This is a genomic window from Streptomyces sp. NPDC015171 (assembly GCF_043079545.1).
Lineage (GTDB): Bacteria > Actinomycetota > Actinomycetes > Streptomycetales > Streptomycetaceae > Streptomyces.
Genome location: NZ_JBIBUO010000011.1, coordinates 169,578 through 282,106, shown reverse-complemented (window position 1 = coordinate 282,106; position 112,529 = coordinate 169,578). Strand labels below are relative to the sequence as shown.

The 112,529-nt window shown below is 72.6% G+C and carries 98 protein-coding genes and 4 tRNA genes (2 of these 102 cut by a window edge); 59 read left to right on the top strand and 43 right to left on the bottom strand.

Annotated features, from left to right (window positions below):
• The 6 genes from ACF073_RS28515 to ACF073_RS28490 all read left to right on the top strand — a co-directional run.
• On the top strand, nt 1–320 hold the 3' portion of the coding sequence (locus tag ACF073_RS28515) for an ATP-binding protein (RefSeq protein ID WP_392074249.1). 85 nt of this gene lie to the left of the window's left edge; the window shows 320 of its 405 coding nt (coding positions 86–405); the start codon falls outside the window, past its left edge; it ends in the stop codon at nt 318–320.
• A 41-nt stretch (nt 321–361) separates the two neighbouring features.
• The gene (locus ACF073_RS28510) at nt 362–1,270 is read left to right on the top strand and encodes a hypothetical protein (protein WP_392074248.1); all 909 of its coding nucleotides are present in this window, start codon (nt 362–364) and stop codon (nt 1,268–1,270) included.
• Between the two features lie 150 nt (nt 1,271–1,420).
• Complete coding sequence (locus ACF073_RS28505) at nt 1,421–1,678, top strand: hypothetical protein (protein WP_392074247.1); 258 nt, start codon at nt 1,421–1,423, stop codon at nt 1,676–1,678.
• Nucleotides 1,679–2,380: 702 nt separating this feature from the next.
• Entirely contained in the window at nt 2,381–2,557 is a 177-nt protein-coding gene (locus ACF073_RS28500; protein WP_392074246.1) for a hypothetical protein, read from the top strand.
• 9 nt (nt 2,558–2,566) lie between these two features.
• The gene (locus ACF073_RS28495) at nt 2,567–4,402 is read left to right on the top strand and encodes an alpha/beta hydrolase (RefSeq protein ID WP_392074245.1); all 1,836 of its coding nucleotides are present in this window, start codon (nt 2,567–2,569) and stop codon (nt 4,400–4,402) included.
• A 110-nt stretch (nt 4,403–4,512) separates the two neighbouring features.
• Complete coding sequence (locus ACF073_RS28490) at nt 4,513–5,034, top strand: hypothetical protein (RefSeq protein ID WP_392074244.1); 522 nt, start codon at nt 4,513–4,515, stop codon at nt 5,032–5,034.
• A gap of 279 nt (nt 5,035–5,313) precedes the next feature.
• On the opposite strand, the gene ACF073_RS28485 is transcribed toward ACF073_RS28490, so the two are convergent.
• Nucleotides 5,314–5,649, bottom strand: coding sequence for a hypothetical protein (locus ACF073_RS28485; RefSeq protein WP_392074243.1), 336 nt, complete (start codon nt 5,647–5,649; stop codon nt 5,314–5,316).
• Between the two features lie 223 nt (nt 5,650–5,872).
• Here ACF073_RS28485 and ACF073_RS28480 point away from each other — a divergent pair, with 223 nt between their 5' ends.
• From ACF073_RS28480 to rbsD, 5 genes are all read left to right on the top strand, one after another.
• Complete coding sequence (locus ACF073_RS28480; protein WP_392074242.1) at nt 5,873–6,916, top strand: LacI family DNA-binding transcriptional regulator; 1,044 nt, start codon at nt 5,873–5,875, stop codon at nt 6,914–6,916.
• Nucleotides 6,913–8,433, top strand: a complete 1,521-nt coding sequence (locus ACF073_RS28475) for a sugar ABC transporter ATP-binding protein (protein WP_392074241.1) — start codon at nt 6,913–6,915, stop codon at nt 8,431–8,433. The genes ACF073_RS28480 and ACF073_RS28475 overlap by 4 nt, the downstream gene beginning before the upstream one ends.
• Nucleotides 8,423–10,372 carry a substrate-binding domain-containing protein gene (locus ACF073_RS28470; protein WP_392074240.1) on the top strand — a complete coding sequence of 650 codons (1,950 nt, stop codon included), beginning with the start codon at nt 8,423–8,425 and terminating at the stop codon, nt 10,370–10,372. Before ACF073_RS28475 ends, ACF073_RS28470 begins: the two co-directional genes overlap by 11 nt.
• 88 nt (nt 10,373–10,460) lie before the next feature.
• Nucleotides 10,461–11,363, top strand: a complete 903-nt coding sequence (locus ACF073_RS28465; protein WP_392074239.1) for a ribokinase — start codon at nt 10,461–10,463, stop codon at nt 11,361–11,363.
• Nucleotides 11,360–11,749: a D-ribose pyranase gene (rbsD, locus tag ACF073_RS28460; protein ID WP_392074238.1), complete on the top strand. Its 390-nt coding sequence runs from the start codon at nt 11,360–11,362 to the stop codon at nt 11,747–11,749. Before ACF073_RS28465 ends, rbsD begins: the two co-directional genes overlap by 4 nt.
• 190 nt (nt 11,750–11,939) lie before the next feature.
• Here the strand turns inward: rbsD and ACF073_RS28455 are convergent, their stop codons facing one another.
• Genes ACF073_RS28455 through ACF073_RS28445 form a run of 3 tightly spaced genes read right to left on the bottom strand, consistent with a single transcriptional unit; the run spans nt 11,940 to nt 15,072 of the window.
• On the bottom strand, nt 11,940–12,776 hold the full coding sequence (locus tag ACF073_RS28455) for a sugar phosphate isomerase/epimerase family protein (RefSeq protein ID WP_392074237.1): 837 nt from the start codon (nt 12,774–12,776) through the stop codon (nt 11,940–11,942).
• A complete protein-coding gene (locus ACF073_RS28450; protein WP_392074236.1) occupies nt 12,773–13,924 on the bottom strand; it encodes a dihydrodipicolinate synthase family protein in 1,152 nt (383 codons plus the stop codon). Before ACF073_RS28450 ends, ACF073_RS28455 begins: the two co-directional genes overlap by 4 nt.
• Nucleotides 13,921–15,072, bottom strand: coding sequence for a Gfo/Idh/MocA family protein (locus ACF073_RS28445; RefSeq protein WP_392074235.1), 1,152 nt, complete (start codon nt 15,070–15,072; stop codon nt 13,921–13,923). The genes ACF073_RS28450 and ACF073_RS28445 overlap by 4 nt, the downstream gene beginning before the upstream one ends.
• 273 nt (nt 15,073–15,345) lie before the next feature.
• Between ACF073_RS28445 and ACF073_RS28440 the strand changes: the two genes are divergently transcribed.
• From ACF073_RS28440 to ACF073_RS28425, 4 genes are all read left to right on the top strand, one after another.
• A complete protein-coding gene (locus ACF073_RS28440; RefSeq protein ID WP_392074234.1) occupies nt 15,346–16,401 on the top strand; it encodes a LacI family DNA-binding transcriptional regulator in 1,056 nt (351 codons plus the stop codon).
• A gap of 738 nt (nt 16,402–17,139) precedes the next feature.
• On the top strand, nt 17,140–17,940 hold the full coding sequence (locus tag ACF073_RS28435; RefSeq protein ID WP_392074233.1) for a sugar phosphate isomerase/epimerase family protein: 801 nt from the start codon (nt 17,140–17,142) through the stop codon (nt 17,938–17,940).
• Nucleotides 17,941–18,039: 99 nt separating this feature from the next.
• Nucleotides 18,040–19,287: an MFS transporter gene (locus ACF073_RS28430; protein ID WP_392074232.1), complete on the top strand. Its 1,248-nt coding sequence runs from the start codon at nt 18,040–18,042 to the stop codon at nt 19,285–19,287.
• A gap of 144 nt (nt 19,288–19,431) precedes the next feature.
• The gene (locus tag ACF073_RS28425; RefSeq protein WP_392074231.1) at nt 19,432–21,285 is read left to right on the top strand and encodes a glycoside hydrolase family 3 protein; all 1,854 of its coding nucleotides are present in this window, start codon (nt 19,432–19,434) and stop codon (nt 21,283–21,285) included.
• Between the two features lie 12 nt (nt 21,286–21,297).
• Here the strand turns inward: ACF073_RS28425 and ACF073_RS28420 are convergent, their stop codons facing one another.
• From ACF073_RS28420 to ACF073_RS28400, 5 genes are all read right to left on the bottom strand, one after another.
• Nucleotides 21,298–22,713: a S28 family serine protease gene (locus ACF073_RS28420; protein WP_392074230.1), complete on the bottom strand. Its 1,416-nt coding sequence runs from the start codon at nt 22,711–22,713 to the stop codon at nt 21,298–21,300.
• Nucleotides 22,714–22,843: 130 nt separating this feature from the next.
• A complete protein-coding gene (locus tag ACF073_RS28415; protein WP_392074229.1) occupies nt 22,844–23,236 on the bottom strand; it encodes a hypothetical protein in 393 nt (130 codons plus the stop codon).
• 132 nt (nt 23,237–23,368) lie between these two features.
• On the bottom strand, nt 23,369–27,097 hold the full coding sequence (locus ACF073_RS28410; RefSeq protein ID WP_392074228.1) for an ABC transporter ATP-binding protein: 3,729 nt from the start codon (nt 27,095–27,097) through the stop codon (nt 23,369–23,371).
• Nucleotides 27,098–27,185: 88 nt separating this feature from the next.
• Nucleotides 27,186–28,235, bottom strand: coding sequence for an esterase-like activity of phytase family protein (locus ACF073_RS28405; protein ID WP_392074227.1), 1,050 nt, complete (start codon nt 28,233–28,235; stop codon nt 27,186–27,188).
• Nucleotides 28,236–28,311: 76 nt separating this feature from the next.
• Nucleotides 28,312–29,262, bottom strand: coding sequence for a serine hydrolase (locus ACF073_RS28400; protein WP_392074226.1), 951 nt, complete (start codon nt 29,260–29,262; stop codon nt 28,312–28,314).
• A gap of 221 nt (nt 29,263–29,483) precedes the next feature.
• Between ACF073_RS28400 and ACF073_RS28395 the strand changes: the two genes are divergently transcribed.
• Nucleotides 29,484–29,864, top strand: coding sequence for a hypothetical protein (locus ACF073_RS28395; RefSeq protein WP_392074225.1), 381 nt, complete (start codon nt 29,484–29,486; stop codon nt 29,862–29,864).
• 50 nt (nt 29,865–29,914) lie between these two features.
• Here the strand turns inward: ACF073_RS28395 and ACF073_RS28390 are convergent, their stop codons facing one another.
• The 4 genes from ACF073_RS28390 to ACF073_RS28375 all read right to left on the bottom strand — a co-directional run bounded on the left by ACF073_RS28390 (nt 29,915) and on the right by ACF073_RS28375 (nt 35,478).
• Nucleotides 29,915–30,838, bottom strand: coding sequence for a serine hydrolase (locus tag ACF073_RS28390; RefSeq protein ID WP_392074224.1), 924 nt, complete (start codon nt 30,836–30,838; stop codon nt 29,915–29,917).
• A gap of 442 nt (nt 30,839–31,280) precedes the next feature.
• Nucleotides 31,281–32,969 (bottom strand): thiamine pyrophosphate-binding protein, encoded by a 1,689-nt coding sequence (locus ACF073_RS28385; protein WP_392074223.1) that lies wholly within the window; start codon nt 32,967–32,969, stop codon nt 31,281–31,283.
• A 23-nt stretch (nt 32,970–32,992) separates the two neighbouring features.
• Nucleotides 32,993–33,961: an agmatinase gene (speB, locus tag ACF073_RS28380; RefSeq protein ID WP_392074222.1), complete on the bottom strand. Its 969-nt coding sequence runs from the start codon at nt 33,959–33,961 to the stop codon at nt 32,993–32,995.
• Between the two features lie 56 nt (nt 33,962–34,017).
• Nucleotides 34,018–35,478 (bottom strand): sodium:solute symporter, encoded by a 1,461-nt coding sequence (locus tag ACF073_RS28375; RefSeq protein WP_392074221.1) that lies wholly within the window; start codon nt 35,476–35,478, stop codon nt 34,018–34,020.
• A gap of 184 nt (nt 35,479–35,662) precedes the next feature.
• Between ACF073_RS28375 and ACF073_RS28370 the strand changes: the two genes are divergently transcribed.
• Nucleotides 35,663–37,258 (top strand): PucR family transcriptional regulator, encoded by a 1,596-nt coding sequence (locus ACF073_RS28370; RefSeq protein ID WP_392074220.1) that lies wholly within the window; start codon nt 35,663–35,665, stop codon nt 37,256–37,258.
• A 78-nt stretch (nt 37,259–37,336) separates the two neighbouring features.
• Complete coding sequence (locus tag ACF073_RS28365) at nt 37,337–38,125, top strand: phosphatase (protein WP_392074219.1); 789 nt, start codon at nt 37,337–37,339, stop codon at nt 38,123–38,125.
• 66 nt (nt 38,126–38,191) lie between these two features.
• On the opposite strand, the gene ACF073_RS28360 is transcribed toward ACF073_RS28365, so the two are convergent.
• The 4 genes from ACF073_RS28360 to ACF073_RS28345 all read right to left on the bottom strand — a co-directional run bounded on the left by ACF073_RS28360 (nt 38,192) and on the right by ACF073_RS28345 (nt 41,692).
• Complete coding sequence (locus tag ACF073_RS28360; protein ID WP_392074218.1) at nt 38,192–38,572, bottom strand: hypothetical protein; 381 nt, start codon at nt 38,570–38,572, stop codon at nt 38,192–38,194.
• Nucleotides 38,573–38,873: 301 nt separating this feature from the next.
• The gene (locus ACF073_RS28355) at nt 38,874–39,755 is read right to left on the bottom strand and encodes an acyl-CoA thioesterase (RefSeq protein ID WP_392074217.1); all 882 of its coding nucleotides are present in this window, start codon (nt 39,753–39,755) and stop codon (nt 38,874–38,876) included.
• A 36-nt stretch (nt 39,756–39,791) separates the two neighbouring features.
• The gene (locus ACF073_RS28350; RefSeq protein WP_392074216.1) at nt 39,792–40,949 is read right to left on the bottom strand and encodes an acyl-CoA dehydrogenase family protein; all 1,158 of its coding nucleotides are present in this window, start codon (nt 40,947–40,949) and stop codon (nt 39,792–39,794) included.
• A 140-nt stretch (nt 40,950–41,089) separates the two neighbouring features.
• Nucleotides 41,090–41,692: a TetR/AcrR family transcriptional regulator gene (locus ACF073_RS28345; protein WP_392074215.1), complete on the bottom strand. Its 603-nt coding sequence runs from the start codon at nt 41,690–41,692 to the stop codon at nt 41,090–41,092.
• A 97-nt stretch (nt 41,693–41,789) separates the two neighbouring features.
• Here ACF073_RS28345 and ACF073_RS28340 point away from each other — a divergent pair, with 97 nt between their 5' ends.
• The 10 genes from ACF073_RS28340 to ACF073_RS28295 all read left to right on the top strand — a co-directional run bounded on the left by ACF073_RS28340 (nt 41,790) and on the right by ACF073_RS28295 (nt 54,668).
• A complete protein-coding gene (locus ACF073_RS28340) occupies nt 41,790–43,406 on the top strand; it encodes a carboxyl transferase domain-containing protein (RefSeq protein WP_392074214.1) in 1,617 nt (538 codons plus the stop codon).
• A gap of 11 nt (nt 43,407–43,417) precedes the next feature.
• Nucleotides 43,418–45,346 carry an acetyl/propionyl/methylcrotonyl-CoA carboxylase subunit alpha gene (locus tag ACF073_RS28335; protein ID WP_392074213.1) on the top strand — a complete coding sequence of 643 codons (1,929 nt, stop codon included), beginning with the start codon at nt 43,418–43,420 and terminating at the stop codon, nt 45,344–45,346.
• A 17-nt stretch (nt 45,347–45,363) separates the two neighbouring features.
• Entirely contained in the window at nt 45,364–46,284 is a 921-nt protein-coding gene (locus ACF073_RS28330; protein ID WP_392074307.1) for a hydroxymethylglutaryl-CoA lyase, read from the top strand.
• Nucleotides 46,285–46,289: 5 nt separating this feature from the next.
• Nucleotides 46,290–47,450 (top strand): acyl-CoA dehydrogenase family protein, encoded by a 1,161-nt coding sequence (locus ACF073_RS28325; protein ID WP_392074212.1) that lies wholly within the window; start codon nt 46,290–46,292, stop codon nt 47,448–47,450.
• 153 nt (nt 47,451–47,603) lie between these two features.
• On the top strand, nt 47,604–48,650 hold the full coding sequence (locus ACF073_RS28320; protein ID WP_392074211.1) for an ABC transporter substrate-binding protein: 1,047 nt from the start codon (nt 47,604–47,606) through the stop codon (nt 48,648–48,650).
• A gap of 55 nt (nt 48,651–48,705) precedes the next feature.
• The gene (locus ACF073_RS28315) at nt 48,706–49,557 is read left to right on the top strand and encodes a siderophore-interacting protein (RefSeq protein ID WP_392074210.1); all 852 of its coding nucleotides are present in this window, start codon (nt 48,706–48,708) and stop codon (nt 49,555–49,557) included.
• A gap of 111 nt (nt 49,558–49,668) precedes the next feature.
• Nucleotides 49,669–51,111 carry a lysine decarboxylase DesA gene (gene desA / locus ACF073_RS28310; protein WP_392074209.1) on the top strand — a complete coding sequence of 481 codons (1,443 nt, stop codon included), beginning with the start codon at nt 49,669–49,671 and terminating at the stop codon, nt 51,109–51,111.
• Complete coding sequence (locus ACF073_RS28305) at nt 51,095–52,381, top strand: lysine N(6)-hydroxylase/L-ornithine N(5)-oxygenase family protein (RefSeq protein WP_392074208.1); 1,287 nt, start codon at nt 51,095–51,097, stop codon at nt 52,379–52,381. Before desA ends, ACF073_RS28305 begins: the two co-directional genes overlap by 17 nt.
• On the top strand, nt 52,378–52,902 hold the full coding sequence (locus ACF073_RS28300; protein ID WP_392074207.1) for a GNAT family N-acetyltransferase: 525 nt from the start codon (nt 52,378–52,380) through the stop codon (nt 52,900–52,902). The genes ACF073_RS28305 and ACF073_RS28300 overlap by 4 nt, the downstream gene beginning before the upstream one ends.
• Nucleotides 52,899–54,668 carry an IucA/IucC family protein gene (locus tag ACF073_RS28295; protein WP_392074206.1) on the top strand — a complete coding sequence of 590 codons (1,770 nt, stop codon included), beginning with the start codon at nt 52,899–52,901 and terminating at the stop codon, nt 54,666–54,668. Before ACF073_RS28300 ends, ACF073_RS28295 begins: the two co-directional genes overlap by 4 nt.
• A 62-nt stretch (nt 54,669–54,730) precedes the next feature.
• Here ACF073_RS28295 and ACF073_RS28290 read toward each other — a convergent pair whose 3' ends face one another.
• Nucleotides 54,731–56,332, bottom strand: a complete 1,602-nt coding sequence (locus tag ACF073_RS28290) for a beta-N-acetylhexosaminidase (RefSeq protein WP_392074205.1) — start codon at nt 56,330–56,332, stop codon at nt 54,731–54,733.
• A 79-nt stretch (nt 56,333–56,411) separates the two neighbouring features.
• Here ACF073_RS28290 and ACF073_RS28285 point away from each other — a divergent pair, with 79 nt between their 5' ends.
• Nucleotides 56,412–57,278, top strand: coding sequence for a DUF4429 domain-containing protein (locus tag ACF073_RS28285; RefSeq protein ID WP_392074204.1), 867 nt, complete (start codon nt 56,412–56,414; stop codon nt 57,276–57,278).
• Nucleotides 57,279–57,345: 67 nt separating this feature from the next.
• Here ACF073_RS28285 and ACF073_RS28280 read toward each other — a convergent pair whose 3' ends face one another.
• Nucleotides 57,346–58,920, bottom strand: a complete 1,575-nt coding sequence (locus tag ACF073_RS28280; RefSeq protein WP_392074203.1) for a fibronectin type III domain-containing protein — start codon at nt 58,918–58,920, stop codon at nt 57,346–57,348.
• Between the two features lie 165 nt (nt 58,921–59,085).
• On the opposite strand from ACF073_RS28280, the gene ACF073_RS28275 reads away from it, so the two are divergent.
• Together ACF073_RS28275 and glmS are read left to right on the top strand one after the other, a co-directional pair.
• Nucleotides 59,086–59,343 carry a hypothetical protein gene (locus ACF073_RS28275; protein ID WP_392074202.1) on the top strand — a complete coding sequence of 86 codons (258 nt, stop codon included), beginning with the start codon at nt 59,086–59,088 and terminating at the stop codon, nt 59,341–59,343.
• Nucleotides 59,344–59,388: 45 nt separating this feature from the next.
• On the top strand, nt 59,389–61,206 hold the full coding sequence (gene glmS, locus ACF073_RS28270) for a glutamine--fructose-6-phosphate transaminase (isomerizing) (RefSeq protein ID WP_392074201.1): 1,818 nt from the start codon (nt 59,389–59,391) through the stop codon (nt 61,204–61,206).
• 83 nt (nt 61,207–61,289) lie between these two features.
• Here glmS and ACF073_RS28265 read toward each other — a convergent pair whose 3' ends face one another.
• Both ACF073_RS28265 and ACF073_RS28260 read right to left on the bottom strand, forming a co-directional pair.
• Nucleotides 61,290–61,850, bottom strand: coding sequence for a hypothetical protein (locus ACF073_RS28265; RefSeq protein ID WP_392074200.1), 561 nt, complete (start codon nt 61,848–61,850; stop codon nt 61,290–61,292).
• A 133-nt stretch (nt 61,851–61,983) separates the two neighbouring features.
• Nucleotides 61,984–62,511, bottom strand: a complete 528-nt coding sequence (locus tag ACF073_RS28260) for a universal stress protein (RefSeq protein WP_392074306.1) — start codon at nt 62,509–62,511, stop codon at nt 61,984–61,986.
• A 314-nt stretch (nt 62,512–62,825) separates the two neighbouring features.
• Here ACF073_RS28260 and ACF073_RS28255 point away from each other — a divergent pair, with 314 nt between their 5' ends.
• The 4 genes from ACF073_RS28255 to ACF073_RS28240 all read left to right on the top strand — a co-directional run bounded on the left by ACF073_RS28255 (nt 62,826) and on the right by ACF073_RS28240 (nt 65,604).
• Entirely contained in the window at nt 62,826–63,095 is a 270-nt protein-coding gene (locus tag ACF073_RS28255) for a hypothetical protein (protein WP_392074199.1), read from the top strand.
• A gap of 379 nt (nt 63,096–63,474) precedes the next feature.
• Nucleotides 63,475–64,689: a helix-turn-helix domain-containing protein gene (locus tag ACF073_RS28250; RefSeq protein ID WP_392074198.1), complete on the top strand. Its 1,215-nt coding sequence runs from the start codon at nt 63,475–63,477 to the stop codon at nt 64,687–64,689.
• 111 nt (nt 64,690–64,800) lie between these two features.
• On the top strand, nt 64,801–65,403 hold the full coding sequence (gene orn, locus ACF073_RS28245; RefSeq protein WP_392074197.1) for an oligoribonuclease: 603 nt from the start codon (nt 64,801–64,803) through the stop codon (nt 65,401–65,403).
• A 128-nt stretch (nt 65,404–65,531) separates the two neighbouring features.
• Nucleotides 65,532–65,604, top strand: a tRNA-His gene (locus tag ACF073_RS28240).
• 89 nt (nt 65,605–65,693) lie between these two features.
• Here ACF073_RS28240 and ACF073_RS28235 read toward each other — a convergent pair.
• Nucleotides 65,694–66,245, bottom strand: coding sequence for a hypothetical protein (locus ACF073_RS28235; RefSeq protein WP_392074196.1), 552 nt, complete (start codon nt 66,243–66,245; stop codon nt 65,694–65,696).
• Nucleotides 66,246–66,361: 116 nt separating this feature from the next.
• Nucleotides 66,362–67,417 carry a LacI family DNA-binding transcriptional regulator gene (locus ACF073_RS28230; protein ID WP_392074195.1) on the bottom strand — a complete coding sequence of 352 codons (1,056 nt, stop codon included), beginning with the start codon at nt 67,415–67,417 and terminating at the stop codon, nt 66,362–66,364.
• 313 nt (nt 67,418–67,730) lie between these two features.
• Here ACF073_RS28230 and ACF073_RS28225 point away from each other — a divergent pair, with 313 nt between their 5' ends.
• The 4 genes from ACF073_RS28225 (at nt 67,731) to ACF073_RS28210 (ending at nt 72,511) form a co-directional block, all read left to right on the top strand.
• Nucleotides 67,731–69,059 carry an ABC transporter substrate-binding protein gene (locus tag ACF073_RS28225; RefSeq protein ID WP_392074194.1) on the top strand — a complete coding sequence of 443 codons (1,329 nt, stop codon included), beginning with the start codon at nt 67,731–67,733 and terminating at the stop codon, nt 69,057–69,059.
• Nucleotides 69,056–70,081, top strand: a complete 1,026-nt coding sequence (locus ACF073_RS28220) for a carbohydrate ABC transporter permease (RefSeq protein WP_392074193.1) — start codon at nt 69,056–69,058, stop codon at nt 70,079–70,081. The genes ACF073_RS28225 and ACF073_RS28220 overlap by 4 nt, the downstream gene beginning before the upstream one ends.
• A complete protein-coding gene (locus ACF073_RS28215; protein WP_392074192.1) occupies nt 70,078–70,980 on the top strand; it encodes a carbohydrate ABC transporter permease in 903 nt (300 codons plus the stop codon). The genes ACF073_RS28220 and ACF073_RS28215 overlap by 4 nt, the downstream gene beginning before the upstream one ends.
• Nucleotides 70,981–71,083: 103 nt before the next feature.
• The gene (locus ACF073_RS28210) at nt 71,084–72,511 is read left to right on the top strand and encodes a GH1 family beta-glucosidase (protein WP_392074191.1); all 1,428 of its coding nucleotides are present in this window, start codon (nt 71,084–71,086) and stop codon (nt 72,509–72,511) included.
• A 45-nt stretch (nt 72,512–72,556) separates the two neighbouring features.
• Here ACF073_RS28210 and ACF073_RS28205 read toward each other — a convergent pair whose 3' ends face one another.
• The 3 genes from ACF073_RS28205 to ACF073_RS28195 all read right to left on the bottom strand — a co-directional run bounded on the left by ACF073_RS28205 (nt 72,557) and on the right by ACF073_RS28195 (nt 76,291).
• Entirely contained in the window at nt 72,557–74,053 is a 1,497-nt protein-coding gene (locus ACF073_RS28205; protein ID WP_392074190.1) for a cellulose binding domain-containing protein, read from the bottom strand.
• Nucleotides 74,054–74,186: 133 nt separating this feature from the next.
• Nucleotides 74,187–75,590 (bottom strand): sensor histidine kinase, encoded by a 1,404-nt coding sequence (locus ACF073_RS28200; protein ID WP_392074189.1) that lies wholly within the window; start codon nt 75,588–75,590, stop codon nt 74,187–74,189.
• On the bottom strand, nt 75,587–76,291 hold the full coding sequence (locus tag ACF073_RS28195) for a response regulator transcription factor (protein WP_392074188.1): 705 nt from the start codon (nt 76,289–76,291) through the stop codon (nt 75,587–75,589). Before ACF073_RS28195 ends, ACF073_RS28200 begins: the two co-directional genes overlap by 4 nt.
• 99 nt (nt 76,292–76,390) lie before the next feature.
• On the opposite strand from ACF073_RS28195, the gene ACF073_RS28190 reads away from it, so the two are divergent.
• The gene (locus tag ACF073_RS28190) at nt 76,391–76,903 is read left to right on the top strand and encodes a hypothetical protein (protein ID WP_392074187.1); all 513 of its coding nucleotides are present in this window, start codon (nt 76,391–76,393) and stop codon (nt 76,901–76,903) included.
• A 218-nt stretch (nt 76,904–77,121) separates the two neighbouring features.
• Here the strand turns inward: ACF073_RS28190 and ACF073_RS28185 are convergent, their stop codons facing one another.
• Both ACF073_RS28185 and ACF073_RS28180 read right to left on the bottom strand, forming a co-directional pair.
• The gene (locus tag ACF073_RS28185; protein ID WP_392074186.1) at nt 77,122–77,991 is read right to left on the bottom strand and encodes a spermidine synthase; all 870 of its coding nucleotides are present in this window, start codon (nt 77,989–77,991) and stop codon (nt 77,122–77,124) included.
• A gap of 34 nt (nt 77,992–78,025) precedes the next feature.
• Nucleotides 78,026–78,439 carry a hypothetical protein gene (locus tag ACF073_RS28180; RefSeq protein ID WP_392074185.1) on the bottom strand — a complete coding sequence of 138 codons (414 nt, stop codon included), beginning with the start codon at nt 78,437–78,439 and terminating at the stop codon, nt 78,026–78,028.
• Nucleotides 78,440–78,706: 267 nt separating this feature from the next.
• On the opposite strand from ACF073_RS28180, the gene ACF073_RS28175 reads away from it, so the two are divergent.
• Nucleotides 78,707–80,257 carry a hypothetical protein gene (locus ACF073_RS28175; protein WP_392074184.1) on the top strand — a complete coding sequence of 517 codons (1,551 nt, stop codon included), beginning with the start codon at nt 78,707–78,709 and terminating at the stop codon, nt 80,255–80,257.
• Nucleotides 80,258–80,728: 471 nt separating this feature from the next.
• Here the strand turns inward: ACF073_RS28175 and ACF073_RS28170 are convergent, their stop codons facing one another.
• Nucleotides 80,729–81,325 carry a histidine phosphatase family protein gene (locus tag ACF073_RS28170; RefSeq protein ID WP_392074183.1) on the bottom strand — a complete coding sequence of 199 codons (597 nt, stop codon included), beginning with the start codon at nt 81,323–81,325 and terminating at the stop codon, nt 80,729–80,731.
• Between the two features lie 263 nt (nt 81,326–81,588).
• On the opposite strand from ACF073_RS28170, the gene ACF073_RS28165 reads away from it, so the two are divergent.
• The 7 genes from ACF073_RS28165 (at nt 81,589) to ACF073_RS28135 (ending at nt 88,072) form a co-directional block, all read left to right on the top strand.
• Nucleotides 81,589–82,533 carry a phosphatase PAP2 family protein gene (locus ACF073_RS28165; RefSeq protein ID WP_392074182.1) on the top strand — a complete coding sequence of 315 codons (945 nt, stop codon included), beginning with the start codon at nt 81,589–81,591 and terminating at the stop codon, nt 82,531–82,533.
• Nucleotides 82,430–83,650 (top strand): hypothetical protein, encoded by a 1,221-nt coding sequence (locus tag ACF073_RS28160; RefSeq protein ID WP_392074181.1) that lies wholly within the window; start codon nt 82,430–82,432, stop codon nt 83,648–83,650. The genes ACF073_RS28165 and ACF073_RS28160 overlap by 104 nt, the downstream gene beginning before the upstream one ends.
• Entirely contained in the window at nt 83,641–85,230 is a 1,590-nt protein-coding gene (locus ACF073_RS28155; protein ID WP_392074180.1) for a hypothetical protein, read from the top strand. The genes ACF073_RS28160 and ACF073_RS28155 overlap by 10 nt, the downstream gene beginning before the upstream one ends.
• Nucleotides 85,227–86,567: an AAA domain-containing protein gene (locus ACF073_RS28150; protein WP_392074179.1), complete on the top strand. Its 1,341-nt coding sequence runs from the start codon at nt 85,227–85,229 to the stop codon at nt 86,565–86,567. Before ACF073_RS28155 ends, ACF073_RS28150 begins: the two co-directional genes overlap by 4 nt.
• A 211-nt stretch (nt 86,568–86,778) precedes the next feature.
• A complete protein-coding gene (locus tag ACF073_RS28145) occupies nt 86,779–87,147 on the top strand; it encodes a hypothetical protein (RefSeq protein ID WP_392074178.1) in 369 nt (122 codons plus the stop codon).
• A 291-nt stretch (nt 87,148–87,438) separates the two neighbouring features.
• Nucleotides 87,439–88,008, top strand: coding sequence for a bifunctional DNA primase/polymerase (locus tag ACF073_RS28140; RefSeq protein ID WP_392074177.1), 570 nt, complete (start codon nt 87,439–87,441; stop codon nt 88,006–88,008).
• A tRNA-Lys gene (locus tag ACF073_RS28135) sits at nt 87,999–88,072 on the top strand. The genes ACF073_RS28140 and ACF073_RS28135 overlap by 10 nt, the downstream gene beginning before the upstream one ends.
• Before the next feature lie 98 nt (nt 88,073–88,170).
• On the opposite strand, the gene ACF073_RS28130 is transcribed toward ACF073_RS28135, so the two are convergent.
• Nucleotides 88,171–89,436: a M6 family metalloprotease domain-containing protein gene (locus ACF073_RS28130; RefSeq protein ID WP_392074176.1), complete on the bottom strand. Its 1,266-nt coding sequence runs from the start codon at nt 89,434–89,436 to the stop codon at nt 88,171–88,173.
• 320 nt (nt 89,437–89,756) lie between these two features.
• Here ACF073_RS28130 and ACF073_RS28125 point away from each other — a divergent pair, with 320 nt between their 5' ends.
• Entirely contained in the window at nt 89,757–91,562 is a 1,806-nt protein-coding gene (locus ACF073_RS28125; protein WP_392074175.1) for a putative bifunctional diguanylate cyclase/phosphodiesterase, read from the top strand.
• On the opposite strand, the gene ACF073_RS28120 is transcribed toward ACF073_RS28125, so the two are convergent.
• Together ACF073_RS28120 and ACF073_RS28115 are read right to left on the bottom strand one after the other, a co-directional pair.
• Complete coding sequence (locus ACF073_RS28120; RefSeq protein ID WP_392074174.1) at nt 91,541–92,638, bottom strand: LLM class flavin-dependent oxidoreductase; 1,098 nt, start codon at nt 92,636–92,638, stop codon at nt 91,541–91,543. The two genes, ACF073_RS28125 and ACF073_RS28120, sit on opposite strands and share 22 nt — an antisense overlap.
• Before the next feature lie 129 nt (nt 92,639–92,767).
• Nucleotides 92,768–93,499, bottom strand: a complete 732-nt coding sequence (locus ACF073_RS28115; RefSeq protein WP_392074173.1) for a decarboxylase — start codon at nt 93,497–93,499, stop codon at nt 92,768–92,770.
• A 277-nt stretch (nt 93,500–93,776) separates the two neighbouring features.
• On the opposite strand from ACF073_RS28115, the gene ACF073_RS28110 reads away from it, so the two are divergent.
• The 8 genes from ACF073_RS28110 to ACF073_RS28075 all read left to right on the top strand — a co-directional run bounded on the left by ACF073_RS28110 (nt 93,777) and on the right by ACF073_RS28075 (nt 100,401).
• The gene (locus ACF073_RS28110; RefSeq protein ID WP_392074172.1) at nt 93,777–94,721 is read left to right on the top strand and encodes a D-2-hydroxyacid dehydrogenase; all 945 of its coding nucleotides are present in this window, start codon (nt 93,777–93,779) and stop codon (nt 94,719–94,721) included.
• A 16-nt stretch (nt 94,722–94,737) separates the two neighbouring features.
• Complete coding sequence (locus ACF073_RS28105) at nt 94,738–96,138, top strand: amidase (RefSeq protein ID WP_392074171.1); 1,401 nt, start codon at nt 94,738–94,740, stop codon at nt 96,136–96,138.
• A gap of 143 nt (nt 96,139–96,281) precedes the next feature.
• Nucleotides 96,282–97,199 carry an ectoine/hydroxyectoine ABC transporter substrate-binding protein EhuB gene (gene ehuB, locus ACF073_RS28100; protein ID WP_392074170.1) on the top strand — a complete coding sequence of 306 codons (918 nt, stop codon included), beginning with the start codon at nt 96,282–96,284 and terminating at the stop codon, nt 97,197–97,199.
• Nucleotides 97,196–97,843, top strand: coding sequence for an ectoine/hydroxyectoine ABC transporter permease subunit EhuC (gene ehuC / locus ACF073_RS28095; protein WP_392074169.1), 648 nt, complete (start codon nt 97,196–97,198; stop codon nt 97,841–97,843). Before ehuB ends, ehuC begins: the two co-directional genes overlap by 4 nt.
• The gene (gene ehuD / locus ACF073_RS28090; RefSeq protein ID WP_392074168.1) at nt 97,840–98,490 is read left to right on the top strand and encodes an ectoine/hydroxyectoine ABC transporter permease subunit EhuD; all 651 of its coding nucleotides are present in this window, start codon (nt 97,840–97,842) and stop codon (nt 98,488–98,490) included. The genes ehuC and ehuD overlap by 4 nt, the downstream gene beginning before the upstream one ends.
• Nucleotides 98,480–99,262: an ectoine/hydroxyectoine ABC transporter ATP-binding protein EhuA gene (gene ehuA / locus ACF073_RS28085; RefSeq protein WP_392074167.1), complete on the top strand. Its 783-nt coding sequence runs from the start codon at nt 98,480–98,482 to the stop codon at nt 99,260–99,262. The genes ehuD and ehuA overlap by 11 nt, the downstream gene beginning before the upstream one ends.
• A 204-nt stretch (nt 99,263–99,466) precedes the next feature.
• Nucleotides 99,467–100,219 (top strand): IclR family transcriptional regulator, encoded by a 753-nt coding sequence (locus ACF073_RS28080; protein ID WP_392074166.1) that lies wholly within the window; start codon nt 99,467–99,469, stop codon nt 100,217–100,219.
• 108 nt (nt 100,220–100,327) lie between these two features.
• Nucleotides 100,328–100,401, top strand: a tRNA-Lys gene (locus ACF073_RS28075).
• Here the strand turns inward: ACF073_RS28075 and ACF073_RS28070 are convergent.
• The 5 genes from ACF073_RS28070 to ACF073_RS28050 all read right to left on the bottom strand — a co-directional run bounded on the left by ACF073_RS28070 (nt 100,367) and on the right by ACF073_RS28050 (nt 105,986).
• Entirely contained in the window at nt 100,367–102,022 is a 1,656-nt protein-coding gene (locus ACF073_RS28070) for an AMP-binding protein (RefSeq protein WP_392074165.1), read from the bottom strand. The genes ACF073_RS28075 and ACF073_RS28070 overlap by 35 nt on opposite strands.
• Nucleotides 102,023–102,062: 40 nt before the next feature.
• Entirely contained in the window at nt 102,063–102,527 is a 465-nt protein-coding gene (locus tag ACF073_RS28065) for a DUF3592 domain-containing protein (protein WP_392074305.1), read from the bottom strand.
• 212 nt (nt 102,528–102,739) lie between these two features.
• The gene (locus ACF073_RS28060; RefSeq protein WP_392074164.1) at nt 102,740–103,345 is read right to left on the bottom strand and encodes a lytic polysaccharide monooxygenase; all 606 of its coding nucleotides are present in this window, start codon (nt 103,343–103,345) and stop codon (nt 102,740–102,742) included.
• 113 nt (nt 103,346–103,458) lie between these two features.
• Nucleotides 103,459–104,595 carry an SPFH domain-containing protein gene (locus tag ACF073_RS28055; protein WP_392074163.1) on the bottom strand — a complete coding sequence of 379 codons (1,137 nt, stop codon included), beginning with the start codon at nt 104,593–104,595 and terminating at the stop codon, nt 103,459–103,461.
• A 101-nt stretch (nt 104,596–104,696) separates the two neighbouring features.
• Nucleotides 104,697–105,986, bottom strand: coding sequence for a peptidoglycan-binding protein (locus tag ACF073_RS28050; protein WP_392074162.1), 1,290 nt, complete (start codon nt 105,984–105,986; stop codon nt 104,697–104,699).
• Nucleotides 105,987–106,173: 187 nt separating this feature from the next.
• Between ACF073_RS28050 and ACF073_RS28045 the strand changes: the two genes are divergently transcribed.
• Nucleotides 106,174–106,247, top strand: a tRNA-Lys gene (locus ACF073_RS28045).
• A gap of 74 nt (nt 106,248–106,321) precedes the next feature.
• A complete protein-coding gene (locus ACF073_RS28040) occupies nt 106,322–107,011 on the top strand; it encodes a FadR/GntR family transcriptional regulator (protein WP_392074161.1) in 690 nt (229 codons plus the stop codon).
• Between the two features lie 15 nt (nt 107,012–107,026).
• Here ACF073_RS28040 and ACF073_RS28035 read toward each other — a convergent pair whose 3' ends face one another.
• The 6 genes from ACF073_RS28035 to ACF073_RS28010 form a co-directional block, all read right to left on the bottom strand.
• Nucleotides 107,027–107,686: a class F sortase gene (locus ACF073_RS28035; protein ID WP_392074160.1), complete on the bottom strand. Its 660-nt coding sequence runs from the start codon at nt 107,684–107,686 to the stop codon at nt 107,027–107,029.
• A 6-nt stretch (nt 107,687–107,692) separates the two neighbouring features.
• Nucleotides 107,693–108,274, bottom strand: coding sequence for a hypothetical protein (locus tag ACF073_RS28030; RefSeq protein ID WP_392074159.1), 582 nt, complete (start codon nt 108,272–108,274; stop codon nt 107,693–107,695).
• A gap of 114 nt (nt 108,275–108,388) precedes the next feature.
• On the bottom strand, nt 108,389–109,168 hold the full coding sequence (locus ACF073_RS28025; protein WP_392074158.1) for an HAD-IIA family hydrolase: 780 nt from the start codon (nt 109,166–109,168) through the stop codon (nt 108,389–108,391).
• A gap of 77 nt (nt 109,169–109,245) precedes the next feature.
• Nucleotides 109,246–110,727 (bottom strand): alkaline phosphatase family protein, encoded by a 1,482-nt coding sequence (locus ACF073_RS28020; protein WP_392074304.1) that lies wholly within the window; start codon nt 110,725–110,727, stop codon nt 109,246–109,248.
• Between the two features lie 182 nt (nt 110,728–110,909).
• On the bottom strand, nt 110,910–111,965 hold the full coding sequence (locus tag ACF073_RS28015) for a 2-aminoethylphosphonate ABC transporter substrate-binding protein (protein ID WP_392074157.1): 1,056 nt from the start codon (nt 111,963–111,965) through the stop codon (nt 110,910–110,912).
• A gap of 49 nt (nt 111,966–112,014) precedes the next feature.
• Nucleotides 112,015–112,529, bottom strand: partial view of an ABC transporter permease gene (locus ACF073_RS28010; RefSeq protein ID WP_392074156.1) — the 3' portion only. The gene runs 283 nt beyond the window's last position; 515 of the gene's 798 nt are visible here — the last part of the coding sequence; its start codon lies off the right edge, out of view — the gene reads right to left on this strand; its stop codon occupies nt 112,015–112,017.

Here is a 112,529-nt window from a genome sequence, read left to right as displayed (position 1 = left end):
TCGCCCTGCACGGCCTGACCGACCTGGCGGACACGGCGGAGCTGCTCGCGGCGGAGCTGGTCTCGAACGCCGTACGGCACACCAAGGGGCCGGCCGCGCTGCGAGTACGCCGCTCCCCGCAGGGGCTGGTGTGGATCGGCGCGTGGGACACGGACCCGGAACCGCCCAGGCCGCCCCGACCACTGGAACAGGCCCTGGACCTGGAGGACGGGCGCGGACTGGGACTGGTCCTGGCCTGCGCCGACCACTGGGGCTGGCAGCCGTCGGCGCGGTTCGGGGACCGGGGCAAGTACGTCTGGTGCGAACTCGCTGCGGCATAGCTCGTTGATCACGTCATACGAGTCGCACGAAAGGAGAACGTATGGTCGGCCCGTCACACGAGGCGCTGCACCGCATCTTCCAGAAGGATCCGGCGCTGCTGACGCGAGCGTTACAGAAGGTGCTGCACGTGCCCTTCCCGGAACCCCGCGAGATCGCCGCGCTGAACGTGGACCTCACCGAGATCGAACCCGTCGAACGGCGCGTGGACACGCTGCTGCGCGCCGAGACGGACGAGGGCACCTACCTCCTGGTGGTCGAATCGCAAGGCAAGGCGGACGACCGCAAGCGGGGCAGCTGGCCGTACTACCTGTCCTACCTCTACGAGAAGTACCGCTGTGAGCCGGTGCTGATCGTCATCACCCAGAGCAGCGCCACGGCGAAGTGGGCCGCGCGCCCGATCCGGTTCGGCTTCACCGGCTGGGACTCGCTGACGGTGCGTCCGCTGGTGCTGGGCCCGGACAACGTGCCGGTGATCGCCGACGAACGGCAGGCCGAACGGGACGTCCCCCTCGCGGTGCTCTCGGCCATGACACACGGACGTGGCCCCCAGGCCCCGGCCATACTGGAATCGCTGGCATCCGCCCTGCGGACCATCGACCCCGACAGCGCCGCGGTCTTCGTGCAGTTCATCGACTCATGCCTGGCCGACCCCCAGGCGAAGCAGATGTGGAGGGACCTGATGACGGCAATCCAGTACTTCTGGCGCCACCCCCTCGCGGAACAGGTACGCGAGGAGGGAAGGGAGCAGGGCCTGGAGCAGGGCCTGGAACAGGGCAAGGCCGAGGCCAAGGCGGAGATGGTCCTGCACATCCTCGAATGGCGCGGCATCCCCGTACCCGACACCGTCCGCCGGCGCGTCGAGACCTGCACGGACCTCGACCAGCTGGAGGCCTGGGCCCAGCGCGCCGTACACGCGACGGACGCGGCGGAGCTGTTCGCCGGCGAATGAGCACCCGGCCGCCGGGGCGCTGAGCACGTGCCGACGACGGATCGGCGGATCTGAGCCCCAGGGAGGTGGTCAGCCCCAGGACAGGGGCCGCCGCATGGCCCAGATCCGCCCATCACCGCCCCCATACGGTTCGGTACACGAAGGAGCCCGATGACGGCCATCCAGTACTTCTGGAGCCACCCCCTCGCGGAGCAGGTGCGCGAGGAGGGAAGGGAGCAGGGCCTGGAACAGGGCAAGGCCGAGGCCAAGGCGGAGATGGTCCTGCACATCCTCGAATGGCGCGGCATCCCCGTACCCGACACCGTCCGCCGGCGCGTCGAGACCTGCACGGACCTCGACCAGCTGGAGGCCTGGGCCCAGCGCGCCGTACACGCGACGGACGCGGCGGAGCTGTTCGCCGGGGAGTGAGCACTCGGCCGTCGGCGGCGCTGAGCGCGTACCGTCGGTGAATCGGCGGATCTGAGTCACAGGGCATAGGCAGCCCGAGGACAGGGCGATCGCAATGCCCCGTCGTACGACTTAGGTCCGCCGATCGCCACCGCATGCGGTCCGGACGCCACCCGCTCGCCGAACGATAGGGGCGGTAAGTGGGAACGGGCCAGGGCCAGAGCCGATTCAATCCTCCGTGTCCTTCGCTTGGCGCGGCATCCCCGCTCGCGATGCCGTCCGCTCCAGACCATGGGTGACCCGATCCCGTCTGAGTACGGATACTCACTCACCTATGGGGTCCCGTACTGGTGAGTTACCCGAGCATGCGAAGTAGTGTCCTCGTGGCTACTGGATGATCACCACCGATCCACCCTGGGTGGTGATGGACGAGGCAACCTGGGGGACACACACGTGGCGTGGGACGAGTGGGAGCAGCTCAAAGCCGCGGCAGCCGATCGGCGGTCGGCACACTTACAGCTGAACCATCTGCCCATGGATCCGGGCGGCGGGAGCGGCGGAGCCCAGGGCAAGCTCCGGTCCGACAAAGCGGCATGGTCGGCCGCCGGCGAGGGCGTCGACTCACTGCGAGGCGGTCTCGGCGAAGCTCTGACGACATTGCAGCGTGGCCAGACAGGGCTTGGCAGGGAGTCCCTGTGCCTCACTGCGACTGCCCAAGAGGGCGTGTACGACTCCTGGGAGCGCCGGGTCAAGGACATCGGCGAGCTGTGCCGCGGCCTCGCCGACGTACTGACCAAGACGGGGCACGACCAGTGGCGGACCGATGAGGCCATCAAGGCGGAGATCGCCGGGCTCAAGGTCCACTCTGGTGACGGGGACCCGGGCAGCAGGGGTCGGTGACGCCCGAACATGGACCTCAAGACGCTCCAGGAGATAAAGCCCTCGGAGTACGCGGAAGCGGCGGACGGATACCGTGCGATCAGCGCCATGGCCGACACCGCGAGGGAGCGTGTCGACAAGGAGATCACCAAGGCCATTCGCGAAGCGAATGAGGGGGAAGCGGCGGACGCCGCGCAGAAGAAGCTGCGTCAGCTGTCCGACAACTTCCACTACACGCAGCTGGAATGCGGGCTGATCAGCGGAGCACTGAACGGCTTCTCGTCGGAGATATCCACACCTCGGCGCAACCTGCTGCAAGCCCTGGAAGACGCCAGGGCACAGTCGTTCACAGTCAACACGGATGGCAGCGTCGCGTTCCCGGCTGACGGGAAGAACTCACTGACCGGCAAGGAGATCCCGGGCGGAACAGCCTTCGGGAACGACGGCATGTACCACGGACCCGGGCTGGGCCCGGACATGTCAGGTCTTATCCATCCCAACCCGCTCCAGGCCAAGGCCCAGGACATCGCCAATCGCATCGCCCGTGCCCTGCGAGACGCTGTAGAGATCGACAGCCGCTACAGCTCGGCGCTGAAGAGCCTGAAGGCGGCACCGGGACTGACCGTCGACTCCAAGACATGGGCGGACGTCGGTGCGGATTCGAACAAGGTCGGCACGGCCGCGCTGGAGTACATCCGCGACCACATACCCCTGGACAAGTCGCCCGCCGAACGCAAGGAGTGGTGGGACGGCCTCACCGCCGAGGAACGTGATGAGTACAAGAGAGCGTTTCCGGAGTTCATCGGGGACCTGGACGGTATCCCGTCCGCCGTGCGCGACGAGGTGAACCGGGAAAACCTGGACATCCTGATCGGCAGACTGTCGGGCGAGAGTGGCGAAAAGGCCAAGACGCAGTTGGACGCGCTCAAGAGCATCCAAGGGCAGCTTCAGGACAATGCCATGAAACGGCTCACGAACGTAGGGGAGCCGCCCATGTATCTGCTCGGAGTCAGCGACGCGGGGCTGGGGCGGGCCATTGTCTCCTACGGAAACCCCGACACATCGAAGAACGTGTCGGCTTATGTGCCTGGCCTCGGTACCGCTCTGGATACGGACTTCGCCAGGAACGATCTGAGGCGTGCGCACGACACGGCGGTCGGCGCACGGAAGTACGACCCCTCCACCGCGTCCATCGTGTGGCTGGGCTACGACGCACCCCAGCTTTCCACACCCGGTGATCTCCCTACACTGGCATCGGACACGGATGTCATGTCCGCCGACAGCGCGAAGAAGGGCGCACCCGCCTACAACTCCTTCATGGCTGGGCTCGCGGCCACCAACGACCACAAGGACCCGCATCTCGTGGCGATCGGGCATTCCTACGGTTCCCGCCTGGTCGGCGCCGCGACGCAGGAGCCCGAAGGCATTCCGGGTGCGGATGACATCATCCTTCTGGGCAGTCCGGGAACGGGCGTGGACAAGGCGGAGGACCTCGGGGTCGGCAGGAACCACGTCTTCGTCGGCGCCGCGGAGAACGACCCGGTGAGCCATCTCCCCTCCAAGAAGGAGGCAGTCGCGGGAACCATGGGGCTCTTCAGCGGCGGCCCTCTGGGCGCGTACGTCTTCGGAGACATCGCGGACCAGGGAGACGACGACCTCTGGTTCGGAAAGGACCCGGCTAGCGAAGCGTTCGGGGCCAGGCGATTCCAGGTGGCCGACGGTCCGCAGCCACTGATCGACGGGCAGGGCCTGACACCAGCGCACTCCAACTACTTCAACCCGGAAAAAGATCCTGAGTCCGCCGGGAACGTCGCAGCCCTCGTCGCCAACCGGCCGGGATACGTGAAGTGGGACGAACACCGATGAAGAAACGCGCCATGGGCCTTTTGTCCGCAGCCTTCCTCGTTTCCGGTTGCGGCTTCCTAGGCAGCGGTAGCGAGAACGGGCCGCGAGGGGAGACGGCGAAGGAGAGCCACATGAACATGCAGGAGGCCGGCGATCACGCGGAGGAAATGCTGGACGCCTTCCTGGGAACGGTCCACCCACCCGTGGAGGCCGCACCGGGTCCTTCGAACGAGGCAATGTGCCCGGATTTCAAGAACGACAGCACCGGCACCGGGCAAGTGACTCGCCGACGTTACGTGATGACGATCATTTCGAGCGAGCGGCGGGGCAACTTCCTCGGTGTCGTGGAGCGCCACTGGAAGAAGAGCGGCTACACGATCACTTCGGTGCGGAACAACAAGGAAGCACCGGCGATCTATGCCACAGCACCCGATGGTTTCAGGGTGAGTCTTGAGTTCGGCTACGCGGGCCAGGCCACTTTCGACGTGGTCTCGCCGTGTGTCACCGAGTCGAAGGTGACCGAACCTTCACGCAAGCCTCTCGACCCGCGAGCCATCAAGTCCGGCGGGCTCCCTTACCTTCGCTCCGAGTTCTGGTCGCGCAACGCCCCGGTTGCCACTGCCTCGCCGTCAGCGTCGAACGACGGCACATGAGCTGCGGGAGCCGGACCGGGATGACACGACGCGCCTCGACGCGGCGGCGGGCGGCGCGGCAGGCGGCCATCTGGTGAGCTACGCACCGGTGCGAACGTCGCGGCGACCTACTCGGCGGACCGCTCTCGCCCGTGACCGGCAGCCGCTGGATCCCGAGGACGAGCCTGGTTCCGACGAGGCCGAGGTCATGCTGCCCGGCGGGGGCACCGACCCCTCCCGCCGACCCGGGTGGGGTGCCGGGCATCACGCCCGGCGCCCCCGCCCGGCCGGCGGAACCGGTCAGGCCGGCTGGAGGACGCAGGTGCCGACCACGTAACCCGTGACGCCGCTCTTCGTGACCTTCACCCAGCGCGTGCTGGTGATGCCGCACGCGGTGTACGAGCCGCCGTAGAACATCTGGCAGGGCGACGACGCGGTCTGGCCCTTGTTGAGCTGGGCGAGGGCCGCGCCCGAGGTGCTCGTCCGGTCGCGGATGATCACGGTCTCCAGGGCCTTGGCCGTACAGCTCGCCGCCGCCGTGCCCGGCGCGGCGACGGCGGGGCCGCCCGCGACGAGCGTCGTTCCGGCCAGGGCGGCGGCGGCCACGGCCGTGCCGAGGATCCGGTGTACGCGCATTTCTGCTGCTCCTCCCGTTATTGGCGCGGGCATGCCACCCGCACCACCGAGGGCAGCCTAGATCCCTTCAGGCCGGTCACGATCCGGTTTCGGGATGCGGGCAGGGGGTTGCCGAAGTCCGTGTAATCGATTCCAATCCTTCCTGAAGCGCGCGTGTAATCGATTCCATGAGTCGGTCGCACGCGTCGATCCCCTGAGGTCCCACAAGGAGGTGGAGCCGACGATGGCGAGCATCAAGGACGTCGCCGCCGCGGCGGGCGTATCCGTCGCCACGGTGTCGCGCGTCCTGAACGAGCACCCGTCGGTCAGCGCCGGCGCACGCACGCGCGTACTGGCCGCCGTGGCCGCCCTCGGCTACCGCCCGAACGCCGTCGCCCGTTCCCTGCGCACCGACCAGACCCACACCCTCGGCCTGGTCATCAGCGACGTGCTCAACCCGTACTTCACCGAGCTGGCCCGCTCCGTCGAGGAGGAGGCCCGCGCGCTCGGCTACAGCGTGATCATCGGCAACGCCGACGAGCGGCCCGAGCTGCAGGACCACCACGTGCGCAATCTGCTGGACCGGCGGATCGACGGGCTGCTCGTCTCGCCGACCGACGGCGGATCGCCGCTGATGCTCGACGCCGTCCGGGCCGGGACGCCGATGGTGTTCGTGGACCGGTGGATCCCGGGCGTCGACGTGCCCGTCGTCCGCGCCGACGGACAGGCGGCCGTACGGGATCTCGTGGCTCATCTGTACGGCCTCGGGCACCGGCGGCTCGCGATCATCGCCGGGCCCGCCGCCACCACCACCGGCAGCGAGCGCGTCGAGGCGTTCCGGGCCGCCCTCGCCGAGTACGGGCTTCCGCTCCCGGACGCCTACACGGGGCAGGGCGACTTCCAGGCCGAGAGCGGGCGGCGGGTCACCGAGGGGTTCCTCGACCTGCCGGAACCGCCCGAGGTCGTCTTCGCGGCCGACAACCTGATGGCGCTCGGCGCGCTGGACGCCGTACGCGCGCGCGGACTGCGCGTGCCCGACGACCTCGCGCTGGCCGCGTTCGACGACATCCCCTGGTTCGTGCACACCGATCCGCCCGTCACCGCGATCGCCCAGCCGACCGGTGAGCTGGGGCGGGCCGCCGTACGGGCGCTCGTCGACCGGATCGAGGGGCGGACCCCCACCTCGGTCACCCTGCCCGCCCGGCTCGTCGCGCGCCGCTCGTGCGGCGAGCCCCCCGCACCCTCCCCGGTGCTGTCCCCCTCCCCAGTGCAAAGGAGCACGCCGTGAGCGACCCGGACGAGTTGCTGCGCATCGAGGGCATCCGCAAGACCTTCCCCGGCGTGGTGGCGCTCGACAGCGTCGACTTCGATCTGCGCCGGGGCGAGGTCCATGTGCTGCTCGGTGAGAACGGCGCCGGCAAGAGCACGCTCATCAAGATGCTCTCCGGGGCCTACACGCCCGACGCCGGAAGGATCCTGGCCGACGGCCGGGTCGTACGGATCCATGGCGCCCAGGACGCCGAACGGCTCGGGATCGCCACCATCTACCAGGAGTTCAACCTGGTCCCGGATCTGACCGTCGCCGAGAACATCTTCCTCGGGCGCCAGCCCCGGCGCTTCGGGATGATCGACCGCACGCGGATGGAGGCGGACGCCGAGGCGCTCCTCGCGCGCGTGGGCGTGAACGTGTCCCCCCGCGCGCGGGTGCGGGAACTCGGCATCGCGCGGCTGCAGATGGTGGAGATCGCCAAGGCGCTCAGTCTCGACGCGCGCGTCCTCATCATGGACGAGCCGACCGCCGTGCTCACCTCGGAGGAGGTGGAGAAGCTCTTCGCGATCGTGCGGGCGCTGCGCGCGGACGGCGTGGGGATCGTCTTCATCACCCATCATCTGGAGGAGATCGCCGCGCTCGGGGACCGGGTGACCGTCATCCGCGACGGCCGCAGCGTCGGGCAGGTGCCCGCCGCCACGCCCGAGGACGAACTCGTACGGCTGATGGTGGGGCGCTCCATCGAGCAGCAGTACCCGCGGGAGCGGCCCGAGCGGGGTGCCGCGCTGCTGACCGTCGAGGGGCTCACCCGTGACGGGGTCTTCCACGACGTGAGCTTCGAGGTGCACGCCGGTGAGGTCGTCGGCGTCGCGGGGCTGGTGGGGGCCGGGCGGACCGAGGTCGTGCGGGCGGTGTTCGGCGCCGATCCGTACGACGACGGGGTGGTGCGGGTCTCCGGCGACCGGATCAGGCGGCATGACGTGAACGCGGCCATGGCGGCCGGGATCGGGCTCGTACCGGAGGACCGCAAGGGCCAGGGGCTCGTGCTGGACGCCTCCGTCGCGGAGAACCTGGGTCTGGTGACCCTGCGCTCGGCGACCCGGGCCGGGCTGGTGGACCGCAAGGCGCAGTACGCGGCGGCCGGGCGGATGGCCGGGCAGCTGGGGGTGCGCATGGCGGGCCTCGGGCAGCAGGTGCGCACCCTGTCCGGCGGCAACCAGCAGAAGGTCGTGATCGGCAAGTGGCTGCTGGCCGACACGAAGGTACTGATCCTGGACGAGCCGACGCGCGGTATCGACGTCGGCGCCAAGGTCGAGATCTACCAGCTGATCAATGAGCTGACGGCCGCGGGAGCCGCCGTTCTGATGATCTCCAGCGATCTCCCGGAGGTGCTCGGCATGAGCGACCGGGTGCTGGTGATGGCCCAGGGCCGGATCGCGGGCGAACTCGCCGGCGACGAGGCCACGCAGGACGCGGTGATGTCCCTCGCCGTGAGCACCCCTACCACCGGACGGGAGGCCCCCCGTGGCCACTGACACGCTCAAGAGCACGACGGGCGCGGGTGGCGCCCCGGGCGGCCTGCGCCGGCTGCTCCTCGACAACGGCGCGCTCACCGCGCTGATCGTCCTCGTCATCGCCCTGTCGGCGCTGTCGGGCGACTTCCTGACGACGGACAACCTGCTCAACATCGGTGTGCAGGCGGCCGTGACGGCGATCCTCGCCTTCGGTGTGACGTTCGTGATCGTCTCCGCCGGCATCGATCTGTCCGTCGGCTCGGTGGCCGCGCTGTCGGCGACCGTGCTGGCCTGGAGCGCCACCTCGCACGGCGTGCCGGTGGTGCTCGCGGTCCTGATGGCGGTCGCCACGGGCATCGTCGCCGGTCTGGTGAACGGTTTCCTCGTCGCCTACGGCAAGCTGCCGCCGTTCATCGCGACGCTGGCCATGCTGTCGGTGGCCCGCGGTCTGTCCCTGGTGATCTCGCAGGGCTCCCCCATCGCGCTGCCCGGCTCGGTCTCCCACCTCGGGGACACCCTCGGCGGCTGGCTGCCGGTTCCGGTGCTGGTCATGGTGGTGATGGGGCTGATCGCCGCGTTCGTGCTCGGCCGGACGTACATCGGCCGGTCCATGTACGCGATCGGCGGCAACGAGGAGGCCGCGCGGCTGTCGGGGCTGCGGGTGAACCGTCAGAAGCTCGCGATCTACGCCCTGTCCGGGCTGTTCGCCGCCGCGGCCGGCATCGTGCTGGCCGCCCGGCTGTCCTCGGCGCAGCCGCAGGCCGCCGACGGCTATGAGCTGGACGCGATCGCCGCGGTCGTGATCGGCGGTGCCTCGCTCGCGGGCGGCACCGGCAAGGCGTCCGGCACGCTGATCGGCGCGCTGATCCTCGCGGTGCTGCGCAACGGCCTCAACCTGCTGTCGGTGTCGGCGTTCTGGCAGCAGGTCGTGATCGGCGTGGTCATCGCGCTGGCGGTGCTGCTGGACACCGTGCGCCGGAAGGCCGGGGCCACCCCGGTGACCTCCGGGGGCGGCGGGAACAAGGGCAGGCAGGCGGTGACGTACGTGCTCGCCGCCGTGGTCACCGTCGCGATCGTCGGCGCCACCTCCTTCCTGCACGGCGGTTCCTCGTCGTCGGGCAAGCCGCGGATGGGGCTGTCCCTGTCCACCCTCAACAACCCCTTCTTCGTGCAGATCCGGGCGGGCGCCCAGGCCGAGGCGGAGAAGCTGGGCGTGGACCTGACCGTCACCGACGCCCAGAACGACGCCTCCCAGCAGGCCAACCAGCTGCAGAACTTCACCAGTTCCGGGCTGGGGGCGATCATCGTCAACCCGGTGGACTCGGACGCGGCGAGCAACGCGGTCAAGGGCGCCGACAAGGCGGGGATCCCGGTCGTCGCCGTCGACCGGGGCGTCAACAAGGCGTCCGTGGACACCCTGGTGGCCTCGGACAACGTCGCCGGCGGCGAGCTGGCGGCGAAGACCGTCGCCGAGAAGCTGGGCGGCCGGGGCAAGATCGTCATCCTGCAGGGCCAGGCCGGCACCTCGGCGGCCCGGGAGCGGGCGGCCGGGTTCGCCCGGGGCCTCAAGGCCTACCCCGGTATCCGGGTGGTGGCGCAGCAGCCCGCCGACTTCGACCGCACCAAGGGTCTCGACGTGATGTCGAACCTGCTCCAAGCCCACCCCGACGTCCAGGGCGTGATCGCCGCCAACGACGAGATGGCCCTCGGCGCGATCAAGGCGCTCGGCTCGAAGGCCGGGAAGTCCGTGCAGGTCGTGGGCTTCGACGGCACCCCGGACGGGCTGACGGCGGTCAAGGACGGCACGCTGTACGCGTCGGTCGCCCAGCAGCCCACGCAGCTGGGGCGGATCGCCGTGGACAACGCCCTCAAGGCGGTCAAGGGCGAGAAGGTGGCGCCGACGGTGAAGGTGCCGGTGAAGGTGGTCACCAAGGACAACGTGGCCGGCTTCAGCGGCTGACACGGACGGACGGACGGCGGGCGGGCGGCCCCGGGGGCGTTGTCCCGGGGGCGGCCCGCCCGGCGTCCTCTCACAGGGGAGTCAACTGATGTACGACTACGACCTTCTGGTCGTGGGATCGGCCAACGCCGACCTGGTGATCGGCGTCGAGCGGCGGCCGGCCGCCGGGGAGACGGTGCTCGGCGGCGACCTGGCCGTGCACCCGGGCGGCAAGGGCGCCAACCAGGCCGTCGCCGCCGCCCGGCTCGGATCGCGCACGGCCCTGCTGGCGCGGATCGGCGACGACGGCCACGGCCGGCTGCTGCTGGACTCCCTGCGCGCGGCCGGGGTGGACACGGTGGGCGTGCTGGCGGGCGGGGCCCCGACGGGCGTCGCGCTCATCACCGTCGACCCGGGGGGCGACAACAGCATCGTGGTGTCGCCGGGCGCCAACTCCCGGCTGCGGCCGGCGGACGTCCGGGCGGCCGCGAGCCTCTTCCACGCCTCCCGGGTGGTGTCGGCCCAGCTGGAGATACCGCTGGAGACGGTCGTGGAGGTGGTGCGGTGCCTGGCGCCCGGCAGCCGCTTCGTGCTGAACCCGTCCCCGCCGCGCGAGCTGCCGGCCGAGGTGCTGGCGGCCTGCGACCCGCTGATCGTGAACGAGCACGAGGCGCGGGTGATCCTCGGCGACGCCGCCGTCGGCGCGGAACCCGCCCACTGGGCGCGGCTGCTGCTGGCCAGGGGCCCGCGCTCGGTGGTGGTGACGCTGGGCGCCGAGGGGGCGCTGGTGTGCGACGGCTCGGGCGAGACCCGGGTTCCGTCGGTGACGGTGGACGCGGTGGACACCACCGGGGCGGGCGACGCCTTCACGGCCGCCCTGGCCTGGAAGCTGGGCCGGGGCGCGGAGCTGGCGGACGCGGCGGCCTACGCGGCCCGGGTCGGCGCGGCGGCCGTGACGAAGCGGGGCGCGCAGGAGTCGTATCCGACGGCGGCCGAGGTCGAGGCGCTGTGAAGCGGGCGGGGATCCTCAACCGCCACCTTGCCGGGGCGCTGGCCGGACTGGGCCACGGGCACGAGGTGCTGGTCTGCGACGCGGGGATGCCGGTACCCGACGGCCCCCGGCTGGTGGACCTCGCCTTCCGCGCCGGTGTGCCGTCCTTCGCCGAGGTGCTGGACGGCCTGCTGGCCGAGCTGGTGGTGGAGGGCGCCACGGCGGCGGAGGAGGTGCGGGCGGCCAATCCGGAGGCCGCCGCGCTGCTGGCGGAGCGGCTGCCGGGGACGGTCCTCGTCCCGCACGAGCGGCTCAAGGAGCTGTCGGCGGGCGCACGGCTGATCGTCCGCACCGGCGAGGCGCGGCCGTACGCGAACGTGCTGCTGCGCTGCGGGGTGTTCTTCTAGCCGCCGGCCGCCCGGCGTGCTGCGAGGGGGCGCACCCGGCCTGTCGGCCCGGAACACGCCCCCTCGGTCTCCCCTCCCCTGCCGGAACCCGATCCCCCCCGGGGTCCCCCGTGTTCCGACGACAGGTACGACACGAATCGCGCGGGAAGGGTTGCACCTCGGCGCAAGATTTTTCCCGGGCGGCGGGGCGCTAGCCGACGACGTGCCGAACGAATCGTTCCGCCGTCTCCGCCAGCACCTCCCGCCCGTCCCGTGCCCACAGCCGCTCGTTGAACAGCTCGACCTCGATGGGGCCGGTGTAACCGGCCGCGTCCACCCGCTCCTTCCACGCGCGCAGGTCGATCGCGCCGTCGCCGAGCTGGCCCCGGCCGTCGAGCACGCCCGCGGGCAGCGGGGTGGTCCAGTCGGCGAGCTGGAAGGCGTGGATGCGGCCCGCCGCGCCCGCCCGGGCGATCTGGGCGGGCGCCTGGTCGTCCCACCAGACGTGGTAGGTGTCCACGGCCACCCCGACCTGCCGCGCCGGGAAGCGTTCGGCCAGGTCCAGGGCCTGGCCGAGGGTGGAGACCACACAGCGGTCGGCGGCGTACATGGGGTGCAGGGGCTCGACGGCGAGGCGGACGCCGTGCTCCTCGGCGCAGGGGGCGAGGGCGTCCAGCGCGTCGGCGACGCGCTCCCGGGCCGCCCGCAGGTCCCTGGTGCCGGGCGGGAGGCCGCCGGAGACCAGGACCAGGGTGTCCGTGCCGAGGGCGGCCGCCTCCTCGATCGCGCGGCGGTTGTCGGCCAGGGCCCTCGCGCGCGCGTCCGGGGCGAGCGCGGTGAGGAAGCCGCCGCGGCACAGGGTCGTCACGGTCAGTCCGGCGTCGCGGACCAGCCGGGCGGTCGCCGTCAGGCCGTACGCGCGCACCGGCTCGCGCCACAGGCCGACCCGGCCGATGCCCAGCGCGTGGCAGGCGTCGGCGAGTTCCGGGAGGGAGAGCTGCCGCACCGTCATCTGGTTGACGGAGAGACGGGCGAGGTCGGTGCTCATCCGGTCACCCCGTACAGCGCCAGCAGGGTCCTCATGCGGTCCTCGGCGAGCTTCGGGTCCGGGAACAGGCCGAGGCCGTCGGCGAGTTCGTAGGCGCGGGCCAGGTGCGGGAGGGAGCGGGCCGACTGGAGGCCGCCGACCATGGTGAAGTGGCTCTGGTGGCCCGCGAGCCAGGCGAGCAGGACCACGCCCGTCTTGTAGAAGCGGGTGGGCGGCCGGAAGAGGTGGCGGGACAGCTCCACGGTCGGGTCGAGGAGTTCCCGGAAGCCCGTGACGTCACCGGTGTCCAGGAGCCGTACCGCCTGCGCGGCGAGCGGGCCCAGCGGGTCGAAGACGCCGAGCAGGGCGTGGCTGAAGCCCTGCGCGTCGCCCGCGATCAGCTCCGGGTAGTGGAAGTCGTCGCCCGTGTAGCAGCGCACGCCCGGCGGCAGCCGCCGCCGCAGGTCGGTCTCGCGCCGGGCGTCCAGCAGGGAGATCTTCACGCCGTCGACCTTGTCCGGGTGCGCGGCGACGACCGCGAGGAAGGTGTCGGTGGCCGCGTCCAGGTCGGCCGAGCCCCAGTAGCCCTCCAGGGCCGGGTCGAACATGGGGCCGAGCCAGTGCAGGATCACCGGTTCGGCGGCCTGGCGCAGCAGACCGCCGTAGATCTCCAGGTAGTCGTCGGGGCCGGCGGCGGTGGCGGCCAGGGCCCTCGACGCCATGAGGATCGCCTGGGCGCCGGCCTCCTCGACCACGGCGAGCTGTTCCTCGTAGGCCGCGCGGACACCGGCGAGGGTGCCGCCGGTGAGCTGGTCGGTGCCGGCCCCGCAGGCGATCCGGCCGCCCGCGGCGCGCGCCTCGGCCGCACTCCGCCGGATCAGCTCGGCCGCGCCCGCCCAGTCCAGGCCCATGCCGCGCTGGGCGGTGTCCATCGCCTCGGCGACCCCGAGGCCGTGGGACCACAGATGGCGGCGGAAGGCGAGGGTGGCGTCCCAGTCGACGGCGGCGGGCGAGCCGGGGGCGGTGTCGGCGCGGGGGTCGGCGACGACATGGGCCGCCGCGAGGACCGTACGGGAGGTGAAGGGGGTGCCGGGGGCCGCCGGGAGGGGGGCGGTGCGCGGCTCGTAGGTGCGCAGGGTGCCGTCCGGGGCGGGGAGCTGGAGGGTCACAGGGAGATCTCCGGTACGTCGATGCGGCGGCCCTCGGCGGAGGACCTCAGGCCCAGTTCGGCGAGTTGCACGCCGCGGGCGCCGGCCAGCAGGTCCCAGTGGTAGGGGGCGCCGGTGTGGACGTGCTTGAGGAACAGTTCCCACTGGGCCTTGAACCCGTTGTCGAACCCGTCGTTGTCGGGTACCTCCTGCCACTGGTCGCGGAAGGTCTCGGTGGCGGGGAGGTCCGGGTTCCACACGGGCCTGGGGGTGGCGCCGCGGTGCTGCGCGCGGCAGCGGCGCAGGCCGGCGACGGCCGAGCCCTCGGTGCCGTCGACCTGGAACTCGACCAGTTCGTCCCGGTGGACGCGGACCGCCCAGGAGGAGTTGATCTGGGCGACGGCGCCGCCTTCGAGTTCGAAGACGCCGTAGGCGGCGTCGTCCGCGGTGGCGTCGTAGGGCTCGCCCTGTTCGTCCCAGCGCCGCGGGATGTGGGTGGCGGCCAGGGCCTGTACGGAGGTGACGCGGCCGAACAGCTCGTGCAGCACGTACTCCCAGTGCGGGAACATGTCGGCGACGATGCCCCCGCCGTCCTCGGCGCGGTAGTTCCAGGAGGGGCGCTGGGCGGGCTGCCAGTCGCCCTCGAAGACCCAGTAGCCGAACTCGCCGCGGACGGACAGGACGCGGCCGAAGAAGCCGCCGTCGACGAGCCGCTTCAGCTTCAGCAGGCCCGGCAGGAAGATCTTGTCCTGGACGACGCCGTGCCGGACGCCCTTCTCGTGGGCGAGGCGGGCGAGGGCGAGGGCGCCGTCGAGGCCGGTGGCGGTGGGTTTCTCGGTGTAGACGTGCTTGCCGGCCGCGATCGCCTTGGCCAGGGCCTCCTCGCGGGCGGAGGTGACCTGGGAGTCGAAGTAGATGTCGACGGAAGGGTCGGCCAGGACGGCGTCCAGGTCGGTGCGGACGTGGTCGAGGCCGTGCCGCTCGGCGATCCGGCGCAGGGCGTGCTCGCGGCGGCCGACCAGGATCGGCTCGGGCCAGAGCACGGTGCCGTCGCCGAGGTCGAGGCCGCCCTGCTCGCGCAGGGCGAGGAGCGACCGGACGAGGTGCTGGCGGTAGCCCATGCGGCCGGTGACGCCGTTCATGGCGATCCGCACCGTCTTGCGTGTCACGTCAGTCCCCTCCATGGGCGCCGGGCGCCCCTGTCCGGGGGCGGCGTCGGTCGTGCGGCACGTGCAGCAAGCGCTTTCTATCCGGCCAAGCTAGCCTCCGCAACTGGTCTGTACAAGACCGTGTCCCGTTCGAGTCGTTCGAGAGGGCCGACAACCGGGGGGCAGGGCCTTAAGGTCTGCTCGGAACCAGGACACCGGCCTGGCTGTCTACGAGGGCGTAGTGCCGTCCGCGAGGACGGACCACGCGATGCACGACCGAAGGACGACGAGAAGATGACCGTGACACTGGCGGACGTGGCGGCCCGCGCCCAGGTCTCCCCCGCGACGGTGTCGCGTGTGCTGAACGGCAACTACCCGGTCGCCGCCGCCACGCGTGAGCGGGTGCTGCGGGCCGTGGACGAGCTGGACTACGTCCTCAACGGCCCCGCGAGCTCGCTCGCCGCGGCCACCTCCGACCTGGTCGGCATCCTCGTCAACGACATCGCCGACCCGTTCTTCGGGATCATGGCGAGCGCGATCCAGGCCGAGATCTGCGGGCCCGGCGGGCGCGCGGGCGGGGAACGGCTCGCGGTCGTCTGCAACACCGGCGGCTCCCCCGAGCGCGAGCTGACGTATCTCACCCTGCTCCAGCGGCAGCGGGCCGCGGCCGTGGTGCTGACCGGCGGGGCGGTGGAGGACCCGGAGCACGCGGCGGCGGTCGCGGCGAAGCTGCGCAGGCTGACGGAGGCCGGGACGCGGGTGGTGCTGTGCGGGCGCCCGCCGGCGCCGGACACCGGGGCCGTCGCGCTGGCCTTCGACAACCGGGGCGGCGCCCGCGCGCTGACCGGCCATCTGATCGGCCTCGGCCACCGCAGGCTCGGCTACATCGCCGGTCCCGAGGAGCGTACGACCACCCGGCACCGGCTGGAGGGCCATCGTGCGGCCCTGTCCGCCGCGGGCGTCGAGGACCACCCGGACCGCACCGTCCACGGCCGCTACGACCGCCGGTCCGGCTACGAGGCCACGCTGGAGCTGCTGCGCCGCGATCCCTCCCTGACGGCGGTCGTGGCCGCGAACGACTCCGTCGCCCTGGGGGCGTGCGCCGCGCTGCGCGAGTCGGGGCTGCGGATCCCGGCGGACGTCTCGGTGGCCGGCTTCGACGACCTGCCGTTCAGCGTCGACGCGGTGCCCGCGCTGACGACGGTCCGGCTGCCCCTGGCGGAGGCGGGCGCCCGCGCGGGCCGCATCGCGATGGGCCGCGAGGAGCCGCCGCCCGGCGGGATCGCCTCGGTGCGGGGGGAGCTGATGGTGCGGGGGTCCACGGGGGTGCCGCGGGCCGGCGAACGCTGATCCCCGAGTCCCCCGCCGGCACGGCGCCGCGCCCCTCCCGCGGGGCCGCCGCGCGCCCCTCCCGCCGGCACGGCGCCGTGCCCCTCCCGCGGGGCCGCCGCGTGACCCTCCCGCGAGACCGCCGCGTGCCCCTCCCGCAGGGCCGCCGCGTGCCCCTCCCGCAAGACCGCCGCACACCCCTCCCGCAAGACCGCCGCCTACCCCTCCCGCAGGGCCGCCGCGTGACCCTCCCGCAAGACCGCCGCCTACCCCTCCCGCGAGACCGCCGCCTACCCCTCCCGCAAGACCGCCGCACACCCCTCCCGCAAGGCCCCCGCACACCCCTCCCGCAAGGCCCCCGCACACCCCTCCCGCAAGGCCCCCGCACACCCCTCCCGCAAGGCCGCCGCACACCCCTCCCGCGGTTTCGTCGCGCGGCGGCGCGGTGCACAGGTGCGGGATGGTGAGCGGTTGCGCCGGCCCGCCGGACAGGTGTGGCCGGCGGGCCGGGACGCGGGGGCGGGGGGCGCGGGGACGCAGAGGCCGTGTGCGGGAGCGAGACGCCCGCGCCGGCTCCTCGCGGAACACGGCCGCGCGCGGCTGCGCCCGGGCCGTCGGCCGACCGGGTGACGGTCCGGGCGCAGCCGCGCGTACCGCGCCGGACACCCGGCACCACATGCCGGTCCCGTCGCTTCTCCGGCCGGGGGCGAAGACCCCGCGCTGCGCGGACCGGGCGGGTGGCGAGTAGGGTCCGTGCCCATGAAGCTCGCGTTCTCCACTCTCGGCGTCCCCGGCCTGCCCGTCCCGGAGGTCCTGGCGCTCGCGACCGCGCACGGCTACCACGGGGTCGAACTGCGCGCCCATCCCGAGGAACCGGTGCACCCCGGCCTCTCCCCCGCCGAACGCGCCGACATCGCCGCCCAGTTCCGGGGTGCCGGGATCGAACCGCTCGGCATCGCCGGGTACGCGCGCGTGGCCGCGCCGGGCGACGACGCGCCCGTACTGGCCGAGATCAGAGAGCTGCTCCGGCTCGCCCACGACCTGGCCGCGCCCTACGTCCGGGTCTTCCCCGGCGCCGACCCCGACAGCCCCCACGAGGAGTCCGACGCGATCGCCGCCCGGCGACTGGGCACCGCCGCCGAGGACGCCTCGGCGCTCGGCGTCCGGATCCTGCTGGAGACCCACGACTCGCACCGCACCGGCGCCGACGCGATCCGGGTCCTCGGACCCGTGGGGCACCGGCAGGTCGGCGCCCTGTGGGACGTGATGCACACCTGGCTGGGCGGCGAGCAGCCCTCGGACACGTACGCGGCGCTCGCCCCGCACCTGGGCTATGTGCAGGTCAAGGACATCGCGTCGGCCGAGGACACCGCTCCGCTGCCGCTCGGCGCCGGCGTGCTGCCGCTCACCGAGACCGTGGACGTCCTGTCCCGCAACGGCTGGGACGGCTGGCTGTGCTGGGAGTACGAGAAGCGCTGGTACCCGGACGCCGCGCCGCTGCCCGGACTGCTGGGCGCGGGCCGCGAGCACCTGGCGCGGCTGCTGGGCGAGGCCGCCTAGCGGGGCCGGTGCGCGGGGAAATTCGCTGGCGGACACCGGGGAGCGCGGTTAGCCTCCCCCGGTGATCCCGCAGCCGGGGCCGTGCGCCCGCCTCCGTTCATGAGCCTCGCCCGCTCGCTGCTCGACGTACGGCCGCTGCGCACCTCACCCGCCTTCAAACGGCTGCTGATCGGGCGGACCGTGTCCGTGCTGGGCGGGTTCATGACCATGGTGACGGTCATGTTCCAGGTCTGGGACACCACCCACAGCACCGCCTGGACCGGCGCGGTCGGGCTCGCGCAGGCGCTGCCGCTGGTGGTGTTCGGGCTGTTCGCCGGGGCCTGGGCGGACCGGGCCGACCGGCGCCGGGTCTATCTGACGGCCACCGTCGGCCAGGCGGCCTGCTCCGCGCTGCTCGCGGTGCAGGGCTTCACCGGACATGTGCCGGTGGGCGGGGTGCTGCTGCTCGTCGCCGTGCAGTCGGCGTTCGGCGCCCTCGGCGCCCCGGCCGCCGGTGTGTTCCTGCCGCGTCTGCTGCCCCGGGAGCAGGTCGCCGCCGGGCTGGCGCTGCAGCAGGTCAGCGGCCAGTCGATGATGCTGCTCGGGCCGGCGCTCGCCGGTGTGCTGCTGGGCTGGTTCGGCATCGGCGTCTGCTATCTGCTGGACGCCCTCAGCTTCGGTTTCGCCTTCTACGGCGCCTTCGGGCTGCCCGCGCTGCCGCCCGAGGGCGAGAAGTCGCGGGCCGGGCTGCACGGGGTGCTGGACGGGCTGCGGTTCCTGGCCGGGCACCGGGTGGTGCGGGGTGCGCTGATCACCGACCTCGCGGCGACCGTGCTGTCGTTCCCGGTGAGCCTGTTCCCTCTGGTCAACACCGAGCGGTTCGGCGGCGACCCGCGCACCCTCGGACTGTTCCTGTCGGCGCTGGCGGTCGGCGGCGTGCTGGCGACCGGCCTGTCCGGACCGCTGACCCGGCTCGCCCGGCCGGGCCCGGTGATGCTGTGCGCGTCCGCCGCCTGGGGCGCGGCGCTGGTCCTCTTCGGCTGCGCCACCAGTCCCTGGGCGGGTCTCGCGCTGCTGGTGGCCGCCGGGGCGGCGGACGCCACGGCGGTGGTCTCCCGCTCCACGATCGTGCAGATCCGCACCCCGGACGCGCTGCTCGGCCGGGTCACGGCGGCCGAGCAGATCGTCGGCCAGGCGGGCCCGAGCCTGGGCAATGTGCGCGGCGGTCTGCTCGCCGGCTGGACCTCGGGGGCGACCGCCCTGGTCGCCGGCGGGGTGCTGTGCGTGCTGGCGGTGGCGGGGGTCGCCGCGTCGACGCCCGAGCTGCGCGCGGGCGGCGGTCCCGCCGCGGAGCCGGACGGGGCGTGAGCGGGGCCGGACGCGCCCCCCGGGAATCCCCGGCCGGCGGCCCCTTCCTGGTTACTGTGCATTCCCTTGACGGAAAGAAACTTCCCGGATATTGGTGACTCCTCGGAAGTTTCCTTCAGCGGTTCTCCTCTGGAAGGAGCGCACGTGCACCAGAGCAGCACGGGAAGCGGCACCAGCACGGGAAGCACGGGAAACACCACCGCGCGGCCGTCCAGACGCGCCGTCCTCGCCGCGACCGCGGGCCTGACCGCCGCGCTGACCGTACCGGCGACCGCCCACGCCGCCGCACACGGCGAACGCCGGCTGCGCGCCCTGATCGACCGTATGACGCTTCAGGAGAAGGTCGGCCAGCTCTTCGTGATGCGGGTCTACGGCCACTCCGCCACCGACCCCGACCAGGCGGACATCGACGCCAATCTGCAGGAGATCGGCGTCCGCACCGCGGCCGAGCTGATCGCGAAGTACCGGGTCGGCGGGATCATCTACTTCTCCTGGGCGCACAACACCCGCGATCCGCGCCAGATCGCCGGGCTGTCCGACGGCATCCAGCGGGCCTCGCTGGACCAGCCGCGCGGCCTGCCCGTGCTCATCGCCACCGACCAGGAGCACGGCGCGGTGTGCCGGATCGGCAAGCCGGCCACCCTCTTCCCCGGCGCGATGGCGATCGGCGCGGGCGGCTCCCGCACCGACGCCCGCACCCTCGGCCGGATCTCCGGCACCGAGCTGCGCGCGATGGGCGTCAACCAGGACTACTCCCCCGACGCCGACGTGAACGTCAACCCGGCCAACCCGGTGATCGGCGTGCGCTCCTTCGGCGCCGACCCGGACGCGGTCGCCGCACTGGTGGCCGCCGAGGTGAAGGGCTATCAGGAGGCCGGGGTCGCGGCGACCGCCAAGCACTTCCCGGGCCACGGGGACACCGCCGTCGACAGCCACTACGGCTTCCCGGTCATCACCCACAGCAGGGAGCTGTGGGAGAGCCTGGACGCGGTGCCGTTCCGGGCCGCGATCGAGGCGGGCATCGACTCGGTCATGACCGCGCACATCCAGTTCCCGGCCCTGGACGACTCCGGGGACCCCGCCACCCTCTCCGCGCCGATCCTCACCGGCATCCTGCGCGGCGAACTCGGCTACGACGGGGTCGTGATCACCGACTCGCTCGGCATGCAGGGGGTGCGCACGAAGTACGGCGACGACCGGGTGCCGGTGCTCGCGCTGAAGGCCGGCGTGGACCAGCTGCTCAACCCGCCCTCGCTGGACGTGGCCTGGAACGCGGTGCTGAACGCGGTCCGGGACGGCGAGCTGACCGAGGCCCGGCTGGACCAATCGGTCCTGCGCGTCCTGCGCCTCAAGGACCGGCGCGGGATCCTGGACCACCCCTGGTCGGGCCGGGCGGCCGTCGACCGCTCGGTGGGCGGCGCGTCCCATCTGGCCGCCGCCGACCGCATCGCCGAACGCACCACCACCCTGCTGGTCAACGAGGGCGACGTACTGCCCCTGGACCGTCACCGGGAGCGCGGGCTGCTGGTCGTCGGCGCCGACCCGGCCTCCCCGTCCGCCACCACGGGGCCGCCCACCGGTGTGCTGGCCGCCGCCCTCACCGAACTGGGCTTCACCGCCACCGCCCTGTCCACCGGCACCGCGCCCTCCGCCGCCACCGTCGACAAGGCGGTCACGGCGGCCCGGGACGCGGACGCGGTGGTCGTCGCCACGTACAACGTGACGGCGGGCAACTCCCAGCGCACCCTGGTGGACCGCCTGGTGGCCACGGGCAAGCCGGTGGTCGTGGTGGCGATCCGCAACCCGTACGACGTCGCGCAGTTCCCGTCCGTCCGGGCCTGCCTGGCCACGTACTGCTGGACGGACGTCGAACTGCGCGCCGCCGCACGGCTGATCGCCGGCCGGGTGGCACCGCGCGGGAAGCTGCCGGTGCCGGTGCAGCGGGCGGACGACCCGACGCGGGTGCTGTATCCGATCGGGCACGGGCTGAGGTACTAGGGCCGGGGCCGGTCAGGGGCGCAGCGCGGGCTCCCGCTCCACGTCCCGCACGTCCAGCCTGGCGTCGTACGGGGCCAGGGGCTTCGCCCGGTCGACGGCGGACGGGGAGACGCCGGCCCACTCCAGGATGCGGGCGGTGGCGAGGGCCTTCTGGTCGGGGACCAGCCCCGCCACGTTCGCTCCGTGGTTCATGCCGGGCGCGGTGAGGACGTAGGAGTCACGGGCGCCCGCGCCGAGCCGGAAGCGCTCCGAACCCCAGGGGTCGTTCTGGCCGTAGACGTAGAGCATGCGGGTGGCGTGGTGCCGGACCCAGCGGTCCACGTCCCGCATCGCCCCCGGCTGGAAGCGCATCGGGATGGAGCGGGGCACGAAGGCGCGCGGCGGCTGGTAGCCGTACCGGACCAGGCGCTTCTCGATGTGCGGGAAGCGGATGGTCGGCGCCCCGAGCTGGGTGCCCGCCTGGTAGTAGTACGGCGTGTACTGCGTCAGGCCCTGGTCGGTGTAGGCGGAGAAGCCGGAGATCGTGTCGACCGACTTCCAGATCTCGTCGTCGCTCGCGGTGGCCGCGTGCGCCGGGACGGTGTCGCAGTCCTTCAGCAGGCTGTACTGCCAGAAGCCCCACACGTAGTCGAGGACGACGGCCTCGTACGCCTTGTCCAGGCTGCCGACGGTGTCGAAGGTGTAGCCGTTGTCGGCGGCGTACCGGGCGTACCTCTCCTCCAGCGTCGCGCGGCGCACCAGCGCCTCGCGCTGCACGGCGTTCAGCCGGTCCCGGCACTCCTTGGTGCCGACGGTGGCGAAGAAGCGGTCGTAGGCCGAGTCCTCCTTGTTCACGACGTCGTTGGGAGCGACGTACGCGACCACGCCGGCCATGTCGCGCGGGTAGAAGCGCTCGTAGTAGGTGGCCGTCATGCCGCCCTTGGAGCCGCCGGTGGCCAGCCAGTTGGCGGAGTAGATCCCCTTCAGCGCCCGGTACACGCGGTGCTGGTCGCTGGCGGCCTGCCAGATGTCGAGCTTGGACCAGTCGGCCGGGGCGGGGCGGGACGGGGTGAAGAAGCGGTACTCCAGGGAGACCTGGTTGCCGTCCACGATCTGGGTGGGCTCGCGGCGCGAGGGGGTCGTGGAGACGTTGTAGCCGCTGGTGTAGAAGACCGTGGGGCGGGCGGCGTCCTTGTGCAGCACGGTGATCCGCTGCTGGAAGGTGCCCCGGTCCGGGTGGCGGTGGTCGACCGGCTGGGTGTAGTTCAGGACGAAGTAGCGGTAGCCGGGATACGGCTTCTCCTCGATGAGGCTCATGCCGGGTATCGACAGGAGCCGGTCCTTGATGTCGGCGGGCTCGGACCCGGCGGCGGTGGCCGCGCCGGCCGTCGTGCTCAGCGTGCCTATGAGCACCGCGAGCGCCAGCAGCCATCTGAGGGCCTTGCGCATGCACACTCTCCCCTGTGAGACAGATGTGCGCCGGAAGGTATCCCAGCAACTACTGCCGCACCAGAGGGAATTGAGCGCTCCGCTCCACCGACCGGCTCGAACGCGACGTCCGCACAGGGCACTTACGCGATCAGCACAGGATCCAGCCCGAGCTGACCGTGTAGCGGCCCACCGCGCCCTTGATCCAGACGCAGCGGTGCCCGGCGTGCACGGTCACCGGGCCGGCGTGGTGCGTGTAGCGGCCCTTGTCGACGACCGGCCGGTTGCCGCGGGCCTGCACACTGACCGACATGCCCTGGACGGCTCCCGGGTGCTTGGCGAGGGTGACGGCGCAGATGTACCCGTTGTGCTTGTAGACATGGGTGACGCCGGTTCTGAACGGCAGGGTCCGCACCTCGCGCCCGACGCAGCCGCCGGCCGACCGGGCCTCGGCGGTACCCGTCGCGGTGAACGCGAGCGCGCCGGACGCGGCCAGCACGGCCGCGCCGAGAGCCAGTCGCCTGCGTATCGCACCACTGCCCACTGTCGTCCTCCCCGTCCCCGGTCACACTCCCCCGCACGTCCGTACTGATGTACGGACGCACGGGTGTGTCGGATGGTTGCACGGCCGTCAGCGGCACGGCCCGGCGGGGCGGCCCGGCGCGCGGGCGGCGGCTCAGCGGGACGCGCCCACCGGCTCCTCCGGCTCGGGCCGGCCGGCGAAGGTCCGCCACAGCCGCGCGTACCGGCCGTCGAGGGCCAGCAGCTCCTCGTGCGTGCCGTCCTCGGCGACCCGGCCGTGGTCCATCACCACCACCCGGTCCGCGCGGGCGGCCGTGGTCAGCCGGTGGGCCACCACCAGGGTGGTGCGGCGGCCCGCGAGGCGGTCGGTGGCCTGGTTGACCTGGGCCTCGGTGGCCAGGTCGAGAGCGGCCGTGGCCTCGTCGAGGAGCAGGATGTCCGGGTCGACCAGCTCGGCGCGGGCGAGGGCGATCAGCTGGCGCTGGCCCGCCGAGAGATTCCGGCCGCGCTCGGCGACCTCGTGCAGATAGCCGCCCTCCAGCGTGGCGATCATCTCGTGCGCGCCGACCGCGCGGGCCGCCGCCTCCACCGCGGCGTCGGTGGCGTCCGGACGGCCGTAGGCGATGGCGTCGCGGACGGTGCCCGGGAAGAGGTACGCCTCCTGCGGCACGACCCCGAGCCGGTGCCGGTAGGAGGTGAGGTCGAGGCCGCGCAGATCGGCGCCGTCGACCGTGACCCGCCCGCCGGTCGGGTCGTAGAACCGCGCGACCATCTTCACCAGCGTCGACTTGCCCGCGCCCGTCTCGCCGACGAAGGCGACCGTCTGCCCGGCCGGTATCCGCAGGTCGATGCCGGACAGGGCCGCCTCGGACTCGTCCGCGGCGCCGTAGGCGAAGTGGACGTCCTCGAAGACGATGTCACCGCGCAGGGACAGCACCTCAAGGGGCTCGTCGGCGGACTTCGTGGACGTCGGCTCGCGCAGCAGCTCCTGGATGCGGCCCAGCGACACCGTGGCCTGCTGGTAGCCGTCGAAGACCTGGGAGAGCTGCTGGACCGGCGCGAAGAACAGGTCGATGTAGAGCAGATAGGCCACCAGCGCGCCCGTGGTCAGGGTGGCCGCCTCCACCCGGCCGGCGCCCGCGATCAGTACGGCCGCCGCGGCGACCGAGGACAGCAGCTGCACGAACGGGAAGTAGACGGATATCAGCCACTGGCCGCGGATGCGGGCCTGGCGGTAGCTGTCGCTGCGCCCGGCGAACCGCCGCCCGCCGTCCCGCTCCCGCCGGAAGGCCTGCACGATCCGCAGCCCGGCCACGGTCTCCTGGAGGTCGGCGTTGACCGACGAGACCCGCTCCCGGGCCAGCTCGTACGCCCTCACGCTCGCCCGGCGGAAGAAGACGGTGGCCACGACCAGCGGGGGCAGGGTGGCGAAGACGACCAGCGCGAGCTGCACGTCGAGCACGACCAGGGCGACCATGATGCCGAAGAAGGTGACGACCGAGACGAACGCGGTGACCAGGCCGGTCTGCAGGAACGTGGACAGGGCGTCGACGTCCGTCGTCATCCGGGTCATGATCCGCCCGGTCAGCTCCCGCTCGTAGTAGTCGAGGCCGAGCCGCTGGAGCTGGGCGAAGATCTTCAGCCGCAGCGCGTACAGCACGCGTTCGCCGGTACGGCCGGTCATCCGGGTCTCGCCGATCTGCGCGGCCCACTGCACCAGCACGGTCAGCAGGGCGAGCAGGGAGGCCGCCCACACCGCGCCGACCGCCAGCCGGCTCACGCCGGAGTCGATGCCGTGCCGGATCAGCACCGGCAGCAGCAGGCCCGAGCCCGCGTCGGCGGCGACCAGCAGCAGGCTGAGCAGCAGCGGCCCGCCGAAGCCGCGCAGCAGGCGGCGCAGGCCGTAGGAGTCCTCGGGCAGGGTCGCGCGGGTCTCGTCGACGGCCGGGGTGTCGGTGGCCGGGGGCAGCGCCTCGACCTGGGCGAGCAGCTCCGGGGTGGCCGGGGTGCCGGCGAGGGACCGCTCCTTGGGCTGCCGGTCGCCGGTCCACAGCCGGGGGGTGACGCCCCGCTCGGCGTCGAACTCGGCGTCCAGCTCGTCACGGACGGTGGTGTCCTCGGGCGGCGCGGCCTGGACGGTGCGGCCCGGGGAGACCCCGCCCAGCTCGTCCGGGTCGGTGAGCAGCCGGCGGTAGAGGGCGGAGCGCTCCTGGAGCTCCTCGTGGGTGCCGAGGTCGGCGAGCCGGCCGCCGTCCAGGACGGCGATGCGGTCGGCGAGGTTCAGGGTGGAGCGGCGGTGCGCGATGAGGAGGGTCGTGCGGCCCGCCATGACCTCCTTCAGCGCCTCGTGGATCTCGTGCTCGACCCGGGCGTCCACGGCGCTGGTGGCGTCGTCGAGGACCAGCAGCCGGGGGTCGGTGAGCAGGGCGCGGGCGAGCGCGACGCGCTGGCGCTGGCCGCCGGAGAGGGTGAGGCCCTGCTCGCCGACCGTGGTGTCGTAGCCGTCGGGCAGCTCGGCGATGAAACGGTCCGCCTGGGCGGCGCGGGCGGCGGCCTCGATCTCCTCCTGGCCGGCGTCCGGGCGGCCGTAGGCGATGTTGGCGCGGATGGTGTCGGAGAAGAGGAAGGAATCCTCCGGGACCAGGCCGATCGCGGACCGCAGCGAGTCGAGGGTCAGCTCGCGCACGTCGTGGCCGCCGATCAGGACGGCGCCGTGGGTGACGTCGTAGAAGCGCGGCAGGAGCAGGGAGAGGGTGGACTTGCCGGAGCCGGAGGAGCCGACGACGGCCAGGGTCTCACCGGGCCGTATCTCGAAGCTGAGGCCCTTGAGGACCGGGCGCTCGCGGTCGTAGCCGAAGGACACGTCGTCGAACTCGACGGCCGCGGGCGCGTCGGCCGGCAGGGTCTTGGTGCCGTCCTTCAGGGTCGGCTCGGTGTCGATCAGCTCCAGCACGCGCTCGGTGCCGGCGCGGGCCTGCTGGCCGACCGTGAGGACCATGGCGAGCATCCGGACCGGGCCGACCAGCTGGGCCAGATAGGCGGAGAAGGCCACGAAGGTGCCGAGCGTGATGTGACCGCGTACGGCGAGCCAGCCGCCGAGGGCCAGCATCGCGACCTGGCCGAGCGCCGGGACGGCCTGGAGGGCGGGGGTGAACCTGCTGTTCAGCCGTATGGTGCGCAGCCGGCCCGCGTAGAGCCTGCGGCCGACCTCGCGGAGCTTGCCGGTCTCCTGCTCCTCCTGCCCGAAGCCCTTCACCACACGGACGCCGCTGACCGCGCCGTCGACCACCCCGGCCACGGCGGCGGCCTGGGCCTGGGCGTACCAGGTGGCGGGGTGGAGCTTGGTGCGGCTGCGCCGGGCTATCCAGCCGAGGGCCGGGGCCACGGCGAGGGCGACCAGGGTCAGCGGCAGCGACAGCCAGGCCATGATCACCAGGGAGATCAGGAAGAGCAGGACGTTCCCGATGGTCATCGGGAGCATGAAGAGCAGGCCCTGGATCAGCTGGAGGTCGCTGGTGGCGCGGCCGATGACCTGTCCGGTGGACAGCTCGTCCTGGCGGCGGCCGTCCAGCCGGGTGATCGCGTCGTACATCTCGGTCCGCAGGTCGTGCTGGACGTCGAGGGCGAGCCGGCCGCCGTAGAAGCGGCGGACGTAGGTGAAGGCGTAGACGAGGAGGGCCGCGCCGACGAGGGCGCCGGCCCAGGGGGTCATGGCGCGGCTGCGGTCGCCGATCACATCGTCGATGATCACCTTGGTGATCAGCGGTACGACGGCCAGCACGGCCATGCCGGCCAGCGAGGAGCCGAGGGCGAGGACGACGTCCTTCGGATACCGCCAGGCGTAAGCCGCCAGGCGTCGTGCCCATCCCCGTTGCGCTGCCACGCCGGTGCCTTCCGTCGACCTGATCTACCGAAAGGCACCAACGCCGCAGGATGCGGATTTCATCCCTCCGCAACATTTGGGGGGTCGGTCAGACCCGAACCCGCAGGTAGTAGAAGCGGGTGAGCTGTGCCGCGTTCTGGTTGTCGTCACTCACCAGCAGGACCTTCAGACGGCCGGTGCGGTCACGCCCCGTGATCGTCATGCCCTCGATGTTGTCCAGCAGCGGATTGGGCTGGGGCTGCTTGGCCGTGGCGCCCAGGGAGGGGCAGGCGGCCAGGTCCGCGAGCAGGGTCTTGGTGACCAGGCGCACACCGGGCCGCCCCGTCACGTTCTCGATACGGCCGGTGTCCGTGGCGTGCCGGGGGTCGGCCAGGTAGAGGCGGACCGTGTTGCCGACGCCCGCCGTGAAGCCGCGCTCCAGCACGAGGAGGCGGCCGTCGGGGGCGGCCTGGACCTCGGAGACGCCGAGGCGGGCGTCGGCGCGGTAGGCGTACTGGGCGGCGAGCCCGAAGTGGCCGCCCCGGGTCCTGTTCCACGTCTGGAAGCGGACGATGTCCGAGGCGTCGCCCGAGATCGGCGCCTCCATGGACGCGAGCAGGGTGCGTCCGCCGGGCAGCAGGGTCAGCCCCTCGAAGGTGAGGTTGGAGGCGGCGCGGCCGGCGGGGGCGACGAGGAGCGAGGACGGGACCGGGAGGCGGTCGAGGATCCTGCCGTCGCGGGCGTGGCGGCGGATCGCCGGCTCCGTCTCCGAGGTGATCAGCCGGGTGCCGTCGCCCTCGACGACCAGGCCCTCGCTGTCCAGCGGGGCACCGTGCTCGTCGGCGAGCGGGACGACCCGCTCGGGCCGGAGCGTCCGCGCGTCCAGGGTGACGAGGGCGGACCGGTCCTCCAGGGCGGCCAGCGAGCCGTCCCGGTCCACGGCGAGGGCGGAGAAGTTGCCGATGAAGGTGCCGTCGTACGTCGTCTTGTCGAGCGCGTCGGAGAAGCGGTCGACGAGGACGTGCGGCGAACAGGCGTGGCCGCTGGGCGGGGTGGCGTGGCCGCGGGGCGGGGTGGCGGCGGCCGGCCCGGCGGCGGTCAGGCAGGTGACCGCCGCCAGGCCGGCGGTGAGGCCGGCGAGTACGGTTCTCAGGCGCATGCCGGCCACCGTAGGGCGGGACGGTGTCCGCGGGGAGACCGCCTCGTGAAGCCTCGGTCGTGCGCCGGCTGTCGGGTCAGCCCCGCGGCGGCACCGGGACGAGCGCCTCGTGCGGCCGGCCGGTCGGGGTGAACCGGGCGGCGGCGGCCGGCACGAGGTCCTTGTGGACGGCCTTGGCGACGTTCTGGATGGTGGTCACGCCGTAGTCCATCGTGCTGTTGTCCTGCGTCAGCACGCTGATCATGTAGTCGTGGCCGGCCCCGTTGAAGGTGCCCAGGCTGTGCACCCGCCAGCCGTGCGCGGAGCGCTGCAGCCAGCCGTTCTTGACGTGCACCGCGACCGAGGACGGCGCACCCGCCGGGGTGCCCCAGCGCTGGTCCGAGACGACCTGGCCCATCAGCTTCAGGATGTAGGCACGGGAGTTGTCGCTCAGCACGCTGTTCTTGGCGGTGACGAGCTTCAGCAGCTTCTGCTCGTCGGTGACGTTCTCCTGGGTCAGACCCCAGAAGCCCTCCGCGTCCGGCACGGTCTTCGTCATCCCGGCGGCGGACAGGAAGCCCTTGATCTTCGCCATGCCCAGCTGCTTCCACAGCTTGCTGGTCGCGTCGTTGTCCGACTGGGTGATCATGGCCGTGGCGAGGTCGGCCTCGGTGTCGGTCAGGTACCGGCCGGTCTTCTTCGCGTCCCACAGCAGCGTGGCGAGCACGGTGACCTTGACGGTGCTGGCCGAGTCGAAGGCGGTGGCGGCGTTCAGCGTGCAGGTGGTGTCGGTGGAGCGGTCGTACAGGCCGACGGCGACGGTGCCGGTGCGGCCCGCGAGCGCCGCGGTGATGTCCTTCTTCAGCTTGTCGGCGAGGCCCGCCTTGGCGGACGTGCAGCTGACGGCGGGCGCGGGTGCCGCCGCGGCCGGGGTGGCCGCCGTGACGGCGGGTACGAGCAGCGCGGCGCCGACGGCGACGGCGAGCGCGCCGGACCGGCCGGATATCCGGTGAGGCGTCGACCGGTCGGTGGTCAGCCGATGGTTCATGAAGTGGTTCCCCCTCGAACGTCGTACGGGCGTCTCGACGTGCCTTGTTGTGCACATGCTCACAGAGTCGGGCCGGCGGATTCACACCGGCCCCCGGCGCCGCCGGTGTGCGCTCGTGCGCCCCGCCGCGCCTCTTTCGCGACCGCGGGCGGTCCGGCGAGGCTCTGCGCCACGGTCTCCGTCCCGTCGCGGGCCGGGGCACATCCAGGGAGGGGAAGACGATGGGAACCTCAACCGGCAGACGTCGCGCCGCGATCGGGGCCCTGCTCGCCCTAGCGGCGGGGCTCGGCACGGTCGCGGCCACCGCGTCCCCGGCGGCGGCGGCCACCGGGGACGTACTGATCATCCAGAAGGGCAGCACGGGCAACTTGGTGACCCTGCAGACCTTCCTGTTCGTCCCCGGCATCACCGAGCAGAGCGACGGTGTCCAGGCCGGGGCCGCCCAGTTCGCGGTCACCAACCTCACGGACCAGACCCTCACCCTGACGGAGAAGACCCCGGCGGGCGCGGTCGTCCACAGCGACAGCATCGCCGCCGGCAGGTCCGGCACCTTCGCCGTGACCGGCGGCGACACCGTCGCGCTCACGGTGCCGGCCGGCTAGCAGGTCCCGTACGGGGGCACGGGCACCGCCGTGCCCCCGCTCGCCCCGGGTCAGCCCTGCGGCGGCACCGGGACGAGCGCCTCGCTGGGCTTGCTCGTCGGGGTGAAGAGCTTGGTGGCGGGATTGGCCGGCACGAGGTCCTTGTGGACGGCCTTGGCGACGTTCTGGATCGTGGTCACGCCGTAGCCCATGGTGCTGTTGTCCTGCGTCAGCACGCTGATCATGTAGTCGTGGCCGGCCCCGTTGAAGGTGCCCAGGCTGTGCACCCGCCAGCCGTGCGTCGAGCGCTGCAGCCAGCCGTTCTTGACGTGCACCGCGACCGAGGACGGCGCACCCGCCGGGGTGCCCCAGCGCTGGTCGGCGACGACCTGGCCCATCAGCTTCAGGATGTAGGCGCGCGAGTTGTCGCTCAGCACGCTGTTCTTGGCGGTGACGAGCTTCAGCAGCTTCTGCTCGTCGGTGACGTTCTCCTGGGTCAGGCCCCAGTAGCCGCCCGTGCCCGGCACGGTCTTCGTCATCCCGGCGGCGGACAGGAAGCCCTTGATCTTCGTCATGCCCAGCTGCTTCCACAGCTTGCTGGTCGCGGTGTTGTCGGACTTGGTGATCATGGCCTTGGTGAGCGACTGCTCGGTGCTCGTCAGGAGCCGGTTGTGCTTCTTGGCGTCCCACAGCAGCGTGGCGAGCACGGTGACCTTGACGGTGCTGGCCGAGTCGTAGGCGCTGGTGGCCCGCAGGGTGCAGGTCGTCTTGGTGGAGCGGTCGTACAGGCCGACGGCGACGGTGCCCTTGCGGTTCGCCAGGGCTGCCGTGATGTCCTTCTTCAGCTTGTCGGCCAGGCCCGCCTTGGCCGACGTACAGGTCACGGCGGGCGCCGCCGCCGCGGCCGGAGTGGCGGCGGTGACAGCGGGTACGAGCAGCGCGGCACTGACGGCGACCGCGACCGCACCGGCCCGGCCGGATATCCGGTAAGTCATGAAAAGTTCCCCTTGAACGTCGAACGGGCGTCCCCCTGAACGCCGTTGAGCGCACCCGTGCGCTGTCACAGAGGACACGCCAGGACGGCAGAAAGTTGCACGGGTGTTCGGGGAGCGGGGTCCGGGGCGGGGTCCGCGGCGGCGATCCGCCCGGCCGGGGTCCTCAGGCAGACACCCCTCACCCGGCGTTCCGGCCGGTCGCGGCATCCAGCGGCGCGACGGCGGGATCACCGCCGGCCCCGCCCCGCTCGGCACAGCCGTGAACACGCCGGCCCTCCCCCGCGCATGACGACTCGTACGGCCCGGCCAGGACCGCATGAGCATGATCACCACGGAGGGCGCCTCCGGGGTGGGACAGCTCCCTCAGACAGGCGCCGGGCGCACGGTCCAGGGGGGCGTTCTCCACCCGCTCAGCAGCGAAGGGTCTGGGCCGCGAGCGGCCCTAATGGCCGAGATGTGTCGCCGCGAACATCCGCAGCACCGCCGGCAGGACGACCACCGACGGGCCGGGGGTCGACAGTGCCTTCGCCAGGTCGGACTCCAGGGTCTGTGCCGTCGTACGGACGCCGGGGACCCCGAAGGACTCGGCGAGCGCCACGTAGTCCGGGCGGGTCAGTTCGGTCGCCGTGGCCTGGCCGAAGGCGTCCGTCATGTACTCGCGGAGGATGCCGTAGCCGCCGTCGTCGACGATCAGCCAGGTGACCGGGAGGCCGTACTGGCGGGCCGTGGCCAGTTCGGCGATCGAGTAGAGGGCGCCGCCGTCGCCGGAGACCGCCAGCACGGGGCGGGTCGGGTCGGCCGCCGCCGCGCCGAGCGCCGCGGGGAAGCCGTAGCCGAGGCCGCCGGCGCCCTGGGCCGAGTGCATCAGGTTGGTGCCGCGCGGGTCGAAGGCCGACCACGCCCAGTACGCCAGGATCGTCATGTCCCAGAAGGACGGGGAGTCGGCGGGCAGGGCCCGGCGGACGGACGCCAGCACGTCCTGCTCCAGGGTGAGTTCCTGGGACGCGATGCGGCGGGCGACCTTCGCGAGCAGCTCCCGCACCCGCTCGGGCGCGGACTCGTCGGTGCGGTCCTCCACCGTCTCCAGCAGGGCCTGGAGGGCCAGGCGGGCGTCCGCGTGGATGCCGAGGGCCGGGTGGTTGGACTCCAGCTTGCCGGGGTCCGCCTCGATCTGGACGACCCGGCCGCGCGGCTTGAACGTGTGGTAGTTGGAGGAGAGTTCGCCGAGGCCCGAGCCGACGACCAGGAGGACGTCGGCGTCCTCCAGGAAGTCCGTGGTGTGGCGGTCCTCCAGCCAGGACCGCATCGACAGCGGGTGCTCCCAGGGGAAGGCGCCCTTGCCGCCGAAGGTCGTGACGACGGGGGCGTCCAGCTTCTCGGCCAGCTGCCGCAGCTTGCCGGAGGCGTCCGCGCGTACGACACCGCCGCCCGCGATGATCGCGGGGCGGGACGCGTTCGACAGCAGGTCCGCCGCCAGCGCCGTCAGTTCGGGGCGCGGGACCACGTCCTCGGGGGTCGCGTCCATCGCCGTCACCACCGGCAGATCGGCCTCGGCGAGGAGGACGTCCTGCGGGATCTCCACCCACACCGGGCCGTGCGGGGCCGTCAGCGCCGACTTCCAGGCCGCCGCGATCGCGGACGGGATCTGGGACCGGGTGCGGACCGTGTGGACCGACTTGACGACGCCGCGGAACGAGGCCGCCTGGTCGGGGAGTTCGTGGAGGTAGCCGTGCCGGCCGCCGCCGAGGCCGGCCGTGGGGATCTGGCTGCTGATCGCCAGGACGGGGGCGGAGGCCGCCGCCGCCTCCTGGAGGGCCGCGAGCGAGGTCAGGGCGCCGGGGCCGGTCGACAGCAGCAGCGGGGCCGCCTCGCCGGTGATCCGGCCGTACGCGTCGGCGGCGAAGCCCGCGTTGTTCTCCACCCGCAGGCCGATGTAGCGCAGGGAGGAGCGGCGCAGGGCGTCGAACATGCCGAGCGCGTGCTGGCCGGGCAGGCCGAAGACCGTGGTCGCGCCGAGACCGGCCAGGGTCTCCACGACCAGGTCTCCGCCGTTGCGGCCGGGGGGCGGGTTCAGCGCGGCCTCCGTCTGCGCGGCGGTCGGGCGGAGTACCAGGTCGTGGTCGTGAGTCACTGCTCTCGGTCCCCTAGGGAGAGTTAGGCGTTGCGGGCCGCCGCGATCTGGCGGCTCATGATGGTGGTCAGTTCGTAGGCCGTGTGGGAGGCCGCGACCGAGGTGATCTCGGCGTGGTCGTACGCCGGGGCGACCTCGACGACGTCGGCCGACACCAGGTTGCAGGAGGCGAGCCCGCGCAGGATCTCCAGGAGTTCGCGGGAGGTCATGCCGCCGGCCTCGGGGGTGCCGGTGCCGGGCGCGTGGGCCGGGTCGAGGCAGTCGATGTCGATGGAGATGTACAGCGGGCGGTCGCCGATGCGCTGGCGCAGCTGGTCGGCGACCTCGTCGGCGCCGCGGCGGTAGATGTCCGCCGAGGTGACGATGCCGAAGCCCATCTTCTCGTCGTCGGTGAGGTCCTGCTTGCCGTAGAGCGGGCCCCGGGTGCCGACGTGGGAGAGCGCCTCGGTGTCGAGGATGCCCTCCTCCACCGCGCGGCGGAACGGGGTGCCGTGGGTGTACTCGGCGCCGAAGTAGGTGTCCCAGGTGTCCAGGTGGGCGTCGAAGTGCAGCAGGGCCACCGGGCCGTGCTTCTTCGCGACCGAGCGCAGCAGCGGCAGGGCGATGGTGTGGTCGCCGCCCAGGGTCATCAGGCGGGCGCCGGTGCCGAGCAGCTCGTCCGCCGCCGCCTCGATGGTGTCCACGGCCTCGTTGATGTTGAACGGGTTCACGGCGATGTCGCCGCCGTCCGCGACCTGCGCGAGGGCGAACGGGGAGGCGTCCTGCGCGGGGTTGTAGGGGCGCAGCAGCCGGGACGCCTCGCGGATGGCGTTGCCGCCGAAGCGGGCGCCCGGCCGGTACGAGACGCCGGAGTCGAACGGCACGCCCACCACGGCGACATCGGCGGTGCCGACCTCGTCGAGGCGGGGCAGCCGGGCGAACGTGGCGGGGCCGGCGTACCGCGGGATGCGGGAGGAGTCGACGGGGCCGCGGGGCGTCTCGTTGCCGCTCATGGTGAAATGCCTTCTTTCCTGCGCTTCGCCGCGCATGTACAGCTATCCATACGACTCTACTGGTGAGCCGGGACCGTTTCGGACACGAGTTCGGGGCTACGTCCGGCGAGGCGCTCGCGCCAGGTGGCGAGGACCGCCGCGTCGGTGGGCCTCGTCGCCAGGGAGACGGCGAGGTAGGCCGCGAGGGAGGCCAGCAGGCCGTAGTAGACGGGCTCGTTGGCGAGGATGCCGTAGCCGGCCATCAGGCCGATCACGGAGAGGCCGCCGACGGTGACGGCCGCCAGCGCGCCCTGCACGGTGCCGCGCCTCCACAGCAGGCCGCCGAGGATCGGGACGAGCAGGCCGCCGACGAGGAGGTTGTAGGCGACCGTCAGGGCCTCGACGACGTTGTTCAGGGCGATCGCGGTGCCGATCACCCCGACGCCCATGACCAGGATGAAGGCGCGGTTGCCCTTGACCTCGTCGTGCTCGGCGGCGTCCGGGCGCACCATCCCGCGCAGCCGGGACCAGATGTCGTTGTTGGCGACGGTGGCGCAGGCGATCAGGGCGCCGGAGGAGGTGGACATCACGGCCGCGAGGGCGGCGGCCAGCACCAGGCCGCGCACGCCGACGGGCAGTTCGTCCTTGACGATGGTCGCGAAGGCGTCGTCGGGGCTGCCCAGCTCGGGGTAGAGCACCTTGGCGGCCGTACCGATCACCGCGCCGGCCAGGGCGTAGACCAGGCAGTAGGTTCCGGCCACCGTGCCGCCCCACCTGGCCGTCCGGTCGCTGCGAGCCGTGAACACGCGCTGCCAGATGTCCTGGCCGATCAGCATGCCGAACGTGTAGATCAGGACATAGGTGAAGATCGTCTCGCCGCCGATGCCCAGCGGGTCGAAGTACTCGGTGGGCAGCTTGGCCTTCATCTCGGCGAAGCCGCCCGCCTTGACCACCGCGATGGGCAGGAGCAGGAGCAGCACGCCGATCGTCTTGACCACGAACTGCACCATGTCGGTGAGCGTGATGGACCACATGCCGCCGAGGGTGGAGTACGCGACGACGATCGAGCCGCCGATGACGATCGCGACGGTGCGGTTCACGTCGAAGAGCACGTCGAAGATCGTGGCGTAGGCGATGGTGGAGGTCACCGCGAGCATGAGGGTGTACGCCCACATGACCACGCCCGAGATCACCCCGGCCCGGCCGCCGTAGCGCAGGTCGAGCATCTCGGAGACGGTGTAGACCTTCAGCCGGGCGATGCGCGCGGAGAAGAAGACCGAGAGGGCCAGCAGGCCGAGGCCGATGGTGAAGACCATCCAGGCGCCGGAGAGGCCGTACTGGTAGCCGAGGCCCACCCCGCCGATGGTGGACGCGCCGCCGAGGACGATCGCCGCCATGGTGCCGGAGTACATGGCGGGCCCGAGACGGCGGCCCGCCACCAGGAACTCGCTCTTCGACTTGGCGCGGCGCATGCCCCACCAGCCCATGGCCAGCATGCCGGCCAGATAGAGGACGATCACTGTGTAGTCGACGGCCATGGGCCCTCCTTCGCGCACTGTCGGTGGCGTGTCGTGCGGTTGCCTGGGGGTGCCGTGCGAACGGCGGCGCCGGCAGCCGATCGCGGGGACATCCGCCCGTACCCGCCGCTGCCGTGCTCACTTGACAGTAGGTGGCCGGAAAGCGACTGCGAAGTGTACGTTTCATCCACAGGAACAGGGCGGGATGGAGGAATCGCACATCATGCCCGAGACGATCACCCCAGCGGTCCCACCGACCCCACCGGTCACGCTCCAGGCGCTGCTGGCCCGGGAGGACCTCGCCCTGCGGCAGATCGCCGGACCGGCGGACCCGGGGATCGTGATCCACTGGGCGCACACCTCGGAGATGGCCGACCCGTACCCGTATCTGCTGGGCGGCGAGCTGCTGCTGTCCGCCGGGGTGCACATCCCGGAGGCCGTGCGTTCCGGCGGGGACGCCCCCGGTCACGGGGACCCGGCGCCGGGGGACTACTTCGACGCCTACGTGTCCCGGATCGTGGCCGCCGGCGGCACGGCCCTCGGCTTCGGTCTGGCCCCGGTGCACGACACGGTCCCGCGCGCCCTGGTGGCCGCCTGCGACCGGCACGGCCTGCCGCTGCTGGAGGTACCGCCGCAGACCACGTTCTCCGCCGTGGCCCGCGCGGTCTGGCAGCTGATGGCACAGGCCCGGCTGGCCGAGCTGCGCCGGGTCACGGAGGCCCAGCAGAGCCTCGCGGCCGCCGCCTCGCGGCCGGATCCGGTCCCCTCGGTGCTGCGCCAGCTGGCCCAGCGCCTGGGCGGCCGGGCGGTGCTGTACGGGCCGGACGGCACGGAGATCGCGGGGGCGGGCCGGGCGGCACCGGAGGGCGTGCGGGCGGCCCTGACCGAGCTGGCGGCGGTGGTCAGGCCGCCCGCCAGAACACCGCAGGACCCGGCCGCCCGCCCGTCCCCGGGGTCCGGCCCGGCACCGGCGGCTCCCGCGGGCCGGCCGCAGCCCGCCTCCGCAACCGACACCCACGGGGCCGCCCAGCTCGCCGTCTACGCGCTCGGGGCCGGCGAGGGATTCGTGCTCGGTGTGGCCACACCCCGGCGCGAGCCCGGTGACCACACCATCGCCTCCGTCGCCGCCGTCCTGCTGGCCCTGCTGACCGGTGAGCACCAGAGCGGGGCCGGCGCCGCCCGGTCCTCCGCGCTGGTCCGGCTGCTGCTGGGCGCCCCGGCCGAGGAGGTGGCCCCGCTGCTCGGCGCCGGGCAGTGGCTCGTCGCGCACGCGCGGCCGGACGGCCAGGCCCCGGACGCGGTCGCCGCCTCGGCGCTCGGTGCCGCGCTGGGTTCGCCGCTGGTCGACCTCGACCGTGACGTCGTACGGGTGCTGGTCCCGGCGGACCGGGAGCCGGAAGCGCAGCCCGGCTGGACGCTCGGGGTCAGCGCCCCGGCCGGCCCGCGGGACTGGCCCGCCGCCGACACCCAGGCCGCCCGGGCCCTCGCCCGGGCCCGCGCCACCCGCACCCCGCTGCTGCGGCACGCCGTCCGGCCGGCGCTGGCGGACCTGGTGCCGCCGGCGGACGCCGAGACGCACGCCCGCACGCTGCTCGAACCCCTCGCGGGACAGGCCGCGCTCGCCGAGACCCTGCACAGCTGGCTGTCGCTGCACGGCAGTTGGGACCGTACGGCGGTGGCGCTCGGTGTGCACCGCAACACCGTGCGGCAGCGGATCGCCCGCTGCGCCGCCCTGTTGGGCACCGACCTGGACGACCCGGACGTGCGCATGGAGCTGTGGTTCGCGCTGCGCAGGGGCTGACGGCGGGGGTGAGTGACACCCGTCCCAGCGGGCGATATGCCGACGACGGGCGCGGCGCACTGCCCCACAATGGGAGGCATGCCGATATCCGGGACACCCAGCCGCGCCCAGCTCGTCGACCACCTGGTACGCACCCGTATCGCGGGGGACGTCGCCACCCCCCGCGAGAACAACCTCTCCCACTACCGTCAGCTCGCCAACGGGGTGCGCAACTTCTGGTTCGGCCTGGAACTGGGCGACCGCTGGACGGACGAGCAGGACGTGCTGGCGGTCATGGCCGAGCGGGTGGGTGTCAACGACGACCCGGAGTACCGGTACGGCCAGGACACCATCGACCCCGAGCTGACCGTGGACGCGCTGGACCGGCTGGCGACGCGGCTGCGCAAGGCGGCCGAAGGCCGCCAGCGGGTGCTGTTCGCGACCGGGCACCCGGGCGGCCTGCTGGACGTGCACCGCGCCACGGCCGCCGCGCTGCGCGGTGCCGGCTGCGAGATCCTCGTCATCCCGGAGGGACTGCAGACCGACGAGGGATACGTCATGCAGTTCGCCGACGTGGCCGTCCTCGAACACGGCGCCAGCCTCTGGCACACCCACTCCGGGGAGCCGATGCGGGCCATTCTCACGGGCCTTGAGCGCGAGGGGCGCCCGCTGCCCGATCTGGTGGTCGCCGACCACGGCTGGGCGGGATACGCGGGCCAGCACGGCGTGGACTCCGTCGGATACGCGGACTGCAACGACCCGGCGCTCTTCCTCGCCGAGTCCGAGGGCACCGTCCAGGTGGCCGTCCCGCTCGACGACCATGTGGTCAGCCCCCGCCACTACGACCTGATGACGGCGTATCTGCTGGCCGGGGCGGGCCTGGTCTGACGGCCCGGAAGACGTGATGTGCGGCCCCGCGAGCGGGGCCGCACATCTGTTCAGTTCTCGGTGGGGTCAGTGACCGCCACCTCCTCCGCCGCCACCGTGGCCGCCGCCACCGCCGCCGCCGTGACCGCCGCCACCGCCGCCGCCGTAGCCACCGCCGCCGCCGCCGTGGTCGCCGCCGCCGTAGCCGCCGCCACCGTGGTCGCCGCCGCCGTAGCCGCCGCCACCATGGTCGCCACCGCCGTAGCCGCCGTGGTCGCCGCCCCAGCCGTAGTCGTCGTCGTCATCGTCGCCCCACCCGCCGTGGCCGCCGTGGCCACTGCTGTAGGAGCTGTGGTTGTTGTAGTCCGAGGCAGAGGCGGTGCCGGCCGTGCCGAGCGCGACTCCGCCGGCCAGCAGCAGACCGGAGGCAGAGATCGCGACGAGACGCCTCGTGCGCTGTGATCGCATGGGATTACCTTCCATCTCCATCGTCTCTCGCGGCTCCCAGGTGGAACGCGAGGCGGATGGCCGTCGCCGCTGCAAGAAGGAAGATCGCGGCGCGGTCTTGAGGTGCCACCGCAGCCTGGTTGACGTGACGGCTGAGGTCTTCGGCGCCCGCACCGGCACCCGTACGTGGTCTCGCCACCGGATGCCGCGGCGGAGGTCCCGGAAACCGGGAGGCCGTGCGCCGGCCATGCCGTTCGCTGCGGCTTTCACTCAAAAAGCGTAGTACCGCTCGCGTCACTCGTCATCTTGAGCGGCACCCCCGTCACGGCCGCCTCGGAACGCGCACCACACCCTCCTGGATGACCGTGACGGCGAGGCGTCCGTCCTGGGTGTAGATACGGGCCTGGCCGAGGCCGCGGCCGCCGTGCGCGGACGGCGACTCCTGGTCGTACAGCAGCCATTCGTCGGCCCGGAAGGGCCGGTGGAACCACATGGCGTGGTCCAGGGAGGCCCCGACGACGTCGCCGACGGCCCAGCCGCCGCGCCCGTGCGCGAGCAGCACGGAGTCGAGCAGGGTCATGTCGGAGACGTAGGTGGCGAGGACGACATGGAGCAGGGGCGCGTCGAAGGCGCAGTCCAGCTTGCCGTTGGTGCGGAACCACACCTGGGAGTGCGGCTCGCGCTCCGCGCCGAAGCGCCCGTACGGCGGCTCGTCCACGTACCGCAGGTCGATCGCCTCGCGGGCCTCCAGGAACTTCTCGACGACCTCGGGGGCGAGGTGGTCGTAGCCGCGCAGCCGCTCCTGGGAGGTGGGCAGGGTCGCCGGGTCGGGCGCCGCGGGCATGGGCGCCTGGTGCTCCAGGCCCTCCTCGTACGTCTGGAAGGACGCCGAGAGGTGGAAGATCGGCTTGCCGTGCTGGACGGCGACCACCCGGCGGGTGGTGAAGGACCGGCCGTCGCGGATGCGGTCCACGGTGTAGACGATCGGGGCGCCCGGGTCGCCGGGGCGCAGGAAGTACGCGTGCAGGGAGTGGGCGGGGCGGTCGGCGGGGACCGTCCGGCCGGCGGCGACCAGCGCCTGCGCGGCGACCTGCCCGCCGAAGACGCGGGGGACGACGGCGGAGCGGGACTGGCCGCGGAAGATGTCCTCCTCGATCTGCTCGAGGTCGAGCAGATCGAGGAGGTCCTGGAGTGCCTGGCTCATGGCGTATAGGTGTACCGGCCGGTGCGGGCGCGGACCTTACAGACCCATGTCCTTGGCGATGATCGACTTCATGATCTCGCTGGTGCCGCCGTAGATGCGGTTGACGCGGTTGTCCGCGTACAGGCGGGCGATCGGGTACTCGTTCATGTAGCCGTAGCCGCCGTGCAGCTGGAGGCAGCGGTCGATGACGCGGTGCGCGACCTCGGTGCAGAAGAGCTTCGCGGAGGCGGCCTCGGCGGGCGTCAGCTCACCGGCGTCCAGGGCCTCCGTGGCGCGGTCGGCGACCGCCTCGGCGGCGTCCACCTCGGCCTGGCAGGCGGCCAGCTCGAACTTGGTGTTCTGGAAGTGGGCGACCGGCTTGCCGAAGACGGTGCGCTCCTGCACGTACTGCTTGGCGAACCGGACGGCGGCCTTGGCCTGCGCGTAGGCGCCGAAGGCGATGCCCCAGCGCTCGGAGGCCAGGTTGTGGCCGAGGTAGTAGAAGCCCTTGTTCTCCTCGCCGAGCAGGTCCTCGACCGGGACCTTGACGTCGACGAAGGCCAGCTCGGCGGTGTCGGAGGTCTTCAGGCCGAGCTTGTCCAGCTTGCGGCCGACGGAGTAGCCCGCGGACTTGGTGTCCACGGCGAACAGCGAGATGCCGTGGCGGCGGTCCTCGGCGGTGGGCGCCGAGGTGCGGGCGCACACGATCACGCGGTCGGCGTGCACGCCGCCGGTGATGAAGGTCTTGGCGCCGTTGAGGACGTAGTGCGTGCCGTCCTCGGAGAGCTTGGCGGTGGACTTCATGCCCGCGAGGTCGGAGCCGGTGCCCGGCTCCGTCATCGCGATGGCCCACATCTCCTCGCCGGTGACGAACTTCGGCAGGTAGCGCTTCTTCTGCTCGTCGGTGGCGAGCATCTTGATGTACGGCAGGGCGAGCAGCACGTGCACGCCGGAGCCGCCGAACTGGACGCCCGCGCGGGCGGTCTCCTCGTAGAGGACGGCCTCGAACTTGTGGCTGTCCAGGCCCGCGCCGCCGAACTCCTCCGGGACGTTGATGCCGAAGATGCCCAGCTCGCCGAGCTTGTAGTAGAAGTCGCGCGGCGCCTGGCCGGCGGCGAACCACTCGTCGTACACCGGCACGACCTCGGCCTCGATGAAGGCGCGAAGGGTCTCCCGGAACGCCTCGTGATCCTCGTTGAACACCGTACGGCGCACGCCGCCACCTCCACGTACCTCGGCATGTCTAAGCGCTTGCTCAGAGTCGAAGATACCGGTGAGTACGGTACTGCGTCCAGGGTGAGCTACCCCACCCCGTCCCCTGCCCTCCGGCGGCCGGTGTACGCGCCCGCCCCGGCTCAGCCCTCGGCGGCGCCGGCCGCCGCGAAGGCGCCCCGCGCCATCCGGTGCAGCAGGACCGCCGTCGTGCCGCGGCCGGGGAGGGTGCCGGCGCGGCCGAGGTGCGGGGTGGAGTTGAGCAGGCCGAAGACCGAGTGGACGGCCGAGCGGGCGGCCGGTTCGGTCAGCCCCGGGTACACCGCGCGGACCACCTCGACCCACAGCTCCACGTACTGCCGCTGCAGCTGCCGCACCAGCTTGCGGTCGCTGTCGCGCAGCCGGTCGAGCTCGCGGTCGTGCAGGGTGATCAGCGGGCGGTCGTCAAGGGCGAAGTCGATGTGGCCCTCGATGAGCGAGTCCAGGATCCGGGCCGCGGGCACCCCGTCGGCCTCCGCGAGCCGCCGCCGCGCCCCGGTGAGCAGCTGTCCGCTGATGCCGACCAGCAGCTCGGCGAGCATCGCGTCCTTGCCCGGGAAGTGCCGGTACAGACCGGGCCCGCTGATGCCGACCGCCGCGCCTATCTCGTCCACGCCCACACCGTGGAAGCCGCGCTCGGCGAAGAGCCGGGCGGCCTCCTTCAGGATCTGCTCGCGGCGGGTGGCGGCGTCGGTTCTGCTGACCATGCAGACAATTCTAGACAGCGCGGTTAGCGGTCGTTAACCTGAAGGAAATGGTTAACGCTCATTAACCGGTTCGATCACCGGGCGAGGGGACCGCAGGATGCAGGAGGCACCGGAGCTTCACAGCGCGGCTGATCCCGCGTCGGAGGCCTGGCGGGCCAATGAACAGGCCCATCTCGGGCTCGTGGAGGAGCTGCGCGGCAAGCTGGCCGCCGCCGCCCTCGGCGGGGGCGAGCGGGCACGGGCCCGGCACACCGCGCGCGGCAAGCTGCTGCCGAGGGAGCGGGTGGACACCCTGCTCGACCCGGGCTCGCCGTTCCTGGAGCTGGCTCCGCTGGCGGCCGAGGGGATGTACGAGGGGCAGGCCCCGGCGGCCGGCGTCATCGCCGGGATCGGCCGGGTCTCCGGCCGGGAGTGCGTGATCGTGGCGAACGACGCGACGGTCAAGGGCGGCACGTACTACCCGATGACGGTGAAGAAGCATCTGCGCGCCCAGGAGGTGGCGCTGGAGAATCGCCTGCCGTGCCTCTACCTGGTCGACTCGGGCGGCGCGTTCCTGCCGATGCAGGACGAGGTCTTCCCGGACCGGGACCACTTCGGCCGGATCTTCTACAACCAGGCCCGGATGTCCGGCGCGGGCGTTCCGCAGATCGCCGCCGTCCTCGGGTCCTGCACGGCCGGCGGGGCCTACGTCCCGGCCATGAGCGACGAGGCGGTCATCGTCCGCGGCCAGGGCACGATCTTCCTCGGCGGCCCGCCGCTGGTGAAGGCCGCCACCGGCGAGGTCGTCACGGCGGAGGAGCTGGGCGGCGGCGAGGTGCACTCCCGGGTCTCCGGCGTCACCGACCACCTCGCCGAGGACGACGCGCACGCCCTCAGGATCGTGCGGAACATCGTCGCCACGCTCCCCGGGCGCGGCCCGCTGCCGTGGTCGGTCGAGCCGGTCGAGGAGCCGAAGGCCGACCCGGCGGGGCTGTACGGGGCGGTGCCGGTGGACTCCCGCACCCCGTACGACGTGCGTGAGGTGATCGCCCGGACGGTGGACGGCTCGCGGTTCCAGGAGTTCAAGTCCGAGTACGGCCAGACGCTGGTCACGGGCTTCGCCCGGATCCACGGCCACCCGGTCGGGATCGTCGCCAACAACGGCATCCTGTTCTCCGAGTCCGCCCAGAAGGGCGCCCACTTCATCGAGCTGTGCGACCAGCGCGGCATCCCGCTGGTGTTCCTGCAGAACATCTCCGGCTTCATGGTCGGCAAGGACTACGAGGCGGGCGGCATCGCCAAGCACGGCGCCAAGATGGTCACGGCGGTGGCCTGCACGCGGGTGCCGAAGCTGACGGTGGTGGTCGGCGGTTCGTACGGCGCGGGCAACTACTCGATGTGCGGCCGGGCCTACTCCCCCCGCTTCCTGTGGATGTGGCCGAACGCCAAGATCTCGGTGATGGGCGGCGAGCAGGCCGCGTCCGTCCTCGCGACCGTCAAGCGCGACCAGCTGGAGTCCCGGGGCGAGGAGTGGCCCGCCGAGGACGAGGAGTCCTTCAAGGCGCCCGTCCGCGCGCAGTACGAGCGGCAGGGCAACGCCTACTACGCCACGGCCCGGCTCTGGGACGACGGCGTGATCGACCCGCTCGAGACCCGTCAGGTGCTCGGCCTCGCGCTGACCGCCTGCGCCAACGCGCCCCTGGGAGATCCCCAGTTCGGCGTCTTCCGGATGTGAGGAGGGGAACCGTGTTCGACACAGTGCTGGTGGCCAACCGGGGCGAGATCGCCGTACGCGTCATCCGTACGCTCCGCTCGCTGGGCGTGCGCTCGGTGGCGGTCTTCTCCGACGCCGACGCGGACGCGCGGCATGTCCGGGAGGCCGACACGGCGGTCCGGATCGGCCCGGCGCCGGCCGCCGAGAGCTATCTGTCGGCGGAGCGGCTGCTCGAAGCCGCCGCCCGCACCGGCGCCCAGGCCGTCCACCCCGGGTACGGCTTCCTCGCGGAGAACGCGGGCTTCGCGCGCGCGTGCGAGGAGGCGGGGCTGGTCTTCATCGGCCCGCCGGCGGACGCGATCGCGCTCATGGGCGACAAGATCCGCGCCAAGGAGACGGTGCAGGCGGCCGGAGTGCCGGTGGTGCCGGGCTCCAGCGGCAGCGGGCTCTCCGACGCCCGGCTGGCCGAGGCCGCCCGCGAGATCGGCACCCCCGTCCTGCTCAAGCCCTCCGCCGGCGGCGGCGGCAAGGGCATGCGCCTGGTGCGGGACATGAGCGCGCTGGAGGAGGAGATCGCCGCCGCCCGCCGCGAGGCCCGCGCCTCCTTCGGCGACGACACGCTGCTGGTGGAGCGGTGGATCGACCGCCCCCGGCACATCGAGATCCAGGTGCTGGCCGACGGCCACGGGGGCGTCGTCCACCTCGGCGAGCGCGAGTGCTCGCTCCAGCGGCGCCACCAGAAGATCATCGAGGAGGCGCCGAGCGTGCTCCTCGACGAGAAGACCCGGGCGGCGATGGGCGAGGCGGCCGTGCAGGCGGCCCGCTCGTGCGGGTACCGGGGCGCGGGCACGGTGGAGTTCATCGTGCCGGGCGGGGACCCGTCGTCGTACTTCTTCATGGAGATGAACACCCGTCTCCAGGTGGAGCACCCGGTCACGGAACTGGTCACCGGGCTCGACCTGGTGGAGTGGCAGCTGCGGGTGGCGGCCGGGGAGCGGCTGGGCTTCGCCCAGGAGGACGTCCGGCTCACCGGGCACGCGGTGGAGGCGCGGATCTGCGCCGAGGACCCGGCGCGCGGTTTCCTGCCGTCCGGCGGCACGGTGCTGCTGCTGGACGAGCCGCGGGGCGAGGGCCTGCGCACCGACTCCGGGCTCAGCGAGGGCACCGAGGTGGGCAGCCTGTACGACCCGATGCTGTCCAAGGTGATCGCCTACGGCCCCGACCGGGAGACGGCGCTGCGCAGGCTCCGCGCGGCCCTCGCGGACACCGTCACGCTGGGCGTGCAGACCAACGCGGGCTTCCTGCGCCGGCTGCTGGCCCATCCGGCGGTGGTGGCGGGCGAGCTGGACACCGGGCTGGTGGAGCGGGTGGTGGACGAGCTGGTCCCCACGGACGTACCGGAGGAGGTGTACGAGGCGGCGGCGGCCGTGCGGCAGGAGGCGCTGCGGCCCCGGGGCGACGGCTGGACCGACCCCTTCTCGGTGCCGAGCGGCTGGCGGCTGGGCGGGGCCCCGAAGCGTGTCGCCTTCGACCTGCGGGTGGCCGATCCGGTGCGGTACACCCCGCGCGGCACGCACACCGTGACCGAGGACCGCGTCCAGGTCACCCTCGACGGCGTCCGGCACTCCTTCCGCCGGGCGGCCGACTGGATCGGCCGGGACGGCGACGCCTGGCACGTCCGGGACCACGACCCGGTCGCCGCCTCCCTCACCGGGGCGGCGCACGCGGGCGCCGACTCGCTGACCGCGCCCATGCCCGGCACGGTGACGGTGGTGAAGGTGGCCGTCGGCGACGAGGTGAGCGCGGGGCAGAGCCTCCTGGTGGTCGAGGCGATGAAGATGGAGCACGTCATCTCCGCCCCGCACGCCGGCACGGTCGCCGAACTGGACGTGACCCCGGGCAGCACGGTCGCCATGGACCAGGTGCTCGCCGTCATCGCCCCCAAGGAGGAGGCGCAGTGAGCGACGAGGCGCTGCCCATGGTCGTACCGGCCCAGGACCTGCCCGAGCGGGTGCGGATCCACGAGGTCGGGGCGCGCGACGGGCTGCAGAACGAGAAGACGGCCGTGCCGACCCGGGTGAAGGCGGAGTTCATCCGCCGGCTGGCCGACGCGGGCCTGACGACGATCGAGGCGACGAGCTTCGTGCACCCGAAGTGGGTGCCCCAGCTGGCCGACGCCGAGCAGCTGTTCCCGCTCGTCGGCGGCCTCGGCGTCGACCTGCCCGTGCTGGTCCCCAACCAGCGCGGCCTGGACCGGGCGATGGCCCTCGGCGCCGAGCGGGTCGCCGTCTTCGCCAGCGCCACCGAGTCCTTCGCGAAGGCCAACCTCAACCGCACCCTGGACGAGTCGCTGGCCGTGTTCGAGCCGGTGGTGCGGCGCGCGAAGGCCGCGGACGTGCATGTGCGCGGCTATGTGTCGATGTGCTTCGGCGACCCGTGGGAGGGCGCGGTGCCCCTGCACCAGGTGGCCCGCGTCTGCACGGCGCTGCGGGACATGGGCTGCGACGAGCTGAGCCTCGGCGACACCATCGGGGTGGCCACCCCGGGCCATGTCCTCGAACTGCTCGCCCTGCTGAACGAGGAGGGCGTGCCGACGAACACGATCGGCGTGCACTTCCACGACACCTACGGCCAGGCGCTCGCCAACACCTACGCGGCCCTCGAACACGGTGTGACGACGATCGACGCGTCCGCCGGCGGCCTCGGCGGCTGCCCGTACGCGAAGTCCGCCACCGGCAACCTCGCCACCGAAGACCTCGTCTGGATGCTGCACGGGCTCGGCATCGAGACGGGGGTCGACCTCGGCCGTCTGACCGCCACCAGTGTGTGGATGGCCGAACAGCTGGGCCGGCCCAGCCCGTCCCGTACCGTCCGCGCTCTCTCCCACAAGGACCAGTGATCAGCATGGACCACCGTCTCAGCCCCGAGCTGGAGGAACTCCGCCGTACGGTGGAGGAGTTCGCGCACGATGTCGTGGCGCCGAAGATCGGCGACTTCTACGAGCGGCACGAGTTCCCGTACGAGATCGTCCGCGAGATGGGCCGCATGGGCCTGTTCGGGCTGCCCTTCCCGGAGGAGTACGGCGGCATGGGCGGGGACTACCTGGCCCTGGGCATCGCCCTGGAGGAACTGGCCCGGGTGGACTCCTCCGTGGCCATCACCCTGGAGGCCGGTGTCTCGCTCGGAGCGATGCCGGTCCATCTCTTCGGCACCGACGAGCAGAAGCGCGAGTGGCTCCCCCGGCTGTGCTCGGGCGAGATGCTGGGCGCGTTCGGCCTGACCGAGCCGGACGGCGGCAGCGACGCCGGGGCGACGCGCACGACGGCGCGTCTGGACCCGGACACGGACGAGTGGGTGATCAACGGCACGAAGTGCTTCATCACCAACTCGGGCACGGACATCACGGGCCTGGTGACGGTCACGGCGGTCACCGGCCGGGGGCCGGACGGCAAGCCGCGGATCTCCGCGATCATCGTCCCCGCCGGCACCCCCGGCTTCACGGTCGCCGCCCCCTACTCCAAGGTCGGCTGGAACGCCTCGGACACCCGCGAACTCTCCTTCCAGGACGTCCGGGTGCCCGCCGCCAACCTGCTCGGCGCCGAGGGCCGCGGCTACGCCCAGTTCCTGCGCATCCTGGACGAGGGCCGCGTCGCCATCGCCGCCCTCGCCACCGGTCTGGCGCAGGGCTGTGTGGACGAGTCGGTGAAGTACGCCAAGGAACGCCACGCGTTCGGCCGGCCCATCGGCGCCAACCAGGCCATCCAGTTCAAGATCGCCGACATGGAGATGAAGGCCCACACGGCCCGCCTCGCCTGGCGTGACGCGGCCTCGCGGCTGGTGGCGGGCGAGCCGTTCAAGAAGGAGGCGGCGCTGGCCAAGCTCTACTCCTCCACGGTCGCCGTCGACAACGCCCGTGACGCCACGCAGGTGCACGGCGGCTACGGCTTCATGAACGAGTACCCGGTGGCCCGCATGTGGCGCGACTCCAAGATCCTGGAGATCGGCGAGGGCACGAGCGAGGTGCAGCGGATGCTGATCGCCCGGGAGCTGGGCCTGGTGAGCTGAGGCGGTCAACTCCGAACGGGGCGTCGGCGGTCCGCGGGACGGGTCACGGGCGCCCGACGGGCACCACCCTCTGGGACAACAGCTGAGGTTAGGCTAACCTACCCACGAACTTGTCCGGCGGGCGCCTCGCCCCGTTCGAAAGCAGTCATACCCATGTCCCATGCCCGTGCCACCCACCTCAATCGCCGCGGCCTCCTCGCCGCGGGCGGCGCCCTCGGACTCGGTGCCGCACTCGCTGCCTGCGGGGACGACAAGGGCAAAGACGGGGACTCCGGCAAGGCTGCCGGCAGCGGCAAGTCCGGCCCCTGGACCTTCAAGGACGACCGCGGCACGACCGTGAAGCTGGACAAGGTCCCCGCGAACATCGTCGCGTTCACGGGTGTCGGCGCCGCGCTGTACGACTACGGCGTCCAGGTGAAGGGCGTCTTCGGCCCCACCAAGACCACCGACGGCAAGGCCGACGTCCAGGCCGGCGACATGGACATCAGCAAGCTGACGGTCCTCGGCAACGCCTGGGGCCAGTTCAACATCGAGAAGTACGCCTCCCTCGCCCCGGACGTGCTCATCTCGACGCTGTTCGACGACGCCGGCACCCTCTGGTACGTCCCGGAGGAGTCGAAGAAGAAGATCGCGCAGCTGGCCCCCAGCGTCGGCGTCTCCGTCTACGACCGCCAGCTCACCCAGCCGCTCCAGCGCATGTGGGAGCTGGCCGAGTCGCTCGGCGCGAACATGAAGGCCGCCAAGGTCACCGACGCCAAGAAGCGCTTCGAGGACGCCGCCGCCCGGCTGCGCGCCGCCGCCAAGGCCAAGCCCGAGATCAAGGTGATGGCCGGTTCCGCGAGCGACCAGCTGTTCTACGTCTCCGGCACGAACCTCTCCATCGACCTGGAGTACTTCAAGTCCCTCGGCGTGAACTTCGTGGAGCCGCCGGAGAGCGCCAAGAAGCAGGGCGGCGGCTGGTACGAGTCGCTGAGCTGGGAGAACGTCGACAAGTACAAGGCCGACATCATCATGATGGACGACCGCACCTCGGCGATCCAGCCGGCCGCCATCACCAAGGCCACCTGGAAGAAGCTCCCCGCGGTCAAGGCCGGCCAGGTCGTCTCCCGTTCGCCGGAGCCGATCCTGTCCTACGACAAGTGCGTGCCGCTGCTCACGACCCTGGCCGAGGCCCTGGAGAAGGCCAAGAAGGTCAGCTAGGCAAGACCGCTCCGCCGCGCCCCCCAGCCCCCTGAAACAGGCTCAGGAGCCCCCGATGACGACGGCCGTAGCCGCCCCGTTCCGCTTCTTCTCCCTTCAGGTCGTACGGACGAGGCGGCTCGGCCCGTCTCTGGTCCGGGTGAGTTTCGCGGGACCCGATCTGCACGCCTTCCACTCGGACGGGCGCGACCAGTCCCTGTCGCTCTTCCTGCCGCACCCGGGGCAGGAGGAGCCCGCCGTCCCGCTGGAGCTGGGGGACGGCTGGTGGCAGGGCTGGCGGGAACTGCCGGACGACGTGCGGGCGGTGATGCGCTCGTACACCCTGCGCTCGCTGCGCCGGGACGCCCTGGGGCACACGGTGGAGATCGACATCGACTTCGCCCTGCACGGCATCGGGCACGGCACCGCTGCGGCGGGCCCGGCCTCCCGCTGGGCCGCGCGCGCCACCGCCGGCGACCGGGTGCTGCTGCTCGGCCCGGCCGTCGCCGACAACCGCGCGATCCGCTTCCGTCCGCCGGCGGACACCGATCTGGTCGTCCTGTGCGCCGACGAGACGGCGCTGCCCGCCGCGACCGCGATCCTGGAGTCCCTCCCCGCCGGCACCCGGGTCCGGGCCTGGTTCGAGGTGCCGCACGCCGGCGACATCCAGGACGTGCGCACGGCGGCGGACGCGGAGATCACCTGGCTCGTACGGCGCGACGGCTCCCCCATGGCCGTCGACGCCGTACGGGCCGCCCGGCTGCCGCAGGCCGCGCGCCCCTATGCGTGGCTCGCGGGCGAGTCCGGGCAAGTCAAGGCGCTGCGGCGGCACTTCGTCGGCGAACGCGGCGTGGACCGACGGTGTGTCACCTTCGTCGGCTACTGGCGGCAGGGCATGTCGGAAGAGCAGTTCCGCACCTCTGAGTGACCCCTCGAAGTGACGCCGGTCACGGGAAGGGTGTGCCCTGACCCACTGGAACTTAGGTTAGGCTTACCTAAGCTGATCCCCGCACGGACCGTCCCCTCGGAGGACCCCCACATGCGCTCGCACCTGCTCAATGGCCTCACAGCGGAGCACTACCGCCGCTCCGTGACCGAAGGAGTAGAGCGGGTGGCGGCCAAACTCGCCACCACCGACCGTCCGTTCACCGGTGTCACCGTGGACGACCTCGCCCCCCGCATCGACGCGATCGACCTCGACCGTCCGCTGGGCGACACCGGCGCCGTCCTGGACGAGCTGGAAGACGTCTACCTGAGGGACGCGGTCTACTTCCACCACCCCCGCTACCTCGCCCACCTCAACTGCCCGGTCGTCATCCCCGCCGTGCTCGGCGAGGCCGTGCTCTGCGCCGTCAACTCCTCGCTCGACACCTGGGACCAGTCGGCCGGCGGCACCCTCATAGAGCGCCGGCTCATCGACTGGACGGCCGAACGCATCGGCCTCGGCCCGGCCGCCGACGGCGTCTTCACCTCCGGCGGCAGCCAGTCCAACCTCCAGGCGCTGCTGCTGGCCCGCGAGGAGACCAAGACCGACGACCTGGCCCGACTGCGGATCTTCGCCTCCGACGTCAGCCACTTCAGCGTGAAGAAGTCGGCCAAACTGCTCGGCCTCGCGCCGGACGCCGTGGTCAGCGTCCCCGTCGACCACGACAAGCGGATGCAGACCGTCGCCCTCGCCCACGAGCTGGAGCGCTGCGCGAAGGAGGGCCTGGTCCCCATGGCCGTCGTCGCCACCGCGGGCACCACCGACTTCGGCTCCATAGACCCGCTGCCGGAGATCGCCGAACTCTGCGCCCAGTACGACGTCTGGATGCACGTGGACGCCGCCTACGGCTGCGGGCTGCTCGCCTCGCTGAAGTACCGGGACCGCGTCGACGGCATCGAGCGCGCCGACTCGGTCACCGTCGACTACCACAAGTCCTTCTTCCAGCCGGTCAGTTCCTCGGCCCTGCTGGTCCGGGACACCGCCGCGCTGCGGCACGCCACCTACCACGCCGAGTACCTCAACCCGCGCCGCATGGTGCAGGAGCGCATCCCCAACCAGGTGGACAAGTCGCTGCAGACCACCCGCCGCTTCGACGCCCTCAAACTGTGGATGACCCTGCGCACGATGGGCGCCGACGGCATCGGGCAGCTCTTCGACGAGGTCTGCGACCTGGCGCGGGAGGGCTGGAAGCAGCTGGCGGCCGACCCCCGCTACGAGGTCGTGGTCGAGCCCAGCCTGTCCACCCTCGTCTTCCGCTACGTCCCGGCGGCGGTCACCGACCCGGCCGAGACCGACCGGGCCAACCTGTACGCCCGCAAGGCCCTGTTCGCCTCCGGGGACGCCGTGGTCGCCGGCACCAAGGTGGCCGGCCGCCACTACCTGAAGTTCACCCTGCTCAACCCCGAGACCACGACGGCCGACATCGCCGCCGTCCTCGATCTGATCGCCGGCCATGCCGAGCAGTACCTGGGAGAGTCCCTTGACCGCGCGTCCTGAAGCCCAGCACGAGACCCACGACTTCGTGGGGATCGGGCTCGGCCCCTTCAACCTCGGCCTCGCCTGCCTGACCGAGCCGATCGCCGAACTCGACGGCGTCTTCCTGGAGTCCAAGCCGGACTTCGAGTGGCACGCCGGCATGTTCCTGGACGGCGCCCACCTCCAGACGCCGTTCATGTCGGACCTGGTGACCCTGGCCGACCCGACCTCGCCGTTCTCCTTCCTGAACTACCTGAAGGAGAAGGGCAGACTGTACTCGTTCTACATACGCGAGAACTTCTACCCGCTGCGCGCCGAGTACGACGACTACTGCCGCTGGGCCGCGGGCAAGCTGAGCAGCGTCCGCTTCGGCACCACCGTCACCGAGGTGACGTACGAGGACGAGCTGTACGTCGTCCGCACCGAGGCCGGGGACACCTACCGCGGCCGGCACCTGGTCCTGGGCACCGGCACCCGCCCCTACATCCCGGACGCCTGCCAGGGACTGGACGGGGACTTCCTGCACAACTCCCAGTACATGCACCGCAAGGCGGAGCTGCGGCGGAAGAAGTCCGTCACGATCGTCGGCAGCGGCCAGAGCGCGGCCGAGATCTACTACGAGCTGCTCGCCGAGATCGACGTCCACGGCTACCAGCTCAACTGGGTCACCCGCTCCCCGCGGTTCTTCCCGCTGGAGTACACCAAGCTGACCCTGGAGATGACCTCCCCGGACTACATCGACTACTTCCGGGAGCTGCCCGAGGAGACCCGCTACCGGCTGGAGAAGCAGCAGAAGGGCCTGTTCAAGGGCATCAACGCGGACCTGATCGACTCGATCTTCGACCTGCTGTACCAGAAGCACGTGGAGAGCGGCGACCGCCCGGTGCCCACCCGCCTGCTGACCAACTCCGCGCTGCGCTCGGCGGCGTACCGGGACGGCACGTACACCCTGGGCTTCCGCCAGGAGGAGCAGGGCAAGGACTTCGAGATCGGCACCGAGGGCCTGGTCCTGGCCACCGGCTACCACTACACCCCGCCGGCCTTCCTCGCGCCGCTGCGCGACCGGCTGCGCTTCGACGGCCACGGCCGCTTCGACGTCGCCCGCAACTACGCCATCGACGTCACCGGACGCGGGGTGTTCCTGCAGAACGGCGGCGTCCACACGCACAGCATCACCAGCCCCGACCTGGGCATGGGCGCGTACCGGAACGCGTACATCATCCGTGAGCTGCTCGGCACGGAGTACTACCCGGTCGAGAAGACCATCGCCTTCCAGGAGTTCGCCGTATGACCTTCACGTTCCGTACCGTCGACCCGCTGACGGACGCCGGGCTGCTGCACTCCTGGGTCACCCATCCCAAGGCGGCCTTCTGGATGATGCAGGACGCCAGGCTGGAGGACGTCGAGCGCGCCTACATGGAGATCGCGGCGGACGAGCACCACCACGCCCTCCTCGGCCTCCAGGACGGCCGTCCCGCCTTCCTCATGGAGAAGTACGACCCCGCCGAGCGCGAGCTGGTCGGGCTGTACGAGCCGGAGCCCGGGGACATCGGCATGCACTTCCTGACCCCGGCAACCGACACCCCCGTGCACGGCTTCACCCGGTCCGTCATCACCGCCGTGATGGCCCATCTCTTCGAGGACCCCGCGGTGCGGCGCGTCGTCGTCGAGCCGGACGTCGGCAACAAGGCCGTGCACGCCCTGAACGAGACCGTCGGCTTCGTGGCCGAACGGGAGATCGACAAGCCGGAGAAGCGGGCCCTGCTGAGTTTCTGCACCCGCGAGCAGTTCGAGAAGGCGGTGACCGCATGACCCTCGCCGACGCCGTGGCCCATCTGTCCCCCGAGCACTGGGCGAGGGCCAACCGGCTCCTGGTGCGCAAGGCACTCGCCGAGTTCGCCCACGAGCGCCTGATCACGCCCGAGGAGGACGGCGGCCGGTACGTCGTCCGCAGCGACGACGGGCTCACCTCCTACCGGTTCGGCGCCGTGCGCCGCACCCTCGACCACTGGGAGATCGACGCCGGGTCGATCACCCGGCACCGCGACGGCGGAGAGCTGCCGCTGGCCGCCATGGACTTCTTCATCGAGCTGAGGGAGGCCCTGGGGCTGAGCGACGAGATCCTGCCGGTCTACCTGGAGGAGATCTCCTCCACCCTCTCGGGCACCTGCTACAAGCTCGCCAAGCCCCGCGTCACCTCCGCGGAGCTCGCCGTGAGCGACTTCCAGGCGATCGAGACCGGGATGACCGAGGGCCACCCGTGCTTCGTCGCGAACAACGGGCGGCTCGGCTTCGGCATCCACGAGTACCTGTCGTACGCGCCGGAGACGGCGAGCCCGGTCCGGCTGGTCTGGCTGGCCGCGCACCGCTCGCGGGCCGCGTTCACGGCGGGCGTCGGCATCGAGTACGAGTCCTTCCTCCGCGAGGAGCTGGGCGAGCGGACGGTGGAGCGGTTCCGTGCCGCCCTCACCGGGCGCGGCCTGGACCCGGCCGACTACCTCTTCATCCCGGTCCACCCCTGGCAGTGGTGGAACAAGCTCAGCGTCACCTTCGCCGCCGAGGTCGCCCGAGAGCACCTCGTCTGCCTCGGCGAGGGCGACGACGAGTACCTGGCCCAGCAGTCGATCCGCACCTTCTTCAACACCAGCGCCCCGCACAAGCACTATGTGAAGACGGCCCTCTCGGTCATCAACATGGGCTTCATGCGCGGTCTGTCGGCGGCCTACATGGAGGCGACCCCGGCGATCAACGACTGGCTGGCCCAGCTGATCGAGAGCGACCCGGTGCTGAAGTCGTCCGGCCTCACGATCATCCGGGAGCGGGCGGCCGTCGGCTACCGGCACCTGGAGTACGAGCGGGCCACCGACCGCTACTCGCCGTACCGCAAGATGCTGGCCGCGCTGTGGCGGGAGAGCCCGGTCTCCTCGCTGCGGGACGGCGAGTCCCTCGCGACCATGGCGGCCCTGCTGCACGTGGACGACGAGGGCGCCTCCTTCGCCGGCGCGCTGATCGCCCGCTCGGGCCTGACGCCCGCCGAGTGGCTGCGCGGCTACCTGCGGGCCTACTACACCCCGCTGCTGCACAGCTTCTACGCCTACGACCTGGTGTTCATGCCGCACGGCGAGAACACCATCCTGGTCCTGAAGGACGGCGCGGTGCAGCGGGCGATCTACAAGGACATCGCCGAGGAGATCGCCGTCATGGACCCGGACGCGGCCCTGCCGCCCGAGGTCCGGCGGGTCCGGGTGGAGGTCCCCGAGGACAAGAAGCTGCTGTCCATCTTCACGGACGTCTTCGACTGCGTCTTCCGCTTCCTCGCCGCCCAGCTCGCCGCCGAGGGCATCCTGGAGGAGGAGGGCTTCTGGCGCACGGTCGCCGAGGTCACCCGCGAGTACCAGGACGCGAACCCCCAGCTGGCCGACAAGTTCCGCCAGTACGACATGTTCGCCCCCGAGTTCGCGCTGTCCTGCCTCAACCGGCTCCAGCTGCGCAACAACAGGCAGATGGTGGACCTCGCCGATCCGTCCGGCGCGCTCCAGCTGGTCGGGACCCTGAGGAACCCCCTCGCGGCCTTCTGAGGGCGCCGCAGCCGGACGGGCACCCCGGAGTACGGTCCTCCGGGGTGCCCGTCGGCATGTGGTCAGCGCGCCGGCCAGGGGACCTGCGGCGACCGGTAGTAGTGGACACCGAGGGCGTCCCAGCGCGGGCCCTGCGCGGCCAGCCGCACCTTGTACGCGTTCCAGTCGTGCGTGGCCGCCGGCGACCAGCCCAGCTCGGCCGCGCCGGCCAGCCGCGGGAACGCCATGTACTCGATGTCGGCGGACTTCTTGAGGGTCTCCGTCCACAGGGGCGCCTCGACGCCCCGGACCGCCGAGGCGGGCAGCCCGGCGAGATAGGCGCCCGGATTCCAGTCGTACGCCCGCTCCACCTCCACCAGGCCCGCCCAGTCCGTGCCGGGCCCGGTGCCGCGCGTGTACTTCATGTCGAGGTAGAGCCGGTCGGCCGGGGACAGGATCAGCCCCGTGCCGTTCCGGGCCGCCGCGACCACCTGGGCCTTCTCCGCCGCGCCGGTGCCGTCCTGGCCCCAGTACTGGGCGAGGGCGCCCCTGGCCGGGTGGGCGCCGGTGAGCTGGTGCCAGCCGATGACCGTCTTGCCGTACCGGGCGACGACGGGCTGCACGCGGTCCATGAACGCCACGTAGTCGCCGTGGGCGGTGGAGTGCGCCTCGTCGCCGCCGATGTGCAGATAGCGGCCCGGGGTGAGGGCGGCCAGCTCCCGGACGACATCGGTCACGAAGTCGTAGGTGACCGCCTTGGACACGCACAGCGAGCTGAAGCCGACCTGGGTACCGGTGTACAGCGGGGGTGCCGTGCCGTCGCAGTTGAGCTTCGCGTAGGCGGCGAGGGCCGCGTTGGTGTGGCCCGGCATGTCGATCTCGGGCACGACCTCCAGGTAGCGGGAGGACGCGTACCGGACGATCTCCCGGTAGTCGGCCTTGGTGTAGTGGCCGCCCGGGCCGCCGCCGACCTGGGTGGAGCCGCCGTAGGAGGCGAGGCGCGGCCAGGAGTCGATCGCGATGCGCCAGCCCTGGTCGTCGCTGAGGTGCAGATGCAGCTCGTTGACCTTGTAGAGGGCCAGCTGGTCGATGTAGCGCTTGACCTGGGCGACCGTGAAGAAGTGCCGGGACACGTCCAGCATGGCGCCCCGGTAGGCGTAGCGGGGGCGGTCCTGGACGGTGCCGCCCGCGATGCTCCAGGGGCCGCGCTGGACGGTCTTCCTCTCGACGGCGGCCGGCAGCAGCTGGCGCAGGGTCTGCACACCGTGGAAGAGCCCGGCGGGCGTGCGGGCGGTGAGGGTCACCCCGCCGGCGCCGCTCCGCAGCCGGTACCCCTCGGCGCCGAAGTCGCCGTCGGCCAGGTGGAGCCGGATGCCTCCGGTGCCCCGGTCGGTGACCGGCAGCGGGTAGCCGGTGGAGGGGCGCAGGACGCCGGCCAGGTAGCCGCCGATCCGGCGGACCTCGGCGGAGTCGTCGACGCGGATGCCGGTCGCCCGGGTGACGCGGTACGGCGTCCCGCCCGGGGTGACCGAGGCGGGTGCCGGGACCACGCGGCCGAGCGGGGTCGGTGCGGCGGCCCGTGCCTCGGGCGCGGCGCCGAGGGCGAAGCCGCCGGCTGCCGCGAGCAGCAGCAGGGAACCTAGGACGCGGGGGGTTCGGGGAGTCGTGCTGTGGTTCCTTCTCACATGCGCTCCCTTCGGAAGTGATCGACCGTCAGAGTTGGTCGGGACCACTGTCCCGCAGATCCGGTGAAACAATCCCCGCATGGCGGAAATCATCCAGAAGGACGGCACCTGGGCCTTCGACGGCGATGCCGTGCGCATCACCCCGGGCCGGGACAAGGGGGTGGGACTGCTCCGCCGCGCGCTGGGCGAACTCACGCTTCCGCTGGGCGCGTTGGCCGGTGTCTCCTTCGAGCAGGGCCGCAGGTCCGGGCGGCTCAGGCTGCGGTTGCGCGACGGCGCCGACCCGCTGCTGCAGGCCACCGGGGGCCGGCTCGCCGACGCACAGGACCCCTACCAGCTGAGCGTGGAGTCCGACCGGTACGGCGTCGCCGAGTACGTCGCCGACGAGGTGCGCAACGCCCTGCTGCTGGAGGGGATTTCCCCGGACCCGGTCGACGGGTACCTGCTGCCGGGGCCCTCGCTGCCGGTGTCCGCCGCCGCCGGTGACGCCACGGCGAGCTTCGACGGGGAGCGGGTGCGGCTGGAGTGGAACTGGAAGACGGAGGACGCCAAGGCGTCGGCGGGACCGCGCGCCATCCCGCTCGCCGACGTCCTCGGCGTCGAGTGGCGGCCGGCCGCCGGACTGGAGAACGGGCATCTGCGCTTCCTGGTGCGCGGCGCACCGGCCGGCGCCCCGCCCAAGTACGACCCGAACTCCGTCGAGTTGTGGGGCTTCAAGAAGGACCCGCTGACGGCCCTGGTCGCGGCGGCGGTGCAGGCCCGGCTGCCGCACCCGGCCGCCGGGCCCGGCGTGCCCGAGGACCGGGCGCCGGGCGGGGAGCCGGCCGGGGACGACCACGACGCGCTGCTGCGCCGGCTGCGGGAGCTGGGCGGCCTGCACCGGGACGGGGTGCTGACGGACGAGGAGTTCGCCCTGGCCAAGCAGGCGGTCCTCAGACGACTGTGAGGACCGCCCGCCCCGGCGGGAGTGCGCCCCCGTCCACGGGGCGCCTCCGGAAGGCGTCGCCAGGCGGCTACTTCGCCCTGCGGGACACCGTGAAGTGGTCGATGCGGTCGCCGGTCTCGGCGATGCCCGACACCGTCAGCGTGGTCTGCCGGCCCCGCTGCGCGGGCGTGACGTCCACGCGCAGGAACGAGTAGTTGAGGTAGCGCACCCGGGACCAGGCGACGGTCTCGTTGACCTTGCCGTCCTTGGTGTTGATGAACGAGGCCACGGAGTCGGTCTCGTGCTCGTGCCCCTCGTAGGAGTCCGGGGCGGAGAAGGCGTACAGGCTGCGGCCCGCCGCGCCCGCGGTGACGTAGACCACGCCCTCGGTCTCGGGGTAGGCCGTGCCGCCGATCGGCAGCTTCTTGGCGACCTTGTCGCCCTTGATCACGTCGGTGCGCTCGTACTGGTGGTTGTGGCCGTTGATCACCAGGTCCACCGTGTACTTCTCGAACAGCGGCACCCACTCCTGGCGCACACCACCCTCCGAGGCGTGCGCGGTGGAGGTGCAGTAGGCGCAGTGGTGGAAGAAGACGACGATGAAGTCGACGTCCTTCGACGCCCGGTACTTCTTCAGCTGGGATTCCAGCCACTTCGTCTGGGTTCCACCGGATATACCCAGGTTCGCAGGTATCTCGAAGGATATGTCGTTGGCGTCCAGCGAGATGACCGCCGTGTTGCCGTAGACGAAGGAGTAGACGCCCGGCAGGTTCTCCTTGTCGGGACCGTTGTCCGGGAGGTTCCAGCGGGCTTCCTCGCCGCCGTAGCCGTTGGGCGAGTACCAGGCCTCCATGTCGTGGTTGCCGTACGCCGGCATCCAGGGGACCTGCTTGGCGACCGACTCGGTCTGGGCGAGGAACTGGTCCCAGGTGCGCGAGTCGAAGCCGGTGTCGGTGGTCTTGCCCGCGCCGGACGGGTCGCCGTAGGCGATGTCGCCCGCGTGCAGGTGGAAGGCGGGGTTCTGGCCGAGGAGCAGGGCGTTGTTGGCCAGGCCGTGGTAGCCGACGCCCTCGTCGCCGAAGGCGGTGAAGGTGAACGGCGCCTTGTGGTCGGGCGCGGTGGTGAAGGTGCCGAGCGTGCCCAGCAGGTGCCGCTCGGCCGGGTCGAAGCCGTGGTGGCCGACGCCGTAGTAGTAGGTCCGGCCGGGGCGCAGGTGGGTGAGCTTGGCGTGCAGGTAGTACTGGGTGTGGTCGCCGCTCGCGCCGACACCGGCCGGGGTGTAGAGGGTGCGGACCTCGGCCTCGATCTTCCGGGAGAGGTCCCAGGGGTGGGCGCCGATCCGGATGAACGGCTTCTTGACCGCGACCGGGACCTGCCAGGAGACGGTGATCTCGGTGCGCGGGTCGTTGCCCCAGGCCAGGTGGCGGCCGAAGGGGGCGACGAGGGCGCCGTCGACCGACACGGCGGAGGCGGCGGCTGTGGTGGTGCGCTGCGCGGGCACGGCGGCCTGGGCGGTGCCGCCGGGCACGAAGGCGCCGCCCGCGACGGCGCCCAGCGTGACGGCGCCGCCCCTGATCATGGTGCGCCGCGAGAATCTGGCGCGGAGGTACTCATGCTGCTCGGCCATGCTCATGCGTCCGGCGAGCTTCTCGGGTACTCCCATACGAGGAATGTCCATGGCGTCTGAAACTCGCCCGTTCGGGCAACGAGACGCAAGACACAGGATGGACAGTCCGCGAACAAAGATCCATAAGAGTTTCAATAGTCGCTTGCCCGAAATCGGGCATGATTCTTGCGAAACGCGCGCCGGTGCCCGAGGATCTACCGGGTGCACGACGAACTCGTTGATCATCTGACGCGGTCCACGCCCCTGAACCGGGGCGAGGCGCTGCGGGTGGTCCAGGACGTGCTCGCCTACTTCGACGAGACGACCCAGGACTTCGTCCGTCGCCGCCACCGTGAGCTGCAGGCCCAGGGCCTGCTGAACGCGGCGATCTTCGAACGGATCGAGGCGGACCTGAAATACCGGGCGGTGACGCCGCCGGAGCTGACGCTCAGGCAGCTGCGCCGCATGGTCTACGGCTGAGAACAGCCCTGCCGGACCAGCGACAGCCAAGGGATACCTCTATACATGTGCGGAATTGTCGGATACATCGGGAAGCGTGACGTCGCCCCTCTCCTCCTGGAGGGCCTGCAGCGCCTGGAGTACCGCGGCTACGACTCCGCGGGCATCGTGGTCACCTCCCCGAAGACGCCCGGCCTGAAGATGGTCAAGGCCAAGGGCCGGGTGCGCGACCTGGAGGTCAAGGTCCCGGCGCGCTTCAAGGGCACCACCGGCATCGCCCACACCCGCTGGGCCACCCACGGCGCCCCCTCCGACGCGAACGCCCACCCGCACATGTCGGCCGACCAGAAGGTCGCCGTCGTCCACAACGGCATCATCGACAACGCCGCCGACCTGCGCCGCAAGCTGGAGGCGGACGGTGTCGAGTTCCTCTCCGAGACCGACACCGAGGTCCTCACCCATCTGATCGCCCGCTCGACGGCCGAGAAGCTGGAGGACAAGGTCCGCCAGGCGGTCCGCCTGATCGAGGGCACCTACGGCATCGCCGTCCTGCACGCCGACTTCCCGGACCGGATCGTGGTGGCCCGCAACGGCTCCCCGGTCGTCCTCGGCATCGGCGAGAAGGAGATGTTCGTCGCGTCCGACATCGCCGCGCTGGTCACCCACACCCGGCAGATAGTGACGCTCGACGACGGCGAGATGGCCACCCTCAAGGCCGACGACTTCCGCACCTACACCACCGAGGGCACCCGGACCACGGCCGAGCCCACCACCGTGGAGTGGGAGGCCGAGTCGTACGACATGGGCGGCCACGACACCTACATGCACAAGGAGATCTTCGAGCAGCCGGACGCCGTGGACCGGGTGCTGCGCGGCCGCATCGACGAGCGGTTCTCCACCGTGCACCTCGGCGGCCTCAACCTGGACGCCCGCGAGGCCCGGCAGATCCGCCGCGTGAAGATCCTCGGCTGCGGCACCTCGTACCACGCGGGCATGATCGGCGCCCAGATGATCGAGGAGCTGGCGCGCATCCCCGCCGACGCCGAGCCGGCCTCCGAGTTCCGCTACCGCAACCCGGTGGTCGACCCCGACACGCTGTACATCGCGGTCTCCCAGTCCGGCGAGACGTACGACGTCCTGGCGGCCGTCCAGGAGCTGAAGCGCAAGGGCGCGCGGGTCCTCGGCGTGGTCAACGTGGTCGGCTCGGCGATCGCCCGGGAGGCCGACGGCGGCATCTACGTGCACGCGGGCCCCGAGGTCTGCGTCGTCTCCACGAAGTGCTTCACCAACACCACGGTCGCCTTCGCCCTGCTCGCCCTGCACCTGGGCCGCACCCGCGACCTCTCGGTCCGCGACGGCAAGCGGATCATCGAGGGCCTGCGCCGGCTGCCGGAGCAGATCGCCGAGATCCTCAAGCAGGAGGAGGACGTCAGGAAGCTGGCGGAGAGCTACGCCGACGCCCGCTCGATGCTCTTCATCGGCCGCGTCCGGGGCTACCCGGTCGCCCGCGAGGCCAGCCTGAAGCTCAAGGAGGTCTCCTACATCCACGCCGAGGCCTACCCCGCCTCCGAGCTGAAGCACGGCCCGCTGGCCCTCATCGAGCCGGCCCTCCCCACCGTCGCGATCGTCCCCGACGACGACCTGCTGGAGAAGAACCGCGCGGCCCTCGAGGAGATCAAGGCCCGCGAGGGCAAGATCCTGGCGGTGGCCCACCGGCAGCAGGAGAAGGCCGACCAGACGATCGTCGTCCCGAAGAACGAGGACGAGCTGGACCCGATCCTCATGGGCATCCCGCTCCAGCTCCTCGCGTACCACACGGCGAAGGCCCTGGGCCGGGACATCGACAAGCCGAGGAACCTCGCCAAGTCCGTCACGGTGGAGTAGGACCGCCGCGCCGGCCTGACGACAGAACGGACCCCCGCGTGTGCCACCGGACACGCGGGGGTCCTTTCCGTGCCGCGGTGTGGTCAGCCGGTGGCCGTCACCCCCCGGCCGGCGGCACGCCCGGGAAGAGCGGTCGGCCAGTGCGCAACCGCCGCCGTGGCCGCGTACCAGGCCACCGCGCCCGAGGCGACGGCCGCCCAGCCCCCGGCCTTCACGAGAGCGGAACTGTCGGCGAAGGCCGCGACGGCCAGCACCGCCATCGCCAGGGACAGCAGCCCGTACGCCAGCTGACCGAGCGGGTCCCCGCCCGCGAGGGTCAGGGTGAGCGCCACGAGAGCGAACAGCAGCAGGAAGAGCCCGGCCGCGTCGGCGGACGCATGCCCGGCGACCGCCCAGGTGAACCAGAGCGCGCCGAGGGCCGTGAAGCCGATGCCCGAGGCGCCGTCACGGTCGCGAAGGGCCAGCAGGCCGACGAGGAACAGGGCGACTCCGCCCACGTAGTGGGCCACTGACACGGCGTCGGACGCGGCCACGCCGTCGATGACACCGGTCGTGCCGAGCCCGAACGCCAACAGGGTGACACCCAGGGCGAGTCGGCCGGCCACAGTAGTGCTTCCGCTTCCCGCGGAGACTTCGTTGTCCACGGCGGGCTCCCTTCGTGCTGTGCGGTCGAACGGTGCCCGGTATATGCCCTTCACAAAGGCACAAACCACCTCTACGCACGAGTAGTTTCATGCTGTACGAGGCGTGAAATGAGCGGGGAAAACGGGACGCGTGTCAGGGAATGACGATCACGGGCCGCTTCGCCCGCTTGGCGAGCCGCCCCGCGACGGAGCCGAAGATCCGGCCGACGATGCCGTGCGTGGAGCCCACGACGATCGCGTCCGCCTCGTACTCCCGCCCCACCTCTTCGAGTTCGTGGCAGATGTCCCCGCCCCGCTCGACCAGGATCCACGGCACCTCGGCCAGATAGTCGGCGCAGGCCAGCTCCAGGCCGAGCACCTCGGTGCGGTGGTCCGGCACGTCGACGAAGACGGGCGGCTCGCAGCCGGCCCACACGGTGGTGGGCAGCCGGTTGGCGACATGCACGATGATCAGGCCGGAGTGGGAGCGGTGGGCCATGCCGATCGCGTAGGCGAGGGCGCGCTCACTCGATGTGGAGCCGTCGAAGCCGACGACGACTCCGTGCCGGAAGGCGGGATCGCAGGAAGGGCGTGAGTCTTCCGCCGCCAGGGGATCGGCCGCCGTGGGGTCGGCGACGGGCCGCTTGCGGTCCGCGGGTTCGGAGAATTCGTGACCGGCCATGGCTGTCTCGGCGTTGTGATCCTTCATGGGAGGGACGACAGTGTGCGGCGGAGCTGTGTCCGGGAAACATCTTCCCAAGCCCATACCCCCAAGGGTACGGCGGCACGCCTCCTGAGCCCAGATACCGCGCACGCTCCGTGAGCGGTCCCCCGACGTCCGTAGGGGTTCACCGGAGCATGCACGAGCCGCGCCCGTAACGCAATGGTTGCTGTCCCGTACAGCCGGTTTGCACGGCATTCACAGATGCGCGGCCGGTGACCGACCGGTCGGACGGACGTTGAACCGGGGTGAGACACCGCCACAGGGAGTACGAGATGCCCGGAGCCAGATCGAGCGGCGAGCCGCGCCCCGCCCCGGACACGGCGAGTGATGTGATCCGCTGGGCCGCCTTCAGCTGCGTGCTCGTGCCCGTGGTCCTCGTCTGGTACGGCACCTCGCTGGCCGGCGCCGCGGGGTCCGCGCTGGGCCTGGCCGCCGTCACGGCCGTCTGCCGGGTGCTGCTGCGCCGCTCCGAACGGGTGGCTCAGGGTTGCGTCACGCAAAGAGGCGGGCGTCACACTCGGGGGCGGACACCGGTCGATTGACCTGTTTCAGCGCCTCCGAACGCTGGTTTTCAGCCAACTTCTGGATATCGGCCAGAGGGGGTCCGAACCACCCCCCAACCCCCGTTCCACCTGCACGGAAAGGGTCTACGGGCGGCTCCGCACCCTACGCGGTTTGGCCACTGCGACAAGGCGCACTTCCCCGCACGCCTCGCGAGTGCAACGCTTCGTGATCGAATGCTTCACGCCAAGTTGTCATGTCGACAATCTACGGCGTGTGGAACCGGTCACCGCGACTCCGCGGCGGCCATTAGATTCGATCTTGACTGTCTTTACGGCGGGGGACTCGTGCAGGACCGAGGGGAAACGTGCAGGAGCGACACAACCGAGGAGCCGCGACCACCGAGGGGGGCTTAGCAGTATGAGCCACGACTCCACTGCCACGCAGGATGCCGCGGCCCGAAAACTCTCCGGGCGACGCCGCAAGGAGATCGTCGCGGTGCTGCTGTTCAGCGGCGGCCCCATCTTCGAGAGTTCCATTCCGCTGTCGGTGTTCGGGATCGACCGCCAGGACGCCGGCGTACCGCGCTACCGCCTGTTGGTGTGTGCCGGCGAGGAAGGCCCCCTGCGGACCACAGGGGGCCTGGAACTCACCGCACCGCATGGGCTGGAGGCGATCTCACGCGCCGGGACGGTCGTCGTACCGGCCTGGCGTTCGATCACCTCACCGCCGCCGGAGGAAGCACTCGACGCGCTGCGCCGGGCACACGAGGAAGGCGCCCGCATCGTCGGGCTGTGCACGGGTGCCTTCGTCCTCGCGGCGGCCGGACTGCTGGACGGCCGCCCGGCGACCACCCACTGGATGTACGCACCGACGCTGGCCAAGCGCTATCCGTCGGTGCACGTCGATCCACGGGAGCTGTTCGTCGACGACGGCGACGTGCTCACGTCGGCGGGCACCGCGGCCGGAATCGATCTCTGTCTCCATATCGTGCGGACGGACCACGGCAACGAGGCGGCCGGCGCGCTCGCCCGCCGGCTGGTGGTACCGCCGCGCCGGTCGGGCGGTCAGGAGCGCTATCTCGATCGGTCTTTACCAGAAGAGATCGGCGCCGACCCGCTGGCCGAGGTCGTCGCCTGGGCGCTGGAACACCTCCACGAGCAGTTCGACGTGGAGACACTGGCGGCACGCGCCTATATGAGCCGCCGTACGTTCGACCGCCGGTTCCGCTCGCTGACCGGCAGCGCTCCGCTGCAGTGGCTGATCACCCAGCGGGTGCTCCAGGCACAGCGGCTGCTGGAGACGTCGGACTACTCGGTGGACGAGGTGGCCGGCCGGTGCGGGTTCCGGTCGCCGGTCGCGCTGCGCGGGCACTTCCGCCGCCAGCTCGGCTCGTCCCCGGCCGCCTACCGGGCCGCCTACCGGGCCCGACGGCCGCAGAGCGAGAGGCAGGGTGAGACGGAACCAGCGGTACCGGCGCCCGGCCAGCCGGGCATGCCCCCGGGCCTGTCCGGACCGGGACCGGTGAGCCCGCCGCCCGTCCTGCCCTACGAGCACCGGGACGGCGGGGTGCCGATGCAGAGCCGCCGCGCCGCTGCGGTGGGCCTGCTGCCCGGACCGCGCAGCGGCAACTGAGCGCACACCTCCTCCGCAAGCCCGTCGGCGGCGCTTGCGGAGGAGGTGCTCGTGCAGGAGGCCCGCTTCAGGGGGCACCCCAAAAGCGCACACCAGCTTTAGGGTGGTCGCATGAACGATCGCATGGTGTGGATCGACTGCGAGATGACCGGCCTCTCGCTGTCCGACGACGCTCTCATCGAGGTTGCCGCCCTCGTCACCGACTCCGAGCTGAACGTACTCGGCGAGGGGGTGGACATCGTCATCCGCCCGCCGGCCCGGGCACTGGAGACGATGCCGGAGGTGGTGCGTCAGATGCACACCGCGTCCGGGCTGCTCGCCGAACTGGAGCGGGGCACGACGCTGGCCGACGCCGAGGAGCAGGTCCTCGCCTACGTCCGCGAGTACGTCAAGGAGCCCGGCAAGGCGCCGCTGTGCGGCAACTCCGTCGGCACCGACCGGGGCTTCCTGCTGCGGGACATGCCCACCCTCGAGGACTACCTGCACTACCGGATCGTGGACGTCTCCTCGATCAAGGAGCTGGCCCGCCGCTGGTACCCGCGGGCGTACTTCAACAGCCCGGAGAAGAACGGCAACCACCGGGCCCTCGCCGACATCCGCGAGTCGATCGCCGAGCTGCGCTACTACCGCGAGGCCGTCTTCGTACCGCAGCCGGGCCCCGACTCCGACACCGCCAAGGCGATCGCCGCCAAACACGTCCTGCCCGCGCAGTAGCCGCTCCCGCGGGCTCCTCGGAGCCCGCCCGGCGGCCCGCGCTGAAACGTGTGCGCGAGCACCCCTTGGGACCATGTAGACTTCTTCTCGGCCGGTCGGGGAAACGACAAGTTCGACCGCCGGTCATGGTGGGTGTAGCTCAGCTGGTAGAGCACCTGGTTGTGGTCCAGGAAGTCGCGGGTTCAAGTCCCGTCACTCACCCTCACCGAAACGGCCGGTGACCTGAGAGATCAGGTCACCGGCCGTTCTCGTCGTTCCCGGCCCGTACGGCGCCCTGCTGCCACGACGGATCAGCTGTGCCTCGCGGCGGACAGGTCGCCCCGGGAGTCCAGTGCCGCCGACATGGCGCGGTGCTCGCGCAGGGAGCGGCGGCGGCGCCACACGATCCAGCAGCAGAAGGCGATCATGGCTGGCCCGAAGACCAGCGGGAGCGCCAGGGCGCCCGCCGCGAGGCCGAGGACGACGACCCCGGCCGCGATCAGGGCCATGGAACCCAGCCAGTACGGCAGCCAGCGGCCGGCCCTCTCCATCCGGTCCAGCTGCTCGGCGACCAGCCGCCGCATCGTCTCGCGCTCCGCGCGGTCCCCGGGGACCTCCCCGTGCCGGATCTTGCGGTTGAGGTCGGCGTACCCGCGCGCGTCGGTGCCGGCCGCGCGGCTGACCCGGCGGCGCCGCACCGCCGCCACCGCCACCCCGACGACGGTGTAGAGGGCAGCCTTGGCCAGCCACACCGCCGGAGGGTCGTGCCGTTCGAGTACGGCACCGATGCCCGCGCACAATACGAAGACCAGTACCGCCTGGGCGGTCGGACTGCGGTCGAGCCACTGCTTGAAGGCGTGCACGGCACGCACCTCCCCCTCGTCCAAACCGGCATCACGGGCGGCCGGTTGCCCTGCCCGTCACGTCACGGATGCCCCGACGGCGGCGGAGTACCGGCGTCCGCCCGGCCGGGCCCGGGTCACGACGACGCGCGGACCACCAGCTCCGTGGGCAGTACCGCCCGGCGGCGGTCCAGGCCCCGGGACGCGGCGGGGCGGCGGTCGGCGATCTCCGCGAGGAGGAGACCGATCATCGCGCGGCCCATCTCCTCGATGGGCTGGCGGACGCTGGTCAGCGGCGGGTCCATATGGCGGGCGATGGCGGAGTCGTCGTACCCGACCAGGGCGACGTCGTCGGGGATGCGGCGGCCCGCCTCGCGCAGCACCTGCCGGGCACCGGCCGCCATCACGTCCGAGCCGGCGAAGACCGCGTCCAGATCGGGGTGCCGGTCGAGCAGGACCGTCATCGCCCGGCGCCCGCCCTCCTCGGTGAAGTCACCGGGTGCGACGAGGAGTTCGTCCACCGGGTGGCCCGCGTCGCGCAGGGCCTCGCGGTAGCCGACGGCACGGCGCTGGGCGCCGTAGACGTCCAGCCGGCCGGTGATGTGCGCGATGCGGCGGCGGCCCCGGCCCAGCAGGTGCTCCACCGCCGAGCGGGCACCCCCGTAGTTGTCCGAGTCCACCGAGGTGAGCGACTCGGCCGCCGAGCGCGGGCCGCTGATCACGGCCGGGATCTCCAGCTGGGCCAGCAGATCGGGCAGCGGGTCGTCGGCGTGGACCGAGACCAGCAGGACGCCGTCGACCCGGTGGGCCGCCAGGTACTGGGCCAGGCGCTGCCGCTCGCGGTCGCTGCCCGCGAAGATCAGCAGCAACTGCATCTCGGTGTCGGAGAGTTCGGCGCCGACCCCGCGCAGCATGTCCGAGAAGTACGGCTCGGCGAAGAACCGGGTCTCCGGCTCGGGGACGACCAGGGCGATGGCGTCGGTGCGGTTCGCCGCGAGGGCACGGGCCGCGGTGTTGGGGACGTAGCCGAGTTCGGCGACGGCCGCCTCGACGGCGGCGCGGGTGGCGTCGCTGACCCGGGGCGAGCCGTTGATCACCCGGGAGACCGTGCCCCGTCCGACGCCGGCCCGGGCGGCGACCTCTTCGAGCGTGGGCCGGCCTCCGCTCCGGCCCCGCCCTCCGTGGCTTGCCATGGGCTCCGCCTTTCTCGCCGTCGGGCCTGTGCTGGCTGGAATCTAACAGTCCTGGCCAGAGCGCTGGGCGGTACCGAGGGCGCCCGCGCGGGCAGTCAACGGGAAGAAACCCGAACGCGGTTGCCCCCGCCCGCTCCCTTGACACCCTGCGGGGAACCGACGAACCTTCAACACATCACTGGTGGGAGCGCTCCCACAGTACCTGACACCTACACATCCCGCACGTTCCCCGCCCGAGCCGCAGCGCGTACGAACGGGCCCGATTCCATGCAGTCGGCCGGGGGGTCGGCACGTCAGGCAACAGGAGGACGCAATGCGCACGAGCATCCGCCGGTCCCAGCGGCTGATGGCCCTCGCGGCCGTCGCCGCGCTGACCACGGGACTGCTGGCCGGCTGCGCCGACGACTCGGACGACGACTCGTCGGGCAACTCGGGCGGCGACGGCAGTGGCAACGGCAAGATCACGCTGACCATCGGGACCTTCGGCGTCTTCGGCTACAAGCAGGCCGGCCTCTACGACGAGTACACGAAGCTGCATCCGGACATCAGCATCAAGGAGAACGTCACCACCCGCACCGATGTGTACTGGCCGAAGGTGCTCACCCGCCTCCAGGCCGGCTCCGGCACCGACGACATACAGGCCATCGAGATCGGCAACATCACCGAGGCCGTGCAGACGCAGGCGGGCAAGTTCGTGGACCTCGGCAAGGACGTCGACACGTCCCAGTGGCTGGACTGGAAGAACGCCCAGGCCACCAGCAAGGACGGCAAGGTCATCGGGCTCGGCACCGACATCGGGCCGATGGCCGTGTGCTACCGCAAGGACCTGTTCCGCAAGGCCGGGCTGCCCACCGACCGGACCGAGCTCGCCGCGATGTGGAAGGGCGACTGGTCCAAGTACGTCGACGTCGGCAAGCAGTACATGAAGAAGGCGCCCAAGGGCACCAAGTTCGTGGACTCGGCCTCCTCCGTCTACAACGCGGCGGTGGGCGGCGCGAGCGAGCGGTACTACGACAAGGACGGCAATGTCGTCTGGGACAGGTCCGAGGGTGTGAAGAAGGCCTGGGACGCCGCGATGACCGTCGCCACCAGCGACATGTCGGCGAAACTGAAGCAGTTCGACCCCACCTGGGACCAGGGGTTCGCCAACAGCACCTTCGCCACCGTCGCCTGCCCGGCCTGGATGATCGGCTACATCGAGCAGAAGTCCGGTGACTCCGGGAAGGGCCAGTGGGACGTGGCGGCGGCGCCCGCGGCGTCCAACTGGGGCGGTTCCTTCCTCGGCGTGCCGACCGCGACCAGGCACCAGAAGGAGGCCGTCGCGCTGGCCAAGTGGCTGACCGCGCCCGAGCAGCAGGCGAAGGTGTTCGCCAAGCAGGCCAGCTTCCCGTCGACCCCGTCGGCGTACGCGAGCCTGAAGCCGCAGGCCGACACCACCGCGTACTTCTCGAACGCGCCGCTCACCCAGATCTTCTCCGACGCGGCGAAGACGATCCCCTCGCAGCCCCTCGGCCCCAAGGACAAGCCGATCGACAACGCGATCAGTGACATCGGCATCCTCCAGGTCGAGCAGAAGGGCAAGTCGCCGGCGCAGGGCTGGGACGCGGCGTCCAAGGAGATCAAGGACGTGCTCGGCCAGTGACCAGCCCCAAGCAGGCTCTCGCGCACTCCGCGTCGAGCGCTGACGCCGCGTCCGGCAGCTCGCCGGGCGCGGCCCGGGGCGCTCGCGGTCGCGGTACGGCCCCGGACGCCGGCTCCTGGCGCAGCCGGCTGTACCGCTGGGACATGAAGGCGTCCCCGTACGTGTTCGTGTCCCCGTTCTTCGTCCTGTTCGCCGCGTTCACCCTGGTCCCGCTGCTCTACACGGCCTGGTACTCGCTGCACCACGTGCAGCTGTCGGCCCTCGACCAGCAGAGCTGGGCGGGGCTGGACAACTACCGGAACCTGTTGTCCTCGGACTTCTTCTGGAACGCCCTGCGCAACACCCTGTTCATCGGCGTCATCTCGACCGTGCCGCAGCTGCTGGCCGCACTCGGGCTCGCGCATCTGCTGCACTACAAGCTGCGCGGCTCGACGGCGTGGCGGGTGGTGATGCTCACCCCGTACGCCACCTCGGTGGCCGCCGCGACCCTGGTGTTCGCGCTGCTGTACTCGTGGGACGGCGGGATGGTCAACTGGATCCTGCACTTCTTCGGGGTTGACCCGGTCAACTGGCGCGAGTCCGACTGGGGTTCGCGGTTCGCGGTGTCGTCCATCGTGATCTGGCGGTGGACCGGGTACAACGCGCTGATCTATCTGGCCGCGATGCAGGCGATCCCCAGCGATCTGTACGAGTCGGCGGCGATCGACGGCGCCAACCGCTGGCAGCAGTTCCGGCATGTCACCGTGCCGCAGCTGCGGCCGACGATCCTGTTCACGGTGGTCGTCTCCACCATCGGTGCGACCCAGCTGTTCGGGGAGCCGCTGCTGTTCGGCGGGGTCAGCGGGTCCAAGGGCGGTTCGGAGCACCAGTACCAGACGCTCGGCCTGTACATGTACGACCAGGGCTGGATCATCGGCAACCTCGGCAAGGCGTCCGCGATCGCCTGGTCGATGTTCCTGATCCTGCTGCTCGTCGCCGCGGTCAACCTGCTGCTCACCCGACGGCTGAGGAAGTCCCCATGACGACCAGTGAGACGACCGCGCCGACGGCGGCGAAGACGAGGGCGGCGGGGGCGCGACGGCGCCGGGCGACGGGCGCGGGCAGGCAGCTGCACGCGGGCCCGGCGACCTACGCGGTGCTGACGGTGTTCGCGCTGGTCTCGCTCGCCCCGCTGGTGTGGACGGCGATCGCGGCCTCGCGCACCGACCGGCGGCTCGCCCAGACCCCGCCGCCGCTGTGGTTCGGCGGCAATCTGTTCAAGAACCTCGAAGCCGCCTGGGACCAGGCGGGGCTCGGCACCGCGATGCTCAACTCGGTCGTCGTGGCGGGCACGATCACGGTCAGCACCGTGCTGTTCTCCACGCTGGCCGGCTTCGCCTTCGCCAAGCTGCGGTTCCGGTTCTCCGGGCTGCTGTTGCTGCTGACCGTCGGCACGATGATGATCCCGCCGCAGCTGGCCGTCGTACCGCTGTATCTGTGGATGTCGGACCTCGGCTGGTCGAACCAGCTGCAGACGGTGGTCCTGCCGAGCCTGGTGACCGCGTTCGGTACGTTCTTCATGCGGCAGTACCTGGTGCAGGCGCTGCCGGGCGAGCTGATCGAGGCGGCCCGGGTGGACGGGGCGAACAGCCTCCGGGTGGTGTGGCACGTGGTCTTCCCGGCCGCCCGGCCCGCGATGGCCGTGCTCGGCCTGCTGACGTTCGTGTTCGCCTGGAACGACTTCCTGTGGCCGATCATCGCCCTGAACCAGCAGAACCCGACGGTGCAGGTGGCCCTGAACTCGCTCGGCACCGGGTATGTCCCCGACCAGGCGGTGATCATGGCGGGCGCGCTGCTCGGCACGCTGCCGCTGCTGGTCGCCTTCCTGCTGTTCGGCAAGCAGATCGTGGGCGGGATCATGCAGGGCGCGATCAAGGGCTGATCCGCCCGCCCCGCCGCGTGGGGCCGGGCCGCCGCGGTCCCGGCCCCCTCGCTTCTCCTGACGTCACTTCCCTCGGCCTTCCGACCCTCATGGGAGCGCTTCCATGTCTGATTCCGTTTCGCCCGTGACCTTTCCTCCCGCCTTCCTCTGGGGCGCCGCGACCTCGGCCTACCAGATCGAGGGGGCGGTGCGGGAGGACGGCCGCACCCCCTCGATCTGGGACACCTTCAGCCATACGCCGGGCCGGACGGCCGACGGCGAGACCGGGGACGTCGCGGTCGACCACTACCACCGCTATCGCGACGACGTGGCGCTGATGGCGGAGCTCGGCCTGACCGCGTACCGCTTCTCCGTCTCCTGGTCGCGGGTGCAGCCCACCGGCCGGGGGCCCGCGGTCCAGGTGGGCCTGGACTTCTACCGCCGGCTCGTCGACGAACTGCTGGCCCACGGCATCAAACCGGCGCTCACCCTCTACCACTGGGATCTGCCGCAGGAGCTGGAGGACGCGGGCGGCTGGCCGGAGCGGGACACCGCGTACCGGTTCGCCGAGTACGCGCAGCTCGTCGGCGAGGCACTGGGCGACCGGGTGGAGCAGTGGATCACCCTCAACGAGCCGTGGTGCAGCGCCTTCCTCGGCTACGGCTCCGGGGTGCACGCCCCCGGCCGCACCGATCCGGCCGCCGCCCTGCGCGCCGCCCACCACCTCAACCTGGGGCACGGACTGGCCGCTTCGGCGCTGCGGGCGGTGCTGCCGGCCCGTGACGGGATCGCGGTCAGCCTCAACTCGGCCGTGGTGCGGCCCCGCAGCCAGGACCCGGCCGATCTGGCGGCGGCCCGCCGGATCGACGACCTGGCCAACGGCGTCTTCCACGGCCCGATGCTGCGGGGCGCGTACCCGTCGTCGCTGATCGACGCCACGCGCTCGGTGACCGACTGGTCCTTCGTCCGGGACGGCGATCTGCGCACGGCCGGCGCCCCGCTGGACGCGCTGGGCCTGAACTACTACACCCCGGCGCTGGTCTCGGCCGCGTCCGGCGAGGTCAAGGGCGCGCGGGCGGACGGCCACGGCGCCAGCGACCACTCCCCCTGGCCCGGCGCCGACGACGTCCTCTTCCACCAGTCCCCCGGCGACCGGACCGAGATGGGCTGGAGCGTCGACCCGACGGGCCTGTACGACCTGCTGATGCGCTACACCCGCGAGGCACCGGGCCTGCCGCTGTACGTGACGGAGAACGGCGCGGCCTACGACGACAAGCCCGACCCCGAGGGCCGCGTCCACGACCCCGAGCGCATCGCCTACCTGCACGGCCATCTGACGGAGGTGCGCCGCGCCCTCGCCGACGGCGCCGATGTGCGCGGCTACTACCTGTGGTCCCTGATGGACAACTTCGAGTGGGCGTACGGCTACGGCAAGCGGTTCGGCGCGGTCTACGTGGACTACGCGACGCTGGAGCGGACCCCGAAGTCGAGCGCGCGGTGGTACGGGGAGACGGCGCGGACGGGGGTGCTCGGGCCGGCGGGGACGGCCTGACGTCCCGGCCCCGCGCCCTTAGCGGGGCGCGGGGGGGCCGTCAGGTCACTTGTAGGCGCCGAACGCCTTCGCGAACGCGGACTTGTCCTGGGTGATCGAGCTGCAGGTGGCGTCGGCGGTGGGCTTGGGGCCGCCGTCGCACTGCTTGTCGCGGGTCGCGGACCACATGGAGAGCCAGCCGAGGCCCTTGGCCTTGGCGAAGTCCACCAGCTGGGTGGCGTCCTCGACCTTGAAGACCTCGGAGGAGACGTCGTTGACGCCGATCATCGGGGTGACCGCGACCGCCTTCCAGGCGGCGGAGTCGGACAGTCCGAGCACGCTCTTGACCTGGGCGTGGGTGGCCGTCGCCGCCTGCTCGGCGTAGTCGCCCATGTCGCCGCTGTACGAGGCGCCGTAGTCCATCGCCATGATGTTGACGGCGCTGATCTTCACGCCTTCGGACTTGGCGTTCGCCAGCAGGTTCACGCCGTCCTGGGTGAGGCCCTCGGGCATCACCGGGAGGGTGAAGGAGACGTCGAGGCCGGGGTGCTCGGCCTGGAGCTCGGCGATGGCCCGGGCGCGGCGGGTGTTGGCGGCCGTGTTCGGCAGCGCGCCGCCCTCGATGTCGAAGTCGACCTTGGTCAGCTTGAACGCGTCGACGGCCTTGCCGTACGCCGCCGCGAGCGCGTCCGCGGAGGAGCAGGCGGTGGCCAGCTCGGAGCCGGAGGCGCCGCCGAAGGAGACCCGGACGTCACCGCCCTTGGCCCGCAGCGCGCCGATCTGCGCGGCCACGGCGTCGCCGGTGAGGTCGGTGACCCCGCCCCACTTGGGGGTGCAGCCGCCGCCGTCGGTGAGGAAGGCGAGGTTGAAGTTCTTCACGCCGGTCGCGTCGGCGGCGCCGAGGAGGTCGAAGGCCGGGTAGAGGCTGGTGTCGACGTACGGGGCGAAGCCCGCGGCGGCGGTGCCGCCGGTGCCGGTGCCGCCCGTGGGGGTCGGGGCAGGGGTGGTGGTCCGAGTGGGGGTGGGCGACTTGCTCGGGGTGGGCGTGCTGGCGGGTGTGCTCGTCCTGGTGGGGGCCGGGGCCGTGGTCGGCGTTCCGGTCCCGGTGGGCCGGCCGCTGGGCTCGGGGGTGGCGCCGCCGTCCGCGGAACACCGGGCGTCGTCGATACGGCAGTCCGTCGGATCGCCGCCGCCGTTCACCACGAAGCCGACGGTCACCGACTTGCCGGGGGCCAGGCCCGCACCGTCCCACGCGGCCGGCTTCACGGTGACGTGCCGGCCGCTGACGCTCGACTCGCCGTTCCAGAGGGAGCCGAGCGTGGCCCCCGCCGGGAGATCGAACTCCAGCGTCCAGGTCCGCTCGGTCGCGCCGCTGTTGTTGGTGACGACGTACTGGGCGGTGTAGCCGGTCGACCAGTCGCTGGTCCTGGTGTACGCGGCGTTCACGCCGGCCGCGTTGGCGGTGCCGGTGAGCAGGACCGCGCCGCCGCCGATGACGGCCGCGGCCACCAGGCCGCCTATCGCCTTGTTACTGCCGCTGATCCTGCGCCGGTGCGTGCTCATGCGCGTGCCTGCCTTCGCTGCTCACTGGGGGTTCACAGGGGGGTGGGGACCCTGTGGGTGCGGCAGCACGCTAGCGAGCCCGATCCGGACAAATGGCCTGTTCCAGGCGGTGGTTGCGGACCTTATGGTGCGCTTAAGGAAGCGATCGGGACCGGTTAAAGGTCGAGACCAGTCTGCCCCGCCGGCGCCGGCGCACGGCGCCCCGGTGGCCCCGGCCGACCGGCTCGCGCGCGTCCAGCTGGAACCAGATCCGCACCTCCGTGCCGCCCAGCACCGAGGAGCCGATGCGGACGTCCCCGCCGGTGGACTCGGCGAGCCTGCGGACGATGTCCAGGCCCAGGCCGGTCGAGCCGGTGCTTCCGGAACCCCGGCCGCGGGCCATCGCCGCCTCCGGGTCGGCGATGCCGGCACCCGCGTCGGAGACCAGCACGATCACCGCGTCCTCGCCGTTGTGCACGTCGACCGCGAAGGCGGTGCCCTCGGGGGTGTGCCGGAAGACGTTGCCCAGCAGGGCGTCGAGCGCGGCGGCCAGGTCGGCGCGGGCCACCGGCAGCCGCACCGGCCGTTCGACGCCGGCCACCCGCCACTTGCGGCCCTCGTCCTCGGCGAGCGCGGACCAGAACTCCATGCGCGCGCGGACCACTTCGGCCGCGTCGCAGCCGGCGCCCGGCCCGGCCGCGGCGGTCTGCGGCTTGGCCTCCCGCGCCGTGCGGATGATGGTGTCGACCTCCCGCTCCAGCTGGGCGACGGCGGTCCGGGTCTGCTCGGCGGCGGGCCCGGCGCCCAGGGAGGCCGCGTTCAGCCGGAGGACGGTCAGCGGGGTGCGCAGCCGGTGCGAGAGGTCTGCGGCCAGCTCGCGCTCGTTGGCGAGGAGTTGGACGACCTGGTCGGCCATCGAGTTGAACGCGACGGCCGCGAGCCTCAGTTCGCTCGGCCCGTCCTCCGGCACCCGGGCGCCCAGCTTGCCCTCGCCCAGCTCGTGCGCGCCCTCGACCAGCCGCCGCGCGGGCCGCACCATGCGTATCCCGAGCCGGTCGGCGACCGCGACCGAGCCGATGATCAGCGCGAGTCCGACGGCGGCGAGCACCGCCCAGGCCGTGCCGACGCCGTTGGTCACCTCGGACTCGGGCACGTACACCTCGACCACCGCGATCGCGCCGGAGCCGAGCGCGACCGGCTGGAGCAGGGTGGAGCCGCCGGGCACGGCGGAGGTGGAGGCGCGGCCCATCGCGCGTACGGCCTCGATGTCGCGGCCGGCGGCGCGCTGCCGGCCGAGGTCGAGCGCGGCCCGGTCGCCGTCGGCGGGCAGATGGACCGCCATCCCGGCGTCGGCGCCCGCCGAGGCCACCACCCGCTCCAGCTCGTCCCGGTCGGTGGTGATGGACAGCGCGGGCGCGACCGCCGCGGCCTCCCGCTCGGCATTGGAGAAGGCCCGGTCGCGGGCCATCTCCTTGACGACGAGGCCGAGCGGCACGGCGAAGGCGACCACGACCATCGTGGTGACCGCCAGACAGACCTTGACCAGTGCCCATCTCATCGCGGCTCCCCGTCCACCGGGGGTTCGAGCTTCACCCCGACGCCCCGGAGCGTGTGGAGGTAGCGCGGCCGGGCTGCCGTCTCCCCCAGCTTCCGGCGCAGCCAGGACAGATGGACGTCGATGGTCTGGTCGTCGCCGTAGGACTGCTGCCAGACCTCGGCGAGGAGTTCCTTGCGCGCGACGACGACCCCGGGCCGGCCGGCCAGGAAGGCGAGCAGGTCGAACTCGCGGCGGGTGAGGTCGAGCCGGACGCCGTCCAGCTCGGCCTGGCGGCGCAGCGGATCGACGCTCAGGCCGCCGACCCTGAGCACGGCCGGGGGCGCGGCCTCGGCGCCGGCGGAGCGGGCCCGGCGCAGCACGGCCGCGATCCGGGCCGAGAGGTGCTCAACGGAGAACGGCTTGGTCAGATAGTCGTCCGCGCCGGCGTTCAGCAGCCGGACGACCTCCGTCTCGTCGTCCCGGGCGGTGGCGATGATGACGGGCACGTCGGTGATGCCGCGGAGCATCTTCAGGGCCTCGGAGCCGTCCAGGTCGGGCAGTCCGAGGTCCAGGATGACCACGTCGAAGCGGAAATGGGCGACCTCGCGCAGCGCCTCCAGTGCCGTACCGACGCTGCGCACGGTGTGTGCGGCGTCGGTCAGATGCCGGATGAGCGCCGAGCGTACGAACTGGTCGTCCTCGACCACGAGCACACTTGCCATGCGCCGCACCGTACGCCATGGGGGCGACACCGGGCGGCGGCCTGTGGACAACCCGCGGCAGGTGCGGACCGCGGTGTCCCTGGGGCAGTATGGCCCGCGATGCGCAGAGGACTCGTACACGTTCTGGCGTGGCTGCTCGCGACGGGCGCGGCGGTCACGCTGTCGTGGTGGGGCGTGCACACGGTGATGGCGGGGACGGCGTACGACCCGCCTCGCGCCCTGCCCGTCACGGCGGCCGACGCGGCGGACCGCGAGGTGAAGGCCGCCTCCCGGGCCCCCTCGGCCGCCCCGTCCCCGACGCGTGAGCGCTCGCCCCGCCCGGCGCCGGCACCCGCGCGCACCCCGGCCCGCCCGCAGTCCCCCTCCCCCGCCGCGAGCGCCACCGCGCCGGGCCGGGTCAGGTCCTACGACACCGACGGCGGCCGGGCGGTGTTCGACCTGGGGCCGGCCGACGCCACGCTCGTCTCGGCGACCCCGGGGACCGGCTGGTCGATGCAGGTGTGGAAGACGGAGAGCTGGATCCGGGTGGAGTTCAGCCGGAGCACTGACCGGGTGTCGGTGTTCTGCACCTGGCACGACGGGCCGCCGCGGGTCACGGTCGGAACCTACTGAGCACGTGGCCGACGCCCTTGAAAGGGACATGAGTTGACCGTCGTGGACCGTTCGCGACCGCTTGTGACCGAGGCTGTCGCAGGTCCAGAACGGGGCGAGGGGTTGAGGGACGTGCAGGACCTGCGGGACCTGCGGGACCTGCGGGACCTGCGGGACCTGCGGGACCTGCGGGACCTGCGGGACCTGCGGGACCTGCGGGACCTGCGGGACCTGCGGGACTAACGGAACACCGAGGGCGGCGGGGCCGGTGAGGCCACCGCGGAATCGTCCGTCACCGGCGCCGCGCCACCGGCGAAGTCGACGAGCTGCCTGCCGTGTTCGACCCGGCCGGGGTGCGGGTCGGAGGCGGCGCGGCGGGTGAGTTCGGGGAGCGGCAGCGGCAGGTCCGAGGCGACCAGGACGGCGTTGCCGAAGCGCTTGCCGCGCAGCACGGCCGGGTCGGCGATCAGCGCGAGTTCGCCGAACCGGGCGGCGACGGTGGCGATCTGGCCGCGCAGATGGGCGAGCGGCGGGCCGTCGGCGAGGTTGGCCGCGTAGACGCCGGAGGGCTTCAGGGCGCGGCGGACCTCGTCGAGGAACTCGGTGGAGGTGAGGTGGGCGGGGGTGCGGGCGCCGCTGAAGACGTCGGCGATGACGAGGTCGGCCCAGCCGTCCGGCAGCTTGGCGAGGCCCTCGCGGGCGTCCACCGAGCGGACCCGGATCCGCGCTCCCGGGTCGAGCGGCAGCTCGCGGCGGACCAGCTGGACCAGGCTCGCGTCGCGTTCCACGACCTGCTGGGTGGAGCGGGGCCGGGTCGCCGCGACGTACCGGGCGAGGGTGAACGCGCCGCCGCCGAGGTGCACCGCCTGTACGGGCCGGCCGGGCGGGGCGGCGAGGTCGATGACATGGCCGAGGCGGCGCTGGTACTCGAAGGAGAGGTACGCCGGGTCGTCCAGGTCGACATGCGACTGGGGCGCCCCGTCGATCAGCAGTGTCCAGGCCCGGGCGCGGTCCGGGTCGGGCACGAGCTGCGCGAGTCCGCCGTCGACCGGCTCCTCCACCGCCGTGACGGCCGCCGCCGCGCGCCTCGTGTTCCTGGACCTTCCCATCCGTCCATTTTCGCAGCCGCCGCGGGTGCGCGCGTCATCGGCAGCTGTCGGCCGCCTCGATCAGCCGGGCCGCCTCCCCCAGGGCCCGGCGCAGCACCACCGGGTCGGTCGCGAGATCGGCCTCGCCGGGCGGCAGCAGCCAGTCCGAGCCCTCCACCGGCGGCGCCGGGTCCAGCCGCAACCCGCGTCCGTTCGTCTCGGTGCAGGTGCTGCCGGGCACGTCCCAGCAGGCGGCGGTGCCGGCCGGCACCAGGAAGCCGAGGGTTCCACAGCCGTCGTCGTGCAGCACGGGCCCCACCGCCTCCGCGGCTCCGCGCCGCAGGATGTCGACCGCCTCCAGCCCCTGCCGGGCCGGTACGGTCACGAGGTCGCATGCCGGATCACCCGCCGCGTACGCGGACGGCGACGACGGCGACGTACAAGGATCGTTGCTCTGGCTGGTCTCCATGCCGGCCTCCACCACACTGCCCTGTTGCGGTCCATACGTTTCAACGCGTGAGCCCGTCAACGGCTACGGCACAAGTGCGCCGCAAAGGATGGCACTTCATGGCAGATCGTGGATGAGATATCCGGTTTGTAGCCAAACACCGCGTGGCGGGTCCTTCACAGCAGGTACGTTCATGCCCGCCGGAACCAGGGCGTCACACGGGCAACTCGTCCCGAAAACTCCCCGGCCCCGGCAATGGTTCGACGGTTCGCACGAGAGGACCCGGCCATGGCGTCGTCAACCGTGACCTCGTCACAGCCCGAACGGCCACCCCGGCCGAACCTCGCCTTCCGGCAGTTGCGCGGCCGGCGCTCACCGGCCGAGTTCGCGGCACTGGTGCGGCGGGCCGCGCGCGAGATCGGTGAGCGGGTCAGCTGTGACGCTCGCTACATCGGCCGGGTCGAGGCGGGCGAGATCCGCTGCCCCAACTACGCGTATGAACGGGTGTTCCTGCACATGTTCCCCGGCCGCACGCTCGCCGACCTCGGCTTCGCGCCCCGCTCGTCCGTGCGCGGACGCGCGGCGCGTACGGCTCCTCAGACGCCGCCGGCGCCGGAAGGGGCCACTCCCGTGGCGGTGTCCGATGAGCCGGGGAGGGCAAGCGGACCGTATGAGACGCGGAACGCTGCCCCGAGTTCGCGGCTCAAGGCACACCAGGGGAATTTGTACGGCCCGCACGAACCTCCCCCACGTTCCCGGCTTCGCTCGAACAGGGGGGACCCCCACGAGAACGACCCCCTGAACCACGAGGAGAGCGACGTGCTGCGTCGCGCATTCATGACCGGCGGAGGCGCCACCATGGCCGCCGCCACGCTGGCCCCGCTGGGGCTCACCGCCGGCGTCGCCGCCGCGGAACGGCCCCGGCGGCGTGCCGGGTCCTCCGAGGCGGCGGCCCTGGAGGAGGCGGTCCTGCGCATCCGGCTGCTCGACGACCGGCACGGCGCGGACGGGCTCTACCAGCGCGCGGCGGCTCCGCTGCGCGCGGCCTACGCGCTGCTCGACGCCGGCACGACCCGGCAGACCACCGCCGACCGGCTGCACACGGGCGCCGGTGAACTCGCCATCTCCGTGGGCTGGCTGGCCCACGACTCCGGCCGCTTCGACGACGCGCGCTCGCACTACGCGGAGGCGCTGGCCACGGCACGGATGACCGGCGATCCGGGTCTTGAGGCGCACGCGTTCTGCAACACCGCGTTCCTGGCGCGGGACGCGGGCCGACCCCGGGAGGCGGTCCGGGCCGCGCAGGCCGCGCAGCGCGCCGCCCGGCCGCTGGGCTCGGCCCGGCTGATGTCGCTGCTCGCGCTGCGCGAGGCGGGCGGCTGGGCCGGGCTCGCCGACCGCACCGGCTGCGAGCAGGCGCTGGCCCGCGCGCACGCCTACTTCGAACGGGGCCGCTCGGACGCCGACCCCGAGTGGATGAGCTTCTACGGCGAGGCCGAGCTGGAGGGCCTTGAGGCGCAGTGCTGGTCCACGCTGGGCGACTGGCGGCGGGCGTCCCGGCACGCGCGGCGTGCGGCGCATCTGCAGGATCCGCACTTCTCGCGCAACATCGCGCTCTACACGGCCGAGCTGGCCGACGACCTGGCCCGCGAGGGCCGCCCCGACGAGGCGGCGGAGGCCGGGCTGCGGGTGCTCGCGCTGCTGGACCAGGTCCAGTCCTCCCGCATCCAGACGATGCTGGCAGGCACGGCCCGCGTACTGCTGCCGCACCGGCGGGCGTCCGGGGTGTCGGAGTTCCTGGACCGGCACGCGTCGATGCCACGGACGGGGCGGGTCTAGACCTGGTCGCGGGGTGTCCCGGTTCCGGCTGCGGGGTGTCCCGGTTCCGGCTGGGGGGATCAGTTCCAGCTGCGGGGGGGCAGTTCCCAGCTGCCTGTGGGGAGGGCTCAGTTCCAGCTGCCGGTGGGGAGGGCTCAGTTCAGCTGCCGGTGGGGGCTTGGCCCGGCCCGTACGCGGGGCAGGCGGGCTCGGCCCCCTGTGCGGGCGGCCCACTCATCCCCATCCCCAGGAGGGCGGGCTCGGCCCCGACCGCCCGAGAGGATGCGCACCCGGACGCGGCGGACGCGGGCTCCGTCCCCCACACGGGGCAACAGGCTCGCCCCGGCCCCTACGAAGCAGACTCGCCCCCAACTGTCGAAGAGGACGCCCCGGACGCGGAGCAACGCGGCTCGGCCCGACGTGCGGGGCCCCCAGGAGGGCGGGCTCGGCCCCGGCCTCCGAGGGGGACGTGTTCCTTCGGGGCCGCGGTGCTCAGCCCGCCAGGTGCCCCACGTCGTTCCAGCTCTCGATCGCCGGCTCGCCGTAGGCCCAGCCGAGGACGGACAGCGATGTGGGGTTCAGGCGTATCCGGGCCGCGAAGTCCAGCGGCAGGCCCAGCCACCGGGCGCCGATGGAGCGCAGGATGTGCCCGTGCGCGAAGACCAGGACGTCGCGGTCGGCCGCGCGCGCCCAGGACACCACCTCGTCCGCGCGCGCGGTGACCTCGGCGAGGCTCTCGCCCTCCGGGACGCCGTCCCGCCAGATCAGCCAGCCCGGCCGGACCGCCTGGATCTCGGCCGGGGTCATCCCCTCGTACGCGCCGTAGTCCCACTCCATCAGCGTGTCCCAGCGCTCGGCCCGCTCGCCGAACCCGGCGAGTTCGCAGGTCTCCCGCGCGCGGGAGAGCGGGCTCGTGCGCACCTCCACGCCCGCCAGACCGTCCAGCGGGGCGCGGTGCAGCCGCTCGCCGAGCAGCTTGGCCCCGCGCCTGCCCTCCTCCAGCAGCGGCACATCGGTCCTGCCGGTGTGCTTGCCGGACAGCGACCAGGCCGTCTGTCCGTGCCGGGCCAGCAGGATGCGCGGTGCCATGGGAGACCTCTCCGGGAGCGTGCCGCCCTCCGGTGCGCCACGGACGCCACGGACGACACAGGGATGAACGTCAGGTGGATTCGGTCCCTCCATCATCGCGCACCCCACGCCGAGGCAACCCGGCGGGCGATCTCGGCGTCTTCGAGGGCTGAGCACCCGCCGGGCCTGACCGGAGTGCGCCTCATGGGCGACGTAGGGACACCGTAAAGTGGCACGGTCGCCCGCCAGGGCGCAGCGCACAGCAGAACGGGGAGGGCGGTCGGATGCCGCAGACCGAGACACCGGGCACCGAGACGGCCCCGCGATCCCGGCTGCGCTGGTGGACCGAGCTGCCGCTGATCCTGCTGGTCTACGGCTGTTACTCGGCCGGCCGGCTCCTCGCGCGCGGAGACGTGCACAGCGCCGTCGACCACGGCCTGGCGATCCTGCGCGTCGAGAAGGCCCTGCACCTCAACGCCGAGCACCCGCTGAACCGGTTGTTCACGCGCGAGGCATGGCTCGGCGTACCGGCCGACTTCTGGTACGCCTCCCTGCACTACCTCGTCACGCCCGCCATCCTGATATGGCTGTTCCGCGCGCGCGGACGGCACTACCGCGCGGCCCGCACCTGGCTGATGACGTCCACGTTCATCGGTCTGATCGGCTTCACGCTGCTGCCGACCTGCCCGCCCCGCCTGCTCTCCGCCGGCCACGGCTTCGTGGACACGATGGCGCAGTACAGCGACTACGGCTGGTGGGCCGGCGAGGCCAGCGCCCCGCGCGGCATGGGCGGCATGACCAACCAGTACGCGGCGATGCCGAGCCTGCACGTCGGCTGGGCCCTGTGGTGCGGCGTGATGCTGTGGCGCCACGGCGGCACCCGTCTGACGAAGGTCCTCGGCGTCGCCTACCCGCTGCTGACCACGCTGGTGGTCATGGGCACCGCCAACCACTACTTCCTGGACGCGGTCGCGGGCGCCGCCGTCATGGGCGTCGGCTTCCTGCTCGCGCCGCGGGTGATGCGCGCCGCCGACCTGGTCCGCGCCCGACTGGTGCGCCGTACCGCACCGGCCGCGGCGGGCACGGGCTCCCCGATTGTCAGTGCCGGATGCCAGACTTCCCCGGGTGAGCGAATTCCACGGCAGCGCGAGTCCCGGCTCGACGCCGGGGCCGGACCGGACGCCTCCCCCAGCGACGCGGGCGAAGGCGCTCCGGCATCGGCTCGCTGAGCTGCGCGGACCCGACGTACCGGCCAAGTCCCTGGACGCGCGCGCCCTCGCGGCGCTCGCCGCGAACCCCGGCTGCGCCCGGCGTGCGGTCCTGGACGGCGCCGGGGTGGACAAGGCCCGGCTGGCCACAGCGCTGGGCGCCCCGTCCGGCTTCGGCCAGTCGCAGTTCGCGCTGACCCGGGGCAACGCCTTCGAGGCGCGGGTGAAGGCGGACGGCGGCGCGGAGCTGCTGCGGCTGGCGCACGCCCGGCTCGACCCGGGCGCCGAGCCGCCCGCCGGGGCGGCCGTACCCGACCTGACCGCGCACGGCCCCGAGGGGCGTACGGCGCGTACGGCGCTGGCGCTGCGCGAGGCCGCGCACTCCGGCGGCTGGACCCTGCTGGACCACCCCATGCTCGCCCTGGACGTGGCGGGGTCGCTCGCCTTCCTGGAGCCGGACGCGGTGGTGGTGCACCCGGACGGGAGCTGGTCGGTGGTGGAGATCAAGTCCTTCCCGATGGTGGACGGCGCGGCGGACCCGGCGAAGGTGGGCGCCGCGGCCCGCCAGGCGGCGGTGTACGTGCTGGCCCTTGAGGAGGTCGCCGCACGGCTCGATCCCGTCCCGCGCGTGCGGCACCGGGTGCTGCTGGTGTGCCCGAAGGACTTCTCCAACCTGGCGGCGGGCGCGGCCGTGGACGTCCGCAAGCAGCGCGCCGTCACCGCGCGCCAGCTCGCCCGGCTCACCCGGATCGAGGAGCTGACCGGTGCGCTGCCCGAGGGCACCTGCTTCGCGCCCGACCGGCCCGCCGAGGAGCTGACGGCGGCCGTGGCGGCGGTCCCCGCGAGCTATGCGCCCGAGTGCCTGTCCGCCTGCGAACTGGCCTTCCACTGCCGGGACCGGGCCCGCGCGCAGGGCGCGGTCACCCGCCTCGGCCGGCCCCTGCGGGCCGAGCTGGGCGGCCTGGCCACGGTCGAGGAGGTCCTCGCGGCGGCCCGCGGCGAGACGGGCGATCCCGCCGATCCGGCGGTGGCCGCGCTGCGCAGGACGGCGGCCCTGCGCGCCGAGGCCCTCCGGGCGGCCGACGAGGCGGCGGTCCTGGCCGCGGCGGCGCCCACGGCGGTGACCGCGTGTCCCTGATCACCGCACTCGCCCGCCTGGAAGCCGTCGACACCGGCCGGGCACAGCCGGCCGCGACCGTCCGGCACCGGCATCTGTCCGACCGCCCGCTGGTGTTCGTGCCGCTCACCACCGCCGGTGAGACCGGCGCCCCGCTCGGCGCGCTGGTCGGCACCGACCGGGACGCGCCCCGGCTGCTGGTCGTACCGCAGCCCCGCGACCGTGATCTGCGCTTCGCGTTCCTCGCCGACCTGGCCGATGTCGTCCTGCCGTACATCGACGCGTACGCGGAGTCCGTGGAGGCGGCCGAGCGCACCGAGACCGACCCGGAGACCGGCAAGCGGGTCAAGGTGGCGGCCGAGCTGTGCGCGGACGCGCCCCAGCTGATCGTGCCGAGCCGGGCGGGCCTGGACTTCGTACGGCTGCTGGGCCGTTCGACACGGTTCAGGCGCACCGCCGAGCAGGACCCGGACGCGCCCTATCCGGCGCCGCCCCGGGTGCCGCTGCTCGGCCGCTGGCTGACCCACTACGGCGAGCGGGCCCGGGTCCCCGGTTCCGCGCTGCTGCTCGCCCTGACCGATGTGCTCGCCCGGCACTGGGCGACCGGCCAGTCCGGCCTGGAGGACCAGCATCTGGGCGCGCTGCTCTCCTGGATCGACCCGCCCGGGGACCGCACGGGTGCCGAGGCGGCCCGCCGGGCGGAGCTGGAGCGGGACGCGTCCGGGCAGCTGTGGTGCCCGCCGGCCGGCCCCGCCACCGACCCGGCGTTCGACAACAAGCTGCTGGCCCCGGCGATCGAGCGGTACGACCGCGCGCGTACGGCCCTCGCCGCCGCCGAGGACCCCCTGGAGGCCGACGACCGGCTGGCCGCGCTCACCGCGGCCGAGCGGGACGTCCGCGCCCTGGTCGAGAGCCGCACCCGGCCCACCTGGGACGCGGTGTGGCGGGGACTCGACCTGCTGCGGGCGCTGCCGGAGGGCGCGCACGCGGAGGGGCGCTGGACCCGGGACCGCTGGTCGTTCACCGGGCACCGGGACCGGGTGCTGGCCGGCGAGCCGCCGCAGCCGCGCCGCGACGACGCGGTGACGGCGGCGAACAAGCTGGCCACGCGCGAGCGTGAGCAGGCCCGGCTGGAGGCGCAGGAGGCGCTGGACGATCCGCTGGTGATGGCGGGGCGGCGGCTGGCCGGGGAGGCGTTCGCGGGCGAGGTGACCGACGTCGTGATGGCGTACGGCGAGGGCAGGCGGCCGAGTCCGCGCCCGCTGGTGACCGTCCGCACGGAGGACCGCCCGCATCTCGCCGAGCGCGCGAAGGTGTACCGCTCACTGGGCGGCAGGCCCCAGTCGGCGGAGTGCGTCGGAGCCGAGGAGGAGGGCGTGCTGGTGCTGCGGATCCTGGACAAGATGGGCCGCGGCAAGGAGCCCGAACCGGGTTCCGTGCCGGAGAAGGGCGACCGGGTCTGCTTCACGCTCTTCGAGCACGAGCAGCGCGGCGGCGCGAAGCTGCCCGACCCGGAGGAGACCCCGTGGACGCACGGCGGCCCGCCGGGCGAGCGGACGCCGGAGGCGCCCGACGCCGTGACCGAGGAGGACGTGCTGTGACGACCGTCGGCTTCGACCCCGCGGCCGCCGCCGCCCGCGCCACCGACGCGATCCTCCACGACACGCTGCACGGCACCGAGCGCGGTGTGGTGGTGGACTCCCCGCCGGGCGCGGGCAAGTCGACCCTGGTGGTCCGCGCGGCCCTGGAACTCGCCGGTGCCGGGCGCCCGCTGATGGTGGTGGCCCAGACGAACGCGCAGGTGGACGACCTGGTGCTGCGCCTGGCCGAGAAGAACCCGGAGCTGCCCGTCGGCCGCCTGCACAGCAGCGACACCGACGCGTACGACAAGGCGCTGGACGAGCTGCCGCAGGTCCGCACGTCGGCGAAGGCGGCCGATCTGGCCGGTCTCCCGGTGGTCCTGTCCACCGCCGCGAAGTGGGCGCATGTGACGGTGGACGCGCCGTGGGGGCACGCCATCGTGGACGAGGCGTACCAGATGCGCTCCGACTCCCTGCTCGCCGTGGCCGGCCTGTTCGAGCGGGCGCTGTTCGTGGGCGACCCCGGGCAGCTCGACCCGTTCGCGATCGTCGGCAGCGAGCAGTGGGCGGGCCTGTCGTACGACCCGTCGGCCTCCGCCGTCACCACCCTCCTGGCGCACAACCCGGGCCTGCCGCAGCACCGCCTCCCGGTCTCCTGGCGGCTGCCGGCCTCCGCTGCGCCCCTGGTCTCGGACGCGTTCTACCCGTACACCCCGTTCCGCAGCGGCACGGCCCACGGCGACCGCCGCCTGGCCTTCGCCGTCCCCTCCGACGGCTCGGGCCCCGACCGGGTGATCGACGAGGCGGCGGAGTCCGGCTGGGGCCTGCTGGAGCTGCCCGCCCGGCACACCCCGCGCACGGACCCGGAGGCGGTGCGGGCGGTGGCGGCGGTGGTCCGGCGCCTGCTGGACCGGGGCGGCGCCGCGGTGTCGGAGCGCGCACCGGACCAGCCGGCCCCCCTCACCGCCGACCGCATCGCGGTGGGCACGGCCCACCGCGACCAGGCGGCGGCGGTCCGCGCGGCCCTCGCCGACCTCGGCGTACCGGACGTCACGGTCGACACGGCGAACCGCCTCCAGGGCCGGGAGTACGACGTGACGGTCGTCCTGCACCCGCTCTCCGGCCGCCCCGACGCCACCGCCTTCCACCTGGAGACCGGCCGCCTGTGTGTGCTGGCCTCCCGCCACCGCCACGCCTGCGTCGTGGTCTGCCGCGCGGGCGTCGCCGACCTCCTGGACGACTACCCCGCCACGGACCCCGTCCAGCTGGGCACGCTGGTGAAGTTCCCGGACGGCTGGGAGGCGAACCACGCGGTCCTGGCCCATCTGTCGGAGCACAGGGTGAGCTGGCGGCCGTGACACGACCCCCCGGTACCGGGCCGGCCTGCCGCCGGAGGCGGCCGATGAACACAGCCCGGACGGCCGGGAGGCGAACCACGCGGTCCTGGCCCGCCTCTCGGAGCACAGAGTGAGCCGGCGGCCATGAGGGCCCCTTGCGGGCACGCGGGAGAATGGACGGTGGCCCACCTGAAGGCGGTGCCCGCGAAACCGTACGAGGAGGAGACAAGACATGGCGGAGCCCACGCCGCGTCGTAACGAACCGCGGCTACGCCCCGCGCCCCTGCTCTTCGAGCCCATGGCGGCAGCCTCCGATCCCGAGCACTTCTTCGACCTGGAGTCGATCGAGGATCCGCGGACGCTGCTGGCCCGGGCGACGGAGCTGACCCAGGCGTTCCGCGCGGCGGCCGACCGGGCCATGGAGTTCCAGGCCATCGCCGCGGCCCAGCTCGCCGACCCGCGCCGGTTCGACCGGCTGACCCCGGCGGACATCGCCGAGCGGTCGGAGTGGACCGAGGACTACGCGAAGAAGATGGTCGAGTTCGGGCGGGACCTCCTGCGGGGCGAGGGCGAGGAGCGGACGCCCACCGATTCGCTGTAGCCGCCCGCCCGCCGGAGCCCACCGCGACGGCCCGTCCGCCGGGGCCCACCGCGAGGTCCCGCCCGCCGGAGCCCACCGCGACGGCCCGTCCGCGGGGGCCCACCGCGAGGGCCCGTCCGCGGGGCCCACCGGCCCCCGGAGCCCGCCAGCCCGCCGGCCCGCCGTGGCCGCTGCCCGCCGTAGCCCTCCGGCATATGCCAGGCGGGCAAGATACTCCTCCCGGTCGGACCCTGTCCCGGCTTTCGGCAACTTAGGGGAGTCGCCCGCTCACCGCAGGTACATGTGGATGTCATGAGCAGCCAACCGAACGTCACCCGCGTCGGCTCCGACGGAGTCGCCTGGCTCGCCTCGGCGGGAACCTACCCCCGCAGCACCCTCGCCCTGTGGGAGGAGCGCCCGGACGCCCCGGTCGTGCTGCCCTGCGGCACCGTCTTCGACGTGGTGAGCGCCCCCGCGACCTTCGGGCGCCGGATGCTGGACCGGCTGTGGGACGAGGGCCCGGGATCGGGGCCGGTCGCGGTGTTCCGGGGCCGGACGCTGCTGTTCACCGCCCCGGGCACGGCCCAGCGCCTGCCCTCGCTGCTGGCCTGGGAGGAGTGGGGGTCCCACCGGGCGCAGGCGGTGCCCCCGCTGCTGTGCCACGGCACCGGCGACGCGGTGACGGTGCCGCCCCCGGCCGGCGACGGCACCCCCGGCGCCGCCCGCTGGCTGGCCGCCCCCGACACCCGGCATCCCTGGCTGCCCGGACCCGAGGTGGTGCTGTGGGCGGCCGTGCGGGCGGCCCGTGCGGCCGTACGGATTTCGATTTTTCCTCCCGCCGACCATGATGCTAAGGTCTACGACGTCAGCAGGCGCCGCTAGCTCAGTTGGTTAGAGCAGCTGACTCTTAATCAGCGGGTCCGGGGTTCGAGTCCCTGGCGGCGCACGCGAAGGAAACGGCGGGTCCGGTTCGAAAGAATCCGGCCCGCCGTTTTCGTATACGTACGGCGCTCGCATGCGGCGCTCGCACACGGCGCCCCGCGGTCAGCTCTTCCTCCCCATCCCCGGTGTGATCTTCACCGTCCAGGTCCCCGACGCCGTGCGCGCCTCCGCCTCCACCCGCACGCCGTCCCCGGGCACGGTGAACCGCTCGCCGAGGGCGACCGGGGCGTCGGCGAGGGGCGGGTAGACCGAGTTCTCCCAGCAGGCCTCGGTGCGCGGATGGGCGTCCACGACCTGCACCGGACCCTCGCCGGACTCCGCGCCGCCGCGCACCCGGTAGACCAGGATCCCCTGGCGGCAGGAGGCGCGGTCGGCGCCGGCCGTGCCACGCGCCTCGAAGGCGAGGGCGCTGTCCTGGCCGGTGCGCACCACGGCGAGTTTGACGCCGTGCCCCAGGCCGAAGGCGGGAGCGCCGGCCGCGCCCCGCGCCGGGGCGCCCGGCCCGGCCTCCAGCGGCTCCAGGGTGAGGCGGGTCGGGCCGGCGCCGCGCACGCACGCCACCTGGCGCGGATCCAGCCAGCCCAGCCGCCACTTGTGCCAGCCGAACAGGTCGGGCGAGAGCCCGAACTGGCTGCCCATCAGGTCCCAGTCGCCGACGTAGGTGTCCCAGTCGCCCTTGCCGTCGACCGGGCGGTGGTAGAGATCGGGCAGGTCGAAGACATGGCCGGTCTCATGGGCGAGGACGAGACGGTCCGGGGGATGGCGCTCGAACACGGTGACGACCCGGCGGACGTCCGTGCCGTCCACCCGCAGGGGCGCGTCGAGGTTCACGACCTTCGTGGCGTCCGAGTCGACGCCGGGCGCGTCCGGATCGGCGACGAAGTACACGACCGGGTAGCGGGAGAAGTCGACCTCCTTGTCGGCCAGCGCGAACGCGTCGCGCAGATAGGCGGCCCGGTCCCCCGCGCTCCAGTCCCGCCTTATGGCGTACGACGTCGACGGGCGCGGCATCCGCAGCCAGTGCTTCAAGGGGTGGGGGCGGAGGGTAAACCTGCCATAGGAGGACCGCGCGTAGAAGTCGCTGGTGGCCGGGAAGTGATCGGCCGTCAGCTCGGCCGGAGTGGTGCGCGGGGTGGCGTCCGGGAAGGAGAGGAAGACCAGCACGGCGTCGAGCGTGCCGGTCGGGCGGGAGTAGGCGGGGCTCCAGGTGTCCACCCCTTCCGAGTGATGGGCCTCGGTCCGCTGGAGGGCGCAGGGGGCCGTCGAAAAAGGTTCGGCGGACGCCGGGCCGGAGAGGATCGAGGTCGCGGCGAGCGCCGACATCGTCGTGAACACGGCGGCGGTGCTGCGCAGCTTGGGCACGGACATGACCTCCGGATACAGTTCGCGGGACCCGCACCCAGATTGCTGGTGTTCGATGCTTTTTGCCCTGTTTACCTGCACCAGAAGGGTGAGTGCGCCCCACCGCACGCCGGCGCACCCCGGTACCCGACACCCCGAAACACTCACGGAACGTCACAACCGGTCGGGGGGCTGAAGAACCTGTCCAGGTGCGGGCAGAAACGATCTGTCGGAACCTGTGCTCTGTCCGGGAGACTGGAGAGTGGCTGGAAGGGCCCGGGGCCAGCCTCTATGATCGGCACACTTTCCGGCACGGACAGAGATCGAGTGCACTGCGGGAGCGAGCGGTGAGCGGAACCTCCGAAGGGCCGACGCCCGCGGCAGACCTCGACCGGTCAGCCGTCACAGACAGTCACCACACCACCTACCACCGTGTCTTCGCGACCGCCCCGCTCGCCATGGCGGTCGTGGCCCCCGAGGGTTTCGTCGTCAGCGCCAACGCCGCCCTCGGCGAGCTGCTCGGCACCGATCCGGACACGCTCACCGGGCGGGTCGCCGCCGATCTGGTGGACCTCGCGTCGGACGCCCGCAGCTGGCACGCCTACCGCGAGGTGCTGCGCGGCCGGCAGGCCAAGCTGCGCTGCACCCGCCGGCTCAAGCACCCCGAGGGGCACGCGGTGTGGGTGCAGATCACCGTCTCCCCGCTGACCGGAGGCGAGCCCGGCGTGCTGCTGTCGGTCGCCGACATCAGCGCCCGCCGTGAACTCCAGGCACGGCTGCGGCATTTGCAGATGCACGACCCGGTGACCCGGCTGCCCAACCGCACCCTGTTCTTCGAGCGGCTGACGGCCGCGCTGGAGGCGGAGTCGTACGAGCAGAGCGGCACCGGCCGGATCGGCCTGTGCTACCTGGACGTCGACGGCTTCAAGGCCGTCAACGACACCCTCGGCCACCGCGTCGGCGACCGGCTCCTCGCGGCCGTGGCCGAGCGCCTGACCCGGGTCGCCGACGAGACCGGGTACGCCCGCGCCGTCACCCCGCTGGTGGCCCGGCTCGGCGGCGACGAGTTCGCCCTGCTGGTCGAGGACTCCACCGGCACCGAACAGCTCGCGGATCTCGCCGAGTCGGCGCTGAAGGCCCTGGAGGAACCCTTCGACCTGGCCGGGCAGCGGCTCTCGCTCACCGCGTCCATCGGCGTCGTGGAGCGGCACGCGGCCGGGACGACGGCCACGGGGCTGATGCAGGCCGCCGACACGACCCTGTACTGGGCGAAGGCCGACGGCAAGGGCCGCTGGACCCTGTTCGACCCGGAGCGCAACGCACACCGCATGACCCGCCAGGCCCTGTCCTCCACCCTGCGACCCGCCATCGAGCGCGGCGAGTTCGCCCTGGACTACCAGCCGCTGGTGGCCATGGAGGACGGCCGGCTCAACGGCGTCGAGGCGCTGATCCGCTGGCATCACCCGCAGTTCGGCACGCTGACGCCGAATCGGTTCATCGGACTGGCCGAGGAGGACGGCTCGATCGTGCAGCTCGGCCGCTGGGCGCTGGCCACCGCCTGCCGGCAGGCCCGCCGCTGGCAGCTGGACCGCCCCGGCGAACCGCCCATCTTCGTCAGCGTGAACGTCGCCGTGCGCCAGGTGTGGGACTCGGACCTGGTGGCCGACGTCGCCGAGACCCTCGCCGAGACCGGGCTCGCCCCGCACCTCCTCCAGCTGGAGCTGACCGAGTCGGCGGTGATGGGCTCGGCCGGCCGGCCGCTCCAGGCCCTCCAGGCCCTCAGCGACATGGGCGTGCGCATCGCCATCGACGACTTCGGCACCGGCTACTCGAACCTGGCCTATCTGAGCCGGCTGCCGGTCTCCGCGCTGAAGCTGGACGGCTCCTTCGTCCGCGGCTTCCAGTACGAGGAGGCCGGCGCGGGGCCCATGCCCAACCCCGCCGACGAGGTCATCGTGGAGGCGATGATCCAGCTCGCCCACCGGCTCGGCCTGACGGTCACCGCGGAGTGCGTGGAGACCTCCGCCCAGGCCACCCGGCTGCGCCGGATCGGCTGCGACACCGGACAGGGCTGGCTGTACTCCCGCCCGGTGCCGCCGGATCGTATCTCCGAGCTGCTGGGGACGCAGACCTACGCGGTCGGCAACCCGTAGGCGTCCGCGATCAACTCGTAGGAGCGCAGGCGCAGTTCGCCGCGGTGGGCGTGGGTGGTGAGCATCAGCTCGTCGGCGCCGGTGCGCTTGTGCAGATCGTCGAGGCCGGAGCGGACCTCGTCGGCCGTGCCGTGCACGATGTTGGCCGTCCAGGAGGCGACGAACTCCTCCTCCATCGGGCTGAACTCGTGCTTCTCGACGTCCTCCGGGTCGGGGAACAGGCCCGGCCTGCCGGTGCGCAGCCGGAGCATGTTCAGCGCCACCGCCCGGGTCTGCCGGCGGGCCTCGCGCTCGTCGTCCGTCGCGATCGCGGAGACGCCGATGAGGGCGTACGGCTCGGACAGGACCGCGGAGGGCCGGAAGGTCTGCCGGTACAGGTCGAGGGCCGGGATGGTGTTCTGCGCGGAGAAGTGGTGCGCGAAGGCGAAGGGCAGGCCGAGCATGCCGGCCAGGCGGGCGCTGAAGCCGGAGGAGCCGAGCAGCCAGACGGGCGGTCGGTGCGCGGACTGGACACCGCCGGGGGCGCTGCCCTGGACCGGTCCGGGGATCGCGTGGATCCGGCCGTAGGGGTGCCCGTCGGGGAAGTCGTCGTCCAGGAACCGGATCAGCTCCGCGAGCTGCTGCGGGAAGTCGTCGGCGCCCTCGTTGAGGGTGTCGGTGCGGCGCAGGGCCGCGGCCGTGGCCCCGTCGGTGCCCGGCGCCCGGCCGAGCCCCAGGTCGACGCGGCCCGGGGCCATGGCCTCCAGCGTGCCGAACTGCTCGGCGATCACCAGCGGGGCGTGGTTGGGCAGCATGACGCCGCCCGAACCGAGCCGGATGCGGTCGGTGTGGGCGGCGAGGTGGGCGAGGATCACGGCCGGCGAGGAGGAGGCCACGCCGGGCATGGAGTGGTGCTCGGCGATCCAGTACCGGTGGAAGCCGCGCGCCTCGGCGAACCGGGCGAGCGTGACGCTGGTGCGCAGGGCGTCGGTGGCGGTACTGCCCGCGCCGACGGTCACCAGGTCCAGTACGGAGAGGGGGGCGGGGGCGGTGCCGCGGGTGGTGCCCCGGATCTCGTCTGCCTCGTCTGCCGACACGGTGTGGGCCTCCTGTTTCCGAGCTGTTCCGAGCGTGAATGTCCTCGGGGCGCTAACAGGAGGCGGTCCCCGGTTATTCCCGGGCGGGCCTGTCCGGCCGGCGGCGGCGGAGGCCGGCCGGAGCGCCGCTCACGCCTGCACCAGGGGCTCCCGGGTGAACAGGGTCCCCAGGGTGGGCGCGTTCACCCGCCGGTCCGCCAGCCGCAGGCCCTCCCACACGGTGACCTGGCTGGCCGTGAGCACCGGCTTGGAGAGGGCCTTCTCCAGCAGGGCGAGGTGGGCGGCGGTGTGCAGCGCCGGGTCCGGCAGCAGCACGGCCTCCGTGCCGGGGACGTCCGCGGCCCGCGCCAGCGTCAGCACGTCCTCCTCGCCCCAGGTGCCGGCCTCCGCCGCGGTGACGAGCCCGGCGGACCGCGTCCCGGTCACCTCGAGGCCGCCGGCCCGCAGGAAGTCCGCGAACAGCGCGGTGAGGTCCTCCGGGTAGGTCGCGCCCACGGCGACCCGGCGCAGCCCCAGCTCCCTGGCCGCGTGGACGAAGCCGAAGGAGGTCGCGGAGGCCGGCATCCCGGCCAGCCGGGCCAGCGCCCTGACCTGCTCCTGGGCGCCGTCCCAGCCGTCGGCGAAGCTGCCGCCCGCCCCCGCCCACACCACCGTCTCGGCACCGGCGAGCCGCAGCCCCTCCACGCCCTCGGCGAGCTGCTCGGCGGTGCCCGTCCCGCGCAGGACGTCCACCCCGCGGGTGTCCTCGGCGAAACCGGTGCGGCACAGGTCCACCCGGATGTCGCTGCCCAGGAGCTGCTCGATGCGGGGATAGTCGTTCTCGGCGAGAGAGCCCGGGGTGAGGACTCCGAGTGCGGTCATGACCGGCCTTCCTGCAGTTCTTCTCCGGTGGTGGGGGCCCGCGCGGGCGGCTGCGCCCGACAGGTCCCCCTCGCTCGGGTACCCAGTCGGCGCCGCACCGCGCACATCGTGACCTGGTTGGCCGACAAGCGGCCGGCCGCCGCCGGGCGGCCCCAGGAGCCGTCTCACGCCGGGAGACCGAAGGGCAACGCATCGTGGGTACGCCCGTGTTGACGCGGGGGGGTTGGGGTGCGAGCGTGGTCCATCCGCGCATGCCAGACGCCGGGAGCCGCCCCGCATGACGCCGACCGTGCTCGTTCTCGACGCCGACCCGCCGCCCCGGCTCGGACGGCTCACCGGCCACGCCCGGATCGTGCGCACGGACGCCGCGCACCTGGCCGAACGGCTGCCCGCCGCGGACGTACTGCTGGTGTGGGACTTCACCTCGCACGCGGTACGCCGGGCGTGGCCCGGGGGCGGGCCCCGGCCGCGCTGGGTGCACACGGCGAGTGCGGGCGTGGACCATCTGATGTGCCCGGCGCTGGCCGCGTCGGACACCGTGGTGACCAACGCGCGGGGCATCTTCGACCAGCCGATCGCCGAGTACGTGGCGGCCCTGGTGCTGGCGGTCGCCAAGGACCTGCCGCGCACCCTCGAGCACCAGCGGGAGCGGACCTGGCGGCACCGGGAGACGCGGCGGGTGGCGGGCACGCGCGCGTGCGTGGTGGGCACGGGCCCGGTCGGCCGGGCGATCGTGCGCACCCTGAAGGCCCTCGGCGTGACGACGGCGCTGGTCGGGCGGGTGCCGCGGACCGGGGTGCACGGCCCGGCCGATCTGGACCGGCTGGTCTCCCGCGCGGACTGGGTGATCGCGGCGGCGCCGCTGACCGAGCAGACCTCCGGCATGTTCGACGCGCACCGGTTCGGCGTGATGCAGCCCTCGGCGTTCTTCGTGAACGTCGGGCGCGGCGGTCTCGTCGACGAGGCGGCCCTTTCCCGGGCGCTGACCCGGCGCTGGATCGCGGGCGCCGCCCTGGACGTGTTCGCCACCGAACCCCTTCCGCCGGACAGCCCGCTGTGGGAGCTGCCGGGGCTGCTCGTGTCCCCGCACATGAGCGGCGACACGGTCGGCTGGCGGGACGAACTGAGCACGCAGTTCGTGGAGTTGTACGAGCGGTGGGCGGCGGGCAGATCCCTGCTGAACGTGGTCGACAAGACGCGCGGGTACGTGCCAGGCCACTGAGCCCCTGGGAGGGTGCATGCAGCTCACCGATCTGACCGCCGTCCAGCTCCTCGACGGGTACCGCAAGGGCGAGTTCAGCCCGGTGGAGGCGACCGGTCAGGCGCTGGAGCGGGCCCGGCGGATCCAGCCGGAGGTGAACGCGTTCGTGCGGCTCACCGAGGAGGACGCGCTCGCCCGGGCCCGGGAGTCGCAGGCGCGCTGGCGGCGCGGTGAGCCGGCCGGGCTGGTCGACGGGGTGCCGGTGACGGTCAAGGACCTCCTGCTGCTGCGCGGCCACCCCACGCTGCGCGGCTCCACGACCCTGTCCGAGCGGGGGGCCTGGGACGAGGACGCGCCCCCGGTGGCCCGGCTGCGCGAGCACGGCGCGGTCTTCCTCGGCAAGACCACGACACCCGAGTACGGCTGGAAGGGCGTCACCGACTCCCCGTTGACCGGGATCACCCGCAACCCGTACGACGGCACGCGCACCGCCGGCGGTTCGAGCGGTGGCAGCGCCGCTGCGGTCGCGCTAGGCGCGGGCCCGCTGTCGCTGGGCACGGACGGCGGCGGCAGCATCCGCATCCCGGCCGCGTTCTGCGGGGTCTTCGGGCTGAAGCCGACGTACGGCAGGGTGCCGCTGTATCCGGCGAGCCCGTTCGGCACGCTGTCGCACACGGGGCCGATGACCCGGGACGCGGCCGACGCGGCCCTGCTGCTCGATGTGATCGGCACGCCCGACCCGCGCGACTGGTCGGCGCTGCCGCCGGCGCCGGGCTCCTTCACCGAGGCGCTGCGGGGCGGGGTGCGGGGGCTGCGGGTGGCGTACTCGCCCTCGCTGGGCGGGCAGGTGGCGGTGCGGCCCGCGGTGGCCGCCGCGGTACGGCGGGCGGTGACCGCCCTCGCGGCCCTCGGGGCGTACGTCGAGGAGGCCGACCCGGACTTCAGCGACCCGGTGGAGGCGTTCCACACCCTGTGGTTCAGCGGCGCGGCCCGGCTGACCCAGAGTTTCCCGCCGCACCGCAGGCGGCAACTGGATCCGGGGCTGCGGGAGATCTGCGCGCGGGGCGCCCGGACGAGCGCGCTGGAGTATCTGGCCGCGGTGGACGTGCGCACGCACCTCGGCCGCCGGATGGGCCGCTTCCACGAGCGGTACGACCTGCTGGTGACACCGACCCTGCCGCTGACCGCGTTCGAGGCGGGCGAGGAGGTGCCGAGGGGCTCCGCCTTCCGGCGCTGGACGGGGTGGACGCCGTTCACCCACCCCTTCAACCTCACCCAGCAGCCGGCCGCCTCGGTGCCGGTGGGCACGGACGGGGACGGCCTGCCGGTCGGGATGCAGATCGTCGCCGCCCGGCACCGGGACGATCTGGTGCTGCGGGCGGCGCACGCGCTGTACGAGGCGGGGGCGGCCGGCGTGGCCCCGCCGGCCACCGGCTGAACCGGCGGCATATACGCCGGCACATCGGCGCAAAAACGATGTTTGCCGCATCGTAGGAGAGTGCCGTACAACCCCTGACGGGGGCCGGGCGGCCCCCGGGATCGGGGCGCATAGCCCGGTTGCGCCTGGGTAGCCGCGCCGCCATGGCTCCAGCACTTGGGAACGACGTACACACCATCCGGCCGGAACGCAGACACAGCCGGCGCTCGGTGCTCGCCGGGATCGCGGCCGTCGGCGCGCTGGGCGCCGCCGGCTGTACGCGGGTGGCCTCGGCGTCCGGCAAGGACGGCGGCGATCTGCTGGAACGGCTGCGCGCGCAGGGGGTCGTACGGCTCGGGATCGCCGGTGAGATCCCCTTCGGGTACATCGACAAGGACGGGCAGCTCACCGGCGAGGCACCCGAACTGGCCAAGGCCGTCTTCAAGCGGCTCGGGGTGGACCGGGTGCAGCCGGTGCCGACGGAGTTCGGCTCGCTGATACCCGGGCTGAACGCCCAGCAGTTCGACGTGGTCGCCGCGGGCATGTACGTCACCCCGGACCGCTGCCGGCAGGTGATCTTCGCGGATCCCGACTACCGGATGCCGGACGCCTTCGTCGTCCGCAAGGGCAACCCCCTGGGGCTGCGCACCTACGCCGACGCGCTGCGCCGGCACGCCAAGGTGGCCACCGGGACCGGGTACGCGCAGATCCAGCACGCCGTGGAGGCGGGCTACCGGGAGAACGACCTCGTCATCGTCCCGGACCAGGTCGCCGGGCTGAACGCGGTGGAGTCGGGGCGGGTCGACCTGTTCACGGCCACGGCCGTCACCGCCCGGCTCGTGGCGCGCGGCTCCGCCAAGGCCGAGTCGACGAAACCGTTCGTGGCGCTGGTCGACGGCAAGCCGAAGGCGGACGGCGGCGCGTTCGCGTTCCGGCCGTCCGAGACCCGGCTCAGGGACGCCTTCAACGCCGAGCTGCACAAGCTGCGCCGCACCGGCGAGCTGTACCGGATCATGCGGCCCTTCGGCTTCACCAAGGCCGAGATGACGACGATGACCGCGAAGGAGCTGTGCGGCTCATGACTCCGGGACTCTGGGAACTCGTCCTCCACGGCATAGGCACCACGCTCCAGTTGCTGGTGTACAGCGCGCTGCTGGCCGTCGCCGTCTCGTTCGCCGTCGGTGCCGCGCGCACCCACCGCTCGCGGCTCGTCCGCTTCCTCGCCGCCTGCTACACCGAGGTGTTCCGGGGCATCTCGGCGCTGGTGATGATCTTCTGGGTGTTCTTCGTGCTGCCGATCGCCTTCGGCTGGCAGCTGGTGCCGATGTGGGCCGGCACGCTCGCCCTCGGCCTCACCTACGGCGCGTACGGCTCGGAGATCGTGCGCGGCGCCCTGCAGGCGGTGGACCCGGCCCAGCGCGAGGGCGGCATCGCGCTGGGCTTCTCGCCCTGGCAGCGGCTCCGGCTGATCCTGCTGCCGCAGGCGGTGCCGGAGACGATCCCGTCCTTCTCCAACCTGCTGGTCGAGCTGCTCAAGGGCACCGCCCTCGTGTCCATCACGGGCATGGGCGACCTGGCCTTCAGCGGCAACCTGGTCCGCCTCGCCCTCCAGCAGAGCGGCCAGATCTACACGTATCTGCTGCTGATCTATTTCGTGATCGCGTTCGCGCTCACCCGCGGCATGCGGGGCCTCGAACGCCGGCTGAAGGCGGGGGTGGCCCGATGAACTGGGACTGGGGAGCCGTCTCCGATTTCCTGCCCTACTTCTGGAAGGGCCTGGTCGTCACCCTGGAGGCACTGGCCCTGGGGTCGCTGATCTCGTTCGCGCTGGGGCTGGTATGGACCCTGCTGCTGCGGACGCCGACCCGCTGGGTGCGCTGGCCGGTGGGGGTCTTCACGGAGTTCGTGCGGGACACCCCGCTGCTGGTGCAGCTGTTCTTCCTGTTCTACGTGCTGCCCGAGGCGGGCGTGACGCTGTCCCCGCTGGCCACCGGTGTCCTCGGGCTCGGGCTGCACTACTCGACGTACACGATGCAGGTCTACCGGGCCGGCATCGAGGCGGTGCCGGCGGGCCAGTGGGAGGCCGCGACGGCGCTGAGCCTGCCCGTGCGGCGGACCTGGACCTCGGTGATCCTGCCGCAGGCCGTCCGCCGCGTGGTGCCGCCGCTCGGCAACTACGTCATCTCGATGCTGAAGGACACGCCGATGCTGATGACGATCGGCGTGCTGGAGATGCTGGGCCGGGCCCGGCTCGTCTCCCAGCAGCACTTCCAGTTCACCGAGCCCCTGACGGTGATCGGGGTCGCCTTCATCGTCGTCTCGTATCTGGCCTCCCTTCTTCTGCGCACCCTGGAGCGACGCCTTGTCCGTTGAGACCAGCAAGCAGCCGGCCCTGACCGGCACCCGGCCGACCGAACTGATCCGCCTGGAGAACGTGACCAAGCGGTTCGGCGACAACACCGTCCTCGACGGCCTGGACCTGTCCGTGGACGCGGGCCGGCACGTCACGCTGATCGGGCCCTCCGGCTCCGGCAAGACCACGATCCTCAGACTGCTGATGACCCTCGCCAAGCCGGACGAGGGCACGATCACCGTCGACGGACAGCGGCTGTTCCCGGCGCCCGAGCGGGAGGTCCGGGAGGTCCGCAAGAAGATCGGGATGGTGTTCCAGCAGTTCAACCTGTTCCCGAACATGTCCGTGCTGCGGAACATCACCGAGGCCCCGGTCCGGGTGCTCGGCCTGCCGAAGGACGAGGCCGAGGCACGGGCCCGGGAGCTGCTCGACCTGGTGGGCCTGGCCGACAAGTGCGACGCGAAGCCCACCCGGCTCTCCGGCGGCCAGCAGCAGCGGGTGGCGATCGCGCGGGCACTGGCGATGCAGCCCCGGGTGCTGCTGCTGGACGAGGTGACCTCCGCGCTCGACCCGGAGCTGGTCGCGGGCGTGCTCGACCTGCTCAGGGACATCGCGCGCAGCACCGACATCACGATGCTGTGCGTGACCCACGAGATGGGGTTCGCCCGGGACATCTCCGACCAGGTGCTGATGTTCGACGCGGGCCGGGTGATCGAGGCCGGTCCGCCGGAGCAGATCTTCGGCGACCCGGAGCGGGAGCGTACCCGTGAGTTCATCAGCGCGGTCCTGTGAACGCGGGCGGCGGGGCGGGGGCGGAGGAGAACGACCGAGGTCGAACCGCTGGGGCATGACCCTGGCATATGCCAGAGGATCTCCGCCCCAGCTGACGGGCGGGCGGGTACGGCACGATCTCGCCAACCCCCTCTCGGTCGCGGCCCTTTCACAGCTATCGTGGAGACGATCCGACGACCCGGATCGCGGCCGAGGGGGACCGACATGAGGATCGAGCCGACCGCCCCGTACCACTCCGCCCAGGACGCGCTGCGCGTCCTGGAGACCGTGGCCCGGCACCCCGCCGGCGTCACCGACACCGAGCTGGCCGGCCGCACCGGTCTCGGCCCCGAGCGCCTCACCGCCCTGCTGCGCATGCTGCGCCGGGAGGGCTATGTGGAGCAGATCACCGACGGGGCGTACGTCACCGGCGACACCCTGCGCCGCCTCACCTCGGCGCACGACCGGGAGCGGGCTCTGCGCGACAAGCTCCAGCACACCCTGGACCGGCTGCGGGACTCCGTCGGCGCCGCCGTGTACATGAGCCGGTACGTGGACGGCGAGGTCCGGGTCACCCAGTACGCCGCCGGGCCGGGCACCCCCGCGGTCAACGAGTGGGTGGACTTCCGCTACTCCGCGCACGCCACCGCCGTCGGCAAGAGCCTGCTGACCCAGCTCGACCACAACGCCCGCCGCGACCACCTCTCCCGGCACAAGATGGCCCGCCTCACCTCGCGCACCATCACCAGCGACAAGCTGCTGCTGTCGCGTCTGGAGTCCCAGCCGGCGACGGTTCCGGTGCTCGATCTCCAGGAGTACGCGATCGGCACGGTCTGCGCGGCCGTCCCGATCACCGCGGGCTCCTCGGTGGGCTGCCTGGCGCTCTCCCTGCCGGTGGAGCACGCGCACCGGCTGAAGCAGGCGGCGGACGCGCTGAACCGCAGCGCCGCGCCGGTGCTGCTGTCCCTGACGATCTAGCCGGCGGTCCGGGCGTGGTCCGGGGCGGTCATCAGCACCCTCGTGGACCGGGTAGTATTTTCTTCGTCGCCGCCCGCGGGAACAAAAACCACGGGAGGCGAGAGTCATGCGCCGCTAGCTCAGTTGGTTAGAGCAGCTGACTCTTAATCAGCGGGTCCGGGGTTCGAGTCCCTGGCGGCGCACAGATGAAGGGCCCTTCGCGGGAGCGAGGGGCCCTTCGGCGTCCTCCGCCGTCAGCCTCCGGTAGACCCCCTCCCCCGGCGGGCGCCACCACACCGGGTCCGCGCATCCGATCCCCTCCTGCCGCAGCAGCGCCCGGTGGATCTTGTTCGTCGCCGTCACCGGCATCCGCCCGCACACCCGCACGAACCGGGGTGCCATCTTCGTTCCCAGGTCGGGCTGGGCGGCGAGGAAGTCCGCGAAGCCCGCCGGGTCGAAGGACCCGGCGATGGCCGCCATCACCTGGTCCCCGGTCACCGGGTCCGGCACGCCGTACACGGCGACGGCCGCCGCGCCCTCGTACCGGGCGACGATGTTCTCGATCACCGCGGCGGCGAGGTTCTCCCCGTCGACGCGGATCCGGTCGGCCGTGCGGCCCGCGAAGTACAGGTAGCCGGCCGGGTCCCGGTAGAAGAGGTCACCCGTCCAGTACGCGCCGCCACGGCGCCGCTCCGCCTCGGCGGCCGGGTTGCGCCAGTAGCCCTCGAAGGGGTTCGGCGCCCGGTTGACCAGCTCGCCGATCGCCTCCCGGCCGTTGAGCAGCCGCCCGGACCCGTCGAGGACGGCACGCGGGCACTCCCGGCCGGTGGCCGGGTCCAGCACCGCGAGGCCGGGCGCGGCCGGACCCACCGCTCCCGCCGGTGTCCCGGGCGCCCACTGGATCGCCGCCCCGCCCTCGGAGGAGCCGTACCCCTCCACCAGCCGCACCCCGAAGCGCTGTTCGAAGGCCGCAGCGTCGACCGCGCCGGCCTCCGTGCCGAAGCCGAGCCGCAGCGGGTTGTCCCGGTCGTCGGGGCGCGGCTCGGTGGCGAGGACGTACTGGACCGCCCGGCCGACGTAGGTGAAGTAGGTCGCGCGGTAGCGGCGTACGTCGGACAGGAAGCCTGAGGCCGAGAAGCGCCGGCGCAGCGCCACCCCGGCGCCGGCGGCCAGCGCGGGCGCCCAGTCCGCGATCACCGCGTTGCCGTGGAACATCGGCATGCAGATGTAGTGCACATCGTCCGGGCCCACCGCGAACTGCCGGACCAGAGCCTGCCCGGCCGCCGCGAGCCGGCCCTGGGAGCAGAGCGCGGCCTTCGGGGCGCCGGTGGAGCCGGAGGTGAAGTACAGCAGCAGCCGGTCGGCCGGGGCGGCGCGGGACGGGTCGGGCACGGCGCCGGCGTAGGGGGCGAGCAGGGCGGCGTACTCCGGGGTGCCGGTGACGAGCAGCCGGACGCCGGGCAGGTCGAGCCCGGCCAGCAGGGGCAGGTGGGCCCGCTCGGTGATCAGCAGCGGGCATTCGGTGTGCCGGATGTCCCGGGCCAGTTCGGGGCCGCGCCGGGTGGGGTTGACGCCGGCGACGGCCGCGCCGGCGAGGGCAGCGGCGCCGATCCAGAGCGGGAACTCCTCGGTGTTGTCGAGCAGCACCCCGACGTGCGGGACGGCACCGGGCGGGAGCAGGTCGGCCAGCAGCGCGGCCCGGGCGGCGGCGCCCGCGGCCACCTCGTGGTGCGTGAGCACCCGGTCCTCGTGCCACAGGCCCGGCCGGTGGTCACCCCAGCGCGCCGCGACCAGCGCGGCGACCGTGCGCGGCATGGACTCCATGGACGGGCACGGTAACTGACGTGGCGTCAGATGGGGAGGGTCACGGCATGAGGCCGTTCGACTCGGCGAAGATCTCATGGGCGACGAGCATGAAGCCGACGCAGAAGGCGCCGGCCACGCCGAGGAAGACCAGCCCGCAGCCGGTGCCGGCGACGAGCCTGCCGGGCGCCGGCGGCTTGGCGGTGGCCTGCTGGGGCAGCTCCGGGAGGTAGTGCACGGTCGCGAAGTCGCCCTCCAGGACGGTCGCCGGGCCGCCCTCCTCCTCGAAGCGGACGGTGCGGCCGTCACGGGCGCGGAACTCGTAGACGTGGTGCAGGGTCGTGTGCACGGAGGTGTCCCCGCCGCCCCCGCTGGTCGTCGTGTACATCCGCAGGCAGCGGGCCTCGGCGGTCAGACCGTGCGTCCAGGTCCTGTTGATCCGCCGGGCGCGGCGGACCAGCAGGTACGCGGCGTACCCGAAGCCCGCCAGCATGAGGCAGGGCACGGCGTAGAAAAGCGTCTCGATCATGAGGTCCCCCGAGGTCGGTACGCCTGCCCCGCTCGGCCGGCGTGCGAGGAACGTACCCAGCCGGCGGGGTGCGCGGCCTCAAGAGAAGCTCAGTATCAGGATCGGGACATTCGGCCCGCCCGCGCGGGAGGCGGATCACGCGGGGACCGTACGTGCGCCGGCGGCCGGAAGACCGGCACCGGCGCACGCGGACCCCGCGCCGACGGGGATCAGAACGTGACGTCCGAGCAGGCGTAGAACGCGTTGCCCGTGTCGGCGATCGTCCACACCGCGACGATGACGTGATGCCCGCTCAGGCCGGACGGCAGGGTGCCGCTGTGGCTGAGCGTGGCCGGCGGACGCTGGCCGTTGTAGGGCACCGTCAGGAACGGGGTGAGGTTGAGGTCCGAGCGGGCGAGGTTGTGGTTCTGGTTCCAGCCCGCCTTGGTGACGTAGTACTTGAAGTCCGTCGTGGCGTGCATGGCGGTGAACTGCCAGCGGAAGGTGTACGACTGGCCGCCCGTCACCTTGGTGGTGGGCCAGGCCGCGCCCGACGGGGTCTTCGGCGCGCTGAGCTGGGCGAACTGGCTCAGTCCGCCGTTGCAGATCTGGCCGTCGGCGGGACCGCCGGCCGGGAAGCCCTTCGGGCCCTCGACGCTCTGCGGCTCCCACTGGATCTGGCCGCAGTTCGTGACGGTGCCGTTCTGGCAGAGCTTCTGCCTGCTGATGGGGAGGTCGGTGTAGCCGTGGCCGCTGGCACCGCCGGTGGAGAGCGCGAACGCTCCGGCGGTGACCGCGCCCAGTACGACCGCGGACAACTTGGTCTTGGTGCGCATGCTGCCGCTCCTGGGGAACGTGGGGAGTTCGGTGAGCCGTGCAGGTAGGTCTAGACCAAGCCTCAGATTATTGCCGGTAGTTGAACATGTCCATACCAATCGCGGGACTTGGACTAGACCGGTTCCCCGCGCCCCGAGCAGAACGCCACCGTCAGGTCCCGGACCAGCGCCTTGCGCTCGTAGTCGTCCAGTTCGACGAGACCGCGCACGGTCAGCCGGGTCACCGTGTCCTCCACCGAGTCCACCACCGAGCTGAGCATGCTCGACCGCTGCCGGGCGTCCAGCGCGGCGATCCGGCGCCGGTGCATCGCGGCGGCCACCTCGGGGGCGTAGTCGACCCGGACCGGCTGCACCGAGAACACCTCGATGCCGACCGGCGCGGTCTCCGTGGCCACCAGCCGGGTCAGCGCGTCCCCGGCCGCCGTGGCCCCGCCCCGCGTCCCGCCGGCCGGCTCCACCGGCACCCGGGCCAGCGCCGCCTCCACGCACTCGCGCAGATACGTCTCGTGGTCCTCGATGCCGAGCAGGGCCCGCGCGGTGTCCCGCACCCGCCACACCACCAGCACGGCCACCCGCAGCGCCATCCCGTCGGGATCCGCCGCCGGCATCGCCTCGCTGCGCCAGTGCCGCAGCCGCACGTCCATCCTGCGGCGCAGCACCAGCGGGTTCACCCACAGCAGCCCGGTGCGCCGGACGGTCCCCCGGTACCGCCCGAACAGGCCGAGCACCCAGGCCCGCCCGGTCCGCCCCCGGGCCAGCCCGCCGAAGCCGAACGCGCCGAGCATCCCGGCCCCGGCGTAAGCGGCCCACTGGGCGGGGCCGAGACCGGCGCCGCCGGACACCGGCAGGCGCAGCGCCTGCGCGGCGAGCGGCGGGAGCAGCCCCGCCCACCAGGTCGTGGCCAGGCAGCCGGTGAGCCCGCAGGCGCCGGCGAGCAGCCCGGCCGTGCCCGGCATCACCCGCGCCGGGCGCTCCGCGAGCTCCGGATCGACCTCCGGCAGCGGACGCCGGCGCACCGGCGCGGGGCGGCGCTGCCGGGGCTGTTCCCCGGTGCCCTGCCTGCGGGCCACCACGGCGGGCCGCAGCGGCACCTTCACCGGGTCGGGATCGTCCCGGAAGAGCAGGTGCACGGGGATCTCGGTGGTCACCTCGTTCTGGATCAGGCGGGCCGGCCGGATGCCGGGTCCCGCGGCGGTGCCGTCCGACTGCCCCTCGGATTCGGGCGGCGTGTGCGATGTGGTCGTACTCATGCGTGCTCCAGCCTCCGCGCCAGACGCGTCATGAACAGGGGTGGGTGTAGCGGTGCCGCCGGGCCGGGGTGCCGGGCCCGGCCCGGGGGCGGCCGGGCCGGTCAGGCGAACAGGCGGCGCCAGGTCTCCGGGCCCGGATAGCCGTCCGCCGCGCCGCCCCGCCAGCCCTGGGTGCGCTGGAACGCCTCCACGGCCCGCCGGTCCGCCTCGCCCCAGTGCGGCCCCGGACCATGGACGTAGAACCGGCCGAATCCTTTCTTCACCAGCTGCGCACCGAGCTGGGTGACGTAGTCGTTGCTCGCGCCCGGCCGGAAGTACTGCCGGCCCGGGTAGCCCGGCACCCCGTGCGAGGCGGGTCCGGCGGCCTGCGGGGTGACGCTCGTGCCCCGGCCGGTGGCCAGCAGGTCCCAGGTGCGCGGCCCGGGCAGCCCGTCGGCCTCCGCGCCGGTCCAGCCCTGGGCCTGCTGGAACGCCCGGGTGGCCCGGCGGTCCGCCTCGCCCCACACCGGCCCGGGGCCCTTGTCGTAGTACACGCCCGCGCCCCGGGCGATCAGCATCTCGCCCAGCAGGGTGACGTACTGGTTGTCGGCGCCCGGCCCGAAGTAGGACGCGCCCGGATAGGCCACCGACGCCTTCGCGCCTGACCCTCCGGCGCCGGCCGCGCTCTTGGTCACGCCCTTGTAGCGGTAGGGGACGTACTTTCCGGTGTTGCTCCAGTAGGGATAGGGGGTGGTCTGGCTGCGGGCGTGCGGGGGTGTCTGCTCGTAGACCGTGTAGTAGGTGTGCGTGTAGTCCGTCCAGCCGCCGAAGATCACCACATGGGAGCCTTTCTCGGGGTTGTCCGGGTTGTGGTAGAGCAGGATGTCGCCGGGCTGGAGGTCCTCCTTGGTGATCTTCGTGCCGAACTGGCCGAGGCTTCCGGTCCACTCGTTGTTCGGCAGTCCCCAGGCCATGGAGACATAGCCCGAGCAGTCCTGCCGGTACCCGTCGGACCAGAACTTCTCCATGCTGTACGGCACCTTGGCGGCCACCCAGACCTTGGCCCGCTTGATGATGTCGGTCCGGGTGGTGGCGGGGATCGGGTCGGCGGGGACCGTCGCCGGCTTCCCCGCGGGGCCGTGCAGCGGGCCCTTCTTGCCCTGCGGGGTGTCGGGCTCGCCGTCGCCGGGCAGCGCCTGGCGGTGCGGGGCGTGGTCGGGGGTGAGGGCGGCGGCCGGGGAGGCCGCGCCGAGGGCGGCGGAGGCGGAGGCGGCTGCGACGACCACGACCGAGCGGGCCGTCGGCCGGCCGCACCCGGAGCGCGGCCCCGGAGCCGGCCGGCGCCCCTGGACGCATCCGGGGCAGTCGCAGTCGCTCGCGGGTTCGACTTCCTCGAAAACCGGAACGGTCATGCGATCTGCCTCACATTCGGGGGTGATTTGTCCGCGAGTGTGCACGTTGATCAGTTTCCCAACTGTGCTGAGAACGCGCATTTTGACGGTCCGAATGATGTACGCGGCCCCACCGGGCGACCGTCGCACCGCCTGGAGGTGGTCGGGAGCACTCCTGGAAGTCGGGTAGAGTTTTCTCTGTCAGCAGGCGCCGCTAGCTCAGTTGGTTAGAGCAGCTGACTCTTAATCAGCGGGTCCGGGGTTCGAGTCCCTGGCGGCGCACCGACCGAAAAGCCCCTCGCGCAAGCGGGGGGCTTTTCGTATGCCCTCCTCGAATGGCCGGATACCCTCTGGCCATGGCTGCCCGCGACCTGCAGGAACGGATCAAGAAGCTGATCGTGGACCAGCGGCTGCCCTCGGGGGCCCCGCTGCCCACCGAGCCCGAGCTGATGCGGCTCCTCGGGGCGAGCCGGAACTCGGTGCGCGAGGCCCTGAAGGCGCTCCAGGCGATGGGCATCGTGGAGATCAGACACGGGTTCGGGACATACGTCGGCCCGATGTCGTTCGCGCCGATGATCGAGGGCCTGGCCTTCCGGACCGTGGCCGGCCACTACCGCGGCGAGGACTCCCTGCTCCAGCTGCTGGAGCTGCGCGAGGCCATGGAGACCGGACTGGTGTCACGGCTGGCCGGGCGGCTGCCCGAGCGGGACCTGCGGGAGCTCGACGCGCTCGTGGAGCGCATGGAGCGGCAGGCCGCCGAGGGGGCCGGGCTCGCCGAGACCGACCGCGCCTTTCACGCCACCCTCTACCGGGGGCTGGACAACGTACTGCTCGGGGAGGTGCTGGAGGCGTTCTGGGAGGCCTTCCACCGGGTGCGCCAGGACCTGCTCGACGTGCCGCACGATCCGCAGGTCACCTGCCGCCAGCACCGGGAGATCCTGGACGCCGTGCGGTCCGGCGACTCCCTGCGGGCGGAGCGGGCCATAAGGGAGCACTTCGGCAACATCCGCAGCCGGCTCTCGCCCGCGGCCGTGTCCCGCCGGTGAACCGCCCCGGCACGCTCAGCCGGCCGTCCCCGTGAGATACGCCGAGACGACCACGTTCGCGGTGTAGCTGCGGCTGGCGCGGTCGAAGGTGCCGCCGCAGGTGATCAGCCGGAGTTCGGCACGGCCCGGGGTGCGGGGGCCGTAGGCCAGCCGGGCGTCGAAGTCGTCGCGTGGCAGGACGCGGACGTCGTCGACGGTGAACTCGGCGACCTTGGCGTCCGCGCGCACCACCCGGACCGTCTGGCCCGGCTTGAGGGTGCTGAGCTTGTAGAAGACGGCGGGCCGGGTCTCGGTGTCGACGTGCCCGACCAGCAGGGCCGCCCCGGCGGCACCGGGTCTGGTGCCCGCGCCGTACCAGCCGACCACGCCCGGCTGGTCGTAGGGCGGCGGGTCGATCGCCCCCTGGGCGTCGAGGCCGCGGGCCGTCACGGGGGCCTGGACGCCGAGGGCGGGGATGTCGACGCGCTGGGGCACCGCGTCGCCCAGCGGGTGCGCCGGGCGGGGCAGCCCGGCGGGGCCGACGGCGAGGACGTCACCCGCGGCGGGCCCGTCCGCGTCCGTCCCGGTGTCCGTCACCCCGCGCCCCCACAGCCACAGCCCGAGCAGCAGCAGCGCCCAGGCCAGGACGGGGACCAGCCGTCCGGTGCCGGTGGCGCGGCCCTGGTCGTCGGACATGGGCGGTCAGCGGGAACCGCGGCTCCGGCGGGCGCGCAGCCCGACGGCTGCCGCCGCGACGCCGGCGAGCGCGATCCCGGTCACCGCCTGGCCGGTGTCGGGACCGGAACCGCTGGTGGCGACCGTGGCGAAGTGCGCGGCGGTGCCGCCGCCGCCCGCGGGGACCGGGGCGATGGGCGAGGAGGCGGAGCGGGGCTGCTGGAGGGAGTCCGCGTCACCGGCGCCGCCCGGCCCCCCGACCGTGAGGTTGCCGGTGACCGTCTGGTCGCCGCAGCTGACCTTCACCGAGTAGGCGCCGGCCTGCAGGGACGAGCGGACGCGGGTCTCGCCCGTCAGGCCGCTCTGGCCGAGGCCGAGGAAGCCCTGGGAGCCGGTCAGCTCGGTGTCGGAGACGAAGGCGGCCGAGGTGGCGGTGCCCTGGGTGCCGGTGCAGCCGCTGACCCGCAGGGTGACGTCGTCGCCCGGCGCCGGGGAGGCGGGGGTCACGGTGACCGAACCGCCGTCCGCCGCGTGGGCCGCCGGGGCGAGCGCGGCGCCCCCGGCGACGACGAGGAGTCCTGTACAGAGAGTGAGGCGAAGTGAGCCCATCGTGAACCTCCAGATATGAGGAGGCTCCCCCGGGCCGGGCGCCCCCGCATCCTCGGGGGGCGCCCCGCTGCTCCGAACGGGTGATGTCCGGTTTCGGCCGGGCGGGATCCGCGCTCAGACCAGGTCGACCAGGTCCGCGATGGAGTCGACGACCTGCGAGGGCCGGAACGGGTAGCGGTCGACGTCGGCGGGCTGGGTCACGCCGCTGAGCACCAGGAACGTGCGCATCCCGGCCTCCAGGCCCGCGAGCACATCGGTGTCCATGCGGTCGCCGATCATCGCGGAGGTCTCGGAGTGGGCGCCGATCGCGTTCAGCCCGGCCCGCATCATCAGCGGGTTGGGCTTGCCGACGAAGTACGGCTTCTTGCCGGTGGCGGCGGTGATCAGGGCGGCGACCGAGCCGGTGGCGGGCAGGTCGCCCTCGATGGAGGGGCCGACGTTGTCCGGGTTGGTGGCGATGAACCGGGCGCCGCCGTTGATCAGCCGGACGGCCTTGGTCAGCGCCTCGAAGGAGTAGGTGCGGGTCTCGCCGAGGATCACGAAGTCGGGTTCGTGGTCGGTGAGGATGTAGCCGATGTCGTGCAGCGCGGTGGTCAGACCGGCCTCGCCGATGACATAGGCGCTGCCGCCGGGCCGCTGGTCGTTCAGGAACTGGGCGGTGGCCAGGGCCGAGGTCCAGATGTTCTCCACCGGCACGTCGAGGCCCATGCGCCGCAGCCGGGCGTGCAGGTCACGGGCGGTGTAGATGGAGTTGTTGGTGAGCACCAGGAAGGGCCGGCCGGACTCACGCAGCCTCTTCAGGAAGGCGTCGGCGCCGGGGATCGGCACCCCCTCGTGGATCAGCACGCCGTCCATGTCGGTGAGCCATGACTCTATGGGCTTGCGGTCTGCCATGTTGTGCGTCTCCTGGCGTACGTACGGTCGAGAAGCGGGGGCGCCGGAACCACGGCGTACCGACGCCCCCAGCCTAGTCAGACCCGGCCGATCCTGACCCCGTCGACCACCCAGTACCAGTTGTTGCCGCCGGTGTACCGGAAGCGGACCCGGGCGCTGGTGGCCCCCGCGGGCACCTGGAGGGTGACGGACTCGGTGCGCGAGGGCACGTCGGCGGTGTACGTCCGGACGGTCACCGGGGTGCCGCCGTCGTAGGAGACGAGGACCTCGCCCTTCTGCGGGGCCTCCTGGCGGTAGTAGGTGGTGTACGTCAGCACGGCCGTGCCGCCGCCGGTGACCGGGTAGGCGGGGCTGACCAGGGTGGAGTCGAAGGTGCCGGTGACGGCCTTGTCGTTCCACTCGTCGCCGTCGGCGACCGCGAAGACGTTCCGGGCCCGGACGTTGCCCTCGCGGTTCTGGTCGCGCTGGGCCTGGGTCCAGAACTCGTCGGTGGTGAAGGACCAGCCGCGCCACTCGGTGATCCCGCCGGTGCCCATCGCGGAGTTGTCAACGGACCAGCCGGCGGGCGGGGTGTGGGTGAAGCCGAGGACGCCCGCCGGGATGCCGGTCTCGTCGGCGCGGGGCTGCAACTGGCCGCGCAGGGCGTCGAAGTCGTCGGGGGAGGGCTGCTGGACCGGGCGGCCGTCCAGGCCCCACGCCGGGTCGATCGCGATGCCGAGGTGGGCGAGGGCGGAGGCGGCGACGTCCGGCATCTTCACGTCGTGGCGCACCGAGCCGGCCGCGAGGGCCGCGCCGGCGGCGATCAGGAAGGTCTGGCGCTCCTGGAGGGTGGAGCCGCCGTGGCCGCCGGCGTCCGTGTGGCCGTGGTCGGCGGTGACCATGATCAGCCAGTCCTCGGCGGCGTACGCCGGGCGGGCCTTCACGGCGGCGACGATCTGCCCGACCTGCGCGTCGGCGCCCTGGATGGCGTCCAGGTACTGCTGGGAGGCGGCGCCGTAGCTGTGGCCGGCGTGGTCGATGTTGTCGAGGTGGACGAAGACCGCGTCGGGGTTCCCGTCGCGCAGCCGCTCGACGGCGCGGGAGGTGGTCCCGGTGTCGTACTCGGCGCCGGGGGTGGAGACGCGGGTGTCGACCTTCGCCGAGAAGACGGTGTCGGTGAGGGGGTTCCAGGAGGCGACGGCGTACGTGGCCAGGGCGGGCCTCGCCGTCTCGATCCGGGTGAGGAAGTCGGGGTACTGGGTGAACCTGGCGCCGGTGAAGCTGTTGTCCTTGACGTTGTGCTTGTCGGGCCAGACACCGGTGATGACCGTCGACCAGCCGGGGCCGGACAGGGTGGGCGCGAGCGGATCGGCGTAGATGCTGCTGGGCGCGGTGAGGCCGGCCGCCATCAGGGCGTCCAGGTTCGGCGCCGCGGCGTCCTTGATGCGGCTGAGCAGGGCGCCGTCCAGGCCGATGACCAGCACCTTGGGGGTGCGGGCCGCGGCGCGGGCGACGGCTCCGAGCGGGCCGGCGGAGGCGGCCGCGACGGCGGCGGAGACGAGGAAGGTGCGGCGGGACATGCGGGACGACACGGAAGTCCTCCGGAGGTGAGGGGATGGAACGTGTGCGTGCGGGCATGGCAGCGCCCCCGGTGGTGCCAGGGGCGGTGCGGTGGAGCCGGGCGCTCGGTGACCGCAGGCCGGTCACCCGCGCATGCGTACGGCGGGGCGGGACCGGGACAGCGGCCGGGCCCGCCGGGGGCTCAGCTGCCGGTGGCGGACTTCCAGTCCTCGACGTAGGCGCTGAGGTTCTTGTCGATGTCGTTCCAGTCGGGTTCGAAGAAGTCCACGCCGTCCATCACCTTGGCGAGGGCGATGGCGTTGGCGTCGGTGGCCTTCACGTCCTGGCGGGCGGCGAACCCGCCGCCGATCTCGCTGACCTCCTGCTGCTGCTTGCGCGCGAGCATGAAGTCGAGGAGCTTCCTGCCGTTCGCGCTGTGCGGGGCCTTGGTGACCAGGCCGGCCGCGTAGGGCAGGGCGAAGGTGGTGGGCTTGCCGTCCTTGCCGGCCGGGAACCAGATGCCGAGGTTGGGCATGGACTTGGTCTGGGCGTAGTTCATCTGCACATCGCCGTTGGCGACGAGGAGTTCGCCCTTGTCGACCTTGGGGGCGAGCTTGCCGGTGGAGGCGGACGGGCCGACGTTGTTGGCCTGGAGCTTCTTCAGGTAGGCGAGGGCCTGCTCCTTGCCGCCGAAGTCGTGGACGGCCTTGATGAGCACGGCGGTGCCGTCGCCGGCCACGCCCGGGGTGGAGTACTGGAGCTTGTTCCTGTACGTGCCGTCGAGCAGCTCGTCCCAGGTCCTGGGAGCCCGCTTCAGCTCCTTCTTGTTGTAGACGAAGCCGAAGTAGTTGTTGACGACGGAGGTCCAGGTGCCGTCGACGGCCTTGTCGGCTCCGCTGACCAGCTCGCGGTCCTTCGGCTCGTACTTCTCCAGCAGGCCCTTGCCGCCGGCCTCCTGGATGAACGGCGGGAGGGTGACCAGCACGTCGGCCTGCGGGTTGTTCTTCTCCCGCACGGCGCGCTGCACCACCTCGCCGGAGCCGCCCTCGACGTACTTGACCTTGATGCCGGTCTGCTTCTCGAAGTCGGCGAAGACCTTGTCGTACCAGCCGTCGCCGTTCTCGCCCTTGAGGCCGTCGGCGCTGTAGACGGTCACGACCTTGGCGTCGGAGCCGGCGGCGGAACCGCCGCAGGCGGACAGCACGGGGACGGCGAGCAGGGCGAGGGCTATGGCGAGCGGGACGCGGTTTCTGGGCATGGCGAGATGAACTCCTTGCACGGGGGCCTGGGTCGGGGTGCGGAGGGGATCAGCGGTACGACGCCCGGGTGCGGACCCGGGAGACGGCGAACAGGACGAGCAGGGTCGCGGTCATGAGGACCACGGCGACGGCGGAACCGGTGAACAGGGCGCCCCGGTCGGTCGCCGCGTAGATCAGGACGGGCAGCGGGGTCCAGTCGGGCGGATAGAGCATCATCGTGGCGCTCAGCTCGCCCATGGAGAGGGCGAAGCAGAGGCCGGCGGCGGCGGTGAGCGAGGGCAGCAGCAGCGGCAGCCGCACGCGCCACAGCACGTAGGAGGGCCGGGCGCCGAGCGAGGCGGCGGCCTGTTCGAAGGCCGGGTCGAGGCGGGTGAGCGCCGCCGACACCGACTGGTGGGCGAAGGCCGTGACCAGCACGGTGTGGGCGATGATCACGATCCACCGGGTGCCGTTGAGCAGCAGCGGCGGCTGGGAGAACGCGACCAGCACCGACAGTCCGACCACCACCGAGGGCACCGCGACCGGCAGCACGAACAGGGTGTCGAGGACCTTGCGCCAGCGCG

What these genes read in the sequence shown, in the direction of transcription:
- ACF073_RS28510 (WP_392074248.1), top strand. Translation starts at nt 362, where the DNA reads ATGGTCGGCCCGTCACACGAGGCGCTGCACCGCATCTTCCAGAAGGAT.
- ACF073_RS28505 (WP_392074247.1), top strand. Translation starts at nt 1,421, where the DNA reads ATGACGGCCATCCAGTACTTCTGGAGCCACCCCCTCGCGGAGCAGGTG.
- ACF073_RS28495 (WP_392074245.1), top strand. Translation starts at nt 2,567, where the DNA reads ATGGACCTCAAGACGCTCCAGGAGATAAAGCCCTCGGAGTACGCGGAA.
- ACF073_RS28490 (WP_392074244.1), top strand. Translation starts at nt 4,513, where the DNA reads ATGAACATGCAGGAGGCCGGCGATCACGCGGAGGAAATGCTGGACGCC.
- ACF073_RS28485 (WP_392074243.1), bottom strand. Translation starts at nt 5,649, where the DNA reads ATGCGCGTACACCGGATCCTCGGCACGGCCGTGGCCGCCGCCGCCCTG.
- ACF073_RS28480 (WP_392074242.1), top strand. Translation starts at nt 5,873, where the DNA reads ATGGCGAGCATCAAGGACGTCGCCGCCGCGGCGGGCGTATCCGTCGCC.
- ACF073_RS28465 (WP_392074239.1), top strand. Translation starts at nt 10,461, where the DNA reads ATGTACGACTACGACCTTCTGGTCGTGGGATCGGCCAACGCCGACCTG.
- ACF073_RS28455 (WP_392074237.1), bottom strand. Translation starts at nt 12,776, where the DNA reads ATGAGCACCGACCTCGCCCGTCTCTCCGTCAACCAGATGACGGTGCGG.
- ACF073_RS28440 (WP_392074234.1), top strand. Translation starts at nt 15,346, where the DNA reads ATGACCGTGACACTGGCGGACGTGGCGGCCCGCGCCCAGGTCTCCCCC.
- ACF073_RS28435 (WP_392074233.1), top strand. Translation starts at nt 17,140, where the DNA reads ATGAAGCTCGCGTTCTCCACTCTCGGCGTCCCCGGCCTGCCCGTCCCG.
- ACF073_RS28430 (WP_392074232.1), top strand. Translation starts at nt 18,040, where the DNA reads ATGAGCCTCGCCCGCTCGCTGCTCGACGTACGGCCGCTGCGCACCTCA.
- ACF073_RS28420 (WP_392074230.1), bottom strand. Translation starts at nt 22,713, where the DNA reads ATGCGCAAGGCCCTCAGATGGCTGCTGGCGCTCGCGGTGCTCATAGGC.
- ACF073_RS28405 (WP_392074227.1), bottom strand. Translation starts at nt 28,235, where the DNA reads ATGCGCCTGAGAACCGTACTCGCCGGCCTCACCGCCGGCCTGGCGGCG.
- ACF073_RS28400 (WP_392074226.1), bottom strand. Translation starts at nt 29,262, where the DNA reads ATGAACCATCGGCTGACCACCGACCGGTCGACGCCTCACCGGATATCC.
- ACF073_RS28395 (WP_392074225.1), top strand. Translation starts at nt 29,484, where the DNA reads ATGGGAACCTCAACCGGCAGACGTCGCGCCGCGATCGGGGCCCTGCTC.
- ACF073_RS28390 (WP_392074224.1), bottom strand. Translation starts at nt 30,838, where the DNA reads ATGACTTACCGGATATCCGGCCGGGCCGGTGCGGTCGCGGTCGCCGTC.
- speB (WP_392074222.1), bottom strand. Translation starts at nt 33,961, where the DNA reads ATGAGCGGCAACGAGACGCCCCGCGGCCCCGTCGACTCCTCCCGCATC.
- ACF073_RS28375 (WP_392074221.1), bottom strand. Translation starts at nt 35,478, where the DNA reads ATGGCCGTCGACTACACAGTGATCGTCCTCTATCTGGCCGGCATGCTG.
- ACF073_RS28370 (WP_392074220.1), top strand. Translation starts at nt 35,663, where the DNA reads ATGGAGGAATCGCACATCATGCCCGAGACGATCACCCCAGCGGTCCCA.
- ACF073_RS28365 (WP_392074219.1), top strand. Translation starts at nt 37,337, where the DNA reads ATGCCGATATCCGGGACACCCAGCCGCGCCCAGCTCGTCGACCACCTG.
- ACF073_RS28360 (WP_392074218.1), bottom strand. Translation starts at nt 38,572, where the DNA reads ATGCGATCACAGCGCACGAGGCGTCTCGTCGCGATCTCTGCCTCCGGT.
- ACF073_RS28355 (WP_392074217.1), bottom strand. Translation starts at nt 39,755, where the DNA reads ATGAGCCAGGCACTCCAGGACCTCCTCGATCTGCTCGACCTCGAGCAG.
- ACF073_RS28345 (WP_392074215.1), bottom strand. Translation starts at nt 41,692, where the DNA reads ATGGTCAGCAGAACCGACGCCGCCACCCGCCGCGAGCAGATCCTGAAG.
- ACF073_RS28340 (WP_392074214.1), top strand. Translation starts at nt 41,790, where the DNA reads ATGCAGGAGGCACCGGAGCTTCACAGCGCGGCTGATCCCGCGTCGGAG.
- ACF073_RS28330 (WP_392074307.1), top strand. Translation starts at nt 45,364, where the DNA reads ATGGTCGTACCGGCCCAGGACCTGCCCGAGCGGGTGCGGATCCACGAG.
- ACF073_RS28325 (WP_392074212.1), top strand. Translation starts at nt 46,290, where the DNA reads ATGGACCACCGTCTCAGCCCCGAGCTGGAGGAACTCCGCCGTACGGTG.
- ACF073_RS28320 (WP_392074211.1), top strand. Translation starts at nt 47,604, where the DNA reads ATGTCCCATGCCCGTGCCACCCACCTCAATCGCCGCGGCCTCCTCGCC.
- ACF073_RS28315 (WP_392074210.1), top strand. Translation starts at nt 48,706, where the DNA reads ATGACGACGGCCGTAGCCGCCCCGTTCCGCTTCTTCTCCCTTCAGGTC.
- desA (WP_392074209.1), top strand. Translation starts at nt 49,669, where the DNA reads ATGCGCTCGCACCTGCTCAATGGCCTCACAGCGGAGCACTACCGCCGC.
- ACF073_RS28300 (WP_392074207.1), top strand. Translation starts at nt 52,378, where the DNA reads ATGACCTTCACGTTCCGTACCGTCGACCCGCTGACGGACGCCGGGCTG.
- ACF073_RS28295 (WP_392074206.1), top strand. Translation starts at nt 52,899, where the DNA reads ATGACCCTCGCCGACGCCGTGGCCCATCTGTCCCCCGAGCACTGGGCG.
- ACF073_RS28285 (WP_392074204.1), top strand. Translation starts at nt 56,412, where the DNA reads ATGGCGGAAATCATCCAGAAGGACGGCACCTGGGCCTTCGACGGCGAT.
- ACF073_RS28280 (WP_392074203.1), bottom strand. Translation starts at nt 58,920, where the DNA reads ATGGGAGTACCCGAGAAGCTCGCCGGACGCATGAGCATGGCCGAGCAG.
- glmS (WP_392074201.1), top strand. Translation starts at nt 59,389, where the DNA reads ATGTGCGGAATTGTCGGATACATCGGGAAGCGTGACGTCGCCCCTCTC.
- ACF073_RS28260 (WP_392074306.1), bottom strand. Translation starts at nt 62,511, where the DNA reads ATGGCCGGTCACGAATTCTCCGAACCCGCGGACCGCAAGCGGCCCGTC.
- ACF073_RS28255 (WP_392074199.1), top strand. Translation starts at nt 62,826, where the DNA reads ATGCCCGGAGCCAGATCGAGCGGCGAGCCGCGCCCCGCCCCGGACACG.
- ACF073_RS28250 (WP_392074198.1), top strand. Translation starts at nt 63,475, where the DNA reads ATGAGCCACGACTCCACTGCCACGCAGGATGCCGCGGCCCGAAAACTC.
- orn (WP_392074197.1), top strand. Translation starts at nt 64,801, where the DNA reads ATGAACGATCGCATGGTGTGGATCGACTGCGAGATGACCGGCCTCTCG.
- ACF073_RS28230 (WP_392074195.1), bottom strand. Translation starts at nt 67,417, where the DNA reads ATGGCAAGCCACGGAGGGCGGGGCCGGAGCGGAGGCCGGCCCACGCTC.
- ACF073_RS28225 (WP_392074194.1), top strand. Translation starts at nt 67,731, where the DNA reads ATGCGCACGAGCATCCGCCGGTCCCAGCGGCTGATGGCCCTCGCGGCC.
- ACF073_RS28215 (WP_392074192.1), top strand. Translation starts at nt 70,078, where the DNA reads ATGACGACCAGTGAGACGACCGCGCCGACGGCGGCGAAGACGAGGGCG.
- ACF073_RS28210 (WP_392074191.1), top strand. Translation starts at nt 71,084, where the DNA reads ATGTCTGATTCCGTTTCGCCCGTGACCTTTCCTCCCGCCTTCCTCTGG.
- ACF073_RS28205 (WP_392074190.1), bottom strand. Translation starts at nt 74,053, where the DNA reads ATGAGCACGCACCGGCGCAGGATCAGCGGCAGTAACAAGGCGATAGGC.
- ACF073_RS28200 (WP_392074189.1), bottom strand. Translation starts at nt 75,590, where the DNA reads ATGAGATGGGCACTGGTCAAGGTCTGTCTGGCGGTCACCACGATGGTC.
- ACF073_RS28195 (WP_392074188.1), bottom strand. Translation starts at nt 76,291, where the DNA reads ATGGCAAGTGTGCTCGTGGTCGAGGACGACCAGTTCGTACGCTCGGCG.
- ACF073_RS28190 (WP_392074187.1), top strand. Translation starts at nt 76,391, where the DNA reads ATGCGCAGAGGACTCGTACACGTTCTGGCGTGGCTGCTCGCGACGGGC.
- ACF073_RS28185 (WP_392074186.1), bottom strand. Translation starts at nt 77,991, where the DNA reads ATGGGAAGGTCCAGGAACACGAGGCGCGCGGCGGCGGCCGTCACGGCG.
- ACF073_RS28180 (WP_392074185.1), bottom strand. Translation starts at nt 78,439, where the DNA reads ATGGAGACCAGCCAGAGCAACGATCCTTGTACGTCGCCGTCGTCGCCG.
- ACF073_RS28175 (WP_392074184.1), top strand. Translation starts at nt 78,707, where the DNA reads ATGGCGTCGTCAACCGTGACCTCGTCACAGCCCGAACGGCCACCCCGG.
- ACF073_RS28170 (WP_392074183.1), bottom strand. Translation starts at nt 81,325, where the DNA reads ATGGCACCGCGCATCCTGCTGGCCCGGCACGGACAGACGGCCTGGTCG.
- ACF073_RS28165 (WP_392074182.1), top strand. Translation starts at nt 81,589, where the DNA reads ATGCCGCAGACCGAGACACCGGGCACCGAGACGGCCCCGCGATCCCGG.
- ACF073_RS28145 (WP_392074178.1), top strand. Translation starts at nt 86,779, where the DNA reads ATGGCGGAGCCCACGCCGCGTCGTAACGAACCGCGGCTACGCCCCGCG.
- ACF073_RS28140 (WP_392074177.1), top strand. Translation starts at nt 87,439, where the DNA reads ATGAGCAGCCAACCGAACGTCACCCGCGTCGGCTCCGACGGAGTCGCC.
- ACF073_RS28130 (WP_392074176.1), bottom strand. Translation starts at nt 89,436, where the DNA reads ATGTCCGTGCCCAAGCTGCGCAGCACCGCCGCCGTGTTCACGACGATG.
- ACF073_RS28115 (WP_392074173.1), bottom strand. Translation starts at nt 93,499, where the DNA reads ATGACCGCACTCGGAGTCCTCACCCCGGGCTCTCTCGCCGAGAACGAC.
- ACF073_RS28110 (WP_392074172.1), top strand. Translation starts at nt 93,777, where the DNA reads ATGACGCCGACCGTGCTCGTTCTCGACGCCGACCCGCCGCCCCGGCTC.
- ACF073_RS28105 (WP_392074171.1), top strand. Translation starts at nt 94,738, where the DNA reads ATGCAGCTCACCGATCTGACCGCCGTCCAGCTCCTCGACGGGTACCGC.
- ehuB (WP_392074170.1), top strand. Translation starts at nt 96,282, where the DNA reads ATGGCTCCAGCACTTGGGAACGACGTACACACCATCCGGCCGGAACGC.
- ehuC (WP_392074169.1), top strand. Translation starts at nt 97,196, where the DNA reads ATGACTCCGGGACTCTGGGAACTCGTCCTCCACGGCATAGGCACCACG.
- ehuD (WP_392074168.1), top strand. Translation starts at nt 97,840, where the DNA reads ATGAACTGGGACTGGGGAGCCGTCTCCGATTTCCTGCCCTACTTCTGG.
- ACF073_RS28080 (WP_392074166.1), top strand. Translation starts at nt 99,467, where the DNA reads ATGAGGATCGAGCCGACCGCCCCGTACCACTCCGCCCAGGACGCGCTG.
- ACF073_RS28070 (WP_392074165.1), bottom strand. Translation starts at nt 102,022, where the DNA reads ATGGAGTCCATGCCGCGCACGGTCGCCGCGCTGGTCGCGGCGCGCTGG.
- ACF073_RS28060 (WP_392074164.1), bottom strand. Translation starts at nt 103,345, where the DNA reads ATGCGCACCAAGACCAAGTTGTCCGCGGTCGTACTGGGCGCGGTCACC.
- ACF073_RS28055 (WP_392074163.1), bottom strand. Translation starts at nt 104,595, where the DNA reads ATGAGTACGACCACATCGCACACGCCGCCCGAATCCGAGGGGCAGTCG.
- ACF073_RS28050 (WP_392074162.1), bottom strand. Translation starts at nt 105,986, where the DNA reads ATGACCGTTCCGGTTTTCGAGGAAGTCGAACCCGCGAGCGACTGCGAC.
- ACF073_RS28040 (WP_392074161.1), top strand. Translation starts at nt 106,322, where the DNA reads ATGGCTGCCCGCGACCTGCAGGAACGGATCAAGAAGCTGATCGTGGAC.
- ACF073_RS28035 (WP_392074160.1), bottom strand. Translation starts at nt 107,686, where the DNA reads ATGTCCGACGACCAGGGCCGCGCCACCGGCACCGGACGGCTGGTCCCC.
- ACF073_RS28030 (WP_392074159.1), bottom strand. Translation starts at nt 108,274, where the DNA reads ATGGGCTCACTTCGCCTCACTCTCTGTACAGGACTCCTCGTCGTCGCC.
- ACF073_RS28025 (WP_392074158.1), bottom strand. Translation starts at nt 109,168, where the DNA reads ATGGCAGACCGCAAGCCCATAGAGTCATGGCTCACCGACATGGACGGC.
- ACF073_RS28020 (WP_392074304.1), bottom strand. Translation starts at nt 110,727, where the DNA reads ATGTCCCGCCGCACCTTCCTCGTCTCCGCCGCCGTCGCGGCCGCCTCC.
- ACF073_RS28015 (WP_392074157.1), bottom strand. Translation starts at nt 111,965, where the DNA reads ATGCCCAGAAACCGCGTCCCGCTCGCCATAGCCCTCGCCCTGCTCGCC.